The sequence below is a fragment of the Nonomuraea sp. NPDC050383 genome, from assembly GCF_044459125.1.
GTDB lineage: Bacteria > Actinomycetota > Actinomycetes > Streptosporangiales > Streptosporangiaceae > Nonomuraea.
Map to the genome: position 1 here is coordinate 55,229 of NZ_JBITIP010000003.1, position 110,680 is coordinate 165,908.

108 protein-coding genes and 4 tRNA genes (2 of these 112 cut by a window edge) are annotated in these 110,680 nt (G+C 71.6%); 51 read left to right on the top strand and 61 right to left on the bottom strand.

The genetic code is table 11. From position 1 onward, the window contains the following. Positions 1 to 43: the final stretch of a class I SAM-dependent methyltransferase gene (locus tag ACIBG4_RS08510; RefSeq protein WP_397201278.1), read on the top strand. Its footprint begins 569 nt before the window's first position; the window shows 43 of its 612 coding nt (coding positions 570-612); its start codon lies beyond the left edge, outside the window; its stop codon occupies positions 41 to 43. Between the two features lie 13 nt (positions 44 to 56). On the opposite strand, the gene ACIBG4_RS08515 is transcribed toward ACIBG4_RS08510, so the two are convergent. Continuing rightward, positions 57 to 740 carry a hypothetical protein gene (locus ACIBG4_RS08515; protein ID WP_397201279.1) on the bottom strand — a complete coding sequence of 228 codons (684 nt, stop codon included), beginning with the start codon at positions 738 to 740 and terminating at the stop codon, positions 57 to 59. A 90-nt stretch (positions 741 to 830) separates the two neighbouring features. On the opposite strand from ACIBG4_RS08515, the gene lpdA reads away from it, so the two are divergent. Then, entirely contained in the window at positions 831 to 2,210 is a 1,380-nt protein-coding gene (gene lpdA, locus ACIBG4_RS08520) for a dihydrolipoyl dehydrogenase (RefSeq protein WP_310716067.1), read from the top strand. 68 nt (positions 2,211 to 2,278) lie between these two features. Here the strand turns inward: lpdA and ACIBG4_RS08525 are convergent, their stop codons facing one another. From ACIBG4_RS08525 to ACIBG4_RS08545, 5 genes are all read right to left on the bottom strand, one after another. Then, complete coding sequence (locus ACIBG4_RS08525; RefSeq protein ID WP_397201280.1) at positions 2,279 to 3,184, bottom strand: LLM class flavin-dependent oxidoreductase; 906 nt, start codon at positions 3,182 to 3,184, stop codon at positions 2,279 to 2,281. A gap of 93 nt (positions 3,185 to 3,277) precedes the next feature. Beyond that, positions 3,278 to 4,369 (bottom strand): NAD(P)/FAD-dependent oxidoreductase, encoded by a 1,092-nt coding sequence (locus ACIBG4_RS08530; protein ID WP_397201281.1) that lies wholly within the window; start codon positions 4,367 to 4,369, stop codon positions 3,278 to 3,280. A gap of 100 nt (positions 4,370 to 4,469) precedes the next feature. Further along, positions 4,470 to 4,946 (bottom strand): MarR family winged helix-turn-helix transcriptional regulator, encoded by a 477-nt coding sequence (locus ACIBG4_RS08535; RefSeq protein ID WP_397201282.1) that lies wholly within the window; start codon positions 4,944 to 4,946, stop codon positions 4,470 to 4,472. Positions 4,947 to 5,033: 87 nt separating this feature from the next. After that, entirely contained in the window at positions 5,034 to 5,486 is a 453-nt protein-coding gene (locus ACIBG4_RS08540; RefSeq protein WP_397201283.1) for a DUF1772 domain-containing protein, read from the bottom strand. A 49-nt stretch (positions 5,487 to 5,535) separates the two neighbouring features. After that, positions 5,536 to 7,338, bottom strand: a complete 1,803-nt coding sequence (locus ACIBG4_RS08545; RefSeq protein ID WP_397201284.1) for a protein kinase — start codon at positions 7,336 to 7,338, stop codon at positions 5,536 to 5,538. A gap of 70 nt (positions 7,339 to 7,408) precedes the next feature. Between ACIBG4_RS08545 and ACIBG4_RS08550 the strand changes: the two genes are divergently transcribed. Next, positions 7,409 to 7,957 carry a GNAT family N-acetyltransferase gene (locus tag ACIBG4_RS08550; protein WP_397201285.1) on the top strand — a complete coding sequence of 183 codons (549 nt, stop codon included), beginning with the start codon at positions 7,409 to 7,411 and terminating at the stop codon, positions 7,955 to 7,957. Between the two features lie 60 nt (positions 7,958 to 8,017). Here the strand turns inward: ACIBG4_RS08550 and ACIBG4_RS08555 are convergent, their stop codons facing one another. Together ACIBG4_RS08555 and ACIBG4_RS08560 are read right to left on the bottom strand one after the other, a co-directional pair. Beyond that, complete coding sequence (locus ACIBG4_RS08555; RefSeq protein ID WP_397201286.1) at positions 8,018 to 9,205, bottom strand: MarP family serine protease; 1,188 nt, start codon at positions 9,203 to 9,205, stop codon at positions 8,018 to 8,020. Positions 9,206 to 9,320: 115 nt separating this feature from the next. After that, positions 9,321 to 9,737, bottom strand: coding sequence for an NAD-binding protein (locus tag ACIBG4_RS08560; RefSeq protein WP_397201287.1), 417 nt, complete (start codon positions 9,735 to 9,737; stop codon positions 9,321 to 9,323). Between the two features lie 245 nt (positions 9,738 to 9,982). Between ACIBG4_RS08560 and ACIBG4_RS08565 the strand changes: the two genes are divergently transcribed. Both ACIBG4_RS08565 and ACIBG4_RS08570 read left to right on the top strand, forming a co-directional pair. Beyond that, entirely contained in the window at positions 9,983 to 10,738 is a 756-nt protein-coding gene (locus tag ACIBG4_RS08565; protein ID WP_397201288.1) for an SDR family NAD(P)-dependent oxidoreductase, read from the top strand. Between the two features lie 59 nt (positions 10,739 to 10,797). After that, positions 10,798 to 11,670: an ABC transporter substrate-binding protein gene (locus ACIBG4_RS08570; protein ID WP_397201289.1), complete on the top strand. Its 873-nt coding sequence runs from the start codon at positions 10,798 to 10,800 to the stop codon at positions 11,668 to 11,670. A 28-nt stretch (positions 11,671 to 11,698) separates the two neighbouring features. On the opposite strand, the gene sigJ is transcribed toward ACIBG4_RS08570, so the two are convergent. Beyond that, complete coding sequence (gene sigJ / locus ACIBG4_RS08575) at positions 11,699 to 12,598, bottom strand: RNA polymerase sigma factor SigJ (protein WP_397201290.1); 900 nt, start codon at positions 12,596 to 12,598, stop codon at positions 11,699 to 11,701. Between the two features lie 136 nt (positions 12,599 to 12,734). Between sigJ and ACIBG4_RS08580 the strand changes: the two genes are divergently transcribed. The 4 genes from ACIBG4_RS08580 to ACIBG4_RS08595 are packed head-to-tail and all read left to right on the top strand — an operon-like array spanning position 12,735 to position 16,047. Then, complete coding sequence (locus tag ACIBG4_RS08580) at positions 12,735 to 13,460, top strand: ABC transporter ATP-binding protein (RefSeq protein WP_397201291.1); 726 nt, start codon at positions 12,735 to 12,737, stop codon at positions 13,458 to 13,460. Continuing rightward, complete coding sequence (locus ACIBG4_RS08585) at positions 13,457 to 14,182, top strand: ABC transporter permease (protein WP_397201292.1); 726 nt, start codon at positions 13,457 to 13,459, stop codon at positions 14,180 to 14,182. Before ACIBG4_RS08580 ends, ACIBG4_RS08585 begins: the two co-directional genes overlap by 4 nt. Further along, a complete protein-coding gene (locus tag ACIBG4_RS08590; protein WP_397201293.1) occupies positions 14,176 to 15,405 on the top strand; it encodes a sensor histidine kinase in 1,230 nt (409 codons plus the stop codon). The genes ACIBG4_RS08585 and ACIBG4_RS08590 overlap by 7 nt, the downstream gene beginning before the upstream one ends. Before the next feature lie 3 nt (positions 15,406 to 15,408). Then, a complete protein-coding gene (locus tag ACIBG4_RS08595; protein ID WP_397201294.1) occupies positions 15,409 to 16,047 on the top strand; it encodes a response regulator in 639 nt (212 codons plus the stop codon). 28 nt (positions 16,048 to 16,075) lie between these two features. On the opposite strand, the gene ACIBG4_RS08600 is transcribed toward ACIBG4_RS08595, so the two are convergent. From ACIBG4_RS08600 to ACIBG4_RS08610, 3 genes are all read right to left on the bottom strand, one after another. Then, entirely contained in the window at positions 16,076 to 16,837 is a 762-nt protein-coding gene (locus tag ACIBG4_RS08600; protein ID WP_397201713.1) for a sulfite exporter TauE/SafE family protein, read from the bottom strand. A gap of 142 nt (positions 16,838 to 16,979) precedes the next feature. Further along, positions 16,980 to 19,247 carry a protein translocase subunit SecD gene (gene secD / locus ACIBG4_RS08605; RefSeq protein WP_397201295.1) on the bottom strand — a complete coding sequence of 756 codons (2,268 nt, stop codon included), beginning with the start codon at positions 19,245 to 19,247 and terminating at the stop codon, positions 16,980 to 16,982. A 33-nt stretch (positions 19,248 to 19,280) separates the two neighbouring features. Further along, positions 19,281 to 19,634: a hypothetical protein gene (locus tag ACIBG4_RS08610; protein ID WP_397201296.1), complete on the bottom strand. Its 354-nt coding sequence runs from the start codon at positions 19,632 to 19,634 to the stop codon at positions 19,281 to 19,283. Positions 19,635 to 19,795: 161 nt separating this feature from the next. On the opposite strand from ACIBG4_RS08610, the gene ACIBG4_RS08615 reads away from it, so the two are divergent. From ACIBG4_RS08615 to ACIBG4_RS08640, 6 genes are all read left to right on the top strand, one after another. Then, complete coding sequence (locus ACIBG4_RS08615; protein ID WP_397201297.1) at positions 19,796 to 20,170, top strand: hypothetical protein; 375 nt, start codon at positions 19,796 to 19,798, stop codon at positions 20,168 to 20,170. Positions 20,171 to 20,356: 186 nt separating this feature from the next. After that, entirely contained in the window at positions 20,357 to 20,704 is a 348-nt protein-coding gene (locus ACIBG4_RS08620) for a TraR/DksA C4-type zinc finger protein (protein ID WP_310716036.1), read from the top strand. Continuing rightward, positions 20,701 to 21,501, top strand: a complete 801-nt coding sequence (locus ACIBG4_RS08625) for a rod shape-determining protein (protein WP_397201298.1) — start codon at positions 20,701 to 20,703, stop codon at positions 21,499 to 21,501. The genes ACIBG4_RS08620 and ACIBG4_RS08625 overlap by 4 nt, the downstream gene beginning before the upstream one ends. A gap of 42 nt (positions 21,502 to 21,543) precedes the next feature. Beyond that, on the top strand, positions 21,544 to 21,945 hold the full coding sequence (locus ACIBG4_RS08630; RefSeq protein ID WP_397201299.1) for a TraR/DksA family transcriptional regulator: 402 nt from the start codon (positions 21,544 to 21,546) through the stop codon (positions 21,943 to 21,945). 70 nt (positions 21,946 to 22,015) lie between these two features. Further along, complete coding sequence (locus tag ACIBG4_RS08635) at positions 22,016 to 23,548, top strand: PucR family transcriptional regulator (protein ID WP_397201300.1); 1,533 nt, start codon at positions 22,016 to 22,018, stop codon at positions 23,546 to 23,548. A gap of 121 nt (positions 23,549 to 23,669) precedes the next feature. Next, positions 23,670 to 24,929, top strand: coding sequence for an NAD(P)/FAD-dependent oxidoreductase (locus tag ACIBG4_RS08640; RefSeq protein ID WP_397201301.1), 1,260 nt, complete (start codon positions 23,670 to 23,672; stop codon positions 24,927 to 24,929). Positions 24,930 to 24,942: 13 nt separating this feature from the next. On the opposite strand, the gene ACIBG4_RS08645 is transcribed toward ACIBG4_RS08640, so the two are convergent. The 6 genes from ACIBG4_RS08645 to ACIBG4_RS08670 all read right to left on the bottom strand — a co-directional run bounded on the left by ACIBG4_RS08645 (position 24,943) and on the right by ACIBG4_RS08670 (position 27,809). Next, on the bottom strand, positions 24,943 to 25,545 hold the full coding sequence (locus ACIBG4_RS08645; RefSeq protein WP_397201302.1) for a PepSY domain-containing protein: 603 nt from the start codon (positions 25,543 to 25,545) through the stop codon (positions 24,943 to 24,945). Positions 25,546 to 25,642: 97 nt separating this feature from the next. After that, on the bottom strand, positions 25,643 to 26,119 hold the full coding sequence (locus tag ACIBG4_RS08650) for a hypothetical protein (protein WP_397201303.1): 477 nt from the start codon (positions 26,117 to 26,119) through the stop codon (positions 25,643 to 25,645). Positions 26,120 to 26,342: 223 nt separating this feature from the next. Then, positions 26,343 to 26,636, bottom strand: coding sequence for a VapC toxin family PIN domain ribonuclease (locus ACIBG4_RS08655; RefSeq protein ID WP_397201304.1), 294 nt, complete (start codon positions 26,634 to 26,636; stop codon positions 26,343 to 26,345). Positions 26,637 to 26,714: 78 nt separating this feature from the next. Next, the gene (locus ACIBG4_RS08660; protein ID WP_397201305.1) at positions 26,715 to 26,975 is read right to left on the bottom strand and encodes a type II toxin-antitoxin system Phd/YefM family antitoxin; all 261 of its coding nucleotides are present in this window, start codon (positions 26,973 to 26,975) and stop codon (positions 26,715 to 26,717) included. Positions 26,976 to 27,258: 283 nt separating this feature from the next. Then, positions 27,259 to 27,519 carry a Txe/YoeB family addiction module toxin gene (locus ACIBG4_RS08665; protein WP_397201306.1) on the bottom strand — a complete coding sequence of 87 codons (261 nt, stop codon included), beginning with the start codon at positions 27,517 to 27,519 and terminating at the stop codon, positions 27,259 to 27,261. Then, positions 27,516 to 27,809 (bottom strand): type II toxin-antitoxin system Phd/YefM family antitoxin, encoded by a 294-nt coding sequence (locus ACIBG4_RS08670; protein ID WP_397201714.1) that lies wholly within the window; start codon positions 27,807 to 27,809, stop codon positions 27,516 to 27,518. Before ACIBG4_RS08670 ends, ACIBG4_RS08665 begins: the two co-directional genes overlap by 4 nt. A gap of 292 nt (positions 27,810 to 28,101) precedes the next feature. On the opposite strand from ACIBG4_RS08670, the gene ACIBG4_RS08675 reads away from it, so the two are divergent. Together ACIBG4_RS08675 and ACIBG4_RS08680 are read left to right on the top strand one after the other, a co-directional pair. After that, positions 28,102 to 29,154: a hypothetical protein gene (locus tag ACIBG4_RS08675; RefSeq protein ID WP_397201307.1), complete on the top strand. Its 1,053-nt coding sequence runs from the start codon at positions 28,102 to 28,104 to the stop codon at positions 29,152 to 29,154. 2 nt (positions 29,155 to 29,156) lie between these two features. Further along, positions 29,157 to 29,336: a tyrosine-type recombinase/integrase gene (locus ACIBG4_RS08680; RefSeq protein ID WP_397201308.1), complete on the top strand. Its 180-nt coding sequence runs from the start codon at positions 29,157 to 29,159 to the stop codon at positions 29,334 to 29,336. Positions 29,337 to 29,380: 44 nt separating this feature from the next. Here the strand turns inward: ACIBG4_RS08680 and ACIBG4_RS08685 are convergent, their stop codons facing one another. From ACIBG4_RS08685 to ACIBG4_RS08710, 6 genes are all read right to left on the bottom strand, one after another. Continuing rightward, positions 29,381 to 30,175 (bottom strand): hypothetical protein, encoded by a 795-nt coding sequence (locus ACIBG4_RS08685; protein ID WP_397201309.1) that lies wholly within the window; start codon positions 30,173 to 30,175, stop codon positions 29,381 to 29,383. Between the two features lie 147 nt (positions 30,176 to 30,322). Next, positions 30,323 to 31,117: a barstar family protein gene (locus tag ACIBG4_RS08690; RefSeq protein WP_397201310.1), complete on the bottom strand. Its 795-nt coding sequence runs from the start codon at positions 31,115 to 31,117 to the stop codon at positions 30,323 to 30,325. Between the two features lie 113 nt (positions 31,118 to 31,230). After that, positions 31,231 to 31,304, bottom strand: a tRNA-Phe gene (locus tag ACIBG4_RS08695). A gap of 5 nt (positions 31,305 to 31,309) precedes the next feature. Next, positions 31,310 to 31,384 (bottom strand) — tRNA-Asp (locus ACIBG4_RS08700). A gap of 108 nt (positions 31,385 to 31,492) precedes the next feature. Beyond that, a tRNA-Glu gene (locus ACIBG4_RS08705) sits at positions 31,493 to 31,565 on the bottom strand. Then, positions 31,566 to 33,071, bottom strand: coding sequence for a metallophosphoesterase (locus ACIBG4_RS08710; RefSeq protein WP_397201311.1), 1,506 nt, complete (start codon positions 33,069 to 33,071; stop codon positions 31,566 to 31,568). An 87-nt stretch (positions 33,072 to 33,158) separates the two neighbouring features. On the opposite strand from ACIBG4_RS08710, the gene ACIBG4_RS08715 reads away from it, so the two are divergent. Next, positions 33,159 to 33,509 (top strand): metallopeptidase family protein, encoded by a 351-nt coding sequence (locus ACIBG4_RS08715; protein ID WP_397201312.1) that lies wholly within the window; start codon positions 33,159 to 33,161, stop codon positions 33,507 to 33,509. Between the two features lie 110 nt (positions 33,510 to 33,619). Next, positions 33,620 to 34,903 carry an MFS transporter gene (locus ACIBG4_RS08720; protein WP_397201313.1) on the top strand — a complete coding sequence of 428 codons (1,284 nt, stop codon included), beginning with the start codon at positions 33,620 to 33,622 and terminating at the stop codon, positions 34,901 to 34,903. On the opposite strand, the gene ACIBG4_RS08725 is transcribed toward ACIBG4_RS08720, so the two are convergent. Beyond that, on the bottom strand, positions 34,904 to 35,212 hold the full coding sequence (locus tag ACIBG4_RS08725; RefSeq protein ID WP_310716010.1) for a PspC domain-containing protein: 309 nt from the start codon (positions 35,210 to 35,212) through the stop codon (positions 34,904 to 34,906). It abuts the gene before it with no gap. A gap of 104 nt (positions 35,213 to 35,316) precedes the next feature. On the opposite strand from ACIBG4_RS08725, the gene ACIBG4_RS08730 reads away from it, so the two are divergent. The 3 genes from ACIBG4_RS08730 (at position 35,317) to ACIBG4_RS08740 (ending at position 38,136) form a co-directional block, all read left to right on the top strand. Continuing rightward, on the top strand, positions 35,317 to 36,471 hold the full coding sequence (locus ACIBG4_RS08730; protein ID WP_355444297.1) for an acyl-CoA dehydrogenase family protein: 1,155 nt from the start codon (positions 35,317 to 35,319) through the stop codon (positions 36,469 to 36,471). 101 nt (positions 36,472 to 36,572) lie between these two features. Beyond that, a tRNA-Lys gene (locus tag ACIBG4_RS08735) sits at positions 36,573 to 36,648 on the top strand. Positions 36,649 to 37,335: 687 nt separating this feature from the next. Then, positions 37,336 to 38,136 (top strand): inositol monophosphatase family protein, encoded by an 801-nt coding sequence (locus ACIBG4_RS08740; protein ID WP_397201314.1) that lies wholly within the window; start codon positions 37,336 to 37,338, stop codon positions 38,134 to 38,136. A gap of 176 nt (positions 38,137 to 38,312) precedes the next feature. Here the strand turns inward: ACIBG4_RS08740 and ACIBG4_RS08745 are convergent, their stop codons facing one another. Both ACIBG4_RS08745 and ACIBG4_RS08750 read right to left on the bottom strand, forming a co-directional pair. Then, on the bottom strand, positions 38,313 to 38,936 hold the full coding sequence (locus ACIBG4_RS08745) for a hypothetical protein (RefSeq protein ID WP_397201315.1): 624 nt from the start codon (positions 38,934 to 38,936) through the stop codon (positions 38,313 to 38,315). 77 nt (positions 38,937 to 39,013) lie between these two features. After that, entirely contained in the window at positions 39,014 to 39,232 is a 219-nt protein-coding gene (locus ACIBG4_RS08750) for a hypothetical protein (protein WP_397201316.1), read from the bottom strand. A 271-nt stretch (positions 39,233 to 39,503) separates the two neighbouring features. On the opposite strand from ACIBG4_RS08750, the gene ACIBG4_RS08755 reads away from it, so the two are divergent. From ACIBG4_RS08755 to ACIBG4_RS08765, 3 genes are all read left to right on the top strand, one after another. Then, positions 39,504 to 40,067: a GNAT family N-acetyltransferase gene (locus ACIBG4_RS08755; protein WP_397201317.1), complete on the top strand. Its 564-nt coding sequence runs from the start codon at positions 39,504 to 39,506 to the stop codon at positions 40,065 to 40,067. A 166-nt stretch (positions 40,068 to 40,233) separates the two neighbouring features. Beyond that, positions 40,234 to 40,767, top strand: coding sequence for a flavoprotein (locus tag ACIBG4_RS08760; RefSeq protein WP_397201318.1), 534 nt, complete (start codon positions 40,234 to 40,236; stop codon positions 40,765 to 40,767). 3 nt (positions 40,768 to 40,770) lie between these two features. Next, positions 40,771 to 41,634, top strand: coding sequence for a hypothetical protein (locus ACIBG4_RS08765; protein ID WP_397201319.1), 864 nt, complete (start codon positions 40,771 to 40,773; stop codon positions 41,632 to 41,634). 84 nt (positions 41,635 to 41,718) lie between these two features. Here ACIBG4_RS08765 and ACIBG4_RS08770 read toward each other — a convergent pair whose 3' ends face one another. Continuing rightward, positions 41,719 to 42,378: a hypothetical protein gene (locus ACIBG4_RS08770; protein ID WP_397201320.1), complete on the bottom strand. Its 660-nt coding sequence runs from the start codon at positions 42,376 to 42,378 to the stop codon at positions 41,719 to 41,721. A 57-nt stretch (positions 42,379 to 42,435) separates the two neighbouring features. Beyond that, positions 42,436 to 43,221: an alpha/beta fold hydrolase gene (locus ACIBG4_RS08775; RefSeq protein WP_397201321.1), complete on the bottom strand. Its 786-nt coding sequence runs from the start codon at positions 43,219 to 43,221 to the stop codon at positions 42,436 to 42,438. A 134-nt stretch (positions 43,222 to 43,355) separates the two neighbouring features. Between ACIBG4_RS08775 and ACIBG4_RS08780 the strand changes: the two genes are divergently transcribed. After that, positions 43,356 to 46,112, top strand: coding sequence for an ATP-binding protein (locus tag ACIBG4_RS08780; RefSeq protein WP_397201322.1), 2,757 nt, complete (start codon positions 43,356 to 43,358; stop codon positions 46,110 to 46,112). A gap of 65 nt (positions 46,113 to 46,177) precedes the next feature. Here the strand turns inward: ACIBG4_RS08780 and ACIBG4_RS08785 are convergent, their stop codons facing one another. The 5 genes from ACIBG4_RS08785 to ACIBG4_RS08805 all read right to left on the bottom strand — a co-directional run bounded on the left by ACIBG4_RS08785 (position 46,178) and on the right by ACIBG4_RS08805 (position 50,602). Next, entirely contained in the window at positions 46,178 to 46,756 is a 579-nt protein-coding gene (locus tag ACIBG4_RS08785; protein ID WP_397201715.1) for a PASTA domain-containing protein, read from the bottom strand. 213 nt (positions 46,757 to 46,969) lie between these two features. Next, a complete protein-coding gene (locus ACIBG4_RS08790; protein WP_397201323.1) occupies positions 46,970 to 47,605 on the bottom strand; it encodes a hypothetical protein in 636 nt (211 codons plus the stop codon). A 66-nt stretch (positions 47,606 to 47,671) separates the two neighbouring features. Then, the gene (locus tag ACIBG4_RS08795; RefSeq protein ID WP_397201324.1) at positions 47,672 to 49,291 is read right to left on the bottom strand and encodes a hypothetical protein; all 1,620 of its coding nucleotides are present in this window, start codon (positions 49,289 to 49,291) and stop codon (positions 47,672 to 47,674) included. Continuing rightward, a complete protein-coding gene (locus ACIBG4_RS08800; RefSeq protein WP_397201325.1) occupies positions 49,288 to 49,788 on the bottom strand; it encodes a hypothetical protein in 501 nt (166 codons plus the stop codon). Before ACIBG4_RS08800 ends, ACIBG4_RS08795 begins: the two co-directional genes overlap by 4 nt. Continuing rightward, the gene (locus ACIBG4_RS08805; RefSeq protein WP_397201326.1) at positions 49,745 to 50,602 is read right to left on the bottom strand and encodes a hypothetical protein; all 858 of its coding nucleotides are present in this window, start codon (positions 50,600 to 50,602) and stop codon (positions 49,745 to 49,747) included. Before ACIBG4_RS08805 ends, ACIBG4_RS08800 begins: the two co-directional genes overlap by 44 nt. 399 nt (positions 50,603 to 51,001) lie before the next feature. Here ACIBG4_RS08805 and ACIBG4_RS08810 point away from each other — a divergent pair, with 399 nt between their 5' ends. The 3 genes from ACIBG4_RS08810 to ACIBG4_RS08820 all read left to right on the top strand — a co-directional run bounded on the left by ACIBG4_RS08810 (position 51,002) and on the right by ACIBG4_RS08820 (position 59,261). Continuing rightward, positions 51,002 to 51,346: a hypothetical protein gene (locus ACIBG4_RS08810; protein ID WP_397201327.1), complete on the top strand. Its 345-nt coding sequence runs from the start codon at positions 51,002 to 51,004 to the stop codon at positions 51,344 to 51,346. Between the two features lie 169 nt (positions 51,347 to 51,515). Further along, positions 51,516 to 55,070, top strand: a complete 3,555-nt coding sequence (gene dnaE / locus ACIBG4_RS08815; protein ID WP_397201328.1) for a DNA polymerase III subunit alpha — start codon at positions 51,516 to 51,518, stop codon at positions 55,068 to 55,070. A 447-nt stretch (positions 55,071 to 55,517) separates the two neighbouring features. Continuing rightward, positions 55,518 to 59,261 carry a type I polyketide synthase gene (locus tag ACIBG4_RS08820; RefSeq protein ID WP_397201716.1) on the top strand — a complete coding sequence of 1,248 codons (3,744 nt, stop codon included), beginning with the start codon at positions 55,518 to 55,520 and terminating at the stop codon, positions 59,259 to 59,261. 40 nt (positions 59,262 to 59,301) lie between these two features. Here the strand turns inward: ACIBG4_RS08820 and ACIBG4_RS08825 are convergent, their stop codons facing one another. Genes ACIBG4_RS08825 through ACIBG4_RS08835 form a run of 3 tightly spaced genes read right to left on the bottom strand, consistent with a single transcriptional unit; the run spans position 59,302 to position 60,406 of the window. Next, positions 59,302 to 59,634, bottom strand: coding sequence for a YnfA family protein (locus tag ACIBG4_RS08825; protein ID WP_397201329.1), 333 nt, complete (start codon positions 59,632 to 59,634; stop codon positions 59,302 to 59,304). Next, positions 59,631 to 60,074, bottom strand: coding sequence for a MerR family transcriptional regulator (locus ACIBG4_RS08830; protein ID WP_397201330.1), 444 nt, complete (start codon positions 60,072 to 60,074; stop codon positions 59,631 to 59,633). The genes ACIBG4_RS08825 and ACIBG4_RS08830 overlap by 4 nt, the downstream gene beginning before the upstream one ends. Continuing rightward, on the bottom strand, positions 60,059 to 60,406 hold the full coding sequence (locus tag ACIBG4_RS08835) for a hypothetical protein (protein ID WP_397201331.1): 348 nt from the start codon (positions 60,404 to 60,406) through the stop codon (positions 60,059 to 60,061). Before ACIBG4_RS08835 ends, ACIBG4_RS08830 begins: the two co-directional genes overlap by 16 nt. 534 nt (positions 60,407 to 60,940) lie before the next feature. On the opposite strand from ACIBG4_RS08835, the gene ACIBG4_RS08840 reads away from it, so the two are divergent. Further along, positions 60,941 to 61,315 carry a hypothetical protein gene (locus ACIBG4_RS08840; protein WP_397201332.1) on the top strand — a complete coding sequence of 125 codons (375 nt, stop codon included), beginning with the start codon at positions 60,941 to 60,943 and terminating at the stop codon, positions 61,313 to 61,315. A gap of 161 nt (positions 61,316 to 61,476) precedes the next feature. Here ACIBG4_RS08840 and ACIBG4_RS08845 read toward each other — a convergent pair whose 3' ends face one another. Beyond that, on the bottom strand, positions 61,477 to 62,169 hold the full coding sequence (locus ACIBG4_RS08845; protein ID WP_397201333.1) for a TetR/AcrR family transcriptional regulator: 693 nt from the start codon (positions 62,167 to 62,169) through the stop codon (positions 61,477 to 61,479). A 103-nt stretch (positions 62,170 to 62,272) separates the two neighbouring features. Between ACIBG4_RS08845 and ACIBG4_RS08850 the strand changes: the two genes are divergently transcribed. After that, positions 62,273 to 62,935, top strand: a complete 663-nt coding sequence (locus ACIBG4_RS08850; RefSeq protein WP_397201334.1) for a hypothetical protein — start codon at positions 62,273 to 62,275, stop codon at positions 62,933 to 62,935. Here the strand turns inward: ACIBG4_RS08850 and ACIBG4_RS08855 are convergent. The 4 genes from ACIBG4_RS08855 to ACIBG4_RS08870 all read right to left on the bottom strand — a co-directional run bounded on the left by ACIBG4_RS08855 (position 62,911) and on the right by ACIBG4_RS08870 (position 68,223). Then, the gene (locus ACIBG4_RS08855; protein WP_397201335.1) at positions 62,911 to 63,135 is read right to left on the bottom strand and encodes a hypothetical protein; all 225 of its coding nucleotides are present in this window, start codon (positions 63,133 to 63,135) and stop codon (positions 62,911 to 62,913) included. The two genes, ACIBG4_RS08850 and ACIBG4_RS08855, sit on opposite strands and share 25 nt — an antisense overlap. A 65-nt stretch (positions 63,136 to 63,200) precedes the next feature. Then, positions 63,201 to 65,348 carry a hypothetical protein gene (locus ACIBG4_RS08860; protein ID WP_397201336.1) on the bottom strand — a complete coding sequence of 716 codons (2,148 nt, stop codon included), beginning with the start codon at positions 65,346 to 65,348 and terminating at the stop codon, positions 63,201 to 63,203. Continuing rightward, positions 65,345 to 66,922 carry a peroxidase family protein gene (locus ACIBG4_RS08865; RefSeq protein ID WP_397201337.1) on the bottom strand — a complete coding sequence of 526 codons (1,578 nt, stop codon included), beginning with the start codon at positions 66,920 to 66,922 and terminating at the stop codon, positions 65,345 to 65,347. The genes ACIBG4_RS08860 and ACIBG4_RS08865 overlap by 4 nt, the downstream gene beginning before the upstream one ends. Continuing rightward, the gene (locus ACIBG4_RS08870; protein WP_397201338.1) at positions 66,919 to 68,223 is read right to left on the bottom strand and encodes a cytochrome P450; all 1,305 of its coding nucleotides are present in this window, start codon (positions 68,221 to 68,223) and stop codon (positions 66,919 to 66,921) included. The genes ACIBG4_RS08865 and ACIBG4_RS08870 overlap by 4 nt, the downstream gene beginning before the upstream one ends. A 215-nt stretch (positions 68,224 to 68,438) precedes the next feature. Between ACIBG4_RS08870 and ACIBG4_RS08875 the strand changes: the two genes are divergently transcribed. Beyond that, the gene (locus ACIBG4_RS08875; protein ID WP_397201339.1) at positions 68,439 to 69,422 is read left to right on the top strand and encodes an acyl-CoA desaturase; all 984 of its coding nucleotides are present in this window, start codon (positions 68,439 to 68,441) and stop codon (positions 69,420 to 69,422) included. 149 nt (positions 69,423 to 69,571) lie between these two features. Next, entirely contained in the window at positions 69,572 to 69,976 is a 405-nt protein-coding gene (locus ACIBG4_RS08880) for a hypothetical protein (RefSeq protein WP_310716948.1), read from the top strand. A 7-nt stretch (positions 69,977 to 69,983) separates the two neighbouring features. Here ACIBG4_RS08880 and ACIBG4_RS08885 read toward each other — a convergent pair whose 3' ends face one another. After that, complete coding sequence (locus ACIBG4_RS08885) at positions 69,984 to 70,451, bottom strand: hypothetical protein (RefSeq protein ID WP_397201340.1); 468 nt, start codon at positions 70,449 to 70,451, stop codon at positions 69,984 to 69,986. 92 nt (positions 70,452 to 70,543) lie between these two features. Then, positions 70,544 to 71,839 (bottom strand): PHB depolymerase family esterase, encoded by a 1,296-nt coding sequence (locus ACIBG4_RS08890; protein WP_397201341.1) that lies wholly within the window; start codon positions 71,837 to 71,839, stop codon positions 70,544 to 70,546. A 255-nt stretch (positions 71,840 to 72,094) separates the two neighbouring features. Here ACIBG4_RS08890 and ACIBG4_RS08895 point away from each other — a divergent pair, with 255 nt between their 5' ends. Further along, positions 72,095 to 74,188 (top strand): cellulose binding domain-containing protein, encoded by a 2,094-nt coding sequence (locus ACIBG4_RS08895; protein ID WP_397201342.1) that lies wholly within the window; start codon positions 72,095 to 72,097, stop codon positions 74,186 to 74,188. A 34-nt stretch (positions 74,189 to 74,222) separates the two neighbouring features. Here the strand turns inward: ACIBG4_RS08895 and ACIBG4_RS08900 are convergent, their stop codons facing one another. After that, positions 74,223 to 75,233, bottom strand: a complete 1,011-nt coding sequence (locus ACIBG4_RS08900; RefSeq protein WP_397201343.1) for an NADP-dependent oxidoreductase — start codon at positions 75,231 to 75,233, stop codon at positions 74,223 to 74,225. A gap of 150 nt (positions 75,234 to 75,383) precedes the next feature. On the opposite strand from ACIBG4_RS08900, the gene ACIBG4_RS08905 reads away from it, so the two are divergent. Beyond that, positions 75,384 to 76,241, top strand: coding sequence for a hypothetical protein (locus tag ACIBG4_RS08905; protein WP_397201344.1), 858 nt, complete (start codon positions 75,384 to 75,386; stop codon positions 76,239 to 76,241). Here the strand turns inward: ACIBG4_RS08905 and ACIBG4_RS08910 are convergent. Beyond that, positions 76,226 to 76,960: an ArsR/SmtB family transcription factor gene (locus ACIBG4_RS08910; protein WP_397201345.1), complete on the bottom strand. Its 735-nt coding sequence runs from the start codon at positions 76,958 to 76,960 to the stop codon at positions 76,226 to 76,228. The two genes, ACIBG4_RS08905 and ACIBG4_RS08910, sit on opposite strands and share 16 nt — an antisense overlap. Before the next feature lie 65 nt (positions 76,961 to 77,025). Between ACIBG4_RS08910 and ACIBG4_RS08915 the strand changes: the two genes are divergently transcribed. Beyond that, on the top strand, positions 77,026 to 78,399 hold the full coding sequence (locus ACIBG4_RS08915) for an MFS transporter (protein WP_397201346.1): 1,374 nt from the start codon (positions 77,026 to 77,028) through the stop codon (positions 78,397 to 78,399). Between the two features lie 58 nt (positions 78,400 to 78,457). Here ACIBG4_RS08915 and ACIBG4_RS08920 read toward each other — a convergent pair whose 3' ends face one another. Continuing rightward, positions 78,458 to 79,810 carry an aminotransferase class I/II-fold pyridoxal phosphate-dependent enzyme gene (locus ACIBG4_RS08920; protein ID WP_397201347.1) on the bottom strand — a complete coding sequence of 451 codons (1,353 nt, stop codon included), beginning with the start codon at positions 79,808 to 79,810 and terminating at the stop codon, positions 78,458 to 78,460. A gap of 106 nt (positions 79,811 to 79,916) precedes the next feature. On the opposite strand from ACIBG4_RS08920, the gene ACIBG4_RS08925 reads away from it, so the two are divergent. From ACIBG4_RS08925 to ACIBG4_RS08945, 5 genes are read left to right on the top strand one after another with little or no spacing between them, the layout of a single operon-like run. Further along, positions 79,917 to 80,858 carry a hypothetical protein gene (locus ACIBG4_RS08925; protein ID WP_397201348.1) on the top strand — a complete coding sequence of 314 codons (942 nt, stop codon included), beginning with the start codon at positions 79,917 to 79,919 and terminating at the stop codon, positions 80,856 to 80,858. Continuing rightward, entirely contained in the window at positions 80,855 to 81,667 is an 813-nt protein-coding gene (locus tag ACIBG4_RS08930; protein WP_397201349.1) for a nitrilase-related carbon-nitrogen hydrolase, read from the top strand. The genes ACIBG4_RS08925 and ACIBG4_RS08930 overlap by 4 nt, the downstream gene beginning before the upstream one ends. Beyond that, positions 81,660 to 82,583 carry an ABC transporter substrate-binding protein gene (locus ACIBG4_RS08935; RefSeq protein ID WP_397201350.1) on the top strand — a complete coding sequence of 308 codons (924 nt, stop codon included), beginning with the start codon at positions 81,660 to 81,662 and terminating at the stop codon, positions 82,581 to 82,583. Before ACIBG4_RS08930 ends, ACIBG4_RS08935 begins: the two co-directional genes overlap by 8 nt. Beyond that, on the top strand, positions 82,580 to 83,527 hold the full coding sequence (locus tag ACIBG4_RS08940) for an amino acid ABC transporter permease (RefSeq protein ID WP_310716970.1): 948 nt from the start codon (positions 82,580 to 82,582) through the stop codon (positions 83,525 to 83,527). Before ACIBG4_RS08935 ends, ACIBG4_RS08940 begins: the two co-directional genes overlap by 4 nt. Next, a complete protein-coding gene (locus ACIBG4_RS08945) occupies positions 83,524 to 84,288 on the top strand; it encodes an amino acid ABC transporter ATP-binding protein (protein WP_310716972.1) in 765 nt (254 codons plus the stop codon). Before ACIBG4_RS08940 ends, ACIBG4_RS08945 begins: the two co-directional genes overlap by 4 nt. Positions 84,289 to 84,295: 7 nt before the next feature. On the opposite strand, the gene ACIBG4_RS08950 is transcribed toward ACIBG4_RS08945, so the two are convergent. The 3 genes from ACIBG4_RS08950 to ACIBG4_RS08960 all read right to left on the bottom strand — a co-directional run bounded on the left by ACIBG4_RS08950 (position 84,296) and on the right by ACIBG4_RS08960 (position 85,284). After that, entirely contained in the window at positions 84,296 to 84,739 is a 444-nt protein-coding gene (locus tag ACIBG4_RS08950) for a GNAT family N-acetyltransferase (RefSeq protein ID WP_397201351.1), read from the bottom strand. Between the two features lie 71 nt (positions 84,740 to 84,810). Then, positions 84,811 to 85,014: a hypothetical protein gene (locus ACIBG4_RS08955; protein ID WP_310716976.1), complete on the bottom strand. Its 204-nt coding sequence runs from the start codon at positions 85,012 to 85,014 to the stop codon at positions 84,811 to 84,813. A 27-nt stretch (positions 85,015 to 85,041) separates the two neighbouring features. After that, positions 85,042 to 85,284, bottom strand: a complete 243-nt coding sequence (locus ACIBG4_RS08960; RefSeq protein ID WP_310716978.1) for a hypothetical protein — start codon at positions 85,282 to 85,284, stop codon at positions 85,042 to 85,044. Between the two features lie 384 nt (positions 85,285 to 85,668). Between ACIBG4_RS08960 and ACIBG4_RS08965 the strand changes: the two genes are divergently transcribed. The 6 genes from ACIBG4_RS08965 (at position 85,669) to ACIBG4_RS08990 (ending at position 96,384) form a co-directional block, all read left to right on the top strand. After that, positions 85,669 to 86,730 (top strand): tetratricopeptide repeat protein, encoded by a 1,062-nt coding sequence (locus ACIBG4_RS08965; RefSeq protein ID WP_397201352.1) that lies wholly within the window; start codon positions 85,669 to 85,671, stop codon positions 86,728 to 86,730. Positions 86,731 to 86,919: 189 nt separating this feature from the next. Further along, on the top strand, positions 86,920 to 88,179 hold the full coding sequence (locus ACIBG4_RS08970) for a C39 family peptidase (RefSeq protein ID WP_397201353.1): 1,260 nt from the start codon (positions 86,920 to 86,922) through the stop codon (positions 88,177 to 88,179). 216 nt (positions 88,180 to 88,395) lie between these two features. Further along, on the top strand, positions 88,396 to 92,694 hold the full coding sequence (locus ACIBG4_RS08975) for a HAMP domain-containing protein (protein WP_397201354.1): 4,299 nt from the start codon (positions 88,396 to 88,398) through the stop codon (positions 92,692 to 92,694). A gap of 66 nt (positions 92,695 to 92,760) precedes the next feature. Next, positions 92,761 to 95,142, top strand: coding sequence for a SpoIIE family protein phosphatase (locus ACIBG4_RS08980; protein WP_397201355.1), 2,382 nt, complete (start codon positions 92,761 to 92,763; stop codon positions 95,140 to 95,142). 146 nt (positions 95,143 to 95,288) lie between these two features. Continuing rightward, complete coding sequence (locus ACIBG4_RS08985) at positions 95,289 to 95,714, top strand: nuclear transport factor 2 family protein (protein ID WP_397201356.1); 426 nt, start codon at positions 95,289 to 95,291, stop codon at positions 95,712 to 95,714. A 514-nt stretch (positions 95,715 to 96,228) separates the two neighbouring features. Further along, positions 96,229 to 96,384 (top strand): hypothetical protein, encoded by a 156-nt coding sequence (locus ACIBG4_RS08990; protein WP_310716989.1) that lies wholly within the window; start codon positions 96,229 to 96,231, stop codon positions 96,382 to 96,384. Between the two features lie 250 nt (positions 96,385 to 96,634). Here the strand turns inward: ACIBG4_RS08990 and ACIBG4_RS08995 are convergent, their stop codons facing one another. Then, positions 96,635 to 97,048: a winged helix-turn-helix transcriptional regulator gene (locus ACIBG4_RS08995; RefSeq protein ID WP_397201357.1), complete on the bottom strand. Its 414-nt coding sequence runs from the start codon at positions 97,046 to 97,048 to the stop codon at positions 96,635 to 96,637. A 62-nt stretch (positions 97,049 to 97,110) separates the two neighbouring features. Here ACIBG4_RS08995 and ACIBG4_RS09000 point away from each other — a divergent pair, with 62 nt between their 5' ends. Both ACIBG4_RS09000 and ACIBG4_RS09005 read left to right on the top strand, forming a co-directional pair. Then, a complete protein-coding gene (locus ACIBG4_RS09000) occupies positions 97,111 to 98,004 on the top strand; it encodes an SDR family oxidoreductase (protein ID WP_397201358.1) in 894 nt (297 codons plus the stop codon). Positions 98,005 to 98,084: 80 nt separating this feature from the next. After that, positions 98,085 to 99,038, top strand: a complete 954-nt coding sequence (locus tag ACIBG4_RS09005; RefSeq protein ID WP_397201359.1) for an NAD-dependent epimerase/dehydratase family protein — start codon at positions 98,085 to 98,087, stop codon at positions 99,036 to 99,038. A gap of 34 nt (positions 99,039 to 99,072) precedes the next feature. Here the strand turns inward: ACIBG4_RS09005 and ACIBG4_RS09010 are convergent, their stop codons facing one another. From ACIBG4_RS09010 to ACIBG4_RS09025, 4 genes are all read right to left on the bottom strand, one after another. Beyond that, entirely contained in the window at positions 99,073 to 99,567 is a 495-nt protein-coding gene (locus ACIBG4_RS09010; protein ID WP_310716997.1) for a hypothetical protein, read from the bottom strand. Positions 99,568 to 99,652: 85 nt separating this feature from the next. Further along, the gene (locus tag ACIBG4_RS09015) at positions 99,653 to 100,666 is read right to left on the bottom strand and encodes an NAD(P)/FAD-dependent oxidoreductase (RefSeq protein ID WP_310716999.1); all 1,014 of its coding nucleotides are present in this window, start codon (positions 100,664 to 100,666) and stop codon (positions 99,653 to 99,655) included. Further along, complete coding sequence (locus tag ACIBG4_RS09020) at positions 100,663 to 101,193, bottom strand: isoprenylcysteine carboxyl methyltransferase family protein (protein ID WP_310717001.1); 531 nt, start codon at positions 101,191 to 101,193, stop codon at positions 100,663 to 100,665. The genes ACIBG4_RS09015 and ACIBG4_RS09020 overlap by 4 nt, the downstream gene beginning before the upstream one ends. 49 nt (positions 101,194 to 101,242) lie before the next feature. Continuing rightward, positions 101,243 to 102,295, bottom strand: coding sequence for a type III polyketide synthase (locus ACIBG4_RS09025; RefSeq protein WP_397201360.1), 1,053 nt, complete (start codon positions 102,293 to 102,295; stop codon positions 101,243 to 101,245). 173 nt (positions 102,296 to 102,468) lie between these two features. Between ACIBG4_RS09025 and ACIBG4_RS09030 the strand changes: the two genes are divergently transcribed. Beyond that, positions 102,469 to 103,329: a UbiA family prenyltransferase gene (locus ACIBG4_RS09030; RefSeq protein WP_397201361.1), complete on the top strand. Its 861-nt coding sequence runs from the start codon at positions 102,469 to 102,471 to the stop codon at positions 103,327 to 103,329. A 77-nt stretch (positions 103,330 to 103,406) separates the two neighbouring features. Here ACIBG4_RS09030 and ACIBG4_RS09035 read toward each other — a convergent pair whose 3' ends face one another. The 6 genes from ACIBG4_RS09035 to ACIBG4_RS09060 form a co-directional block, all read right to left on the bottom strand. Next, a complete protein-coding gene (locus ACIBG4_RS09035; protein WP_397201362.1) occupies positions 103,407 to 104,576 on the bottom strand; it encodes an NAD(P)/FAD-dependent oxidoreductase in 1,170 nt (389 codons plus the stop codon). Between the two features lie 145 nt (positions 104,577 to 104,721). Continuing rightward, on the bottom strand, positions 104,722 to 105,207 hold the full coding sequence (locus ACIBG4_RS09040; RefSeq protein ID WP_355451620.1) for an Rrf2 family transcriptional regulator: 486 nt from the start codon (positions 105,205 to 105,207) through the stop codon (positions 104,722 to 104,724). 5 nt (positions 105,208 to 105,212) lie between these two features. After that, complete coding sequence (locus ACIBG4_RS09045) at positions 105,213 to 106,073, bottom strand: ABC transporter permease (protein WP_397201363.1); 861 nt, start codon at positions 106,071 to 106,073, stop codon at positions 105,213 to 105,215. After that, entirely contained in the window at positions 106,063 to 106,893 is an 831-nt protein-coding gene (locus ACIBG4_RS09050; RefSeq protein ID WP_355451615.1) for an ABC transporter ATP-binding protein, read from the bottom strand. The genes ACIBG4_RS09045 and ACIBG4_RS09050 overlap by 11 nt, the downstream gene beginning before the upstream one ends. A gap of 55 nt (positions 106,894 to 106,948) precedes the next feature. After that, entirely contained in the window at positions 106,949 to 108,004 is a 1,056-nt protein-coding gene (locus tag ACIBG4_RS09055; protein ID WP_397201364.1) for an ABC transporter substrate-binding protein, read from the bottom strand. 98 nt (positions 108,005 to 108,102) lie between these two features. Continuing rightward, a complete protein-coding gene (locus ACIBG4_RS09060) occupies positions 108,103 to 110,226 on the bottom strand; it encodes a SpoIIE family protein phosphatase (RefSeq protein WP_397201365.1) in 2,124 nt (707 codons plus the stop codon). Positions 110,227 to 110,359: 133 nt separating this feature from the next. Between ACIBG4_RS09060 and ACIBG4_RS09065 the strand changes: the two genes are divergently transcribed. After that, positions 110,360 to 110,680, top strand: partial view of a CPBP family intramembrane glutamic endopeptidase gene (locus tag ACIBG4_RS09065; protein WP_397201366.1) — the 5' end (the start) only. The gene runs 462 nt beyond the window's last position; only the first 321 of its 783 coding nucleotides appear in the window; the start codon lies at positions 110,360 to 110,362; its stop codon lies off the right edge, out of view.

Genomic DNA, 110,680 nt, shown 5'->3' on the forward strand with positions numbered 1-110,680 from the left:
CTGCTGGGAGGAGCTGGGGCGCTGGTTCGCCGGCCTGCGCTGAAGCCCGGAGCCCGTCATCCCATGCTTCCCAGCACCACGGCCCCGGCCCCGAGCGCGAGCGCCAGCGGGACGGCCCACCACCGGGGCGCGGGCCCCGCACGCAGAACCCGCACCCCGTACGGGACCAGCGCCACGCACAGCCCGGCGACGGCCAGGACCGACATCGGGCCGGTCCCCTTGAGCACCCCGATCGGCAGCGCCGTCATCAGCCCGAGGGCGACGCTCGGCACGAGCCCCAGCGTCCCGGCCCTCCACAGGCCGGCAGCCAGCACGGCCCACCCGAAGAGCACCGCCATGTTGAACGGCTGGAAGACGTGGAACGCGCCGTAGGCGTCGGCCACGGCCCGCTGCGCGGAGGCCAGGCCCTGGACGTCCACGAGCTGGAGGGCCAGGTGGCTCACCCCGGCGTGGAAGGCGCGGGCGAACAGGCCGCACAGCACCATCACCCCGCCGCAGAGCACCAGGCGGGAGGCGGGCGAGCGCCGGACCAGCCCGAGCACACCGGGCCAGAGCAGGACGCTGCCGAGGGCGAAGCACCCGTACGAGGCGGACATCAGGGTGGGGGCGTCGGCGAAGGCGGCGAGCTGGGCGGGGAAGAAGCCGTCGTACTCGACGCGGAGCAGCACGCCGGCGAGCATGAGGACGGGCGCGAGAACCAGGCTCAGGCCTTCGGCCCAGCGGCCGGGGAAGTCGGTCATGGGTACGATCCAAGCCGCCGACAGGCTCCGTATCACTGGGGCAGGGGCGAGGGTCAGGGGTAGACCTGGGTGGACGGTATGGTCCGACTCATGAGCACTCACTATGACGTCGTCGTTCTCGGCGCGGGTCCCGGAGGGTACACGGCCGCGGTCCGCGCCGCCCAGCTCGGGCTGCGCGCAGCGGTCATCGAGGAGAAGTACTGGGGTGGCGTCTGCCTGAACGTGGGCTGCATCCCCTCCAAGGCGCTGCTGCGCAACGCGGAGCTGGCTCACATCTTCCACAACGAGGCCAAGACCTTCGGCATCAGCGGCGAGGTCTCCTTCGACTACGGCGCCGCCTTCACGCGCAGCCGCAAGGTGGCGGACGGCCGGGTCAAGGGCGTCCACTACCTGATGAAGAAGAACGCCATCACGGAGTACGACGGCCGCGGCACCTTCCTGGACCCCAACTCGATCCAGGTGAACGGCGAGACGATCACGTTCGACCATTGCATCATCGCCGCCGGCGCCACCACCCGGCTGATCCCCGGCACGTCGCTGTCGGAGCGCGTGGTGACGTACGAAGAGCAGATCATGACCGGCGAGCTGCCGGGCAGCATCATCATCGCGGGCGCGGGCGCGATCGGCGTGGAGTTCGCGTACGTGCTGCACAACTACGGCGTCAAGGTGACGATCGTGGAGTTCCTCGACCGGGTGGTCCCCCTGGAGGACGAGGAGGTGTCGGCGGAGCTGGCCAAGCGCTACAAGCGGCTCGGCATCGAGATCCTCACCTCCACGCGGGTGGACGCCATCGACGACAACGGCTCCTCGGTCAAGGTCACCGTGACGCGCGACGGCCGGCAGGAGGTGCTGGAGGCCGACAAGGTGATGCAGGCGATCGGCTTCCAGCCGCGGGTCGACGGCTACGGCCTGGAGAAGACCGGCGTGGCCCTCACCGACCGGGGCGCCATCGCGGTCGACGGCCGCTGCCGGACGAGCGTGCCGCACATCTTCGCCATCGGCGACGTCACGGCCAAGCTGATGCTGGCCCACGCCGCCGAGTCCATGGGCATCATCGCGGCCGAGACCATCGGCGGCGCGGAGACCATGGAGCTCGACTACGTGATGATCCCCCGGGCGACCTACTGCCAGCCGCAGGTGGCGAGCTTCGGCTACACCGAGACGCAGGCCCGTGACCTGGGCTACGACGTGAAGGTGGCCAAGTTCCCGTTCACCGCCAACGGCAAGGCCCACGGCCTCGGTGACAGCGGCGGCTTCGTCAAGGTCATCAGCGACGGCAAGTACGGCGAGCTGCTCGGCGCCCACCTCATCGGGCCCGAGGTGACCGAGCTGCTGCCGGAGCTCACCCTGGCCCAGCAGTGGGACCTGACGGTGCACGAGGTCGCGCGCAACGTCCACGCCCACCCGACGCTCGGCGAGGCGGTCAAGGAGGCGATCCACGGCCTGGCCGGCCACATGATCAACATGTAGGGACATTCCTGACGAGATCGGTACGGCCGCCGCCGTACCGATCGTGCCTCGGCCTCTCCGGAACGTGCTCAGGCTTTGGCGACCGCCTCCCGTACGGCGGGGACGACCTCTCTGGCCCAGCGGCCGAGCAGGAGAGGGTCCGGCCCGGCGTGGCCGGCCGAGAAGAGCATGAAGCCCGACGCGCCGTGCTCCAGCACGGCCCCGGTCAGTTCCTCCACCCACTGCTCGGCGGAGCCGCCGATCCAGCGGCCGTCGCGGTCGCGCGTGGCGGGCAGCGGCCGGTCGGTGATGCGCCCGGGGAAGTTGAAGACCGTGCGGATCTCGCCCGGGTCGCGGCCCACGGCCGCCGCCGCTTCGTCGATGACCGGCCGGGAGGCCCGGTATCGCTCGCTGAGCCAGTCCGCCGCGTGGCCGGGGATCCAGCCGTCGGCCACCCGCCCGGTGGCGGCCAGGGACTTGCGGCCCACCGATCCGGTCCACACGGGCGGCGCGGCCACGGGAGCCGGCTCGATCTGGTTCACCTGGTAGTGGCGGCCCTGGTAGGTGACCGGGGGGCCACCGCCCGACAGCAGCTTGACCAGGGTGATCGCCTCCTCGAAGGCGTCCACGGCATCGCCCGGTGACAGTTGCGGCACCCCCATGGCGGCGATGCGCTCCCACAGCCCGCCCGCGCCCATGCCGAGCACGACGCGGCCGCCCGACAGCGCCGACAGCGACGTCACGCTCCGCGCCAGCATGGCCGGAGGCCGGGTCGGCAGGTTGGTGACGTTGGCGAAGCCCGTGATGCGCTCCGTGCGTCCCAGGATGAAGCCGAGCCCGGCGTAGGCGTCGAGGCGCTCGCCGATGTAGGGGTGGTCCGACAGCGAGAAGAGGTCGAGCCCGTCGCGGTCGGCCTCCTGGGCCATGCGCAGCAGCTCGGTCAGCTCCCCGATGCCGCTGTGCGCGCCGAAGCCGAAGAGAACTTTCCTGTCCATGGGGTGTTCCGCCTTTCCGTCAAGCATGTTCAGTGGTCACCAGGCGCGGGCCTCGGGCGGCCCGGGCGGGTGTGTCGCACGTCTTCCCGTCCTTCAGGCCGCGCTGAACTGCTCGGTGAAGCGGCCGGTGAACAGGTCGGCGCCCTTGTACTCCGAGACGGTCGTGGCGGGGACGACGGCGGGGCCGTCGGGTGTGGGCAGCTGGCCGGCGCCGCCGCGCGGTCCGAGCGGGAGCAGGATCATGGGGTCGGCCGCGGCCCGGTAGGTGGCCGTGGGCCGCTCGCCGCGCAGCTGGGCGGTGATGTTCCGCGCCACGACCTCGGCGTGCTGCATCGCGTACCCGGCCATCTTCGCCTCGGGGACGTCGGTGATGTCGCCGATGGCGTAGACGTGCTCGTACCCGTGGATGTTGAGGGTCTCGGTGACGGGGACCTGTCCCCGCGACGTGCGGGTCGTCAGCCGGCCGTCGGCGAGGTAGTCGCTGTTGACGCGCACGCCGTGGGCGCGGAACCAGATGTCGGCGGTGATGTCGTCGCCGCCGGTGGTGGTGACGGTGAAGGTGCCGGCCTGGCCTGGCTCGGTCGCCGGCGGCGCGGTCAGGCCGGTGCCCAGCCGTAGCCGGATGTCCAGCTCGTCGAGCTGGCGGTGCAGGTCCTGGCGCAGCTCCGGCTGGAAGGCAGGCAACAGCCGCTCGGCCGGGTCGACGACGGTCACCTGCTTGTGCGGCCAGACCTCCTTGATCTCTCCGGCCAGCTCCAGGCCGACCGGCCCGGCGCCGAGGATCAGCACCCGCTCCGCGCCGGCCAGCTCCTTGTGGGTGAGGCGCAGGTCGTCCAAAACCTCCTCGACGGAGTCGGCTTCGGGCTTGGCCGGGTAGGCGTAGCTGGAGCCGGTGGCCAGGACCAGGTAGTCGGCCTCGACCCGCTGCCCCGAGGCCAGGGTGACGCCCCCGGGGTCCACCGAGGCCGCACGGTCGCGCAGCACCGTGCCGCGCGTCAGCCACTGCTTGTAGGGGAAGAACATGTTGCTCCCCCACTCGGGCCGGGTCAGCGCCCGCAACGACCCCGCCGTGTTGATGAACGCCTCCCGGGGATCGACAAGGATGACGTCCGCCTCGGACTCCAGCGCCTTGGCGACCGCCGAGCCCCCGTAACCGCCGCCGATGACCGCGACTGTACGACGCATGATTCACTCTCCCACATTCAAAAACGAGTTGCAGTTCGTGGCACGAACGATAATAGTTCGTCACACGAACTGCAACTCGCCTGGGGAGCTGCGGGCTTTCTCAGTGCTCGGCGAGGGACCCTTCGCCGGGCTCCCGGAAGACGACCGGGACCTTGTTGTCCAGCACGACCCGGGCGAGCAGGCCGGCGAGCGTGTCGTGTTCGGCGGCGTCGAGCCCTTCCGTCAGCCGCTCGACGCGCCGGCAGGTCTCGACGTAGAACTCCCTCGCGAGCCTGTCCCCGCGCCGGGTCAGCGCGACCCGCACCGCGCGCGAGTCCTGCGGGTCCGGCCTGCGCTCGACCAGGCCGTTGCGCTCGGTGCGGTCCACCAGGCCGGTCAGGCTCGACTTCGCCAGGCCCAGCATCGCGCCCAGCTCGCTCATGCCGTACGGCTGCGGCATCAGCACGCACAGCAACTGACCCTGCTGCGAGGTGAGGCCGTACTCCCGGGCCGACTCGGCGTACACGGCATTCACCAGGAACGTGGACCGCACCAGCCCGGCCACAACCCCTATCTGGCCATCGTCATCTTTAACCACTCGGCCAGGATATCATCGAAGCGCCACACAGTTCGTGAGACGAACTTTGGCTTTCCAGGCCTGGAGCTTTTCAGGCCAGGAGCTGATTCAGGCCAGGAGGAGCGCCACGCCGGTGAGCACGAGAGCGGCGGCGCAGGACAGGCTGCGCACGTGGTTCCAGCGCGTCCAGCGCGGCGAGTACGCCGCCCAGTCCATGTCGCCGGCCTCCAGGGCGTTGTTCATCGGCACGTTGAGCGCGGCCGTCGTCGCCAGCGTGCCGAGCCCGTAGACGGCCGCGGCCGCCAGGCACAGGACCCCCGCCGCCGCGCTCCCGCCCGTGAGCAGGAACACCCCGGCGGCCAGCGACGCCGCCGGCGCCAGCAGGAACACCGGCAGGAACCACGGGTTGAGAATCGTCCGGTTGACGCTCCGCATGGCCGCCGTGGCCTGGGCCGGCTCGACGGCGTCGAGGGCGGGCATGACCGTGGTGGAGAAGGCGTAGAAGAGCCCGGCCATGAGCCCGTGGAACAGCAGGGAGATGATCGCGAAGGCCGTGGACATGACCTGATCATCCCAGTCGTCCGCCGGGCCGGCGCCACCGGGTGAGCCGCTACCAGGTGACGGTGGGACTCTCCTTGCCGCCGCCCCAGTCGCGCGCGCCGGTCGGCTTCCATCGCTGTCGCACGTCGTGCAGCTCCCCGACCCTGGCCACGTGGACCTTGACCGGGCCGCACATGGCGACGCCGTTGGCCGCCGGTGGGACGTCCATGCAGATGAGCGGCTGGGACGCGACGTGCTCGGCTTCGGTGTTGTAGAGCTGCACGTGGATGTTCCCGTCGCCCACGGCCTTCTTGAGCTTGCCCTTCATGAGGATCGTGTCGCCCACCACGGCGATGCACGGCGACATCAACGCGCTCGTGCCGGGCCCCGCGGAGACCCAGGGGCGGCACCGCCATTCGGGCGTCGTGCCCCGGCTCGTGGTGTCGGTCTTGTCGGTGCCGTCGTCGGGCTTGACCTCGGTCGCGGTCTTGGAGTCGTCCGGCTCGGGCGACCGCACACGCTCGCTGGTCCTGGTCGGCCCGGTGTCCGGCTTGTCGGCCGTCTTCTTTTTCGGCTCGGTGGACGGCGGCTCCACGGGCACGGTCGTGCGGTCCCGCACCGGGTGCGTCTCGCCCTTCTTCGGCTCGCCGCTCTTCCCGGTGCCGGGGGTGGAGACGGGGCTGTGCGGCGTGGACCCCACGGGCAGCGACTGTACGGCCGGCGGTTGCCGGGACGCGGGGTCGTGGGACGTTCCGGACGCCGGGGCGCGCCAGGGGGCCACGACCGCGACGACGGCGGCGCTGGCGGCCAGGGCGACGGTGACGGCGCCGAGCACGGTCATCCGCCGCCGCGACCGGCCCGCGGGCGCTCCCGGACCGGGCGTGGGCCCGGTGGGCGCATGGGGCCGGCCGGGACCGGCCGGCCCGGTGGTCCCGGCGGGCCGGCCGTGACCCGTCGCGGGCGGGGCGCCAGGCGACAAGGGCGACGGGGCGAGGGGCTCCGAGGTGACCGAGGGGGCGTCGGAGCGCGAGACCGCCGGGAGCGCGGGCACGCCCGCCAGCGCCGGCCCGGCGTCCCGGAGCGCCGCCGCCACCGCTCCGGCCGGCGGCCGGGCGGCCGGGTCCTTGGCGGCGCACGCCGTGACGAGCGCCCACAGCGTGTCCGGCATCCCGGGCAGCCGCCGGGGCACGGCCATGGCGTGCTGCCGGATCAGCACCATCGGGTGGTCGCCCACGAACGGCGGTCGTCCGGCGAGCAGCTCGTACAGGATCAGCCCGAGGGCGTACACGTCCACGGCAGGCGTCGCGGCGCCGCCGTCGGCCACCTCGGGCGCCATGTAGACGGGCGTGCCGATGACGGCGCTGGTCTGGGTGAGGCCGGGGCCGTGGAGGATGCGGGCCACCCCGAAGTCCGTCAGCCGTACCTGTCCGGTGGACCGGTCGAGCAGGACGTTGCCCGGTTTGACGTCGCGGTGGACGATCCCGAGGTCGTGGGCGGCGGCCAGCGCTCCGGCCGTCTGCGCCAGCAGCCCGGCCGCCTCGGCCGGGGGCAGCGTGCCGCGCCGCTGGACCAGCGTGCGCAGGTCACCACCCTCGACGAGGTCCATCACCAGCGCGAGCCGCTCGCCCTCGACGACGAAGTCGCGGATCGTGACGATGTTGGGGTGACGCAGGCTGCGCATCACCTGACGTTCCTGGACGAACCGCAGCACCAGGTCCTGGTCGGCGCTGAGGCCGTCGCGCAGCAGCTTGACCGCCACCACCTCGCCGGACTCCCGGTGCCGCGCCCGCCACACGGTGCCCATCCCACCGGCGCCGATCTCGTTCATGAGCACGTACCCGCTGCCCAGTGAGATCTCGGGCCCGTCTGCCATCAACCGCTTTCCCCCTCCGAGAATGAAGATCACAATAGTCAGGGCGATCCGGTTCCAGGAAGATGGGCGCATGCCGCCCGTCACGATCACGCCCTTCGCCACCCACCGGCTCGACCTGCTGCCCCTGGCCGTCGAGCACGCCGCCGAGATGGCCGTGGTCCTCGCCGACCCCGCGCTGCACGCGTTCATCGGCGGTGAGCCGCTGGACGAGGACGCGCTGCGGGCCCGCTACGCGCGCCTGGCCGCCGGATCGCCCGACCCCGCCGTTTCCTGGCTCAACTGGGTGATCCGGGTACGGGACGAGGGCCGTCTCGCCGGGTACGTGCAGGCGACCGTCACCGCGGAGTCCGTCGCCGAGGTCGCCTGGGTGGTCGGCACCGGCCGGCAGGGCCGGGGCATCGCCACCGAGGCCGCGCGCGGGCTCGTCGGCTGGCTCCGGGACGCCGGAGCGCGCACGATCGTCGCGCACGTCCACCCGGACCACGCGGCGTCGGCCGCCGTGGCCGCCTCCGCCGGCCTCTCCCCCACCGACGAGTGGCAGGACGGCGAGGTCAGATGGGTTCACATGCCAGAACCATCGGCCACGCCGGAAACATCACACCCGCGCACAGCCCGGTGACCTCTGAGATCTGAACGGGCCCCGTCCGGAGTACGCGCCGCACCCGATGGTGCAGCCGGGCTAGTCGCAGGTACGGGTGCTGACGGGCGTGGTGACGGTGGCGGACTGGCGGGCGTCGGAGGACACCTCCGAGGCGGTCAGCACATACCCCGTGTCCTTCTGGCCGACGACGACGCCGAAGACCACGCCCAGCACCCGGCCGCCGGTGTCGAGCAGCGGCCCTCCGGAGTTGCCCTGCTCGACGGTGCCGCGGATCACGTAGACGTCCCGTGACACGTCGCCCTCGTGGTTGATGTCAGGGCTGAGAGCCTCCCGGCGGGCGGCGATCCTGGCCGGCTGCGGCGCGTACCCCCGCCCCTGGGGGTAGCCGGCCACGATGGCGTCGTCGCCCTTGACCGCCTCACCGTGGAAGGCGAGCAGCGGCAGCCCGGCGTTCGGGACGTACAGCACCGCGATGTCCCGCCGCGGGTTGAAGCGCACCACCGTGGCGGGGCGCGCCTGCCCGGTGTGGTCGATGACCTGGAGGGCCGTGTCCACGCCCGCGACGACGTGCGCGTTCGTCATGACGTGGTCGGGCGCGAACACGAACCCGGTGCCCTCGATCTGCTTGGCGCAGGAGCTCGCCGTGCCTCGCACCTGGACGATCGCGGCCCGCGCCTGCTGCAGCCCGGCGCCGCCGAGCACCGCCGGGTCGGGCGGCGCCACGTCCACGGCGTCGCCCCGGATGGCGTCGAGCACGGGCGGGAATTCGGACCGGTCAATGAATTTCTTGAACGGTTTCTGCCAGGCTCTCACGCCGTCCGGCATGGCGCCGTCCACGGTGGACAATAACAACGAGCCGCGAATCTGCTCCACGACCGGCGTGAATGTGCTGGCGACCAGCAGGCTGCCCACCATCCAGGCAATGACGAGCACCGACAGCACCCCGGCAATTGTGCCGCCCACCGCGTCCACCACCTTGGCCGGCGGCCGCCGTACATATGAACGCACCACGGCGCCCAGGGTGGACGAGAGTAGCTGGCCCAGCAGGGCCGCCACCAGCACGACCACCACCGCGACCAGCGCCTGCATGACGTCTCCGTCGACCAGGGCGCCGGCGATCGGCGGCGCCACGTACACGCCGAACACGCATCCGCCGACGAAACCGACGAAGCTCATCACCCCGAGGATGAATCCCTGCCGATAACCCGAGAAGCCGAATCCGACCGCCATGGCGAGCAGAACGAGATCCAGCAGATCACCACGCACGCGGCCAAGGAAACCACAGGCTCATCCCCTTTCCCAGCCTCGTTCTCCCGCGGGACGGGCGGCCCGGAAAAGGACGGAGAAACGGACGCCGTTTCCGGCGATTTCGGCTGCGGGCTCAGCCGCCGAACATCGCGACGGCCTCGCGCCCGTGCTTCTGGTTCTCCTCGACGTACGGCCTGAGCTCGTCCTCGTACGCGCGGAAGGCGGCGGTGAGGCGGTGCAGGATGCGGGTCAGCTCCCGCTTCGGCACCTCCAGGTCACCGGCGAACGCCTCGACGGGCAACTCGCCCACCTTCCGCCCCTCCTCGTCCACCAGGTCCGTGCCGCGCATCCCCGTCTCGCAGCCGCGCACCTCGTCGAGGATGCCCATCCCCTCCAGCACGTCGAACGCGGCGCCGCGGAAGTCGACCGCGTACCCGCTGTCGCGCAGGACGGGCGCGCGCTCCACCACCGTCACCTCGTGACCATGACGGTTCAGCCAGTACGCCAGAGCGGGCCCGGCGACACTGGCGCCGGAGACGAGGACCTTCACGTTCATACTCCTTCGAAGACGCCGACAGGGCCCCCAGCATGAGATACCGTGCGCGCCCGGAACAATGACAAGCCTCGCAATGCAGCATCAACTCCGACTTAACGATCCAGCGCGATCACGTGGTGAACGCGTCCGGTCCTGTCAGCTCGTGCGCGCCGGACCGAGGCGGTAGGAACCCGTGTGGCCGGGTAGACCAGCCAGGCGGTCATGCCGACGGCCCGCGATGATGAGCAGGAGGTGGGCTCATGACCGGGGTACCCAGCAGGGTGGCATTGGTGACAGGGGCCAGCAGCGGAATCGGTGCGGCCACCGCCCGCCTTCTGGCCGCGCGGGGGATGCGCGTGGTGGTCAACTACCTCCGCAGCGGTACGGCGGCCGAGGAGGTCGTGGCCGGCATCGAGGCCGCCGGCGGCCAGGCCATGGCCGTGCAGGCCGACGTCCGCCAGGCAGCGGCGGTCGAGAGCATGATCGAGCGGGTCCGGGCGACGTGGGGCGGCGTCGACGTGCTCGTGCACAACGCGCTCACCCCGTACGCGATCAAGTCGTTCCAGGACATGACGTGGGAAGAGCTGGGCGGCAAGCTCGACGACGAGCTCCGTGCCGCGTTCGCGGTCACCAAAGCCGTCCTGCCCTCCATGACCGGACAGGGCTGGGGACGCATCGTCTATCTCGGCACCGGCCTCAGCCGCCGGCCCCGGGAAGGCATGATCGCGCTGGGCACGGCCAAGGCCGCACTGGCGCAGTTCGCCCGGTACCTCGCCCAGGAGCTGGGCCCTCAGGGCATCACGGTCAATGTCGTCGAGCCCGGCCCGGTGGCCGACACCAAGATCTCGCATGTGCTCGACGACGAGCAGAAGCAGCGGCAGGTGGCCGCCACCCCGCTGGGGCGCCTGGCACGCCCGGGAGACGTCGCCCAAGCGGTCGCCTTCTACGCCAGCGAGGACAACGCCTTCATGACCGGCACCACGGCGGCGGTCAACGGCGGGATGTCCATGTACTGACCCCGCCCCCTGCGGAACGCGCGGGCGCACGGCGGTGACATGATCAAGGAAACGGGTTCATGGACACGATCGATCTCACCTACGTCGGGCGGGGTCTGCACGAGGAGCTGGTCGCCTACATCGCCGACCAGCAGGGCTACTACGCCGACGAGAGCGTCCACGTCGCGCTGCGCGACGGCTGCTCCTGGGACGAGGAGCGGCTGCGCCACGGCGCCACCATCGGGCTCGGCCGGGCGCTGCTGTCCCGGCTGGCCGACGGCATCCCGTGGGTCACGCTCAGTGTCAACACCCACCGCCCGCTGTTCTGGTTCCTCGCCCGCCCCGGCCCGACCTCCCTGGCCGACCTGGCCGGCCGACGGCTGGCGGTACACGCCCCCCACACCGCGCCCGGGTGCTTCGCGCGGATCGTGCTGCGCCAGGCCGGCCTCGACCCGGACCGCGACATCCACACCGTCGTCCGCCCCCCGGGCGACTACGGCATGGACCTGCGCTGGTTGCACGACGGCAGGATCGACGCCGCCCTGGTCGGCAGCACCATGGCACCGGAGGCGACAGCCGCCGAGCACGGCTGGCAGGTGCTGGCCTGGGTGGGCGACCACTTGCGGATCCCCACCGTGGGCTTGGCGGTCGACCCCACCTGCATCCACCCGGACGACCCCGCGGTCCGGGCCGTCGTACGAGCCCACCGGCGCGCCCTGGAAGTGATCCACAACGAACCCGGCACCACGGTGCGGTACATGCGGACGTTCCTCGGCCGGCACACCGCGGACGAAGTCCGAGCCCACTACGAGACGTTCATCGCACCGTATTTCACCACCGACGGCCAAGCCGACCTCGCCGTCGGCGCCACAGCGATCACCGCGGTCGCCGCCGAACTCGGCGCCACCGCCGACGTCACCGCAGCCGAGTTCTACCGCACCGCGACCGGGTGATCTCCCCCATCGCCCGGGTCACGGCCGTTCATGAGCCGTCCAGCACCGTCAGGTCGAGGGCGTTCAGCCGGTCCGGGTCCGACAGCACGTCGACGGCGGCGATCTGCCCGCCCGCGACGGTGAAGGCCATGACCGAGATCGGCCGCTCCTGAGCGACGACGACGATCCCGGCGGCGCCGTTGATCAGCGCCGGCCGCGCGAACGACGAGAGCCGGCCGAACGTGACCGCCTGCGCGGCCACCGCCCGCGCACCGGAGATCAGGACCGTCTGGCGGGCCCGCGCCGTGCCGCCGTCGGAGCGCAGCACGACGTCCGGGTGCAGCACCGAGACGAGCGCGTCGAAGTCGCCGTCACGGGCGGCGGCCAGGAAGGCGTTCACGACGTCCCGCTGGCGGCCGAGGTCGGGGTCCGGAGCGGGCGCCTGCCCTTGCACCCGGCGGCGGGCCCTGCTGGCGAGCTGCCGCGCCGCGGCCGGCGACCGCTCGATCATCGGGGCGATCTCCTCGAACGGCACGGCGAACATGTCGTGCAGCACGAACGCCAGCCGCTCCGCGGGCGTCAGCGTCTCCAGCACCACCAGCATCGCCAGCCCGACCGAGTCGGCCAGCACCGCCTGGCGCTCCGGGTCCGCACCGTCCTCGGAGCTGATGATCGGATCGGGGACGCGCACCTCAAGGGGGTCCTCGCGCCGATGCTCGCGCGAGCGCAGCGCGTTCAGGCACACCCGGGCCACCACCGTGGTCAACCACGCCCCGAGGTTCTCCACCTCGCTGGTGTCGGCCCGGTTGAGCCGTAGCCAGGCGTCCTGCACGGCGTCCTCCGCCTCGCTCACCGAGCCGAGCATCCGGTAGGCGACCGCTCGCAGCTGAGGCCGGTGCTCCTCGAAACGATCCGTCAGCCAGTCCTGGCCATCGGCCCTGGTGTCCACCGTGTCACGTTCCTTCCTCGCAGGGTTCGTAACGTAGACCCGCGAGAACCGGCCGATGTGACGGACCCTTTCCCGCCGCCTCCCATCCACCGATCGGTGGATGTCCACGGCGTCGTACGTCGGCGACTCTTCTGCCATGGCAGTCATCGAGATCAACGACCTGCGCAAGACGTTCAGGACCGGCACGGCGGTGGACGGCGTCTCCCTGACCGTGGAGCGAGGCGAGATCTTCGCGATCGCCGGCCCCAACGGGGCGGGGAAGACCACGATCGTGGAGTGCGCGTCCGGGCTGCGGCGGCCGGACGGCGGCACCCTCCGCGTCCTGGGCCTGGACCCGCACCGCGACCGGCGCGAGTTGCTCCAGCGCATCGGCGCCCAGTTGCAGGAGGCCGCCCTGCCCGACGCGATCAAGGTCGGCGAGGCCCTGCGGATGTACGCCTCCCTCTACCGCAAGCCGGCCGACTGGGCGGCCCTCATGGACGAGTGGGGCCTGGCGGACAGGAGGAACGCCCGCTTCGCCGACCTGTCCGGCGGCTGGAAGCAGCGGCTGTTCATCGCCCTGGCCCTGGTCGGCGCCCCGGACGTCGTCTTCCTCGACGAGCTCACGACCGGCCTGGACCCCGACAGCCGCCGCACCACTTGGGGCCTGATCCGGGACATGCGCGAGCGCGGGGTCACCGTCGTGCTCGTCACCCACTTCATGGACGAGGCCGAGGCGCTCTGCGACCGCATGGCGATCGTCGGCCGGGGCCGCGTCATCGCCGAGGGGACCCCGCGCGAGCTGATCGCCGAAGCGGGGGCCGACTCTCTGGAGAACGCCTACTTCGCACTGACGGGAAGGGCCGGAGGAGAAAGCGCATGAGAGGTTTCACGCACGTCATCGCGGTCGAGCTCAAGCTGATCATGCGTGATCCGATGTCGGGGTTCTTCGCCCTGGCCTTCCCGGTGATCATGCTGTGGGTCAAGCTCCGCGGCGGGAACAAGCCCCTGCCCGGCGGGGTGCCGGTCGTGGACGCCACGGTGCCGATGCTCATCGTCTTCGTCATCGGCCTGGCCGCCCTGGTCGTCCTTCCCGCCACGCTGGCCCAGTACCGGGAGCGGCGCGTGCTGAAACGGCTCCGCGTCACGCCGGCCTCGCCCACGATGCTGTTCGGCGCCCAGTGGGCCGCCCACATGCTGCTGGCGGTGCTCGGCACGGCCCTGCTGACGCTCATCGGGCTGACCGCCTACGGGCTGGCCGCGCCCGCGGACCCCGGGAGCGTGCTGCTGGCATGGCTGCTGGGCGCGCTGAGCCTCGGCGCCATCGGTCTCCTCGTCGGCTCGCTCGTCCCGAGCGGCCGCACCGCGACCGTGATCGGGCTGAGCGTGTTCTTCCCGATGGTCTTCCTGTCCGGCGCCGTCATCCCGCGCGAGACCATGTCCGGCCCGATGCGCGCCATCGGCGACCTGACCCCCATGGCGCCCGCCGTCCAGGCGATCCGCGACGGATGGGCGGGCGCCCCGGCGTCCCCGGCTACCCTGGGCGTCATGGTCGCGGTATTCGCCGTCTTCGGCGGCGTCGCCCTCAGGACCTTCCGATGGTGATCGCCGGCGACGCGGTCGTCTCCCGCTGGGACCGCGTCCAGGCCGCCCTGCCGTACCTGCTCGTCCTGATACCGGCGGTTTTCGCCCTGCTGCGGGAGTGGCGGCCGGAGGTGCTGGCGCTGGCGCTGTTCGCCGCGGCCTGGCACTGGCTGATGGTGACCTCGCACCCCGCCCGGACCTCACGGCCGGCGCTCGTGACGGTCTACTTCGTCGTACTGCTCGCCACCGTCGGGACGCTGGTCCGGCTCGACACCGTGTTCACGGTGACCGGCATAGGAGTCTTCGTCCAGTGCTTCGCCCTGCTGCCCGGCTGGTGGGCGTACGGAGGGGTGGCCGTGACGGTCGGGGTGCTGATCGCCTCCCGCCCGCAGACCGGGCGGACGCCGAGCGAGCTGTTCCTCTCCTTCGTCGTCGGGGTCGTGGTCGCCTCCACCGTCGGCCTGATCATCCACACCATCGCCGACCAGAGCGAGAAGCGCCGGGCGATGATCGCGCAGTTGAGGGAGACGGGCGCCAAGCTGGCCGCGCTCGCCGAGGAGAACGCGAGCCTGCAGGCCCAGCTCCTGATCCGGGCCCGTGAGGCCGGCGTGCTCGGGGAGCGGCAGCGGATGGCCAGGGAGATCCACGACACCCTCGCGCAGGGCCTGACCGGGATCCTCACCCAGTTGGAGGCCGCCGACGAGGCGCTCGGCGACGTGCCGGCCACCCGCTCGCGCCTGGACACGGTACGCGCCCTGGCCAGGGAGAGCCTGACCGAGGCCCGGCGGTCGGTCCAGGCGCTGCGCCCGGCGCCGCTGGACGAGGCCCAGCTCCCGGCCGCCCTGCACGACGTCGCCGCGCGATGGTCGCGGAGCAGCGGCGTGCCCGCCTCGGTGACCGTCACCGGCGAGGCCCGGCCGCTGCACACGGAGGTGGAGACCACCCTGCTCCGGTTGGCCCAGGAAGCGCTGGCCAACGCCGCGAAGCACGCCTCGGCGGGCCGGGTCGGGCTCACCCTGTCGTACATGGAGGATGTCGTGGCCCTGGACGTGCGCGACGACGGGTCCGGCTTCGTCCCCGAGGAGACGAACCCCCTCAACGGGGGCGGCTTCGGCCTCGTCGCGATGCAGCAGCGCGTCACCCGCCTCGCCGGGACCTTCGCGATCGAGACGGCCCCCGGCCAGGGAACCGGCGTCTCCGCCACCGTTCCCGCCATCCCCGCCGGCTCCGGCCCGGGCTGGTGAGCCGTGCCGGTCCGTATCGTCGTCGTGGACGACCATCCCGTCGTACGCGACGGGTTGCGGGAGATCTTCGCCGCCTCCGACGACTTCGAGGTCGTCGGCGAGGCCGCCGACGGGGCCGAGGCGCTCGTGGTGGCCCTGCGGACCAGGCCCGACGTCGTGCTGCTGGACCTGCGCATGCCGAAGATGGGCGGGGCGGAGGTCATCCGCCGTCTGCGCGAGCAGGCGCCCGGCATCCGGGTGCTGGTCCTGACCACCTTCGACGACGACGCCGACGTCCTGCCGGCGATCGAGGGGGGCGCCACCGGGTACCTGCTCAAGGACACCCCGCGGGCCGACCTGCGCCGCGCCGTGCTGGCGGCGTCCCGTGGGGAGACGGTGCTGTCCCCGGTCGTGGCCGGAGCGCTGACGCGGAGGGCCCGCGCGCCGGAGCCGCGGACGCTGAGCCGCCGGGAGCTGGAGGTGCTCGCGCTCATCGCCCGCGGCGCGACCAACCGTGAGGTGGCCGGGCACCTGTTCATCACGGAGGCGACGGTCAAGACGCACCTGCTGCACGTCTTCGCCAAGCTGGAGGTCAGCGACCGGGCGGCGGCGGTCGCGGCCGCCTACGAGACGGGCCTGCTCAGGCCGTCCCCCGGCGGCTGACGGAAGCCCGCGGGTAGCGAGCCCTCGATCACGCCAGGCGCGGGAGCAGCAGCTGCCCGATGGACACGACGCCGACTCCGAGGACGAGGACGCGCAGCACCGGCGGCTTCAGACGGCGGCCCGCCGTGGCCCCGATCTGGCCGCCCAAGGCGGAGCCGCCGGCGAGGAGCGCGGCGGCCGTCCAGTTGAAGTCCGCGACGACGAGGAAGAGGAGGGCGGCGACGGTGTTCACGACGGCGACCAGGACGTTCTTGACGGCGTTGAGGCGCTGCGCGCTGTCGTCGAGGAGCATGCCCATGAGTGCCATGTAGATGATGCCCTGGGCGGCGGCGAAGTAGCCGCCGTAGACGCTCGCCAGCGTCAGCCCCGACGACAGCAGCAGGCCACCGCCGCGGTGGCCGGGCTCGCCCGTCACCTCGCGGCGACGCCGCACGTGCCTGCTGATGCGGGGCTGGAGGACGACCAGGATGAGCGCGAGAGCCACCAGGGCGGGCACGACGCTCTCGAACGCCGTGCTGGGCAGGGTCAGCAGGAGGATGGCACCCGCGAGCCCGCCGATCCCGGCGCCGACGCCGAGCCGCGCGACCCGCCGCCCCTGCCCGGCCAGCTCCCGCCGGTAGCCGATGGCCCCGCTGACCGAGCCGGGGATCAGTCCGAGCGCGTTCGAGACGGTGGCGGTCACGGGCGGCAGGCCGACGGCGAGGAGAACGGGAAAGGTCACCAGCGTGCCCGAGCCGACGACGGTGTTGACGGCCCCGGCGATGACGCCGGCTCCCAGGACGGCGAGCATCTCCGGCGGCGTCACGCCGCACACCCGTTGACGACTCCGTCGGCGGGGAGCGGACCGTCAGCACGAGGACTCATGCCCTGGAGCGTAGGAACAGGACGCTTCGGCCCGCGCCGAAGCGTTCCTGCCCCCTCCAGTCGCGCTTTTACACCACCGCCCCCGGTCCCTCGCGGGTCCGGCGCACCCGCGGCTTCGGCGGTTCGGGTGGCGGCTGCTTGCTGCGCCGTTCCAGCTCGATCGCCAGCGGCCCGGCCACGAACGAGGAGGACGCCGTTCCGGCCACGATCCCGATGAGCAGCGCGATGGCGAAGTCGCGCAGCGAATCGCCGCCGAAGACCGCCAGCGCGGCGAGGATGAACAGCGCGCCGAGTCCCGTGTTGAGCGTGCGGGGCACGGTCTGCAGGATCGCGTCGTTGACGACGTCGGCGAACGGCGCCCGCCGCCGCGCGCTCCACAGCTCGCGCACCCGGTCGAAGACCACCACCTTGTCGTTGATCGAGTACCCGATGACGGTGAGCATGGCGGCCAGGAAGACGCCGTCGATGGGCTTGCCCAGCCAGGCGAAGACGCCCACGACGGCGGCCGTGTCGACCACCAGGGCGAGCACCGCCGCCGTGCCGAACGTCCACCTGAACCTGACCGCCAGGTAGACCATCTGGGCCGCGAGCGCCACGCCGAGCGCGATGACCGCGTTGCGGCGCAGCTCCTCGCCCAGGCTGGGGCCGATCAGCTCGTCGCGCTGCTTGGTCACCTCGCCGAGCTCGCCGTCGAGCGCCCGCTCGATGCCGGCCACGTCGTCGGCGCTGATCTGACCGGCGCGCACGGTGACGAGATCGCCGGCGGACTGCCCGGCATTCTGCCCGGTGATCTGCACGGTCGCCGTCGGGTGCCCGGCCTCGGCCACCGCCCGGCGGGCCGTCTCGGCGGTCACCGGCTCGGTGGCGGCGAACTCGACGATCCGGCCGCCGGTGAACTCCACACCGAAGTTCAGGCCGTGCACGGCCGGACCGGCGGCGGCGATGGCCACCAGCGCGGCGGCGACGGCCAGCCAGAGCCTGCCGCGGGCCATGAGCCGCACGTCACGCCGGTTCACCCAGGCCCGTACCCGGCCCTCGCTGCCCAGCCCCGACGCCCGGGCGCCCATCCTGCCGATCAGGAAGTGGGTGAGGACGCGGGTGATGAGCATCGCCGAGATCAGCGAGGCCAGCACGCCGATGGCCAGGGTCACGCCGAATCCGCGCACCGGCCCGGAGGCGAGCCAGAACAGCAGTCCGGCGGCCAGCAGCGTGGTGATGTTGGAGTCGGCGATGGCGCTCCAGGCGTTCCTGAAGCCCCGGTCGAGTGCGGCGCCCAGGCCGCGGCGGGGCGAGCGGCCGTACTCCTCCCTGGCCCGCTCGAACACCAGCACGTTGGCGTCCACCGCCATGCCGATGGCCAGCACGAACCCGGCCAGTCCGGGCAGGGTGAGCGTCGCGCCGAGCGCGAGCAGGGCCGCGTACGAGATGAGTCCGTAGACGGCGAGCGCGACGGCGGCGAGCAGCCCCACCAGCCGGTAGACGGCGACGATGAACGCCGCCGTGAGGAGCACGCCCGCGACGCCCGCCTTGGCGCTGGCCTCGATGGCCTGCGCGCCGAGCGTGGGGCCGACGGTCCGCTGCTCGATCAACTCCATGGGGACGGGCAGCGACCCGCCCTTGATGAGCACGGCGAGGTTCTGCGCCTCCTCGGGCGTGAACGAGCCGGTGATCTGCGTGGATCCGCCCTGCATGCCTGCCTGGCAGGGTACGGACGCGTCCACCTGGGGCGAGGAGATGATCTCCTTGTCGAGGACGATGGCCAGCCGGCGCTTGGGATCGCCGACCTGCTCGCAGGCGAGGGCGCCGGTGAGCCGCTGCCAGGCGGCGGGGTCGCGGAAGTCGACCGTGACGAACCAGCCGGGGCCCTGCTGCGGATCAGTGCGGGCGACGGCGTCCGTCACGCCGTCACCGGTGATCGCGGCTGCGCCGAGCGAGAGCCGCTGGCCCGACTCGTCGGCCACGGCTTGGGCGTCGCCCGCGTCGGCCTGGCCGGTGACCGGGTGGAAGGCGAGCTGCGCGGTCTTGCCGATGACCTCGGCCGCCTGGCGCGGGTCGAGCACGCCGGGCAGCTCGACGATGATCCGCCGCTCGCCCGACCTGACCAGGGTGGGATCGACGACGCCGAGCGCGTCGGCGCGGCGCCGGAGCACGTCCAGGGCCCGGTCGGTGGCGTCGGAGTCGGCCTTGGCGGTGGGCGAGTCGCGGGTCTCGAAGACGAGCTGGGTGCCGCCGCGCAGGTCGAGCCCGAGGCGCGGCGACATGGTGAAAGCGAGGATGAAAGCGGTGATCACGAGGGCACACGCGATCACCGCGCGCCACACGGGCGCACGGGACATGGAAGCCTCCACAGGCTGTCGGGAAGAAGGACGTCAGCGCGTCGTGGAGGGTGGCGCGCGAGCGCCGGCCACGCGGTGGCCCGGCCGCGGTGGAGCGGGGGGCCGGGTGGCGGTGAAGGAGGCGCGGCGCGTGGCCTGGCCCGGTTGCCAGAGGGGCGGCGCGACGGCGAGCCACACCGGCAGGACCGGCGTGGCTCGTGCCGGGTGGAGGTCGGGCGGGGCAGGGTCACCCAGCCCCGCGTGGCCGGCGATGCCCGGAGCGCTCCACCAGGCGGACTGGAGTACGTTCTGGTGGGCGTTCCGATCGGCGTCGCCGTGAGCTCCGGGACCGGCGAACACGAACACCGACATCAGCAGGAGCAGGACGGCGGGCAGTCTTCCGCGCACGTCTCCTCCTCACCGGACGGGGTGGTGCCGGATGCGGCTCCGGGCGTCTGGCGGCCACCGTACCCCGCCCGGGACAGCAACGGGGACAACCCGGCGATCAGCGAAAAAGCGGTCGTCTAACTCTTTTCGTCTTTCGGGTCCTCTCGGCTATGGTCGGCCGTATGACGGGACCGTGGGCGACACCACGCGGGCCCATCGCGCGTGGCAGCGTGATGGCCCTGGTCCTGCTGTCCCTGCTGCTGTCGGTGTGCAGTTACGCCCGCTACGGCGGCGACACGGGCCACGGGGCGCCGCCCGTTCCCGGTCAGGCGTGGAGCCTGGGCGCATGGGACGCCCAGCTGACGAGCCTGCCGCCGCAGAACGCCAACGCCCGCGAGCACCATGTGCTGTCGCTGTGGCCGCCGCGCCGTGAGCGGCACGACGCGGCCGCCCATCTCGCGCTGCTGCTCCCGCCGCGCCCGGACATGCACCAGATCCGCGATCCCCAGCAGCTGGCGCACCGCGCCGCGGGGTCGCGCAGCCCTCCGCTGATCTAGCCGACCCCTCCTTCGCCTGCTGTCTTACGGCTGCTCGCGCGCCGTGGGGCCGGCCATGCGTGCCCGGACTCCCGCCGTCGCGCCGGCTCGGCCACCGGCACCCCCACGTGGGGCGTGCCGTCCTCTCTTCGTGTGAGCACCTTCTTTCGTGTGAGCGCCTGCCTCCGTGTGAGCGCTTTCTTCCGTGTGAGCAAGGAGCCGATCATCGTCATGGCCGACGTCAGATCAGTCCACACCCATCTGCAGCACTACGAGCAGCACATGGCGCGGCTGGAGGAGCTGCGCGGGCTGCTGTACGACCAGCTCGCCCACGCCGTCGCGCAGCCCTGCCCGTCAGCCGGCCGCGTACGCCGGCGCACGGCCCGGCGCAGGGTCGCCGCCATCGAGGCCGCGCTGGAGCGCATGGACCGGGGCCTCTACGGCACCTGCCAGTGCTGCGGGGCGTTCATCGCGTTCGAGCAGCTGCGGCGGCGCCCCCACCGGCGCACGTGCGAGGGATGCGCCCTCGCGCGCCGCCACGAGGTGACGGCATGAACGCCGCCGCCCCCGCTTCCACCCGCCCGGGCTATGTGGCGCTCGACCTGGGCACCTCGCGTACCCGGTGGCTGTCGGCGAGCGCATGCGTCGTCGCCGACCGCCCGTCGGCCGTCCCGTCCGGGGTCGGTGCTCCCGGATGGGGTTCGGCCGGTCCGGTGCGGCCGATCCGGCACGGCATGGTCGCGGACCCCGGTGCCTGCCTGCGGCTGGTCGACCTGGTGCTCCGGGACGCCCGCCCGCCGGACGGCCGGCCGCTGGAGCGGGCGATGGTGGGTGTGCCCGTGGCCGCGACGCCGAGTGACCGCCGGGCGGTGCGCGCCGCGGTCGCCGAGGCGGCCGCGTGCGAGGTGACGCTGGTGGAGGAGCCGCTGGCCGCGGCCGTCGGCGCCGGTCTGGACGTCACCGATCCCCGGCCGTGCCTGCTGCTGGACGTGGGGGCGGGCATCGTCGAGATCGTCGCCATCCGCGACGGCGCCATCACCGACGCCGCCGCCCTCCAGCTCAGTGCCACGACCGGCGCCGGCCTGCTCCCGTACGCGCTGGAGGGCGTCGTCGAGATGACGGCCGGCCTGCTGCGCCGCCTGCCCGCCTGCCTCCGGGCGACCGCGCGCGGCAACGGTCTGCTCGTCACCGGCGGCGGCGCCCAGCAGGGGCAGTTGCTGCACCGTCTGCACACCGCGCTGCGCATGCCGGTCACCGCGGCGCCGCACCCCGCGCACGCCACCATCCGCGGCCTGACCCGCCTGTGCCTGCAACCGGCTCTCGCGGCCGGCATCGCCGCACGCGGCCGCTGAGCCGCCCCGAACTCGCCCGTCTTCCTCACCAGGAGTCTCCACATGACCGACTTCCACGAAACACCCATCCGCGAAACGCCCATGCGCGAAACCCCCATCCGTGAAACCCCCATCGGTGAGACGCCGCATCTCAGCACCGTGCAGCTGCAGACGCTCCGTCAGGACCTGCAGGAGCAGCTCGACCGGCGTACCCGCCAGCTCCTCGGCCTGCAGGCCCAGGCGGAGGACAGCAACGGCGCCGACGACACCTACCAGGAGCTGCTGGTCTCCCTGACCACCGCCGACCGTGCCATCGCCGAGCTCGGCAAGGCCCTCAGCCGGATGGAGGCCGGCAGCTACGGCCGCTGCGCCCACTGCGAGGCGGGCATCCCGTTCGAACGGCTCAAGATCCGGCCGTTGGCCCGCTACTGCATCAAGTGCCAGCGCCGCTACGAGGCCGCCTAGCATCCACGCGCCCGGGTGCCCTCCTGCGAGGGGGGCACCCGGAGGGCGACGATCCGACAGGGAACAGTTCATGATCAGACTGGACCGCTTGGTCAACGTGCTGGGCGGATACGGGGTGCGGCTGTGCGGCCGGCCCGACTCGCGCTCGGCGCCGTTGCGCAGCGTGGCGATGCCCGACGCCACCGACAGCCGGGTGTCGGGCGATGTGCTGCTGGCCGTGGGCGCCGCGTCGGTCACGGAGGCGGTGCGGTGGGCGGTGGCGGCCCAGGCCGCGGTGGTGCTGGTGCGCGCCGGGGCCGACGCCGAGCGGGAGGCGTCCCTGGCCGGCGCGAGCGAGGGCGTGGCGGTGATGCTGGTCGACCCGGCCGTCTCGTGGAGCCAGCTGGCCGGCGTGGTCTACGGACTGGTGCTGGAGGGGCGGGAGACCGAGTCGGGGCGCGGCCCCACGGACCTGTTCGCCCTGGCCGACAGCCTGGCCGACGCGGTCGGCGGCGCGGTGACCATCGAGGACCGGCTCTCGCGGGTGCTGGCCTACTCACGTTCGCAGCAGGCGGGCGATCCCGCCCGGGTGGAGACCATCCTGGCCCGGCAGGTTCCGGACCGGCTGCGCAACCTGCTCCACGCCCGGGGGGTGTCGGCCCACCTGGCGGCCGTGGACGAGCCGGTGTTCGTCGAGCCGGACCCGGAGCACGGCCTGGCCGGGCGGATGGTGGTGGCGGTCCGAGCGGGACGCGAGCTGCTGGGCTCGGTGTGGGTGATGTGCGCGACTCCCCTGGCCGGGGCCCGGCGCGCCGCCCTGGCGGACGGCGCCCGCACGGTGGCGCTGCACCTCCTGCGCTCCCGGGCGAGCGCCGACCTGGAGCGGCAGGTGGAGTCGGACCTGGTCATCCGCCTGCTGGAGGGCAGCGCCGACGCCGCGACGGTGGTGAGCCAGCTCGGCCTGCCGCACGGAGTCATGCGCGTCATCGCGGTCCGCGCGTACATCGCCACCGAGCGGCACGCCGCGCTGCTGCTCGCCTTCGAGCGGGCCACCACCGGCTTCGGCTGGTCCCGGCCGGGACGCAGCACCCTGCTGGGCAACACGATCTACACGATCCTGCCCGGCGAGCAACCGGACGCGGCGCGGGAGTGGGTGTCCGCGCTCCAGGCGGCGCTGCCGGCCCGGGTACGCGTCGCCGCCGGGATCGGCGCGGCGGCCGAGGCGGCGGAGCTGCCGGCCGGCAGGCAGGAGGCCGACGAGTGCCTGGCCCTGCACGAGACGCGCGATCCCCGCACCCCACCGCCGGCCTACGACGAGTCCTGGGACGACATCCTGCTCCAGCGCCTGCGCGTCGCGGCACGTACCGGACGGACCCCCGCGCGCGGGCCGGTCAGCGCCCTGCGCCGGCACGACACCCTGCACGCGACCCAGTACGTCGCGACGCTGCGGGCGTGGCTGGAGGCGCAGGGCGATCCCGCCGTCGCCGCCGAGCGCCTCGGCGTCCACCGCAACACCGTCCGCAACCGGCTGCGCAAGATGAGCGAGGTCACCCCGCTGGACCTCGGCGACGCCCGCCAGCGCCTGGCCATGATCATCGGTCTGGCCGCCGCCGAGGAGTCCTGAGCGTTGTCCCCGTCGCACAACGCCGCCGCTCCGATTGTCCGCCACGCACAACGTCAGACCGCGGCCTCCGGGCCATGCTGACGTCGAGAGCAGCATTCGTTCCGGGGTACGGAGGTAGGGCATGGTCGGCACCGAGCGCATCGGCGACTGGCCGCGATCGGTGATCGTGGTGGGCGCGGGCATCGTGGGCCTGTCGACCGCGTGGTTCCTGCAGGAACGCGGCGTCGAGGTCCACGTGGTGGACCGCGGCGGGGTGGCGGCCGGCGCGTCCTGGGGCAACGCCGGATGGATCGCCCCCGGCCTGGCCATCCCGCTGAACGAGCCTTCCGTCCTGCGTTACGGCCTGCGCTCGCTGCTGAACCCCGCCGCCCCGCTGCACATCCCCGCGACCCTCGACCCGGGACTGTGGGCGTTCCTGGCCCGCTTCGCCGCCAACTGCCGCTGGTCGTCGTGGAGCCGGGCGGTGCGCGCCAACCTGCCGCTCAACCAGGAGTCCATCGAGGCGTACGAGATCCTCGGCGCCGACGGGCCGGCCGTCTCGACCGTGGCGGCACCGATCACCGCGGCCTTCCGCACCCCGCGCCAGGCCCAGGGCCTGCTGCGCGAGCTGCGCAGGCTGGCGGACGCCGGGCAGCAGGTGGACCACACCGTCCTGGACGCCGGCCAGGTGGCCGAGCACGTCCCGCTCGCCTCGGACGCCCTGCGGGCCGGGGTACGGATCGACGGTCAGCGGTACGTCGACCCGGGCCGCTTCGTCCACGCCCTCGGCAGGGCCGTCATGGCCCGCGGCGCGACCGTGTACGCCTTCGAGGTCGCCGACGTGCGCAGCGACGACAGGAAGGCCATCGTGGTCTCCCGCCACGGCACGATGCTGTCCGCCGACGCGGTGGTGCTGGCCACCGGCGCCTGGCTGCCGCGCCTGGCCTCCCGCTGGGGAGTGCGCTCCCCGGTGCGCGCCGGGCGCGGCTACTCCTTCACCGTGCCCGTGGACCGCCCCGTCCCGGGACCGGTCTACCTGCCGGACGTACGGGTGGCATGCACGCCGTACCAGGGAGGGCTGCGTGTGGCGGGCACCATGGAGTTCCGCGACCCCGACGCCCCGGCCGTCCCGGCCCGGCTGGAGGCGATCATCGCCTCCGCCCGCCCCCTGCTGGACGGGGTGCGCTGGGACGAACGCACCGACGTCTGGGTCGGCCCGCGACCGGTCACTCCCGACGGCCGTCCGCTGATCGGCGCCACCCGGACCCCGTGCGTGTACGTGGCCGGCGGGCACGGCATGTGGGGCCTGGCCCACGGCCCCGCCACGGGACGCCTCCTGGCGGAGCAGATCACCACCGGCAAGCAGCCCGCCGCCCTGCGCGAGTTCGACCCGCTCCGCTGACGACCGGACCTCGCTAGCCGGTCTTGTCGACGGTGCCGGTCCTGGCGTCGATCTTGAGGCCGCGCCAGGCACCGTCCGGGGTGAGGACATCGACATCCCAGACGAGAACCTTGTCGGTGTACCTGTCCAGGCTGATGTGGGTGATCTTGCCGTGCGGCACCGCGGAGGACACCTTCTTCACCACGTCGTCGAAGGAGAGCTCGGCGTCCTTGATGATGCCCATGACCCGGGCCTTCTCGCCTTTGCCGGTGTCCTTGGTCCGGGGCTTCGAGACGACGTCCCCTGACGCGTCCACCTCCATCAACTGCTCGGCGCCGTCGGGGCGGGCCAGCTGGACCTCCCAGATCTGGCCGCCGTTCTCCGACTGGACCGAGAGGACATGGGTGCCCTCGACGGCGTTCGTGGCCGCGGCGGCCGCCTTTTCGAGGCTTCCGATGCCGCCGGACTCCTGGGCGGGATCATCGCTGGGGTCCCCGGGTGACCTGAGAGCGGCTGCGGCTCCTCCCGCGGGCGCGGTCTCGACGGCACTGATCTGGATGGGGGCGTTCCCGCAGGATCCGGCCGCGAACAGAAAGAGGAGGCCGATGATGGGCTTGAACCGTTTTCCACCATTCATACTGACGACGCTGCCCGGAACTCCATAAAGGCACGCCCAGAGCCCGGACAATACGGTCCAGACCCGTTCGTACCGGGCAGTCAGTGCGCCAGTTCGGTCAGTCCGGGAGGTCCGCAGGGACGGGCAGGTCCAGGGCCTCAAGGAACCGGGCGGTCTTGACCTCGACGAAGACCTCCCCGTCGTCGAGTACGTCGACGTCCTCCTCCTCGTCGTCCAGGTCGAGCTCCCAGGGATCACGGTCTTCGGCGAGGTAGCCGAGCAACTCGCTCGCCTTCACCGCATGCTCCACCTCGCCACCCCCCTGGCTTCGCAGCATCCACCAGTCGGCGAGGCCCGTGGCCTCCCGGACGACGTCGGTCGGCGACGAGGCGTCCTCGTCCTCGAAGTACGTGCGAGGAGTGAACCCCAGGTAGGCGACGCCGCTCCCACGCCCCGCCGGCCGGTAGACCACGGTCGCGATGTCACTGTCATGGATGTCGACCCGCAGCCACGGCTCGACCTCGGGCGGCACCGGCTCCTCCTGGTGCTCCGTCCACTGTCGCCCGTCGAACAGGTAGATGGCGGAGAATCCCATCAGGCGCTCATGGCTGGTCGGGACGGGCGACGACGGAGCCCTTGAAGACGGAGCCCGCCAAGACGGAGCCCTCGAAGACGAGCGCGGGGGGCGGGCAGGCCCCGTCCGCGCTGCGACCGGCTACGGCGTTCGCCATCTGTTCCCACTTGTAGAACCTTCGACTCCAGGGATCACGCTACGTCCGAGCATAGGACTTTCGCCGGCGGCTCGGCGCCGTCGACATTCAGCGAGGAACTACCTGAGCGCGCACGCCAGGGAGATCGTCGAATGCGGCAGACGCATCCATCGTCAGCACCGTTCTCACGGCGGCCGCGGCCGTAACCGCGATCAGCAGATCGTAGGCGCCTCTCGACTTGCCCTCTCGTCGGACATGCGCCATAAGACGGGCATGGACTCTGGCGACGTCCGTCGTGTACTCCTCGACAGGGATCAACGCGAGAACTTGATCCACGAAGGCCTGCCGATCGGGCTGTCGTGCCGCATCGGCCAGTTCTACGCCGACGAGCAACTCGGCCACAGTGATCGGCGTCTCCTATCACCGCGTCCACGGATGCCTTGCCTCGCTCGGCCGCGATGAGCACACCGGTCTCAAGGATCAGGCGTCGGGCCACGTGGCCCTCATCTCGTTGTCGATCGCCTCGCGGGCCGCTGCTACGTCGCCTTCGAAATCGGCGTCCAACGTCCCCGCTCTGCCGGCCAGAAACGCCTTGACCATACGTCCCGGCGCTGTCGGCGCGGGGCCGATCACAGCGATCTGCTTCCCGCCGCGAGTTACCACGATCGTTTCTCCATGCTCGGCCGCATCGTGAACCGCCGCAAAGCTTCGAGACGCTTCAGTGGCAGTCATCACCTTCATAAGATCAGATTGTCTGATCCACGAGGATCGGTCCTGCGGAACCGACGACCCATGTCAGGTGCATCGTGGGCCTGATGCTTCCTGGTTCATGCCTGTCGCCTCCCTGCAGGCGACCATCCGTCTGGCGTTCTGCTGTCACCTCCGCCAACGTCACCGGGTGCGGGGCCCTAGCCGATGAGCTGGCAGGCATCTCTCGCAGGAAGGGCGCTCCGCAGGAAGCGCAAAGCCTCCACTCCGCTCTCTGGAACGAGGCCAAGTGCTGGGGTTGCCGACCGGACGGACGCTACTTCTCATAGTGATAGCGACAGGCAGCGATCATGATGGTGTCGTCATTGACGCGGTAGACGAGCCGGTGTTCTGAGGTAATGCGCCGGGACCAGTAGCCGGACCATTCGTACTTCAGCGGCTCCGGTTTGCCGATGCCTTCGTTCTCGTTGCGCGCTATGTCGGCGATCAGCTGATTAATCCTTTTGAGAATGCGTCGATCTTCTCGCTGCCAGTAGCAGTAGTCCGCCCAGGCGAGTTCGTCGACAAGGATCTTCACGAAGTGGTGTCCCCATCGGCCAGTTCGCGGACGGCGCCGCCTCCGGCCTCCAGACGGGCGACCGCCTCTGACAACCGTCTGCGGTTGACGGGAGAGGCCATCAGGTAGAGCGTCTCGCGCATCGATTCGTATTCGCGCTGCGACACCATGACGACCCCTTCTCCGCCGGGGCGGGTGATGAGGACCTCTTCCTGGTCGTCGATGACGGCGTCGAGGGTGGCGGCGTAGTTGGCCCGCGATTCGGACATGGTCATCACCTTCATGTCATCACTGTACATGATGATGTACATCAAGGTGCGACGATGTCTCCGCACACGGGCACGCGCAGAGATCAAGCTGTTGGCACAAGGTGGGAATGGCATCCGCCTGCCATGAAGGGACCCAGTGGGAAGGGGCAGGGTCGAACTGCGATGTTGCCGTCAGCGTTGCCGTCACGGAACCCGCCGTGCCGTGCCGCAGGCCCCGACCACAGAGAGCCACGGCAAGTCCGGCCTGTTGAAGGCCAAGGGGGATGGCAGTACTGCCTACATCAGGTAACCAAGATCCCGCCACGCCCCTTCGTGCGAGATAGCGTGATCGTTCGTGAAATTCGCGAGTGTCCTCGTCCTCCTGCTCGCGGTCTGCGGCGCGGACGTACAGGCGACGTGGGCGGCCACGTGGCGGCTCACGTACGCGGTGCGGGGATGGACCGGCACGATAGGCGCCACAGAACAGGGACAGGCCTGGGCCCTCCTCCAGCACGACCGGCAGCAGCTCAGCTCGACGATGCTCCGCTGGGACGGCGCCTCCTGGCGGACCACCGTGCTGCCGAAGGGCGTCAGCGCCTACAACGCGCGGTTCGCCGCCTCCCCCTCAGGGGACGACCTGTGGATGTTCTCCGGGGACCGCCCGTTCCAGCTGACCGGCGGCCAGTGGGTGTCCCGCCCGTGGACCAGCGAGTACGAGCGTGGATCCGTCGCCGTCGGAGCCAAGGACGACGTCTGGATCTCCGAACACGGCGGCCCGGACGACTACTCCGGATCCGGACTCAGCCATTGGGACGGCCACTCGTGGAAACCGGTCCCCAAGCCGAGCCCGTACGGCGACCTTGACCAGATCTCGCTCGTCGCCGCCCCCAACGGGGGCGAGGCATGGGCACTGATCCATCCCCCGGGAGGGACAACGGTGATACGGCGGAACGGCTCCGGATGGGTCACCGCTCCCCTGCCTCCCGCGCCTGGCTGCCCCCCTTCCCCCGCCGGCCTCTTCTACGGCATGGCGGCCCGCGCCCACGACGACGTGTGGCTGGTGACACAGGGCGCCTTCGAGCGGTCCGGGTCCTGCGAGGTGCCCGACCGCGGCATGATCGTGCGCTGGGACGGCACCGCGTGGAGGTGGCTGAACCTGCCGTTGGCCAAGACCTGGCTGCCTGCCATCCGCGCGGACCGGGTCGGCGGCGTGTGGGTCGCCGCCAACCCCGCCCACACGCAGTCGTACGTGCTCAACTTCCGCGGCGGCCGCATGACCAGATCGACACTGCCCGCGGAAGGGGGGTGGGCGGGAATCGTGGACATCGTCCCGGTCCCGGGCACCACCCGGCTATGGGCTCTAGCCCGGCGCGTGGACGGCACCCTCCTGATCTACGAGCTGACCTGACCGTGCGCTTCCAGGACCTCCGCCGCACCTGCGTCACGCTCCTGCTCAACCTCGGCGTCCCACCCCAGGTCGTCCGCGACATCGTGGGCCACAGCGACATCGAGGTGACCATGACGGTCTACGCTCACGCCTCCCTCGACGACAAGCGCACTGCCCTGCGCAAGCTGGGAGATGCCCTCTGATAGCCAAACGCTTTCACGGCTGGTCAGCACGCTCGGTGACGCCGTTACCGGGCGTGCTTCCATCTGGTCCGATCTCGGAGGACCCGAACATAGTCGAATCCCTGACTCTCCAGCTGCCCCACGACCCACTGAGCAGCACGATCGTCGGGATCAAGCTCCCGCAGCTGGAATCGGAGGCTCTCGATGGCGTGCCGCTCACGAGCCTTGCGCCTCTTGGGGAAGAAATCCTTCGGAAGGTTGTGGCACACGTCCGCGATCATGCGCATGTGCTCCAGATGCGTCAGTGCCGCGTCCGTTTCCCCCGCAGCCAACGCGCGCTTCACGAGGTGGCTGCCGGCTCGCAGCTCAATGAACCCCATGGCCATCAATACCCTGATGGCCTCCTGCGCCGACCCGTGTTCCAGCCCGGCCGGCCGGTCACGAGCTGTCCGCAGGTCTTCCGAGAACGTGTAGCAGGCGCAGTGACCTTCACGTTCTTCGACACAGCGCGGGTGCTTGCAGCTGTGGTCGTGCCGGTGATCGCGGGACCACACATGGAAGTCCCTCCTCAGGCCCCTCGCGCGCCACGCTGTCCGATACTCCTCCCACCGTGACAGCGTCTTGGGAAGCTGCTGGAAACGCAGCATCGGTAGAGGCCTGTGAAGTCCGCTCATGATGAGCGCGCCGTCGTTCATTCTGAGCACCATGGCCGCGGAGACACAGCCTTCGACAGGTACATCCCACGACTTACGTGGCTGAGGAATCACATAGTGGGTTCCTCCCGGAGCGAGGTGAGCAGCCGTGAGCTCGGTGGACTGTGGCTTGGCGGAACCTGAGGTCTCCCGCAACAACTCGATCATCGTGGCGGTGTCGACGGCGCGTACGGTCCGAAGCGCCCTGGGCAAAACCGTGCCGTGACCCGGATCTTTCGCCACGGGCCATGGAAGTAACCACACGAGTATCAGCCTGCCATGGACGGCCGAGCAGCGGAGGCGGCGCCGTTGCTGTCACCTCAACACGACCTCCACCCCGCGCTCCGCAAAGATCGTCTGGATGATCTCGAAAAGAGTCGGAGCGTCGTCCATCTCCTCCAAGATCACTGTCAGGGACTGTCGCGCAGCTTGGGAGTCGCTCCAGATCAAGGTGAACGGTGTCGTTGCTCCGAACCCACCGCACAGACAGTCATTCAGCGCATCGAGATTCCACCCGAAATAACCCCCTGGCCCGTTGATGGCTTCCCCGGCGGCGAGGTAGAAGGAGGTCTCATCGGTGACGTGAGCTCCATCGAGGTGGTAGGTACGCCCTGCCGGACGATCAGCCGGCCCCGTCTGCCGGAAGCTGCTGCGGCCGACAACGGTCAGCCATTCCCGTCTGCCCTCCGAGCCGTACACCGCCCACTGGTTGATCTGGTCAGGCCGGGCCGTACGCCAGCGCTCCCAGATATGCCGCGCACCGGACCGCGGGCTGTCGTATCCCCACTCAGCGATGATGTCCACTCGTTCGGGATCGAGTTGTGAGGGGCGCCACTCGATGATTTCGCCCACCCAGAAGTCCGCGAGCGGCTCTCCTGCCGCGTCGAGCATCCGGAGCCCTTCCAACCAGAGAGGGTTCCTCAGGCGGTATCGCTTGGACCCCTCAAGGTAGTCACGTAATCGCTGAACAGGAAGGCATCCCAGGATCTCGACTGTCGCGGACTCGGCGCTTTTCGTCGGCTCAACGAAGACGCCCTCGGCATCGAGGCACGCCCCCAGCACCTGCCCATCCCCGTCGATCAAGAGGAACTTCGGCTGACTGGAATCCACGGACTCCGCCCTCACCCCGTGCATCTATGACGTTGCTGTCACTGTTGGTGTCAGCGAACATCAAAAAGCCCCGAACGGCGATCCGTTCGGGGCGTTCTTGCTGTTCAAAAAGGTGGTCAGGGGCAGGGTCGAACTGCCGACCTTCCGCTTTTCAGGCGGACGCTCGTACCAACTGAGCTACCTGACCCAGAGCGGTCCTGACGGGACTTGAACCCGCGACCTCCACCTTGACAGGGTGGCGAGCACTCCAAACTGCTCTACAGGACCTTGCTTGTCTTGCGTATCTTGCTGTTCTTGCCTTGCGACTCGCTTAGCTTACCAGTTCTTCGGTGGCCTTCGACCATCCGTTTCCCGGTAGCGCCAGGCGCTTCGCGGTGCCCCCAACGGGATTCGAACCCGTGCCGCCGCCTTGAAAGGGCGGTGTCCTAGGCCGCTAGACGATGGGGGCTCAGGATTCCCTGTCGCCTTCCGTCGGAGACCTCTGAAGCATAGGGGACGATTGCCCCTGATGCCAAAGTGGCGGGCCGGCGGCCGGCGACTGCGTGCCCGTCACGGTCCCCGATGGCGTCGGGGTGTTCGTTGGCGCTGGAGAAATCATACGTCCAGGGTTCTCCTCCACGTGACGCTGGATGTAGACCGACTGCTCCCCCAGTCCGCCGAGCGTGATGTCGTCCCACGCCTGCAGACGCTTGGTCTCGCGGTCGAAGTACAGGACCGACGCCTGTACGGGGGTGGGCTCGGCGTGTTCGAGGGCGCGCAGGCCGGCGCCGCCGGTGGAGCCCTGGACGAGGACGCGCGTGCCGGTGGGCAGCATGGTGGTGGAGCGGGCGTGGGCGTGGCCGGCCAGGACCATGGGGGTGGCGCCGGAGAAGCCGCGGCCGATGATGCCGTCGTGGACCGCCACGAGGTCCGGCTTGCCGACCTCGGGGAGGTGGTCACGTCCCCATTGCTCCAGCTTCGCCGGGTCAGAGTCGATGGCCACCGACTTGTCCGGGGTGAAGCGGGGGTCGCCGAGCCCGAAGATGGTCAGGCCCCCGACCTGCTGCGACCTGTCGTCCAGGACGACGGCGTTCTTCTGCTTGGCGACGGCCTTCTGGGTGGTCATGGAGTCGTGGTTGCCGCGGACGAAGACGTAGGGGACGCCGAGGCGGCCGATCTCCTCCACGAACTTGTTCTCGGGCTTGGTGCCGTGGTCCGAGATGTCGCCCGTGTCGATGATCATGTCCACGGCGAACTGGTCCTTCAGGGACCGGATGACGTTCCAGGCGATCGGATTGAGATGAATGTCCGAGATGTGAAGGACACGGATGGAACGCGGGTCCCCGTCGTACACCGGCAGGGTCGAGACCGTGTTGTACAGCTTGGAGACGTTCGTAACCAGCTTGGTGAGCTGCGACCGGTACGACTCGAACTTCGTCACGATCGACTCCGCGCTGCCGACCAGCGACGGCGCGGCGGCGATCAGGCCCGAGTACCGCGGCTCGACCAGCGAGTCCGGCCGGAACGTGTACGCGGCGAGCGCGCCCGTCCCCGCGAGCCCCACGGCGGCGGCGAGCAGGCTGAGCAGCGCGACCTTGGGCCGTCTGAACACCAGCAGCACCGCCACCAGCGCCCCCGCCCCCGCGCACAGGAGCGACCGGATGACCAGCGCGCGCACGCCGTCGAGCAGGTCCCGCTCGATGATGCCGGGCAGCCGGTCGGTCAGTCGCGGGTCCTCGATGAGGGCCTTGGCGCGCTCCTGGTCGATGTTGTCCAACGTGATGCGCAGCCGTAGCGGGGCGTCGTGGGTGTGGAACGTGAGCGTGCCCAGCGGGCTCGCGTCCACGACCGTCTCACCGCCCCACGCGGGGCGCAGCGACATGCCCGTCTCCACGGGCCCGATCTGGGCCCGTACGGTGCCGCTGAGGAAGATGCCGAGCCAGGCGCCGACGGCCGCGACCATGAGGGCGGCCACGACCCTCGACGCCTTCGACGCGATGACTGTCCGAAGGATGCGAGCGACGTTCATACGTTTACTTGCCTACCCCCGGCGCGAGGCAGAATGGCACATGTGATCGATATTTCGCGGGAAACGTTCGAGGAGCTGGTCGCCGAGGCGCTGGACACCATCCCCGCCGAGCTGACCCGCGTCATGAACAACGTCGTCGTCACGGTGGTGGACGATCCGCCCCAACCCAACCTTCTGGGCCTGTACACCGGAATTCCCCTTACCGAACGTGGCGACTGGTACTCCGCGGTTCTTCCCGACCGCATCGAGATCTACCGCAATGCGATCTGCCGGATCTGCGACACCGAGGAGCAGGTCGTACGAGAGGTACGGATCACGGTGGTGCACGAGGTGGGCCACCACTTCGGCATCGACGACGCCCGCCTGCACGAGCTCGGCTGGTGAGCCCCCGGGCGCCGGTTGCCCTCTTCTGCTTGCGGTACGGGGCCTGATCAGGCACCTTAGGTGACGTACTGAATACTCAGAGTCAGGCACAGCGGAGTCCAATGGGGGCCATGCGGACGCGACGGCTGCCGGGGCGGCATCGCCGTGCTGAAGAGCACCAAGCCACCTACGGCGAGGTCATCGCCATCGGCGAGTTCCGAGCACTGTGGTACGGCCAGGGCCTGTCACTCCTCGGCGACCAGCTCGCCCAGGTGGCGCTCGCCGTCCTCGTCTACGACCGCACCGGCTCGCCCCTCGCGACCGCCGCCGTCTACGCCCTCACCTACCTGCCGTCCATCGCCGGCGGCCCGCTGCTGGCCGGCCTCGCCGACCGGTTCGCCCGGCGGGGGGTCATGGTGGCGTGCGACCTGCTGCGCGCGGCCCTGGTGGCCGTGATGGCGCTGCCCGGCATGCCGTTCTCCGTGCTGTGCGCGCTGGTGTTCCTGGTGGTGCTGCTCAGCGCGCCGTTCTCGGCCGCGCGGGCGGCGCTGCTGCCCGAGGTGCTGGAGGGCGACCGGTACGTCGTGGGCACGGCGCTGCAGAACATGACCAACCAGGGCGTGCAGATGCTCGGCTTCGCCGCGGGCGGCGCGGTGATCGCCACGCTCGGCCCGTACCGCGCGCTGGCGCTGGACGCCGCCACCTTCCTCGGCTCGGCGCTGATCCTGGTCTCCGGCGTGCGACGGCGGCCGGCGGCGGCCGCCGAGGAGGACCGGCCGTCCATGTGGGCGATGACCAGGGCCGGGGCGCGCCTGGTCTTCGGCGACAGGCGGCTGCGTACGCTGGTGATGTTCGCCTGGCTGTGCGGGTTCTACGTGCTGCCGGAGGGGCTGGCCGCGCCGTACGCGGCGGCCCTCGCCCCGGAGGGGCTGCCCGTCCCGGTGGTCACCGGGCTGCTGATGGCCGCGATGCCGACGGGCACGGTGCTGGGGGCGTTCCTCTTCAGCAGGTTCGTGTCGCCGTCGCGACGGCTGCGGTTGATGGGCTGGATGGCGGTGCTGAGCTGTCTGCCGCTGGTCGTCAGCGCGTTGCGGCCGCCGCTGGCCGTGGTGCTGGCGGCCTGGGTCCTGTCGGGGGTGGGCGGGGCCTACCAGCTCGCGGCCAACGCCGCGTTCGTGCAACGGGTGCCGGCCGAGCGGCGTGGGCAGGCGTTCGGCCTGGCGCAGTCGGGGCTGATGGCCGCGCAGGGCGCCGGGATCCTGGTGGGCGGTCTGGCCGCCGAGAGACTCGGTCCCGAACTCGTGGTCGCACTGTCCGGCGTCATGGGAGTGACGTGCGCGGCCGTGCTGGCCATGGTCTGGACCGAGTCCCGCGGCGACGAGTCCCACCGGGTGCGAGCCTCGGCGCCCACCTGATCACTGCTGGGGCTTCTGCTCGTCGTCCCAGGTGCCGGGGGTGGTCGTCGTGCCGCTCTGCCAGGTGGACTTGGCCTGCTGCTTGTTCAGCAGGTCCTGGACGATCGAGGTGTCCCTGCCCGCCTCGGGCATGAGCAGCCAGCCGATCGCGTACAGGCCGACCCCCACCCCGCCGAAGAGCGTCGCCACCGCGAGCGCGATGCGGACCAGGTTGGCGTCGATGCCGAGGTACTCCCCGACACCGGAGCAGACGCCCGCGATGATCCTGCCGTCGTGAGTCCTGCGCAACTGCTTGATGTTCTCGTTCATGTCTCAAGCGTGCCCCCGCTGCCCTCTTTGGCACATCGGGAATTCCCCTGTAGAAACCCTGGTAGCCCCTTACATAAAGGCGCTTGTGCGAGGAGAGGATCGCCATGGACGACCTGCTGCGCGTCGACGACCGGCTCAACGGTGACCAGAGGCTCATCCGCGACACGGTCGCATCGTTCGTGTCCGACCGCGTCCTGCCGCACGTGGCGGGCTGGTTCGAGGAGGGCGTGTTCCCGGCGCGCGAGCTCGCGCCCGAGCTCGGCTCGCTGGGGCTGCTCGGCATGCACCTGGAGGGCTACGGCTGCGCCGGCACCGACGCGGTCTCGTACGGCGTGGCCTGCCGCGAGCTGGAGGCCGGCGACTCGGGGTTGCGGTCGTTCGTGTCGGTGCAGGGCTCGCTGGCCATGTTCCCCATCTGGCGGTACGGCTCCGACGAGCAGAAGGAGGAGTGGCTGCCCCGGATGGCGGCGGGCGAGGCCATCGGCTGCTTCGGCCTGACCGAGCCCGACCACGGCTCCGACCCGGCCGGCATGCGGACGTACGCCAAGCGCGACGGGTCCGACTGGATCCTCAACGGCTCCAAGATGTGGATCACCAACGGCTCGGTCGCGGACGTCGCCGTGGTGTGGGCGCAGACCGACGAGGGCATCCGGGGCTTCGTCGTCCCGACCTCCACGCCGGGCTTCTCCGCCCCTGAGATCCACCGCAAGCTGTCCCTGAGGGCGTCGGTCACCTCGTCCCTGTACTTCGACGACGTACGCCTGCCCGGCTCCGCCGTACTCCCCGGGGTGACGGGCCTGAAGGGCCCGCTCTCGTGCCTGTCGGAGGCCCGCTTCGGCATCCTGTGGGGAGTCGTGGGAGCGGCCCGCGCGTGCCTGGAGTCGGCGGTCGAGTACGCGAAGACGCGTGTGCAGTTCGACAAGCCGATCGGGTCGTTCCAGCTCACCCAGGAGAAGCTCGCGTGGATGTACGTGGGCATGACGCAGGCGTCGCTGACGGCGTTCCACCTGGGAGAGCTCAAGGACGCGGGACGCCTGGAGCCCGTCCAGATCAGCTTCGGCAAGCTGGCGAACGTCCGCGCGGCCCTCGACATCGCACGCCAGGCACGGTCGGTGCTGGGCGGCAACGGGATCACCCTGGAATATCCGGTCATCCGGCACATGAACAACCTGGAGAGCGTGCTCACCTACGAGGGCACCCAGGAGGTGCACCTGCTGACCTTGGGCAAGGCGCTCACCGGGCTCGACGCCTTCCGCTGAGAAGCCTCTTCCCGATCTGGGCAAGCGCACGATCCGCTACTGTGATGGGGCGAGAACGGCGTCGCGTACCGGCCGGTAGTCTCTGTACCCTTGCTGTGCATGGGGCGTTAGCTCAATTGGCAGAGCTGCGGACTTTTAATCCGTAGGTTCCGGGTTCGAGCCCCGGGCGCCCTACCAGCTCGAACGCCTCTCCTCGATCTTGTCTGGCGAGGTCGTACAGCCAACTTTCACAGCAAAGAGGGCCGGAACCCATTCTCTGGGAGTCCGGCCCTTCGTGGTTTTGATGCTTGTCCGAAGAGCTGCTTCGCGACCGCGTCGACGGCCGGCCGTTCAATGTCCGGAAGCATGTGGAGCGGTGAGAGCGTCCCGGTATCAGCCGCCGCCGTGCCGCCTATCGCGCTTCGCCCCGCAAAAGCGCAGTCCAGACCGTCTCCGCTTCCTTGAACAACCACCGCTAGGCATCTCGGACCTCCGACGCGCCGTGAAGTCGATGCGTGCGCCGGACGAAAGCCTTTCCGGCCGCGTGGCACAGTCGTACACCGTGGCGGCAATCACACGTCCACGCCACCACGCGCACGCGGTCCTCGGACCTGAACGGTGCCCGCCAGACGAGCCGCATGTGACTTGCCTTGGCCATGGCGACATGAGGGCTCATACAGTCGACGTTCACCACCATGCGGACTCACCCGCCGAGCCGGTGCCCTTGCAACGCCAGCAGCCGGCTCGCTCCCGCTCACCGATGGAGGAGGCGCCCGGATGCAGCGACTCACCTACGCTGGTGATCGCGGACAACACCGCCGCAGGCGGCCTCTTCCCCGTCTTCGACCAGGTCTTCACCGACATGTGGGAGCGGAGCACACCCCTATGAGCATCGACGCCCGCTCTCTGCTGCCCATCGCGGAACAGGCCACCACCATCGCCGCCGACATCATCCGCACCAAGGCCCCCGGCGTGGTGACCGCCAAGGGCGACCGCGACATGGCCACAGAGGTGGACTACGCCGTCGAAGACGCCGTCCGAGACTTCCTGACCCGGGAGACCCCCGAGATCGGGTTCCTCGGCGAGGAGGAAGGACTCAGCCACGCCGGCAAGGGCCTGCTCTGGGCGCTGGACCCCGTCGACGGCACCGCCAACTTCCTGCACGGCCTCCCTCTGTGCGCCGTCTCCCTGGGTTTGATCGAGGACACCGCTTCCATCCTGGGCGTCATCGACCTCCCCTTCCTGGACACCAGCTACACAGCAGCCGAGGGGGCAGGCGCCCACGCCAACGGCACACCGATCCACGCCAGCGACACCCGCGACCTGGACGCCGCCATCGTCGCCATCGGCGACTACGCCGTTGGGACCAATGCCGAAGAACGCAACCGCCCGCGTCTCGCCCTCACCCACGAACTCGCCGCCCGGGTACAACGCATCCGCATGTTCGGCTCCGCCGCCATCGACCTCGCATGGCTCGCCCACGGCAAGACCGACGCCCTCATCATGCTCAGCAACAACCCCTGGGACACCGCCGCAGGCATCATCATCGCCCGCCAAGCCGGAGCCGTAGTGGTCGACCTCGACGGCAGCCCCCACACCACAACGTCGCGAGCCACCATCGCCGCCGGCCGCACCCTTATCGCCGACCTCCTCGCGCTCATCGGGCAGGCATCGGAGACGGCCTAGCATTGCCGAATCGCTCTCCTAGAGATCAGCGGCGGCGCCACGCCGCCGCACAAGTACAGCCCTACGATCGCCACATGGGGGGCTGGCCTTCGTTGTTGGTCGGGGGCGATCGACGATCCGGGTAATGGTCGTCCGCCCGTACTTCCACGCCCATCCCCATGCATGCGCTGGCGCGATCAAGGCAGTTCACCAACGGGCGCGACGGTATGCGTCCCATCGCCGGTGCACCGCCAAACGGCCATTCCATGTTCGTATCCGGCGTGCAGGCCACGATCGTGCGTGGCGCAGACAGGCCACACTTTCAGAATCATTCCCATGAACGTTTCTTGGACAGCATCGGCGACTTCCCCGAGCGCACCTTGAGCGCTACTGCCCGCGATGGGGTCGATGCCGTTGCCGTGATAACCACCCAGGAACTCCACCCAGGCGCGACCCCTGCTGTCCCAGTCGTGAGTGACCAAGCGAAACGTACTGGTGATCCCTCCGGCGCGAACGTCGCGCTTCACGACCTCCAGCGCATGCTCCAGCGTCGCCCACAGACGGGGTTCGAGGGCGAATCTCGGCTCGAAGTTGGCGTCACGGAGAAGGCTCTCGCCCAGGCGGGTCAGGTCGGCCGCGGTCAGATGGGCAGCGGGGCGTTCGAGGATCTCCTGCGTCGCCGGAGTACTCATACCCCATTCCTCCAGCGTGCAGGCAAGTTCGAGGACGGGTTCGGCGTCGAGGCCGCCGTCACGCAATGCCGTGTATATACGGCCCAACAACTCGTCTACCAGCTGTTCGGCTCGCTCTTCGGAGTGCACGCTGCAGTGTTGCCTACCGCATGAACCCAGGCAAGCGAGATCTCCCGCGGTGTATCGACGCCGGCATGCCGGATCGCCTACTCCTCGAACCAGGCCACCAAGCGGACAGCATCGTCTCCGTGGACGTGCGCGAGCGTGCGCATGACTGTCCGTACCCCGTGCCACAGGCTGTCAGGCGGTACGGCATGGCGGCGCGTGGCACGCTCAACACGGAAGACGGTGTCTCCGTCCTTCCACTCGGTGCCTTCGTCCCACAGCACGGCGACCTGATCAGGATCAACAGCCAAGGTGTTCACGCCACTTACCCGAGCGAATCTGCGGCTCCATACCGAACGGTATACGAGTTCGAGGCTCTGATCAGGAAGCCGTCGATACTGGGCCACGTTGGTCGGATGGAGGGCTGGTTCATCCCAGCCGTCGCGCAATAGCCGCCCCTCTGCCGACCGCTACGTGACCTGCTGAACTCCGGATCGACGCAAGCCGCTCCGCTCCGATCGGCCGCTCTGCCTCAAGACGGCGCACACGGCGATTAACGGCTCTATCAGCGGCTATGCCAACCTCTACGCCATGCACATCAGATCCGGTACCCAGGACGACGCCGAGCCCATCGCAGAGCTCCACACTCGTAGCTGGCTGACCGCCTATGCCGAGATCATGCCCGCCGGCTACCTGAACGGGCCCCTGCTCGACGAGCGCAAGGCCATGTGGAGCACCCGGCTCGCCACTGTCACCGCGGAGCAGGATCACACCCGCTGCCTGCTCGTCGCCGTCGACGGCGACGCCCTCGTGGGGTTCGCCTATCTCGCCGTCGAAGCCGACGGGCGCATCCTGCTCGACAACCTGCACGTCGAGCCGGTGCGCAAGCAGTCCGGCATCGGCCGCCAACTCGTCCACCACGCCTTTGGGTGGGCCGCCGAGCGACACCCTGACAAGACGGTCTACCTGGAGGTGTTGCGCGACAACGTCGCCGCGATCTCCTTCTACCGGCGCCTCGACGGCCGGCCGACCAGAGAGTTCATGGAACGGTTCCCCGCAGGGTTCGAACTACCCGTCGTCGAGTACACATGGGGTCCTGACAACGTCCGAATCCTTGCCGACAACCGTTCCACCACCGATCGGCTTGTCCCCTAGGAGCTCCCCCGCCGCCGGTTGTTCAGCGGCTGGGGTGCGCCTGTGCTTGCGGAGTGGGGCCGGCGTCCGTCCGGGACGGGGGACGGTCAGATCAGTAGGTGGCTGAGGTGGGAGCCTGATCATCCCGCCCGGCCCGCGAGTACGCGGCAAACCAGGGAGTCATCGCGTGCCCCAACCCGGCAAGGTCCTCTACATCATCGTCTGCGCCGCCGGCCCCGCCCCCGATGTCGGCCGCCTCGTCACCCTCGCCCGAGATGCCGGCTGGACCGTCCAGATCATCGCCACCCCGTCGGCACTCGACTTCATCGACGTCGCCGAACTGGAGAAGCAGACCGGCCGTCCCGTCCGCAGTCAGTACCGCAAACCCCACGAACCCAAGTCCCCCAGAGCCGACGCCATCATCGTCGCCCCAGCCACCTACAACACCATCAACAAGTTCGCCCAAGGCACCGCCGACACCTACGCACTCGGCCTGCTCTCCGAAGCACCCGGGCTTGGCATCCCGGTGGTGATCCTCCCCTTCGTCAACACCGCACTGGCATCACGCAGCCCGTTCCGGCGCAGCGTCGACCAACTCCGCGCCGAAGGCGTCCGCGTCCTGCTCGGCCCCGGCCAGTTCGAGCCGCACCCGCCAAGCTCAGGAGCCGAACGCATCGACGACTACCCCTGGTCACTGACTCTGGAGAACCTGCCGCATTGATCCTTGGTCATCAGCGTCGATCACGGGGCGGAAGGAACCGACGCCCAGGTCTGCGACGAGCAGTGTCCGCAGGAGTTCCTGATGAGAAGATGGCGGCAGGCGATCAGCCGTCGGCAGCCGACAGGGAGGCCTGTGTCCGCAGGTGAGGCTCGAGTATGGGATCCGTTCGGCACGCTCGGCCGGGTTCTGTGGATCGGCGGGGGGCAGTGGGCCGGCAAGTCCACCGTGGCCCGGCTGCTGGCCCAGCGATACGGACTGACCGCGTATCACTACGACTACCACGACGCCCGTGGCCACAACGATCGCCGGATCACTCGCCGTGTCCGGCTCGGTCAGTCTCCAGATGACCCTGACCCCGATGTCACCTGGGTGAACACCACCCCGCAGGAAATGGCCGCCGAAACGCTGGCCGGCTTCCCCGTCCGGTTCGCATGGGTACTGGACGACCTGCGCGCTCTGGTCGCCGGACGCCCCATTGTCGCCGAAGGCTGGGGGCTGCGCCCCGAGCTGGTCGTACCCGTCGCCGGCTCGCCCCGGCAGATGGTCGTCATGGTGCCCACCGCAGAATTCCGCGACCGGCAACTACGCACCCTCACCCGGGCCGCCACCCTCGGACACAACGTCAGCGACCCCGCCCGGGCCCAACGCAACCGGCTCGAACGAGACCGCCTCATCGCCGACGATGCCGTCCGCACCGCCCGGCGCCTGGGCATCCGCGTGATCGAGGTCGATGGGACCCTCGACGCCACCGCTGTCGCCGACCTCGTCGCCGACCACTTCCGTCCCTACCTGCCACCACCGGAAGATCATGAGGCAGTCCGCGACGGGACCCGATCACCCTCGGAGGTGACGCCCGAAGCGCCCTGATGCCCCGTGGCCGCCCACCGGGGCCACGAGGACCGTCATTCCCGCGAAGCCGGCACGGCGAAGGGGTCCCCGCCCTCCCGCGACTCAAGACTGACCAAGGTCGAGGGCGAGCGTGTGCTCGGGCCTGGCCAGGATGGCCAGGGCAGCCTGTTGACGTCGGTGCAGAGCCTTGGCCTGTGCGCGGAGGGCACGGAGACGGGCACGCATGCGCAGCCGGCTCCGCCACGGATGCCAGAGCGCCTGAAGGAGGAGCTGGGTGGTCGCCTCCCGGTAGTCATCGCCGGCAGCGGTGAGCGCGTCGAGGTCCGCCTCATCCAGGACGCCGCCGAGGCGGAAGTCGATGAGGCGTAAGACCTCGCACTGGAGCGCCTGTTCCTCACCGCCGCCCGCGAAATCCAGGACTCTGCGCGGCACACCGGCGGACAACGCGCTCACGACGAGGCCATCGAGCGCTTCGCGCAGCGCGCGTTCGGCGTCCATGCCGTCCTCGAGCAGCACCGACAGCCTGAAGTGCTCCGAGGCCGGCAGGCGTTCGCCCGCCACGTACCGGATCCGTCGCCCGTTCCTGGCCCCCCTCGGTGCGACGTCGCGGACACCGGCCCGTACCGCGGCGACGCGTTGGAGCCGCTGCTGCACGTCGGCGCGCAGGTGGCGCCGCTCATGGTTACGCGACAGGTACGTGGTCACCGAGGCGCCCACGATGCCGCCGGCGGTGGTGTACACGAGATCGATCAGTTCAGCCATCGCTGCCGGCCCGAGGAGCGCCGAACGCCGACGCGAACGGCTGCTCCTCGATCGTGCTCATGCCGTGGTCTCGGTGAAGAACGCGGCGAGGACGGGGGCGATGGCCTCCGGGTCCACGTTGTGGGGCTGACCGGTGAGGGTGGCTCGCCGTACGTCCGGCAGCAGATCGGCCACGGCCTGCGCCGTGCTGCTGATCCACGGGATCGTCTCACCGTCGATCACCAGAGTGGGCGCCGTGACGCCGGTCAGCCGGTCGGCGGGCAGGGAGAAGTCGCCGGTGATAGTGGCGTCGTAGATGAGCGTGTGGGCCACGGCCTCCATCGCCGGCCAGCCCGGGAAGTCGCGCATCGGGGCCACGTACTCGGCCGGAATGCCGACCGCGGCGGTGAGGAACAGCTCGCACATGTCACCCCTGCGGCCCTCGGCCAGCAGGGCCACGAGCTGCTCCCGGTAGTCGGCCGGCACCGGCGTACGGGTGCCGGGCAGGATGTAGGGGACCTCCCACACCGCCAGCCTGTCGACGGCGAGCCCGCGGGCAGCGGCCTCCAGGGCGATGATTCCGCCGCCGGAGGTGCCGTACAGGTGTGCCGAACCGCCCGCCGCGGTGATGATCGCCTCGATGTCCTCGAACTCGCGGTCCACCGCGTAGGGGGCGGTGTCGCCGCTGTCGCCACGGCCACGCCGGTCGTAGTTGTAGACGGTCAGGTCCTTGGCCAGCAGCTCGGCCAGGGGTGCGGTCGCCGACCGGTCATTGGGACCGGCGCCGATGAGGATCACCGCCGGGCCCTGCCCGATCCGGTCGTAGGCGATCGCCGTGCCGTCCTGCGAGATGACCTTGTTCATGTCGGCTCCCTCGTGTTCGTGCTTGTCGGTTACATGATCAGAGTGCTCCCCGCAGCCCTGGTCCCACATCCGTGCTCTCCACCGATTCACCACTGAGAGATCCATCGCGCCCGCACGTACGTGATGATGTCCGCATGATCGCAAAGGTGTCCCAGCGCGAGGCCGAGGTGCTGGCGGCGGTCGCGGAGCGGCTGTCGAACGCGCAGATCGCGAACAGGCTGCACATCTCCGTCCGCACGGTCGAGAGCCACGTCGCCTCGCTGCTGCGCAAGTACGGCGTGGCCGACCGGCAGGAGCTGGCTCGGCAGGTGCCGCAGGCCGGTGTGGACCGCGACATCCCGGACGCGCCGCAGGCAGGGATTCCCACCCCGATGACCTCGTTCGTCGGGCGCGAACGGGAGCATGAGGCGATCCTGGCGGCGTTCGGCGCCTCCCGGCTGGTCACCCTGCTGGGTCCGGGCGGCGCGGGCAAGAGCCGCCTCGCGGCGGAGATCTGCTCCTCGTACCCGGCGGGCGGGGCGTTCGTGGATCTGGTTCCCGTACGAGATGGGTTCGTGACGCAGGCGGCGGCCAAGGTGCTCGGGGTCAGCGAGCGCGCCAGGCAGCCGTTGGAGGATGCCGTCATGGAACGGCTTCGCCGCGATCGGGCGCTGCTCGTCCTCGACAACTGCGAGCACGTGCTGGACACCGCAGCCGGTTTCGCGGAGCGAATGCTGGCAGCCTGTCCGGGCACCCGGATCATGGTGACGAGCCGCGAGCGCCTCGGCGTGCCGGGCGAACGTACCGTGCCGATCGGCCCGCTGCCTCTGGCCTCCGACGCGGAGGCGCTGTTCCTCGACCGTGCCACCGCGGCCGATCCGGAGTTCGACGCCGACCCGGCCCTGCTGACGGAGATCTGCGCCCGGCTCGACGGCATTCCCCTCGCCATCGAGCTCGCCGCGGCCCGCAGCGCCTCCCTGGGGCTTGCCGGACTGCTGGTCGCGCTCGACGACACTCTGAGGCTGCTCACCGGGGGACGGGCAGCCGACCAGCGGCATCGGTCGCTGCGCGCGGTGCTCGAATGGAGCCACGACCTGCTCGACGAGGAAGAGCAGGCGCTGTTCCGGCGACTGTCGGTGTTCTGCGGCGGCTTCGACCTGGCCGCCGCGACGGCGCTCACCGCCGGCCGCCGGCCCGGCGCCGTGAGCGATGTGCTGGGGCGACTCGTCGACAAGAGTCTCGTCGTACGCGCCCCGGGGACGGCGAGCCGATGGCGGCTCCTGCAGACCGTCAGGGCCTTCGCCGAGGATCTGTTACGTGGCGCCGGTGAGTACGACGAGGCTCGGGAACTCCATCTGCTGTGGGCCGCCGGCACCGCGACAGCGATAGAGGAGCGGCTGATCGCCGCCAGACAGCGCGGGGCCAGGGCAGCGACGCCGATCGAGGTCTGGCGGCGGGAGTTCGACGGGGTCGCGGACGATCTCCGTGCGGCGCTGGCCGCCGCACCGCCTGGACCGGGCGGGGCGGGGCACCACCTGGCCCGCTCGCTGGGTCACCTCACCTTCGCCCGCCGGTTCCTGGCGGAGGCCCAAGGCCACTACCTGCAGGCAGCGCAACGGGCGCCCGGTCCCGCCGAAGCGGCCAAGGACCTGCGCAGCGCGGCCGACTGCTCCCTGGACAACATCTCCGGGCAGTACGTGTTCGACCTGCTGCTCGCCTCAGCGGCACAGGCCCAGGCCGCAGGCGACAAGAACGGCCGCGCGGTGGCCCTGGCCCGTGCGGTGGAGACGGCAGCGAGGTTTCTCGCCTCCTTCTCCGAAGGCATTCCCGGCGAGCGGCTCCGCCGTCATCTCACGGAGGCCGCCGAGGCCGGAGACCCCGGCGACCCGATCGTGGCGGCGTCCCTCGCCGCGGCGGCGGCCTGGACCGAGCGGCCGGCCGCCTTCGACCCGGACCCGGCCCTGGCCGCCAGGGCACTCGCCGTCGCACGGGCGACGGGCGACGCCGTGCTCATCAGCGCGGGGCTCGACGCGGTGACGACCGCCGCCGTACGGGCCGGTCGGCATCGCGAAGCCCGGGGGTACACCGAGGAGCGGCTGGCCCTGCTGTCGGAGATGGACCGCGACGACCCGCGTTCGGCCATCGAGATCGTGGACACCCTTCATGTGGCCTGCACTGACGCGATCGTCGCGGGAGATCTGCCCGCGGCGATCACCGCCGGTCGGCTCATGGTGGCCGACGACCTGGTCGGCGACCACCCGTACATCTCGGCCAGCAGGCTGATCCCCGCGCTCGTCCTCACCGGAGACCTCGGGCCGGCCCTGCGCTACGGCGAACGGATGTGGGAGGGATGGGAACGAGCCGGCCGCCCTCCGGCCGGATGGCTGCTGCCTTCGGTGTCGGCTGTCGCGCTCGCCTACGGACTTCTCGACGACCGGGTCCGTTTTCGGCTCTGGCGTCACAGAGCCGGCGTGGTGGTGGACCATGCGCGGGTCGGGCATGCCCGGCTGACCTCCTTCGGGGCGTTCGTCGATGCGCGGGCCGCGTTGCACTCCGGCGACCTGAGCGACGCCGCCGTCCTGGTGGAGCGGGCTTTCGGTACGTTCTCCATGGGACGTTATGAGGCGTACGCGCAGGCGGCGGGAGCCGAGCTGGCCGTCGTCGCCGGGCTGCCCGACGCCCCGGAACGGCTTGCGGCCGCGCTCCTGACAGCCGGTGAGAACTACTGGGCCTCCGCGTGCCTCGCTCGCGCCGGCGGCAGGCTCCACGCGGACCAGGACGCGCTGGCGGCCTCGGTCGCCCAGTGGGAGGGCATCGGCGCCCGGCTGGAGCGAGCCCACACCCTCCTGCTGATCCCGCACCGCGCCGAAGAGGGCCGATCCGCCCTGGACGCTCTGAGACCACCTCAGTAGGCGACCTCCGGCACCCCGTCGAGCGAACACGGGCTGGACGCGGATGCGCGGCGGGACGCCCGCGACTACGGGGTGCAGGACCCCCTGCTGTCGGCGACCCGCAGGCTCAGCGACGTGCCGTAGTGCTCGCGCATGCTCTGGCCGGCGGGCGGGTCCTGGGTGCAGACGGTGCGTTCGAGGTGCGCATTGTCGTCGTACCCCTCGATCACGAGGGGCTCGCTGTTGACGTACGGGAAGCCGAGCTGCAAGGCGGCCTGTTTCGCCTCGTGGCCGGTCTTGCCGACGTAGTTCGGCACGACGGCCCAGCGGGTGACGCGGCCGTCGGGCGGGCACGGCACCTGCGGGGGCAGGAGGCCGAACTCCACCTTCTTCGCCGAAGAGTCCTCGACCTGCGTGCAGACGATCCAGGTACCGGAGTAGGACTCACCGTCGAACAGATGGCCGTCCGGCAGGGCCCTGTACGCGGCGGTATAGGCAGGCCAGGAAGGTCGGAACTCGTCACTGATGGCGTCGAGCGTCTTTCCTTTGAAAGAGGGCAGCGCAGATGACGGCCGTTGCGATTCTGTCCCGCTCCCCCCGGTCGCGCCGGTGGAGGCGTTGTCCTCGCCCCCGCCCGAGCAGGCCGCCAGCCCGAGCACGGACACCGTCAACAGACCGAGGACACGGAGCCTGATCCGCACCATTGCGCTTTCGCTCCCCGAGCGTTATCGGACATGACACGACGATCATGGTCATCTTCGCGTCGCAGGGCAATGCATTGGCGATTGTTCGGCGCCGGCTACCTCTGCAGGTCGCGATCGGCCAGGCGATTCGGCTGGTCCACGGCGCGCGCGTGCCAGCCCGGCTGGGACGTCAGGTCAGGTGGATCCGCACAGCCTGTTGAGCTCCGCGACGTCTGTATTGATATCCGCGATCACCTGGTTGGGATCGCCGCCGGTCATGCCGGTCAAGCGGAAGTTCAGCTCCCCGAACTCGGCCGCCAACCGGCTGATCTTCGCCCCCACCACTCCCTGCGCGTCGAGGACCGCGCCCATCAGGTCGCTGGACGTCTGCTGAGCCGCGGCCGCCTGGCTGCTGCGGACGGTCCCGGCGTTGCGCACGTATGCGGTCAGCGCCGCCGCCGCCTCATCGCAGCCGCCGGGACGGACCGCTGCCAGCGGTGTGGGGGAGACCGGATCCGCTCGCTCGGGGCTCGGCTTTGGTCGCCGAGGCTTGCGGGACTCAGGTGACGGGCTCGGGGTCGGCGGTGCGGGCCGGGTGGTGACCGGATCCGGCGACGATGACTGCTCGGCCGGGGTGGGGACCACCGGGTCGGACCGGGCCGGCGGAGGCGGGGGCGGCGGAGGCGGGGTCGGGGTCGGCGGCATCAGGTAGGCGACGAGCGCTACCACGGCGGCGACCGCAGCAGCCAGAGCGCTCACTGCCGTCCAGTCCAGGCGCGAGCCCGCTCCTCCGCCCGCCCTCGAAGGCTGCGCCGATCCGCTCTTCGTCATGCCCTCATCGTGGCCGAGCCGCCGAGCTCGGTCCATGTCTCCTGCTGATCTTCTCGAACCGACAAGTCATAGATCATCGTTCAGCCAGCCGGCCAGTTCGGCGACGGAGGAGACCGCGCGGAGGCCAGGCCTGACCTCCGCGGTGGCCGGGCCGAGGTGGCAGTAGGGGACGAAGGGCAGGCACACCAGACCGAGGATTCCGTCATACCCGGAGAAGTCATAGTTGTCTCCGCTTCGGTGGTCGATCAGGGTGCCCAGGCGCGACTCCCACTCGGCCACGAAGGAGTCGCAGCGGGCCGCCAGGTTCCGGATGACGGCATGCTCGCCGGAGTCGTACTCCGGGCTGTAGGGGACGCTCTTGGCCGACACCGCCAGCAGCACGCCGTCGCGTTCGCCGACCGCGTCCAGGTCGGTCACCGTACGCCCGCCGACGCGTAACGCCCGCCCGCGGAGCGCGCGCAGACGGTCACCCGGCCGCCAGGCCGAGGCGTCGATGACCTCCTGGACGTCGCGTTCGAAGTGACTGGCGCGCAGATTGACCAGGCGGCCGCCGCCGCGGCGGGCCACGGTGGTCAGGTGACGCAGGTGGGCGGTGGCTGCTAGCAGGTCCACGTAGAGGCCGTCCGGAACCAGGCGGATCACCGGGCCCGGGATGAGCGGCCAGAACGACCCGCGCAGGTCGAGGAGCGCCTGCCAGGAGGCGTCAGGGTCCGCATCGTGGAAGGCGGCGGTGAAGCTCGCGTGGTCGTACAGGGCGTAGCCGCGCTGCAGCACGGAGACCAGGCTGTCGAGCGAAACCATCGCGGCCCGCATGCAGGCCAGCACCGCGGACAGCTCGGCACCCCACCAGGGTTCACCGGCGGGGGTGAGCTCCCGGAACGCGCGCAGGGTGCCCTGCTGGAAGCAGGCGACGCCGTACGCGGTGTCGATGGCGACCGTGTCGACGATCGGCGGCAGATCGAGGACCGGGCGCAGCAGGCCCGCGTCGACCTCCACCGTCGCGGACGAGCGCATTCTGACCGCGCCCATGACGGTGCCCGCTTCCGCCACGTCTTCGGCCCGCACGACCAGGCGTGCTCCCGTCGGTGTGAACAGGTCGTCCGCGGGATCGCTGATCCGCCGGTCGTAGAGCTCGACCGCGCGGGCGGTGGCGTCGTCGTACCTGAGGACGTGCCGGCCGTCGACCGACAATCTGAGAGCGGCGCCCTTCGCGCACGCCCGGTACATGGCCTGGTAGGTGACCGCGGTGGAGGCCGTGACGACCAGGCTGATCAGGGCGTGGACCGTAGCGGGGGTGATCTCGAAGCGCAGACCGTCCTCCCCCCGCACAGGAACCGCCGCGGCGGTGGATCGAGCGCTCAACACCTCGGCCGCCGCCTGCCGTACCGGTCCGGTGGTGGGGTGCCTTCCGGACAGATGTTCATGCGGCAGGCGACGCAGCAGGAACAGCCACTGCGCCGGCGAGAGCGACTGGCTGATCTCGGTGCCGGCCCGTTCGAGGGCTCCGATCAGCCCGGCCAGGTGGGCGCAGGCGTCCGCACTGTCCAGGACCCGCCCGGGCTCGCCGCTGACGTTCACGCGGCGCAGCAGCTCGGTTTCGTGCGCCGCCGTACGGGGCCAGAGCTCCGCGACCAGCTCACCGACCTGGCGCGCAGTCTGGTCCTCGAGGCGGACGGTGAAGCTCAAAGCCGGCTCGCGGCGAGCTCCTGGACCTGGTCGACCCGGCCGTCCGCGTGGTGGCGCAGGCCGACGACGAGGCCGTCCACGATGATCTCGGCCTGGACGTACCCGGCGGGCACGCGCTTGGACTTGAAGAGCACATGGCCGGCAGGGCTGACGTATCTCTTCCAGTTGACGCCCCGCTCGTCGAACACCAGATAGCCGACCTGGAAGTCGAGCGGTTCCAGACCCTCGACGATCTGGGTGATCAACCCCGCCGCCGCCTGGTCAGGGCCGGACGCCACGAAGTTGTAGGTGCCGAGCGGGCGGCGGGTGCCGGCGTCGATGTGCAGCGCGATCGGGCCGTCGGGGTGCTCAACGAGTTCGTAGAGGCCATGTCTGCCCTGGATCAGGATGGTCTGAACACCTCCGGGGCGTTCCATCACCATCGGCGCGCCCAGCGGGGTGTCGCCGATGCGGTCACTGATCCACCGGACCAGCTCTGTCAGATCGTGAGATGCCACTCCGGGCCGCCTTGGGTAGGAGTTCGGGAAAGTCCGTGCGGAGCTGGTCGGCGACCTCGGCATGCGGAACCAGCTCCAGGTTGGAGATCCGGCGCCGGGGCACGAGGGCGCCGCCGGGGTCGAGGAACGTGATGAGCGCGCGCAGGTTGGCGCCGGCGGCGATGAGCCGGTCGACGACGTAGGGGTCCCCCTGGGCGGCGTGCTGCAGGAACGCGTCCAGATCGGCGAACCAGCGGCGGAGCTGGGCGTCGCGTTCGTGCGCCACGGCGAACGAGGAGAAGCTGAGAGGCGCCTTCCCTTCCTGGTCCAGCGCGACCTCGCCCATGGCCGACAGCATCAGCCGGGGAAGCTGCGAGGCATCCACCGCATCCGGGTCTTTCGACCAGCCGAAGTAGGAGAAGCTGGACAACGCCTTGAAGGGGCCGTAGAGCCGCCGGTTGAACCGTTTCCCGAAGCGCGAGGATTCGTACGGCAGGAAGCCGAACTCCTCCTCGATGCTCCGCACCCACGCCAAAAAGTTCGCGAAAGTATATATGCTGCTCAACCGGTAATACGGCGATGATTCATACCAATCCTCGCCTATATTCCGAACGAAGTTGTTGATGCGGCGCTCCAGCGACTCGGCGGAGCGGACCAGTGGCGTCGTATATTTCCGGACCGTGACGTTTGTCGCACGTCTCGCCCCGAAGAAGGGACGCAGCAAATCCTCGAAGAAGAACTTCACTCCTGCGCCGATGATCCCACCCACGAGGGACGAGAGCAGGATCCAGAGAACGGAGTACTGCTGGAACGAGCGCGTCAACCAGTCCGTCATCGTGTCTCCGTCAGGAACGCCCCGCCGTGATTCTCCCCGCACCTGGTGACGCCTGCAAGGGGCAGGAGAGTACGGCGCATGGCGAAGCTCCACGGGTCATGAGCCGGCGTTCGGACCGCCGCGCAGCAGGGTTTCGGCGCGCAGGGCGCGGTCGGCGGCGGCCTCGGCCTGGATGTGCGGCCACAGCGACTCCACGGATGAGGTGAAGTACCGGTGCAGGTCACCGGCGAGGGCCTGGCGTGCCGAGTCACCCTTTTAGCCAGGGCTGAAAGGCGTTGCGGCCGGAATTCGGCTGAGGCAGCCTTACAGCCGCGGCCCCGATCAGGAGCCATTGATTCATGTTCACGGCACCTTGCGCCCGGAACTGCACAAGGGGCCGAAGAGACGAAGGAGTTTGTCATGAAGGTCACGGCGAAGGTACTCAGCACGATCGGTGCGATCGGAATCGCGGCCGGCATCGTGGCCGCCCCCACGGCGGCGTCGGCCACGCAGCGGGCGGCCGGCGACCTCAAGTACTACTACGAATGTGGCACCAGCATTTGTGTGAAGACCATCACCACATGGGGATTCTTCGGCGTGAACTCCTACGGCGATCACCTGTACGCGGGGGGATGGTCGGGCTACGTGAAAGTCAGCACGGGCAAGAAGATCTACTTCTGCGACTGGCAGACCATCCAGTTGCAGCTGGAGCCCAAGGTCACCGAGATCTTCGTGTCCAGGCTCAAGGCGTCCTGGTGCCAGTAGGGGACGGCGCCCGCAGCACGTCTGGAGCCGTGCGGAGCTCCCCGGGTGGAGTGCGGTCGGCTCGCTGAACTCCCGTGCCCACCCATCCGGCTCGCCTCGCCCCATCCGCCCCTGAGGACGGAATAGGCTCATGCGTGCAGTCGGCCTGGGCGCAAGGTAAGGGGAACAGGTGAGCGATTCGTTCGTGCATCTTCACGTACACACCGAGTACAGCATGCTCGACGGAGCGGCCAAGATCCGGCCGCTGTTCGCCGAGGCCGAGCGGCTCGGGATGCCGGCGATCGCGATGTCCGACCACGGCAACATGTTCGGCGCCTACGAGTTCCAGAAGGTCGCCCAGGGCAGCGGCGTCAAGCCCATCATCGGGATCGAAGCCTACGTGGCTCCGGACAACCGCTTCCACAAGAAGCAGGTGTTCTGGGGCGCCCGCGCCGAGACCGGGGTGGCGGACGGCGAGGGAGGCAAGGACGTCTCCGGCGGTGGCCGCTTCACGCACATGACCATGTGGGCCAAGAACGCCGATGGCCTGCGCAACCTGTTCCGGTTGTCCTCGCTCGCCTCCTTCGAGGGCTACTACGGCAAGCCGCGCATGGACATGGACCTGATCTCCCAGCACTCCTCAGGGATCATCGCCACCACCGGCTGCCCGTCCGGGGCGGTGCAGACCAGGCTGCGGCTCGGCCAGTACGACGAGGCCGTCAAGGTCGCCTCCGCCTACCAGGACATGTTCGGCAAGGACAGCTACTTCCTGGAGCTGATGGACCACGGGATCAGCATCGAGCGCGAGGTGCGGGCCGACCTGCTGCGCCTGGCCAAGGATCTCGACATCCCGCTGCTGGTCACCAACGACTCCCACTACGTGACCGAGGACCAGGCCGACGCGCACGACAGCCTGCTGTGCGTGGGCGTCGGCAAGAACAAGGACGACCCCAACCGGTTCCGGTTCAACGGCTCGGGCTACTACCTCAAGAGCGCGGCGGAGATGCGGGAGCTGTTCTCCGAGCTGCCTCAGGCGTGTGACAACACGCTGCTGGTCGCCGAGATGGTCGGCGACTACAGCGACGTGTTCGCCGAAGTGAACCGGATGCCGGACTACCCGGACGTGCCGGAGGGCGAGACCCAGGAGTCGTGGCTGCGCAAGGAATGCGAGCGCGGCCTGGAGATGCGGTACGGCACACCGGTGCCGGCCGAGGTCCTGGAGCGCTACGAGACCGAGATGAAGGTCATCGGCCCCATGGGCTTCTCGTCCTACTTCCTCGTCGTGGCCGACATCTGCCGATACGCCCGGGAGAACGGCATCGCGGTCGGCCCCGGCCGAGGGTCCGCCACCGGCTCGATCGTCGCCTACGCCACCCGCATCACCGAGCTCGACCCGCTGGAGCACGGCCTGCTGTTCGAGCGGTTCCTGAACCCCGAGCGGATCAACCCGCCGGACGTCGACCTCGACTTCGACGACCGCCAGCGCGACCGCATGGTGGCCTACGTCACCGAGAAGTACGGCAGCGAGTACACCGCGCAGGTCAACACCTTCGGCACGATCAAGGCCAAGGCCGCCGTCAAGGACGCCTCGCGCATCCTCGGGTACCCCTTCGTGGTGGGTGACAAGATCACCAAGGCGATGCCGCCGGACGTCATGGGCAAGGGCGTCCCGCTGGCGAAGCTGTTCGACAAGGATCACCCCCGCTACGTGGAGGGCATGGAGATCCGCGCCCTGTACGAGAACGACCCGGACGTCAAGAAGGTGATCGACACCGGCCTCGGCATCGAGGGCCTGATCCGGGGGACCGGCGTCCACGCCGCCGCGGTGATCCTCTCCTCCCATCCCCTGCTGGACCTGATCCCCATGCACAAGCGGGACAAGGACGGCGTGGTCATCACCGGGTTCGACTATCCCTCATGTGAGGAAATGGGCCTGGTCAAGATGGACTTCCTGGGTCTGCGGAACCTGGGCATCATCGACCACGCCATCAAGATCATCGAGCAGAACCGGGGCGTCAAGCTCGACACCCTCACCCTCCCCCTGGACGACGAGACCACGTACAAGCTGCTGGCCCGCGGCGACACCCTGGGCGTGTTCCAGCTCGACGGCGGCCCCATGCGGCAGCTCCTCAAGCTGATGGAGCCGAGCCGGTTCGAGGACATCGCCGCCGTGCTCGCGCTGTACCGGCCGGGCCCGATGGCGGCCAACGCGCACACCAACTACGCGCACCGCAAGAACGGCCGCCAGGACATCGAGCCCATCCACCCCGAGCTGAAGGACGCGCTCGACCCCATCCTCGGCCCGACCTTCCACCTGCTGGTCTACCAAGAGCAGATCATGGCCGTCGCCCGGGAGCTGGCCGGCTACACCCTCGGCGGCGCCGACCTGCTGCGCCGCGCCATGGGTAAGAAGAAGCCCGAGATCCTGGCCAAGGAGTTCGTCAACTTCCAGGCCGGCATGCGCGGCAACGGCTACTCCGACGAGGCGATCCAGGCCCTGTGGGACGTCATGCTGCCGTTCTCCGGCTACGCCTTCAACAAGTCCCACACCGCCGGATACGGACTGGTCGCCTACTGGACCGCCTACCTGAAGGCCAACTACCCGGCCGAGTACATGGCCGCCCTGCTGACCAGCGTCGGCGACGACAAGGACAAGGCCGCCGTCTACCTGGCCGAGTGCCGCAAGATGGGCATCCAGGTGCTGCCGCCCGACGTCAACGACTCCCAGCTCGACTTCGTCGCGGTCGGCGACGACAAGGTCCGCTTCGGGCTCGGCGCCGTCCGCAACGTCGGCGAGAACGTCGTCGAGGGCATCGTCAAGGGCCGCAAGGAGAAGGGCGCCTACGCCGACTTCAACGACTTCCTCGACAAGGTGCCGCTGGTGGTGTGCAACAAGCGGGTCATCGAGTCCCTCATCAAGGCGGGCGCGTTCGACTCGCTCGGCCACCCGCGCAAGGGCCTGCTCATGATCCACGAGCAGGCCGTCGACTCGGTGATCGACATCAAGAAGAACGAGGCGCACGGCCAGGACTCGCTGTTCGGCGGCCTGACCGACACCGGCGACGGCGAGAGCTTCACCATCGCCATCCCGGACCTGGCGTGGGACAAGAAGACGCAGCTCGACTTCGAACGGGAGATGCTCGGCCTGTACGTGTCCGACCATCCGCTGGCCGGCACCGAGCGGCTGCTCGCGCGCAACCGCGACACCACCATCGCCGACCTGCTGGAGAGCGGCCGGGACGACCGCGGCGACGTCCGGGTGTGCGGCCTGATCACCAAGGTCGACAAGCGGGTCAACAAGGCCGGCAACATGTGGGCGATCATCACGGTCGAGGACATGGACGCCGCGGTGGAGTGCCTGTTCTTCCCGAAGACGTACGAGCTCTACGTGCCGTACCTGCGCGAGGACCTCGTCGCGTCGGTCGGCGGGCAGATCAACAACCGCGACGGCGCGATCAGCATCTTCGCCCAGGACCTGACCACGATCGACATCTCCAGCGTGACCAGCGACTCCGGGCACCCGGTGACCATCCAGATCCGCGAAGACCGTCTCAACGACAGGCTGGTCGAGGAGCTGCGCAACGTGCTGAAGATGCACGAGGGCAGCGTGCCGTTGCGGATCAATCTGCGTCGGCCGAGCGGCAAGACCACCGTGCTCGCCGTCCCGGAGTTCCCGGTCAACGCCGAGACGTCGTTCGCGGCCGACATCAAGGCGCTGTTCGGGCCGGAGGCGATCAGTCTGTGACCGCGCGGCGGCGCGTCGACCTGGTCATCAGCGACGCGCCGCCGACCCGCGCCCGCCGCGCGAGCGTTGATCATCGGCGCTCGAAGATTATGCATGGTCCGTCCGAAGAATGACACCTCTAGCCGTGAATGGATCATGCGGTTAGCATCGGCGCTGACCGCACGGACACATCTGTCAGCACTCGGGTCGCGAGACCGCCGTAAGTATCTCGCCGATCTCTGATCGGCGCTGCGACAGCTCTCCCAGCAGGCTCGTTCCTTCCCCAGCAGAGGTGTTGATGGCGTATTCGCATGCACAGGCCTCGGTTGTCGGCGGAAATCCGTGGAACTCCCTGCTCGCGTGCGTGGGAGACGCCCTCGACGGCGGCACGTGCGTGACCGTCTCGGGCGCCGTCGTGGCGCTTCTCGAGTCGCCCAGGTGGGCTCGGATTCAGGGAGGCGATGTGTGATGGATCGACCGGCCGAAATGATCGCGCTGATCGGGATCGGCTGCCGCCTGCCTGGCGGCGTCCGTTCGGCGGACGAGTACTGGAGCCTGCTGTGCGAGGGCAGGGACGCCAGCGGACCGGCGCCCGCCGACCGCTGGCGCGACTACGCCGAGCGCGGCCCCTCGTACGCGGCGGCGGTACGGCGGACCCTCGCGCACGGCAGCTTCCTGGACGGGGCCGCCGACTTCGACGCGGAGTTCTTCGGGCTCTCGCCGCGCGAGGCGGAGCTGATGGACCCGCAGCAGCGCCTCGTGATGGAGACCGCGTGGGAGGCGCTGGAGCACGCCGGGGTGTCGCCGGACAGACTCGCCGGCACGGACGCGGGCGTGTACGTGGGCGTCTGCACCGGCGACTACGGGCATCGGCTGCTGGAGGACCTGCCCGACATCGAGGCGTGGACCGGGATCGGCGCCGCCACCTGCGCGGTGGCCAACCGTGTGTCGTACGCGCTCGACCTGCGCGGCCCGAGCCTGGCGGTGGACACGGCCTGCTCGGCGTCGCTGGTCGCCGTCCATCTGGCCGTGCAGGCCCTGCGAGCCGGCGAGACCGACGTGGCGCTGGCCGGCGGGGTCAACCTGATCCTGTCCCCTGGCGAGACGCTGACCCTGGACGCCGCCGGCACGCTGGCACCGGACGGGCGGAGCAAGTCGTTCGACGCCGCCGCCGACGGGTACGGGCGGGGCGAGGGCGCGGCGGTCGTGGTGCTCAAGCGGCTCGCCGACGCCGTACGGGACGGGGACCGGGTCCTCGCCACCATCCGTGGCAGCGCGGTCAGCCAGGACGGTCGCACCGCGGGCATCATGGCGCCGTGCGGCCAGGCGCAGGAGCACGTCATGCGCCGCGCGCTGCGGCAGGCGGGCGTCGAGCCGGAGACGGTCGGTTACGTCGAGGCGCACGGCACCGGCACCGCGATAGGCGATCCCCTGGAAGCCGGCGCGCTGGGCGCCGTGTACGGGAAGGGCAGGCCGGCGGAGCAGCCGTGCCTGATCGGTTCGGCCAAGTCCAACATCGGTCACCTTGAGGGTGCCGCCGGCATCGCCGGCCTGGTCAAGGCCGTCCTGGCGCTCGAACGCGGCGAGCTTCCGCCGAGCCGGCTCGACACGCCCACTCCGGCCGTCGACTGGGCGGGCGCCGGGCTGCGCGTGGTCGACAAGCCGACGCCGTGGCCGGGCTCCGCGCATCCGCGCCGGGCCGCGGTCTCCGCCTTCGGCTACGGCGGCACCATCGCCCACGTCGTCCTCGAACAGGCCCCGCCGGCCGGGCCGCCGGCCGAGGGCCCCGCGGGCCGGCTGTATCCGGTGTCGGCCGCGTCGCGGGCGGCGTTGCTGCAGGCCGCCGGCAACCTCGCCGGCGTCGTCGGCGACCTGCCGGCGGCCGACGTCGGGCACACGCTCGCGCTGCGCCGAGCCCACCTGTCCCACCGGGCGGTGGTGGCGGCGGAGAGCCCGGCCGCGCTGGCCGACCGGCTGCGCGCCCTGTCGACCGGCGCCGCGCACAAGGCGGTGACCACCGGGCAGGTGCTCGTCGATCCCGGTCCCGGCCCGGTGTTCGTGTTCTCCGGACACGGCTCGCAGTGGGCCGGCATGGGCCGCGAGCTGCTGGCCACCGAGCCGGCGTTCGCCGCGGTGATCGACGAGCTGGAGCCGGTGTTCGCCGCCGAGATCGGCTTCTCGCCACGGGAGGCCCTCACCGAGGACGAGCTGACCGAGGTGGACCGCGTCCAGACCATGATTTTCGCGATGCAGCTCGGCCTCGTCGAGCTGTGGCGTCAGTACGGGGTGCGTCCGCACGCGGTCATCGGTCATTCGGTCGGTGAGATCGGCGCCGCCGTGACGGCCGGGGCGCTGAGCCGCCTGGACGGCGCCCGGTTGATCTGCCGCAGGTCCCGGCTGCTGCGACAGGTCGCCGGTCGTGGTGCGATGGCCATGGTGCAGCTGCCGTTCGCCGAGGCGACGCGGCTGCTGGGCGACCGTACCGACGTGGTCGCCGCGATCGCGTCGTCGCCCGGCTCGACGGTCGTCTCCGGCGATCCGGACGCCGTGGCCGAGGTGCTGGCCGGCTGGATCGAGGAGGGGATCCCGGCCCGCCGGGTCACCTCGGACGTGGCGTTCCACGGGCCGCAGATGGATCCGCTCCTGGCCGACCTGACCGCCGCCGCGGCCGACCTCGCCGTCGGCGCCCCCGACATCCGCGTCTACTCGACGGCGCTGGACGATCCACGGGCGGCCCCTGGCTTCGACGGCGCGTACTGGGCGGCGAACCTGCGCCGGCCGGTGCGCCTGACGGACGCGGTCGCGGCGGCCGCCGCCGACGGATACCGCTCGTTCGTCGAGCTCTCCCCTCACCCGGTGGTCACCCACTCGGTGCTGGACACGCTGAGCACGGCCGGGCACGACGTCTTCGTCGGCGCGTCGTTGCGGCGGAACCGTCCCACCCGGGCCACCCTGCTGGCCGGCGTGGCCGAAGCACACTGCGCCGGCCTGGATGTGGACTGGCATCGGCTGCAGCCGTCCGGCGGGCCGGTCGTGCTCCCGTCATACCCCTGGCAGCACCGCAGGCACTGGCGGACGCCGTCGGCCCCCGACATGGCCGGTCGCGGCCACGATCCGGACACGCACACGCTGCTCGGCGACGGCGTCGATCTCGCGGGCACCGACATACGGCTGTGGCGGACCGGCGTGGACGACCAGACCCGGCCCTATCCCGGCAGCCATGCCATCGAGGGCGTGGAGATCGTGCCGGCCGCGGTGCTCGCGGCGACCTTCTTCGCCGCCGCCGGTGGTCAGGTGCTCGGTGAGGTGACGATGTCGGCGCCGCTGCTGACCGCCGAGCGCCGCGAGGTCCAGGTCGTACGGCAGGGAACCGGGCTGCGGCTGGCCGCCCGTGCCGCGGGCGAACCGGACGCCGCCTGGCAGATGATCGCCACCGCCACGGTGCCCGCCTCGCCGGGAGAGGCGCCGGCTCATCCGGCGCAGCTGATCCCGCCGGCGGATCCGGACCTGGTCATGCAGCGGCTCGCCGCCGTGGGCGTACCCGGAACCGGGTTCGACTGGACGGTCGAGGAGCTGCTGCGCGGCCACGGCGCACTGCGCGCCCGGGTACGGTGCGGGCCGGCCGCCACGTGGGCGCCCGTCCTGGACGCGGCGATGTCGGTGGCGCCGAGCGCGTTCCCCGGCGACCCGCTGCTTCGCATGGTGACGCACGTGGATCGGCTGGTCACGGTCGGAGAGCCACCGGACATGGTGGACATCGAGGTGTGGCTCGACCCCGAGCGCACCGACACGGTGCAGGTACGGGTGACCGACCGCGCCGGCGCCGTCGTCGGCTGGCTGTCGGGACTGCGGTACCCGTTGATCGACGCGCCGGCCCCCGCCGAGAACGGCGCCGACGGCGTGCGGCCCGCCGAATCCATCGCCGCCCTGGGGCCTGCGGAGCTGCGCGCGTTCCTGCTGGAGGAGGTCGGCGCGCAGATCGCCGAGGAGATGCGGCTGGCCCCCACGGACCTGTCGCCGCACCGTCCGCTGATCGAGCAGGGGCTGGACTCGGTGCTGACGGTGGTCGTCCGGCGGCGGCTGGAGAAACGGTTCCGATGCTCGCTGCCGACGACCCTGCTGTGGCGGCAGCCGACCGTCGCCGCTGTCTCCGACTACATCGCCGAGCTGGTGTCCGCCTCGGGCGGTGACGGCAGCGCCGATGCGGGGTGAGGGAGTGGTCGCCCGCTCTTCGAGGGCCTGTTGGACAGGCTCAGCCGCGGGGGGCGTACATGATCACCAGGACGCCGATGAGACAGATGGCCGAGCCGATGACGTCCCAGCGGTCCGGGTGGAACTTGTCCACCACCACGCCCCACAGCAGGGAGCCCGCCACGAACACGCCTCCGTAGGCGGCGAGGATGCGGCCGAAGTGGGCGTCCGGCTGCAACGTGGCGACGAACCCGTACAGGCCGAGGGTGATCACCCCGGCGCCGATCCACAGCAGCCCGCGCTGCTCTCTGACTCCCTGCCAGATCAGCCAGGCCCCGCCGATCTCGGCGAGCGCCGCGAGCACGAACAGCAGGAGAGAGCGCGCGACCGTCACGAATCCGACTGTAGGGGATCGCCGCCGGGAAGCCGATCCCGCTCGGCGAACGGCAGCGGGCAGTGCGGGCTCGTGGCGCACGCCACCAGATCGTCGCATCCGGTGTTCACCGCCTGGATCAGCGTCTCCCGGACTGCTCGGAGGTCCTCGATCCGCCGCTCGACCTCCGCGAGCTTCGCCGGCGCCCGCACCAGCAGACCGTGCCCGGCAATGCCGAGGTCGGCGATCTCGTCCAGGGTGAAGCCGAGCTTCTGGGCCGCCTTGATCGCACGCAGCGCGACCACGGTCTCCGGCGGATACAGCCGATGGCCGCCGTAGGTCCGGCGCGGCTCTCGTAGCAGGCCACGCCGATGGTAGTAGCGCAACGTCTGCGCGTTGACCCCTACGGCCCTGGCGACCTCGCCGGTGCGCAGCCACCCGCCGTTCACTGCGAGACCCACGGCGCGCTGCGGAGCGCGCGAGCCTGGAGGCCGTCGAGCACGCCGGCATGGGCGGAGGGCACCTTCACGTCCAGGACCAGCCGCGCGCCGTCAGCGGTGCGAGAGCCGGTGGTGAGAGAGAAGGTGAAGAAGGAGCAGCAGCTCGTCTCCCTGGCGGTCAGGCCGCGCGTGGTCTCCTCCACCTGGGCCCCGCCGTCCAGTGCGAGCCGCAGGTGCGTCGGTCCGATCCGCTCCAGCCCCCGCAGGGCCGCCGCGAACAGCTCGTCGAACTCCGCCACGCGCAGCGGGCGTTCCTCGGTCGGCAGAGTGCATTCCGCCGGCGCCCATTCCATGGATACCTCCAGTGGCCGTGAACGTGTCTGTGCTCGACGGTAACCCTGTACCTGGGTACGGGATGCAACTCCGGGCGGCGTTGCAGGGGCTGGTGTCCCGGCTGCGCAGGGCCCTGGTTGGGGTGGGGACGGTGGAGCTGGTGGCGGGAGGCTACCGGCTGCCCGTACGGGCCGACGACGTGGACGCGCACCGGTTCGAGGAGCTGGCCGGGCAGGGCCGGAGGGAGCCGGCCGCGGGCCGGTTCCAGGAGGCCGCCGCCCTGTCCGGCGCCGGCCGCAGGCGCAACCGCGGCGGCCCACCGTGCCGGGGACTCCCCATCTGGACACCGCGCTTTCCGGAAATCCGACATCACGCAGCGCGTCACTGTGAAACTCTCGTTTCCGGAAACCTCCCCTTTCTGTACTGCCCTTTCCGGAAACAGCGGTTTCTCGAAATCGAACTTTCCTCATATTTCTCACAAACCCTTGAACCCAGCTCACGCTCGCCCCCGTACATCCCCACACAGGCAATTCCTTTCCGAGACAAGGAGCGCCATGTTAACCACCCGTACCACCATCGCCGCGCCGGTCCTCGCCGCCGCATTCGTTCTCATAACCGTTCCCGCCGGCGCCCAGGCGCAGAGCCAGGCACCCGCCGCCTCTGCCTGCCGCCAGATCGTCATCACGGGATCCAACGTCGGTGTCCGAGAGTTCGCCCACAACAACGCGGAGGTGTTGCAGACGCGCAAGACTAGAAGCGTTCTCACTTCCTGCCAGTTCGTCCGCGGCAACGGCAGCAATTCGTACACGCCCAAGTGCGGAGCAAGCGGTCGCAACTGGTTCCAGGTCAATATCAAGCCCACGCGCGACGAATTCGGCTTCGAGGTCAACAAGGGGTACGTCCCCGCCACTTGCGCCCGCGTCCGCTGACGCGCCTCTGCTCTGACCGCCCCCAGAGCGCACAAGTAACCCAGCATCGGGACGACTCCTCCCGGTGCCGGGTTTCTCATGATCATGTAGGGGGCCGTGCAGTCGCCGGCAAACGTCGCTCCGCTCCGCCCTTCGGGTGCCTACGGCATCAACCGGCCACTTCACTCCGTCTCGTGACGCAGCTCAACCTCCGGCATGCTTCGAGGTACGGCGGCACACTCGCATCCCCACCCTTCGCAGCGAGCCCGGACCGTGGCGCAGATCAACCGCACGCTGCGGAGGAACCTCTCGTCCTGGTCGTGGATCGGCGCGGTGGCGACGGTCAGCGGATAGCGGGCGCGGAGGTCGGCGAGCTCCTGTTCGCCGATGGCGGGGGTCTGCGACTCGCTCTGCTCCTGCAGCACGAACCCGGTGACATGGCTGAGCAGCGTGTCCGCGACGACGATGAGGTCCTCGGCCGGCACGCCGGCGTCGGCCAGGGTCCGCAGCAGCCGCTCCATCAGGGACAGCGCCCCCGCGCTGAGCACCTTGGGGCTGCCGGCGAGCAGGATCGCCCCGCCGGCGTGCCGCTTGATGCTCTCGCGCAGCGTGACGACCTGGACCTCGACGCGCCGGCGCCAGTCCGCCTCCTCCGGCAGGGCGGCCAGCGCCTCCGTGCCGGCGTCGTACGCCTGCCGGGCCACCCGGTCCGCCATGAGCCGCAGCAGGGCGCTCTTGTTGCGCACGTGGTAGTAGAGGCTCCCCGCGTGCACGTCGAGCCGCTCGGCCACCTGCCGCATGGACAGGCCCTGGTAGCCCACCTCGGCGAAGGCGGCCATGCCCGCGTCGACGATCCGATCCGTGGTCAGCTTCACGCCGCTCACCCTAGCGCGCTTTTCAAACAGCGTTTGAATCGCGGCGCCGGCAGCGCTAGAGTCGGCGCAGAGAATTCAAACACTGTTTGAAAGAGGCGGCCGGATGGACGTACTGCTGTTCAACGTGACCACGGCCGCGCTGCTGGTGCTCATGTTCACCTGCGCGCGAACCCTGGTGGGGCCGGAGACGGCAGGACGGCGCCCCATCCCCTGGTCCGCCGTGGGGCTGACCGCCGTGGCCGTGGCCGGGGTGGCGATCCAGGCGTCCTGGCACGGGGCGATGGCGGCCCTGGACGCCGACCCGAGCAAGACGGGCTGGTGGCGGGGCGTCACCTCGGTCTTCATGCAGAACGGCGGCGTCAGCGGAGCGGCCTGGAACATCGTCACCCTGGCCGTCATCGCCGTCCTGGCCGCATGGTTCTGGAGCGGCCCGCTGATGCTCGCGCTGTTCCTGGCCGGCGCGCTCCTGCCGGAGCACATCGACGCCCTGCTCGGGCTCGCGAGCGACAGCACCGATCCCCGCAACTTCGCCGGCAGCTCCGGGGCGACGTACTTCCTCGCCGCGACCCTGGCCGGCGCCCTGCTGCTGCGCGCCCGCGCCCCCAAGGAGAGGCTGCTCGCGCTCGCGGCGCCGGCGCTCGGGCTGGCGCTGTGGTTCGCGCAGGACAACGGGCACGGGCTGGTGGCGGTCTACGGGTTCGCGGTGGGCGCCCTCGTCTGGGCTGTGGTACGCCCCCTGCGTCAGGGGCGCGCCGTCCCGGCGTAGCGGCGCAGGCGGGCCGCCGCCGTGGCGAGGTCGGCGGCGGCCGTCGCGCAGGCGGTCACGTGGGCCTCGACGGCCTGGCACAGCCAGGGCGGCGCGACGCCGGCGGCCTTCAGCCCGGCCTCGATCGCGCGCAGACGCTCGGCGCATTCGGCGAGCGCGCGGGCGTCGGACTCCAGGACCACGGCATGGGCGGCGATCACAGGAGATCTCCGGGGCACCGGACTCTCCGCGGGCGTCGTGGGATCGGCGGGCATCGGTCCTCCGGTCAGGGAGCCGGCACCGGGACGGCGGCGTCCCGGAGCGTCTGGCGGGTGGTGGCCGACAGGCACAGCAGCGGGCGCGCGCCGTCGAGGCCCAGCTCGCGCAACCGGCGGGCCAGCGGATCGGCCGAGCGCGGCTCGACGGCCAGCCGCAGCCGTGGAACGGGATGCAGACGGGCCGCGCCGCGGGTGCGCACGCACGAGCGCAGCGTCGTGTCCGCCGCGCGCGCGTAGCCGACCAGGTCGCGATCGCCCACGGGCAGTCCGGGGCCGAGGCGCCCGCGCAGGGTGAGCAGCCGGCCCCCGGGAGCGCCGACGGCGACACGCACCGACCTCGCGGTCAGCTCGAACTCCAGCGGCGCCAGGTACGGCTCCCCACCCCACAACCGCGGCCCCAGCGCGGAGACGGCGGCGGCGTCCACCACGGAGCCGGCCAGGAATCCACCCGAGCGCCGCCGGTCGGCGCCCCGCGGCAGATCCGGCCAGACGAGCACCGGCCGGGACCGCCACGGGCCGGGCACGACGACGCCGAGGTGCAGCTCGCGGTAGGCGCCCACGCTCGTACGACGGTTCCAGGCGGCGTGCACGGCGACGACGGCGCGGCCGGCCACCCGCACGGCCGGGCCCAGCCCGGTGCCCTTCAGCAGCGCCGCCGCCGCGCCCGCGTCCGCGGCGAAGTACGCCGTGAGGGCGCTGCCGTCCTCGCACCTGATCGGCAGCTCCACGGGCCCCTCCGGGCCCGGCACCGTGTGGGTGGGCACGGCGAGGAACGGGAACCCCTCGGGCCGGGGAGCCCGGTCGAACAGCTGGTACGCCTGCGTGCGCACCACCGCTCCCCGGTAGGGCGCGAGGCGCCCGTCGATCCGGTCACGGGCCTCGGGGAGGTCGTCGGCGAGGTTGGCGATGTAGCGCTCGACGCTGTGGCAGAGCGGGAACAGGTGCGTGGGGTCGGCGTAGTCCACCACGTACCAGTCGGGGTGCAGGTCGAAGCAGCCGCCCGCGCCCTGCCCGTCGAGGGTGGGGACGATGTCGTGCTGGTTGGTGACGCTGGCGACCCAGGTGCGCGGGTCGGCGGGCCGCTTGAAGTCGACGGGAGAGCCGACCGCGACGGCGTGGGTGACGGTGTAGCGGGCGCAGAATCCCGCGTCCTGCGCAAGGTTCATGACGGCGGCGCCGCCCGCGCTGTGCCCGATGAGGGCCAGCTCGGCGCCCTGGGGCAGGCCGTAGTCGGCGACGGCCAGCGCCACGGCACGGCTGTAGGGGCTGCGGGCCAGCACGGCGCTGCTGAAGGCGCCCAGCAGGTCCTGGGGCGAGTCGTGGTCGGGCCGGCCCGCCCGCATGCCGGGCGCCTGGACGACGTGGCGCACCACCCCGTCGGGGCCCTCGACGCTCTGGATGAGCATCCGGCCCGTCGTGCCGACCGCGCTGATGTTGCGCAGGAAGCCGAGGAGGGAACCCTTCGCGGCCAGTCGCGCGGACTCGGTCTCGGCCAGCTCGATCCGGCGCGCGGCCCCCTCCCCCGTGTCGAGGGCGGCGACGGCCCGGTTGCTCATGCCGGTGATCGGGTCGGCCGTGGCGAAGCCCGTTCCGGTGGCGATCAGCCAGGCGGTCGCGTCGTTGAGCGGGTTCTCGTCCAGCAGCGCCCGCAGGGCGAGGACCTCGCCGAAGACCGGGGCGAGCTGGCTCAGCACGCGCACCGCGCCGCGGTCCCTGAGCAGCGCGCGCAGCGCGCGAACGGCCTCCAGGTCCCGGTCGGCGGCGGCGGCCTCGATCAGCCGGTCGAGCATGGGGTCGCCGGTCAGCTCGGGGTGGTCGGCGGCGACGGCGGCGATCCGCAGCCGCAGCGAGGTGGCCAGCACGCGCACGGCCAGGCTCTCGGCGCCCGCCAGGGTGCCGAGCGAGGCGGCCAGGGCGCCCAGCCTGCCGCCGGCGGGCGCGTAGCCGAGGCCGCGGCCGTTGGTGATCGCGCGCAGCAGCGCGCCGTGGGCCCGGCAGCCGGCCGAGGGCGCGCTCGGCAGGGCGCGGAGGGCGGCGCCGTCGGTGAGCGCGGCCGTGGCGTGGACCGCCGCATCCCGGATCACGACGCCGATGTCGGCCAGCTCGCGGGCCGCGGCGCGCAGCGGCTCCGGCGCCGGGCCGGTCTCGCCGCTCACCGATCCGCGCCCCACGACATGCTGACGAAGCGGGGCCGGGGATCCTCCGGGACGTTGCGGTGCAGCACGTCCGACAGCGATCTCGTGGTGGCGATGACCCGCAGGCCGGTCGGCGAGAAGGTCGCGGCGTTGAACACCCGCGGGGCCAGCAGGGGGTTCGTCAGCGCCTGGGAGAAGGCGTCGATGGCGATGATCTTGGTGAGGAGCGGCGGCAGGATGGCGCCGGGAGCGCCGGGCTCCTCGGCGAACAGGCCGACGTACAGGTCGAGGTCGTCCACGCTCCGGTAGAGCTCCCGCAGCGCGCCGCTGACCCGCTCGTCGCCGGAGACCTGCTCGAAACGGCGCACCGGGGGGAAGCGGCAGTGCTCGCGGTAGCGGTTGTAGGAGGCCAGCGCGAGGGTCCGCGAGTCGGCGATGCTGGCCGCGTCGACCTCCCTCAGCAAGGGATCGGTGTTGAACAGTCCGATGCGGCCGGCGCGCTGGCGGGAGGCATCCTCGAAGAGCCGGCCAAGGCCGTGCTCGGGGATCAGCGCGCCGCCGAGCAGGGTCTGCTCCATCGGCAGCTCGTGGCCGCCCACGGAGAGCCGGGACGGGATCAGGCTGTGCCAGCGGTAGACGAGGTTGAACTCGACCGAGGCCCAGTTCTCGCGGTGCCAGGGCGCGCGGGCCAGCACGGACGACAGCCGCGGGTCGAGGGTGAAGCGGAAGTGGTAGGGCGTGATGTGGTTGATGTACTCCTCGACCACCAGCTTGATCAGCAGCACGATGAGGACGTTGCGGGCCGTCTGGAACAGCCGCTCGTCGTCCCAGCGCGGGTGGCTCTCGGCGAGCAGGCGCGCCACCCTGTTGTGCTCGCGCAGGAACAGCACCGTGAGCATGGTGAAGCCGAGCTGGATGTTGCCGCGGTCGCTGCCCGTCGCGAACAGGGTGTCGCGCTGGGCGTCGGTCAGCTCGTCGAAGCGGATGACGCTCAGCGGGGCGAACTCCGGCTTGATCTTGCCGTTCTCGCACAGCTGGGGCGGGAACTCCCCGCCGCCGACGATCCGGCTCTTGAGCAGCCCGCCGTCGAACGCGCGCAGCGCCGCCGTCGCGTCCTCGTGGAGGCCGTACACCTGGTTCAGGTCGATGTGGTGGTTGGAGCTGTTCTTGCGGGGGTCGCGCGGGATGTTGACGTCACCGCGCAGGAAGCCGTCGGTGAACCACTGGGCGAAGTAGGCGAACAGCACCGTGGAGCGCGGGCAGGGGATCATGGTCTCGCCGCGGGTGAACAGCTCGGCGGCCCGCTCGGGGCTGGGCCGGCCGTCCTCGGACGCGACGGCCGGGGGCAGGTGCCTGCCGCTGTAGGTGCGGTCGGTCAGCGAGGCCCAGGACGTGTAGCCGGCCATGGTGCTCAGCGGCTCGGGCCGTGGGGGCATCTCGCGGATCGCGTGGTCGATCAGCGAGGCGTTGAGGCGCCGCCGCAGGGGCTGGACGGCCTGGACGAGGTCCCAGAACGGCCGGCCGTTGGTCAGCGCCAGGAACCTGAGCCGGTTGACGGCCCCGTCGGTGGCGATGGTCCGTGCCGTCGTCATCATTCCTGCCCTTCGGGGCCGAGCCCCAGGACGAAGCGGTCGGGGAAGATCCCGTGGGAGCGGGCGACCCGGCCCTCCGGCGGTGGCAGCAGGCGCACACCGGGGCGCAGCAGCAGGCGGCGCAGGACCTCGCAGACGACGACCCTGGCGGGATGCACGCCGAGGCAGGCGTGGTGGCCGTGGCCGAAGAACAGCTGCTGGTGGCCGGGCCGGTCGAGCCGGAACTCGTCGGGCTCCGCCACCACGTCCGCGTCGAACATGGCCGAGGCCGGCGCGGCCAGCACGAACGTGCCAGCGGGGATCGGCGTCGCGCGCGGAGTGCCCGCGGCCAGGACGTGGTCGTGCTCGCACAGCCGGGGAAGCAGCTTGAAGAACGGGTTGAACCGCAGCGCCTCCCAGACGTACCCGTCGAAGCGGGCGGGGTCGGGGTCGCGGGCCGCCTCGACGGCCCGCGCCAGCACCGGCGGGCGCAGCAGGAGCTGCTCGACCGCCTCGGCCATGGCCCCGGGCGCGCTCTCCACGAACCCCAGCGGCAGGCCGGCCATGTTGACGATGACGCGCTCGTCGTCCACGCCGATCCCGGCGGGCAGGGTGGTGCCGGCGAGCCGGCCGAAGACGGTGTCGGGCAGGTCGTGTCCCGCCAGCCGCGCGGCCCTGAGCTCGGCGAGCCGGCCGCGCAGGTACGCCGTCATCTCCGCGCCCGCTTGGACCGACGCGGACTGGACGTCCGGATCGCCGAGGAAGTTGGCGAAGCCGTCGGTGACGATGGCCCGGGTCCACCGGGACAGGGTCTGCGCGTCGGGGCCGGGGAAGCCGAAGTACTCCGCGCAGACGCCCAGCGCGACGTGGCGGAACAGCGAGTGGACCGCCTCGACGCGGCCGTCCGGCCAGGCGGCGTCCAGCGCCTCGTCGGCCAGGCGCCCGGCCAGCTCGCGCACGCCGTCCACGTCGCGCGGGTCGAGCATGACCCGCATCAGGCCCTTGTCGCGCCAGTTCATCGCCGTGGCGTCCCGGCCCAGCATGAACGGGCCGCCCAGCGCGGCGTCGAGGCGCGGGGCGAAGGCGCGCACCGAGAAGACCGACTCGCGGGAGAGCACCTCGGTGACGTCGGCGAAGCGGGTCACGACCGTGAAGGCGGGCGTGACGAAGATCGGCCGCCGCTCGCGGAGCTCGGCGAACAGGGTGCGCCAGTCCGTGCGCATCCACTCGCGGACCAGGCCGAACGCGGACGTCGGGTCGCGGGCCAGCGCCTCGTCGTACCTCTCCAGATAGCCGCCCGTGGTCGTCTGACCGACAGCACCCATGCGTGGACCCTTCCGTCTGAAGCCGGAGCGAACAGAGATCATCACGTTGTGTAGCCACAATCTAGACAGGGACGGCCCACCGGCTCATGGCTACGGTGTGCAGTGCTATGACTCCACTAAGTGACGGGAACGTCACTCCGGAGCCATTGCCGGGATCCGGGGAGGCGGCCGTTCAATGAGGAGCCGCATCCGTCTTCGCGATCATGGGAGGTAGCGTGACCTCGTCGGCCACCCCGCAGCCGGGCTCGGGCACGGGCTCGGGCTCGGGCACGGCGGAGACGGTGACGGTCACCACCGGCCGCCGGACCGTCTACCTGGTCGTCCTCGTGGTGCTCCCCGTGCTGCTGCTGGGCCTCGCCGTGCCCGCCGCCTGGGGATGGGGCATCGGGCCGCGGGACGTGGTCATCGCGGTCGTGATGTACCTGGTCAGCATCTTCGGGATCGCCATCGGCTACCACCGGCTGTTCACCCACCGGGCGTTCAGGTGCCGCAGGCCGCTGCGCGTCGCGCTCATGCTGGCCGGCGGCATGGCGGTCGAGGGCCCGGTCACCCTGTGGACGGCCGAGCACCGGCGTCACCACAAGTACGCCGACCGCGAGGGCGACCCGCACTCGCCGTGGCGGTACGGCGACGACGGCCTGGCCCTGCTGCGTGGCATGGCGCACGCCCACGTGGGCTGGTTCTGGACCGCGCGCCGGCGCTCCAGCCCCCGGCACTGGGTGCCCGACCTGCTGGCCGATCCGGACGTGCGGCGCTTCGACGCCGCCTATCCGGCGGTCGTGGCGTTGTCGTTCGCGCTGCCGGCCGTGGCGGGCGGGCTGTGGTCGATGTCGTGGGCGGGCGCGTGGACCGCGTTCTTCTGGGGCGGGCTGGTCCGCTACGCCGTGGTCCACCACGTCACGTGGTCGGTGAACTCGGTCGCGCACACCTTCGGCGACCGGCCGTTCCGTACCCGGGACCGCTCCTCGAACGTGTGGTGGGTGGCGATGCTGACCCTCGGCGAGGGCTGGCACAACTGGCACCACGTGGAGCCCACCTGCGCGCGTCACGGGGTGCTCAAGGGGCAGCTCGACCCGAGCGCGCGGCTGATCCGCTGGCTCGAGGCCGCGGGCTGGGCGTACGGCGTGCACTGGCCGGATCCCGGCCGCCTGACGGCCCGACGCGCCGGCGGGGACGGAGAACGGCCCCACGGCGGGTGACGACTCCGGCCGGACACCTGTCATCATCCTGCCGAGATCCGCTCGAATCTCCCGTCCGGGCGTATGGTGGCCGTACGGCCAACGACGCGCGAGGATGCATCATCAGCGAATACTTCACCTCATCCCCAACACCCCGGCCACGGCGCCGCGTGACCGAGACGGCCATCCTCGGCACCCGCCCCCAGCTTCCGGCGGACGTCGAGCACTGGACCTGCCTCCACGGCCGGCACGCGGGGCAGGGCTGTGTCGCGTGTTATCAGGAGGCCGTGGAGGCCGAGGCGGATCCGGCGCTGCCGGTGTGGGAGGTGGCGGTGTGGTTCACCTCCCCCCGGCCGATCCCGATCAGGGCCCTGCACGATGTGCACCGCCACAACCGCCACTTCGCGATCGACCAGCCGTCCACTCCGCTGATCTTCCTGCTGACGGGCCAGGCCCGCGCGGAGCGGGGCGTGGAGGCGGTGGCGGGCCTGGTCGGGTTCCTGGTGCAGAACCGGCACATCGTGGACGAGTTCACCGTGACGGAGGTCCGCGCCGTCCACTCCCTGACGGCCTGACCCGGTCCTACTTCGACAGGTACAGGACCTTCCAGGTGCCCGCGTACAGGCAGGTGTCCGAGGGGCGGGTGGCGCCGCTGGGCTGCGCGCAGACCTTCAACTCGACCTGGTAGACGTCGTGGTGGCTGAAGGAGAACCGCTTCGGGGTGCCGTACGAGCAGTCGCGGACGCTGTGGTGCTTGAACGGCAGGTTGTTCGAAGAGTCCCGGTACGTGATGCGGAAGACGGCCCAGCCGCAGGTGGAGGTGGCGCGGGTGGAGTCGGTGAGCTTCCCGGTGATCGTGACGGTGTCGGCCGCCGGGATGTCGGCGTGGTCCTCTCCGGAGGCGGTCAGAGTGCCGAGGGCCTTGGCCGCGTGGCCCGGCGCGTAGGAGGGGCCCCAGGGGGTGGCCGCGGCGGCCTGGGCGGCGGGGGTGAACGCGATGAGTGCTGCGGCGAGACCGGACAGGGCCACCAGGGGGCGTGCGATCTTCATGGAGAGTTCCTCTCTCTCGTAGCTGACCGCAATGTCCGTCATACCGCTTTCAGGTGGCTTGCGAGCTGACGGACGCCGGACCTGCGCGCCCGTCAGGCGACCGTGCAAGGAGAGGCGTTGAGGGTGAACGCCGTGGGCTTGGCACTGTCGCCCGTGTGGGTGGCCTGGAAGCCGATGCTGGTCGAGGCGCCGGGCGCCAGGGTCGCGTTGTAGGACAGGTTGGCGGCGGTCACCCTGCCGGTGGCGGGGGTGTAGGTGGCGTTCCAGCCGCTGGTGATGGCCTGACCGGCCGGGAGGGTGAAGGTCAGGGACCAGCCGTTGACGGGCGCGGTGCCGGTGTTGGTGACGGTGAGCGTCGCGGTCAGGCCGGTGTTCCAGGCGTTGGTGGTGACGGCCACGCGGCACGCGCCCGGGGCGGGGGTGACGGTCGGGGTGGGCGTGGGGGTCGGCGTGGGGGTCGGCCCGCCCGTGGTGAGGCCCATGAAGTCGAGGGCCATCGCGGCCATCCCGGAGACCAGGATGTTGTGGGTGCCGCCCTCGACACTGATCCCCTCGACCGGGGCCGTGACGCCGGTGCTCCCGTAGCGGGTGCGGGTCCACGCGGGCTGCGGGTGGTCGGTGAGCGCCGGGGTCTGGCTGACGCCGAGCACGTTCGTCCACTGCTTGAGCTGCTCGCCGAAGTTGGCGTAGTTCAGCGTGGTGTCGTTCGTGCCGTACCAGACCTGCATGCGCGGGCGCGGCCCGGTGTAGCCGGGGTAGGCGGCGCGGACCAGGTCGCCCCACTGCTGCGGGGTCTTGATGAGGTTGCCGCTCGAACAGGTGCTGTTCCACATCGAGCCGTCGGTGGTGGCGAAGCAGCCGAACGGTACGCCGGCGAACGCCGCCCCGGCCTTGAACACGTCCGGGTAGTCGCCGAGCAGGACGTTCGTCATCATCGCGCCCGACGACAGGCCCGTGGCGTACACGCGGCTCGCGTCGGCGTTCCGGTGCTGGATCTCCCACTGGACCATGGACACGATGCCCGCCGGGTCGCTGTTGCCGTTGTGGGTCAGGGCGCCCGGTGTCGAGACGTCGAAGCACAGGCTGCTGCGCGTCACCGACGGGTACACGACGATGAAGCCGTACCGGTCGGCCAGCGACGCGAACTCGGTGCCGGAGTGCATCGCCGGGCCCGAGCCGCCGCAGTAGTGGGCGGCCACGAGGACGGCCGGGCGCGCGGTGACGCTCGCCGGGACGTACTCGTACATGCGGAGGTTCGTCGGGTTCGCCCCGAAGCCGGTCACCTCGGTCAGCGCCGCCGCCGACGTGGGGAGCGCGGAGGCGAGCCAGCCGCAGACCGCCACCGCGAGGGTGATGAGCACCGCCATGACCTTCGTCGTCGTCCTCATCGCCGCGCGGCCTCCTCAGGCTCCGGGTGGCCCGCACGCTAGGGAGCTGCGGCGGGGGCGTCAACGCGGCGGCCGGGGGCGTGTCCGCCACCTCGGCGCGCCGCTGAAACTTTCACGGCCGGGGTGCGGGCTCCCGCGCCTCTACCGGCGTCATGCGGTACGGGACCCCCGCACCACGGGGAGCGGTCCTTTACAGGCGGACCGGGCGAACCCAGCATGAGGCGACTTCGAGCAACGTGCGTCGATTGGACCCCCATGAGGACTCGCCGTCTCTGCGCCGCCACCGCCTCGACGGTGCTCCTGGGCGCCCTCGCTCTCGCCGGGCCGGACACGGCCGGAGCGAGCACGGCCGGGGCGAGCACGGCCGCGAGCGCGGCCGCCGCGCCGGTGAGCGTCACCGTGAACGCCCGCGCGGGGCTCGCGGCCATGCCCGACACCGGGCTCGGGGTGAACGACGCCATCTGGGACAAGGAGCTGGGCACCACGGCGGTGTCGGACCTGCTGAAGGGCGCGGGGGTGCGGATGGTCCGCTATCCCGGCGGCTCCTACGGCGACATCTACCACTGGAAGGACCACACCGCGCCCGGCGGCTACGTCGCCCCGGGGACCGACTTCGACACCTTCATGGCCTCCGTACGGCGGACGGGCGCACAGCCGATGATCATCGCCAACTACGGCACCGGGACCCCCGAGGAGGCGGCCGACTGGGTCCGGTACGCCAACGTGACCAAGAAGTACGGGGCCACGTACTGGACCGTCGGCAACGAGAACTACGGCAACGGCCACTACGGCGCCGACTGGGAGGCGGACGAGCACGCGGACAAGAGCCCCACGGCGTACGCCAACGGCGTCGTCGCCTTCGCCGACGCGATGAAGGCCATGGACCCCGGCATCAAGGTCGGCGCGGTGCTCACCGCGCCGGGGAACTGGCCGGACGGCATCGTCGCCGGCGGCGACCCGGCCACGTGGAACCAGACCGTGCTGTCCGTCGCCGGATCGAAGATCGACTTCGTGGACGTGCACTGGTACCCGGGCGGCAGCACGGCCGCCGAGGCGCTGGCCAAGCCGGAGCAGATCACCGACATGGTGCACGCGACGCGCGAGCAGATCACCCGGTACGCCCCGGCCGGCGCCGGGCGCATCGGCATCAGCCTGACCGAGATGAACGTGGGGGTGGGCCAGAACACCCAGCCGGGCGCGCTGTTCCTCGCCGACGCCTACAGCGGGCTGCTGGAGAGCGGCGTCTTCACGGTCCAGTGGTGGAACGTCCACAACGGCATCGGCACGGTCTCGACGGTGGCGGGCCAGACCGACTACGGCGACTTCGGCCTGCTGTCCAGCGGCACCTGCCTGGCCGACGGCACGACCTGCGAGCCGCCGCTGAACACGCCGTTCGCGCCGTACCACGGCCTGGCCATGATGAACGCCTTCGTCGGGCCCGGCGACCAGTTCGTCCGGGCGGGCACGGACGAGCCGCTGGTCACCGCGCACGCCGCGCGCCGGGGCAACGGTGACCTCGCGGTGCTGCTGGTCAACAAGGACCCCGACAACGCCCGCACGGTCACCATCGACTACACCGGCTACACCCCGGCCGCCGCCGCCCCGACCGTGTACTCGTACGTCAACGGCGGCACCACCGTCACCACGGGCCAGACGGGCAGCGCGAGGAGCCGGACACTGCCGCCGTACTCGCTGACCACGCTCGTGCTGCACCCGGCGAGCCAGGCCACCGGGGCGCCCGGAACTCCCGGCCGCCCCGCCGCCTCCGGCGTCACCGACCGCGCCGCCACCCTCTCGTGGACGGCGTCGGCCGCCGGCGCGCACCCCGTCGCCAAGTACGAGGTCCACCGGCAGAACGGCGCGACCGACGAGCAGCTCGGCGAGAGCGCCGGCACGTCGTTCACCGTCACGAACCTCACCCCCGGCACCCGGTACACCGTCAACGTGCTGGCCCGCGACACGGCCGGCAACGTGAGCTGGGCCTCGCCGCCGCTCACGTTCACCACCGGCAGCCCGGCCACGAGCACGTGCACGGTGAGGTTCGGCGCCAACGGCGACTGGGGCAGCGGCTACGTCGCGGCCGTGGACATCACCAACACCGGGCCGGCCGCGATCGACGGCTGGACGCTCACGTTCGACTGGCCGACCGCATGGCAGCGGATGAACGGCGGCTGGAACGCGAACTGGGAGCAGAACGGCCGCACGGTCAAGGCCACCAGCCTGGACTCCAACGGCAAGCTGGCGGCGGGCGGGGGCAGCGTGAGCGTGGGCTTCGTCGCCGGGTACACCGGCCCCAACCTCCTGCCGCCGGTCTTCACCCTGAACGGCACGACCTGTCACACGGCCTGACCGGCCCTTGCCGGAGCTGACGGCCTGCAGCGGCTCAGGAGCTCAGGCGGATGAGCATCTTGCCGGTGTTGGCTCCGTGGAGGAGGCCGAGGAAGGCGTCGACGGCGTTGTCGAGGCCGTCGACGACCGTCTCCTCGCTGCGCAGGGTTCCGTCGCGGAGCCAGGCGGCGGCGAGCGGGACGTACTCGGCGGCCAGGTGCTGGTGGTCGCGGACGAGGAAGCCGCGCAGGGTCAGCCGCTTGCCCACGGCCAGGAAGAGGTTGTTGGGGCCGGGGACGGGCTCGGTGGCGTTGTACTGGGAGATGGCGCCGCAGAGCGCGACCCTGCCGAAGGTGTTGAGCGCGCCGAGGGCGGCCTGGAGGTGGTCGCCGCCGACGTTGTCGAAGTAGACGTCGATGCCGTCGGTCGCGGCGTCCGCGAGCTGGCCGGGCAGGTCCCCGGCGCGGTAGTCGATCGCGGCGTCGTAGCCGAACTCCTCCACCAGGCGCCTGGTCTTGGCCGGGCCGCCGGCGGAGCCGATCACCTTGGACGCGCCCAGGTGCCGGGCCACCCGACCGGCGATGAGCCCGACGGCTCCGGCCGCGCCCGAGATGAACACGACGTCGCCCTCCTTGACCGGCGCGACCTCCTTGAGCCCGGCGTAGGCGGTCAGGCCGACCATGCCGAGCACGCCGAGGTAGGTCTGCGGCGGCGCGATCGCGGTGTCCACGACCCGCGCCTGTGAGGCGTCGAGGACCGCGTGCTCCCGCCAGCCGCCGGAGTGCAGCACGGTCGCGCCGACCGGCACGCTCTCGGCGTTGGAGGCGATGACGGTGCCGACCGCGCCGCCGTCCATGGCCTCGCCGAGCCGGAACGGCGGGACGTACGACTTGACGTCGTTCATCCGGCCGCGCATGTAGGGGTCGACGGACATCCAGTCGTTGCGCACGAGGATCTGCCCCTGCCCCGGATCGGGGAGCGTCGCCTCGACGAGGGCGAAGTCGGCCGGCTTGGGCTCGCCGGAGGGGCGGGCGACCAGGTGAACCTCACGGCTGGGTACCGACATGACACAACTCCGGATTTGTGAGTTATGACCGTTTTGAGGCGTTGTGCCCAGATTCCGGAAGAGCCACCCGGTCATTGACCCGGGCCGACCGTAGAACTAAGTTCGGTGCACCGACTGGTCGGTTTGCGCATTTTCAGAAGGAAGGTACGCATGAAGGCTGCACGGCAGGCGTGGCGGCGGCTGGAGCCGGTCCACGGCATGATCTATTTCGTCCCCGAAGCGGCCCGCCGCTACGCCGAGCTCGGGCTCAAGGGCAGGGCCGGGTACTTCGCCTCCCGGGGCGCGGCATTGGGGCGCGCCACGGCCGAGCAGGTCATCGCGACCTTCTACAACTTCCGGCCCGCCCTCGTCCGGCAGGCGCTGCCGGCCGCCTGGAACGTGGTCACCCCCGAGGACATGCTGACCGCCCGGGCCGACGCCGCCGCCGAGGCCCTGCGCCGGGCGGGCATCCACGAGCTGCCCGGCCTGGACGAGGCGGCCGGCCTCGCGCGGCGGGCGGCCGTCGCCGCCTGCGACCACCTGGAGGGCCGCCCGCTGTTCGCCGCGCACGCCGCCCTGCCCTGGCCGGACGAGCCGATCCGCCTGCTGTGGCACGCTCAGACGCTGCTGCGCGAGTTCCGTGGCGACGGCCACGTCGCGCTGCTGCTCAGCGAGGGCGTGAGCGGGCTGGAGGCACTGGTGCTGCACGGCGCCGGCGGCGAGGTGCCCTCCGCCGTCCTCCGGGTCACCCGCGCCTGGCCGGAGGACGAGTGGGCCGCCGCGGAGGGACGCCTCCGCGAGCGCGGCCTCCTCGCCGACGACGGGCTCAGCGCCGAGGGCAGGGCTCTGCGTCAGCACATCGAGGACCGCACCGACGCCCTCGCCCTGCCCGCCTACGGCGTCCTCGGCGAGGACGGCTGCGAGCGGCTGGCCGAGCTGGCCCGCCCCTTCGGCCGCGCCGTCGTCGACGCCGGCCTGCTCGACATGGGCGCGGCGCTGAGGACCTCCACCGGTCAGCCGCCCGGTTGAGCCGCCTGCGCCGGCGGGCTGTCCCAGTCGAGGGGCACGCCGAAGGTCTCGTGCAGGCCGGCGCGGCCCGTGTCGGTGACGTGGACGACCCGCCGGGCCCGTCCCCGGCGTAGCCACTCCAGCGCGAACAGCCGGTCGGCCATGGCCGCGCCCAGCGCACCGGCGAGGTGGTGGCGGTTCTCGCCCCAGTCGACGCAGTACCGGATGGCCGGCCGCCGCCGGGAGAACTCCTCGACGTCGACGCCGAAGGCTTCCAGCTTGCCGAGGCCCGCCTGGGTGATCCGGTAACCGCCGCCGGCATGGGCCACGACGCCGTCGTCCACCAGCGCCGCCAGCAGGGCGACGCCGAGCCGTCCGGCGAGGTGGTCGTAGCACAGCCGGGCACGCAGCAGGGCCTGCGCCCGCACGCCCTCGCGCAGCGACCGGACCGGCAGCGGCCTCGCGATCCGGGCCAGCTCCTCCAGCGCCCGGGCCACGTCCGTGCTGGCGAGCCGGTAGAAGCGGTGCCGCCCGTCGTGCTCGACCGTGAGCAGCTTCGCCTCGCGCAGCCTGGTCAGGTGGCCGCTGATCGTGGACATGCTCACCCCGGCCTCGGCCGCCAGGGCGCTGGCCGGCAGCACTCCCCCGTCGGCGAGCGCGAGCAGCACTCTGGTCCTCGACGGATCACCGATGGCCGCCGCCACGTGGGCGATGTCGGTCTCCGTTGCGGCGTTCCACACGCGTCCCAGTCTAGAACGACGACATTTCGGCGATCACCGTAGTACTTCGGGCCGAGACTGGAGTCATGACGGTCCCCACACGGAACGAGACCACATTCGCCGCGAAAGCCGGCCGGCTGCCGCTGGTCGCGGTCTGCGTCGGATATTTCCTGGTCATCCTGGACGTCACCGTGGTCACCGTCGCGCTTCCGGCCATCGGCACCGGCCTGCGCGGCGGGCTGACCGCCCTGCAGTGGGTGGTCGACGGCTACACGCTCGCGTTCGCCGGGCTGCTGCTGTTCTGCGGCGGGCTAGGCGACCGGTTCGGCGGCAAGCCGGTGTTCCTGACCGGGCTGGTGGTGTTCACCGCCGCCTCGATCGGCTGCGGGCTGGCGCCCTCCGCCGGCGCGCTGGTCGGGGCCAGGCTGGTGCAGGGAGCCGGCGCCGCCCTGATGGTGCCCGCGTCGCTCGCGCTGCTGCGCGACGCCTACCCGGGCCGCGGGTCGCGGGCGCGCGCGTTCGGCGTGTGGGGCATGGTCGCCGGGATCGCCGCCGCCGCCGGTCCGGTGCTCGGCGGCGTGCTGGTCTTCACCGTCGGCTGGCGGTGGGTGTTCTACGCCAACGTGCCCTTCGGCCTGCTGGGCTTCCTGCTGACCCTGAGGTACGTCCCGGCGCCCGCGGCGTCCGGCGGCCGGTCCGGGCTGGACATACCCGCCCAGGTGACGGGCGCGCTGGGGCTCGGCGGGCTGACCTGGGCACTGATCGAGGCCGGGGCGCGCGGCTGGGGCTCACCGGCGGTGCTGGGCGGCTTCGCCCTGTTCGCGCTGGCGCTGCCGGCCTTCCTCCTGCTCGAACGCCGGGCCCGCGCGCCGATGCTCCCGCTGCGCCTGTTCGGCGACCGGCGGTTCTCCGGCCCGGCGGTCATCGGCGTGCTGCTCAACCTCGGCTTCTACGGGCTGCTGTTCCTCGTGCCGCTGTTCTTCCAGCGGGTACGGCATCTCGACCCCCTGATGACCGGCCTGGCCATGCTCCCGATGGCGATGGCGCCGATGATCTCCTCGCCGCTGAGCGGCCGGATCGCCGCCCGCACCGGTCCGTACCCGCCGATGGCGTGCGGGCTGGTCATCGGCGGGATCGGCCTGCTCGGCTGGCTGTCCGCGGGTCAGGGGACGGATTACCTGTCGCTGGTGGCGCCGATGGTGCTGACCGGCTTCGGGACCGGGTTCACGATGCCGGCGGCGACCACGGCGATCCTGGAGGCGGCGCCGGCCGAGCTCGGAGGGGCGGCGTCCGGGGTGCTCAACGTCGCCCGCCAGACCGGGAGCGCGATCGGGGTGGCCCTGGCCGGCACGCTGGTGGCGCGCGGCGATCTCGTGACCGGTCTGCACACCCATGTCGTCGTCGGCGGCGCCGCCTTCTTCGCCGCCGCCGCGCTCGCCGTGCTCACCGCCCGGCGGTGAGCGGTGCCGGCGGGCGGGTGGCGCGGCTGGGGACGCCGCCGGTGCCGGTCGGTGCCGGTCAGTGCCGGTCCGGGCCGGGGCGTTTGGCGGCCAGGGCGATCACGTCCGCCAGGTCGTCCAGCTCCCCCGGGTCCTCCGTGAGCCGGGCGATCGCCAGGCGGATGTGCGGGCGGCCTGGCCGTACCAGGTAGCGGCTGCCCGGGGCGGCCGAGATGCCGTGGGCCGCCAGCGTGACCAGGGCCTCCGGCTCGTCGTGGACCGGCACCCACAGCACGAGGCTGTCCCGCCCGCCCACCGTGACCCCGCGGGCGGTGAGGCGCCCGGCGAGGGCGGCGCGGCGGCGGGCGTACGTCTCGCGGGCCCGCTCCACCAGCTCCCGCGCGTCCGGGTCCGCGAGCAGCCCGGCCAGGGTGTCCTGGAGGATCCGGCTGCTCCAGCCGGTGCCGTAGCTGCGCAGGACCCGGACCCGCTCCACCGCGTCGGCCGCCCCGCCGATGACGGCGAGCCGCAGGTCGGGGCCGTGTGACTTCGAGTACGAGCGCACCAGCACCGTACGGCCGGGCAGCCGCGCGCCGATGCTGTGCAGCGGCGCCACCGACAGGTCGCCGATCCCGTCGTCCTCGACGACCAGGGTGGTGGTGGGGGCGAGCAGTTCGGCCAGCTCGGCCGAGCGCTCCGCGGACACGGCGTGGCCGCACGGCGAGTGGCCGCGCGGCTGGTGGACGAACGCCACCGGGCTGGCCCGCAGGGCTTCGGCGAGCGCGGCGGGGACGGGACCGTCCTCGTCGCAGGCCACCGGGAGCACCTCGACGCCGATCAGCTCCAGGATGTCGAGCAGCCGGGCGGCCGTCGGCTCCTCGATGGCGACGCGGTCTCCGGGCAGTGCGGTGGTCTGGAGGAGGAGCTGGAGCCCCTCGTAGCCGCCGCCGAGCGCGAGCCAGGACTGTGCGGGGAACGGCCAGGTGGGCTCGACCGCGGCCCGCAGCCGGGGCGTGATCGTCTCGCGGGTGTAGTCGTTGAGGCCGTCGGTGGCGGCCGCGGCGGCGAGCGCGGCGCCGAGGGACGGCAGCAGCGTCCGGTCGGGGGCGGCGATGGCCAGGTCGATGGCGAGCCTGCCACCGAAGTTCCCGATCCGCTCGTACCGGGCGGGGTGCTGCACGCCGGGCGGCCCGAGCACCACGGTCCCGCGCCGCCTGTCGGTGCTGATCATGCGGTGTTTGCGCAGCTCGCTCCAGGCTTCGGCGACGGTTCCCGGGCTGACGCCGAGCAGGCGGGCCAGCTGCCGCACCGTCGGCAGGCGCGCGCCGGGACGCAACGCGCCCTCCCGGATCAGGTCGATCAGGGACGTGGCGACTCCGCGAGCGCTGGGCTCGCGGACCTGAGTCGCGAGCCAGCCGGGATCGATCTCCACAGAGCCTCCGTTTCGGACAAAACGTTGTTCAGGAACAAAGTGCATCTTGTACCACCAAAGTTCCCGAACATAAAGTACAGCGCAATGCAGCACGAAAGGGAGCATTGTGACTAAACCCCTCATCCGGCTCGCCCTGCGTGACTGGGACCACCTCGTGCCCGTGGTGACGGGCGCGGTCCGCCCCCGGGCGTTCGAGCTGGCCCTGGAGTCCAGGGACAGCACGCCCGACGTGCTGGCCGAGCCGGAGCTGGACGGCGGGGAGACGTCCTTCAGCAGGTACGTGCTCGGCCGGGCCCGGGGCGACGACCGGCTGGTCGGCCTGCCCGTGTTCGTGATGCGCGGCTTCCGGCAGCGGTGCGTGCTGGTGCGCCGCGACAGCGACGCCGGTGACCTCGCCGACCTCAAGGGCGCCCGCGTCGGCCTCACCGGCTGGCCCGACTCCGGCAACACCTGGACCCGGGCGCTGCTGCGGGAGGTCGGCGTCGACCTGGGCGGCATCACGTGGACGGTCGGCGCCGTGGACGCCCCCGAGCCGGGCAAGGACCGGGTCGGGCAGGGCGCGCTGCCGGACAACGTCGGCGTGACCGACGGCTCGCTCGCCGAGGACCTGGCCGCCGGCCGGATCGACGCCCTCATGACGCCGTTCATGCCCCGCGGCTTCTTCACGCCGCAGAGCCGGTTCCGTCACCTGCTGGCCGACCACCCGGCGGCCGAGCTGGACTACTACCGCCGCCACGGGTTCGTCCCCGGCATCCACCTGGTGACGATCAGGAGCGAGGTCGTCCGGCGGCACCCCTGGCTGCCGGAGGCCGTACAGGAGCTGTTCGAGGAGTCCAAGCGGCACTGGGTGGCGCGGCGGCGGCTGCTCGCCGACACCACCCCGTGGCTGCTCGCCGGCCTCAGCCGCACCAGCGAGGTGTTCGGCGAGGACTGGATGCCGTACGGCGCCGGCGCCAACGCCGCGATGACCGCGGCCTTCTGCGAGGAGCTGCACGCCCAGGGCATCGCCGCCTCCCCCATCGACCCGAAGGAGGTCTTCACCGCATGAAGGATCTGCGCGTGGCCGTCGGCCAGTTCGCCTCGGGCGAGGACTGGGAGGCCAATCTGAAGGCGTGCGCCGGCCTGCTCGACGAGGCCGTCGCCGGGAACGCCGACCTGCTCGTCCTGCCCGAGGGCGCGATGGCCCTGTTCGTGGACGACCCGGTACGGATCAGGCAGGCGGCGCAGCCGCTCGACGGCCCGTTCGTCACCGGCCTGGCCGAGCGGACCCGCGGCACCGCCACCACGGTCATCGTGGGCATGCACCAGCCCGCCGAGGACGGCCGGGTGATCAACACGCTGGTCGCGCTGCGCGACGGCGAGATCGTCGCCACCTACCGCAAGCTGCACCTGTACGACGCGTTCGGCCGGCGCGAGTCCGACAACGTGCTCGCGAGCGACGACTCCCCCGTCGTCCTCGACTGCGCCGGCTGGAAGGTCGGCCTGATGACCTGCTACGACGTGCGCTTCCCCGAGATGGCCCGGCTCCTCGCCGACCAGGGCGCCCAGGTCGTGGCGCTGCCCGCCGCCTGGGTGCGCGGCCCCGCCAAGGAGTGGCACTGGGAGGTCATGGTCACCGCCCGCGCCCTGGAGAACACCTACTACGTGGCCGCCTCCGGCGAGTGCGGCCGCCGCAACATCGGCGCGAGCATGTTCGTCGACCCGCTCGGCGTCTGCCGGGCCCGGCTCGGCGACACGCCCGGCCTGCTGTGGGGCACGGCCTCGGCCGAGGACCTGGCGCAGGCCCGCCTCACCCTCCCCGTCCTCGCCAACCGGCGCTTCACCGTGAACCCCAGCCCGAGGAGCCTCGATGCGTAAGACGACCCCCGCCGTCGTGGCGGCCGCCCTGCTGCTGGCCGGCTGCGGCGCCAATCCGCCGGAGAGCGAGGGCGCGGTCGGCGCCGCCTCCTCCGCCCCGGCCGCCGCCACCCACGCCAAGGACCAGGCCCTGTACGACCGCCTGCCCGACAAGGTGAAGACGGCGGGCAGGCTGGTATCGGTCAACAACGGCTCCTTCCCCCCGTACGAGATCGCGGGCACCGACGGCAAGTCGCTGACCGGCGTGACCGCCGACCTGTCGGCGGAGCTGAGCGGGCTGCTCGGCGTCAAGATCGAGCACGTGACCGTGGACGGGCTGCCCAGCCTGCTCACCGGCATCAAGGCGGGCCGCTACGACCTGGCCCTCGGCCCGGTCGGCGACTTCCCCGAGCGCCAGGTCGCCAACGACTTCGTCGACTGGGTGCAGGAGTTCGTGGTCTTCGCCGTGCCGAAGGGCAACCCGCGCGGCATCCAGTCGATCGCCGACACGTGCGGGCTGCGGATCTCCGTCATGTCCGGCGGCTCCGCCGAGAAGGTGATCAAGGGGCAGTCCGCCACCTGCGTCAAGGACGGCAAGCAGAAGATCGAGGTGCAGTCGTACAAGGACCAGCCCACCTCGATCCTGGCGGTCCGCTCCAACCGCGCCGACGCGTTCTTCTCCTCCCAGGCCCCGCTGACGTACTTCACGCAGCAGTCGGGCGGCGAGCTGGAGCTGGCCGGGACCGGCAAGGCCAACGGCTTCGACGACCTCTATCAGGGAGCCGTCGTCGCCAAGGACTCCCCGCTGCGTGAGGTGGTCAAGGACGGCTTCCAGAAGCTGATCGACGACGGCACGTACGAGAAGGTCATGAAGAAGTGGGGCACCGGCGGCAACATGATCAAGCAGGCCGGCGTCAACCTGGCGGCGCAGTCGTGACGGCCGTCACCGAGCGGAGCTCGCCCCCGGAGGTCGACGTCGCGGGAGCCTCCCGCACGCGCCACCCGCTGCGCTGGGTGGCCTCGGCCGTGCTGCTGGTCCTGGCCGCCCAGCTCGTCAGCCTCCTCGTCACCAACCCCAACTTCCAGTGGGACGTGGTCGGCCGATACCTGAACGCCCAGGTGATCGGCGCCGGCATCATGACGACCCTCTTCCTGACGGTCATCGCCATGGCCGTCGGCGTGGTCGGCGGGGTGCTCGTCGCGATGGGCCGGCTGTCGCACAACCCGGTCGCGCGGCTGGTCTCCGGGCTGTACGTATGGTTCTTCCGGGGCACACCGGTGCTGGTGCAGCTGGTGCTCTGGTACAACCTGTCGGCCCTGATGCCGCGGATCTCGTTCGGAGTGCCGTTCGGGCCGGAGTTCCTGTCTGCCGACACCAACCAGCTGATCACGCCGCTGCTGGCCGCCGTCCTGGGCCTCGGGCTGAACGAGGCCGCGTACATGGCGGAGATCATCCGCGGCGGGCTGCTGTCGGTGGACCCCGGCCAGTCGGAGGCCGCGTCGGCGCTCGGCATGAGCCGGGGGCGCACGTTCCGGCGGATCGTCATGCCGCAGGCGATGCGGTTCATCGTGCCGCCGACCGGCAGCCAGGTCATCAGCATGCTGAAGGCCACCTCGCTGGTCAGCGTCATCGCCCTGGCCGACCTGCTCTACACCGTGCAGGCCATCTACAACCGCACCTTCCAGACCATCCCGCTGCTGATCGTCGCGTGCGTCTGGTACCTCGTGATCACGTCCGTCCTGTACGTCGGGCAGTCGTTCATCGAGCGGCACTACGCGCGCGGCGCCACCCGCAACGCCCCGCAGAGCTTCTGGAGCTTCCTGCTGCTGCGCCGACGGCGCCCGGCCGCCGCCCCGACCCGCGAGGAGACGCCGTCATGAGCATGCCCATGGTCCACGCGCGGGCCGTCCGCAAGAGCTTCGGCCACCTGGAGGTGCTCAAGGGCATCGACCTGACCGTCGGGCGGGGCGAGGTCGTCGTCATCCTGGGGCCGTCGGGGTCCGGCAAGTCGACGTTCCTGCGCTGCGTGAACCACCTGGAGACCATCGACGGCGGCGCCATCCACGTCGACGGCGAGCTGATCGGATTCTCCGCCTCCGGCGGCCGGGTCCACCACCTGCGCGACCGCGACATCACCCGCCAGCGCAGGGAGATCGGCATGGTCTTCCAGCAGTTCAACCTGTTCCCGCACTTCACGGTGGTACAGAACGTCATGGAGGCGCCCGTCGGGGTGCGCCGCGAGTCCCGCGCCAAGGCCCGTGCCCGCGCCGCGGCCCTGCTGGAGCGGGTCGGGCTGAGCGACAAGGCGGGCAGCTACCCCCGGCAGCTCTCCGGCGGCCAGCAGCAGCGCGTCGCGATCGCCCGCGCGCTGGCCATGGAGCCCAAGCTCATGCTGTTCGACGAGCCGACCAGCGCGCTCGACCCCGAGCTGGTGGGCGAGGTGCTCGCCACCATGAAGGGCCTGGCCCACGACGGGCTCACCATGCTCGTCGTCACGCACGAGGTCGGGTTCGCGCGGGAGGTGGCGGACCGGGTCGTCTTCATGGACGGCGGCGTCGTCGTGGAGTCGGGGCCGCCCGCCGAGGTGCTGGACAACCCGAGCAACCCCCGCACCCGCGCCTTCCTCAGCAAGGTCCTCTGACCGGCGCTCACACGGGATGTGTGAGCAGGCGGCGGCCTTCGTCGCGGAAGCCGCGCTTGCCGTAGTAGGCGAACAGGTGGCTCACGTCCATGCCGTTGGGGGCGACGACGATCTCGACCGCCGCGCATCCCTGTCCGGCAGCCCAGCGCAGACTGTCGTCGATGAGCCGCTCCGCCTCGCCCCGCCGGCGCGCCTCCGGGACGACGTACAGGTCCTCCAGCTCGGCGATCAGCCCCGACTCCAGCCCGAAGGAGGTCGTGGTGATCGCGAACGCGACGACGCGGCCCTCCGCCTCGCTCACCGCGACGCGGGCGGCGGGCGAGGCGACCAGGTGGGCCAGGTTGGCGCGCAGGTCGTCGCGCGAGGTGGTGAAGCCGTCCTCCGCGTAGAAGGCGACAGCCAGGGAAAGCAGGTCGGGCAGGTCGCCGGGGCCGGCGGTGCGGATGGCCATGGGCTCCATGATGGCCGCCCGCCGGGCGCGCGTACCATCCCTTTCTCCTGGTACGGATGGTCCACGTACGGCTAACCGGTGCGGGGGTGCAGGTGGCGGGCGACGCCGGCGACGCACGCCGTGATCGCCGCCAGGAGGGCCGTCGCGCCTTCGACGCCGACTCCCGCGCGCAACAGCACCACCACCGCCCCCGACACGATGACGACGACGACGATCACGGCGGCCCGCGAGCCGGGCGCGGGCAGCGCCGGGTGGTGACAGCAGGGAATGCCCATGGGTGTCCTTTCCTGAAGTGAGGTGGGTCAGGGCGTCGGAGGGTGGCCGGCGGCGGTCTGCTCGTCGGCCCAGAACTCGATCAGCTCCTCGGCCGTCAGCCGGTCGGCGGGGCGGCCGGGAGGCGTGCGGCCCGTGGCCAGCGCCCAGGTCGTCACCAGGAGGATGAGGAGCTGGTCGTCGTCGTGGGCCCACGGCCCCGGCGGACGGCCCGGCCGCCGGTCACCGGTGACGCGCAGGAAGGTGTGCGGAGCGGCGGCGGCACACGGCATGAGCTCTCGTCTCCATGGTCGGCGATCGGGATGCGGCCAACGATGCCGAGGAGAACGGCTCGGGTGCCACCGGTCCAAACGCCTCCGGACGACTCCGGAACAAATGCCGCTGTATCCGGACAAAAGGCTATATAAAAGCGGAGAATGAGCGGCGCTCATCATCCGGGATCGTCCGGGATTGTCCGGAAGCATTCGCCGCCATGCGGGCGCGTCCGGCTGCGTGCGGAAGTGTGCGGCAACATACGAGCTCTCACACGGCAAAGTCACCGGTTGATCCCGGACAATCGGAAATCTCGGATCTGGCCGTGCTTGTGCGTCCGGTGGTGCCAGGATGACTCCTGTTATCCGCCGTTTATCAAAGATCACTCATTTTCGGCTGGGGCGATGACCGAACTACCTCGCGACGGGGTGCCGTGCCCCTTCGTCATGCGGCTCAGGGAATTGCACGCGCTGGCCGGATACCCGGCGCTGTCGGAGCTGTGCCGGTTGTCACGCTCCAACGGACCGCACCTGGAGCTGCGCAAGAGCACGGTGTCCGACGTCCTCACCGGCAAGCGGAAGCGGGTGCCGAAGTGGCCGTTCGTGTACGCGTTCGTCACGGCCTGCGCCACGGCGGCCCGGCAGGCGGGTCTGGACGTGGGCGGCATGGGCGACGTCCAGGCGTGGAACGAGCACTGGCGCGCCGCGCAGGACGCCGGCGGGGCCGCCGCCGCGCTCACCCCTCTCCCCGCGCTGAGCGGAGCCACCGCGCTCGCCGTCGCCGCACCCGCCACCACCATGTTCGCCTCCGCCCCGCGGACCGTCGCGGAGCACGAAACCCCAGCGATGACCGCGTACGCGGCCCGGGCGGTCGCCGCGTACGCGGACCGGCCGATGGCGCCGGTGCCTGAGCAGGGGCTGGACCCGGTGGAGCCCGTGTCCGAGGAGGACCGGGAGCTGCTGCGGATCTACGGCAGGACCGGCCTGCGCCTGCTGCGCCGGAGCGACCCCGGCGACGGGCTGGACTGCATGCGGCTGGCCGTGGTCACGCTGCTGAGGAACCAGCCGGACGTGGCGCGCGACTGGCTGCGCCGGGCGGGCGACGCCGGCAGGCACGAGGCCACCGAGCTGTTCAACCATCCCCGCCCCCAGGAGCGCGCCGCCGGGCACGCCTACCTCCACGGCGTCGGCTACCAGGAGGCCGACCCTCCCCGGCCGAGCTGCGCGATGTTCTTCTTCCGGCTGGCGGCCGACCGGGGCCACGCCGGAGCCGCGTACCGGCTGGCCAGGGCGCACCGCGCCAAGCGGGAGGACACGGAGGCCGAGAAGTGGCTGCGGCGCGCCGCCGACGCCGGGCATCCCCTCGCGGCCTCCGTGCTGACGGGCGCCCGCACGCCCTCGGGCGCGATCGACGCGGCCCTCCTCGCCGAGCTCCTCGACGGGATGCCGGCGGAGCCCCCGGTCTAGTCCCCAGGGGTGGGACGGCGGCCGATGACGAGGAATCCCTCGAAGGCGGTCACGGACCGATGACAGCCTGTTCACGAATCAGGAGAAACATGGTCCTCTTGCTGGCCATACGTAGATCTCCCGATGCGGTCGCATGCCCGATCTGTTTACTGTCTGCCGCGTCGAGCGGCGTCCGAGCAAGGTGGCTACATGCGCGCTTTATCCATGTTCGTCTCCACCGTCTTAGTGGTCACGACCTTTACCGGTCCCGCCGCTGGAGCGGTCCGGACCAAACCGGCGGCCGGCACCTCGGATGTCGCCTACCGGCGGTCCGACTTCTCCACCGGCGCCCCCGAGGGGACCGCCGGCGACGGCGACGGCCTGTCCTTCGCCTCCGCGGCCGGCACCACCTCCTACACCGACGCGCTCGGCACCAGGACGTGGGAGTACGCCCGCTGGACCGGCCCCGAGGAGCAGGTCGGCTTCCCCGCCACCGAGCTGATCGCCTCCTGGACCGCCGACATCCCGGCCGGGAGCTGGATGCAGGTCGAGGCGCGTGCCCGCAACGCCGCGGGGCTGACCAAGTGGTACGTGCTCGGCCGCTGGGCGTACGGAGAGGACGCCATCCGCCGCACCTCGGTGCCCGGCCAGGGCGACGCCGACGCCACCGTCTCCGTCGACACGCTGGTCGCCGCGGCCGGCCGCCAGATCAACGCCTACCAGCTCCGCCTCACCCTCTACCGGACGCCCGGCTCCGGCCTCACGCCCCGGGTGCGCACGCTCGGCGCGATGGCCTCCAACGTGCCCGAGCGCAAGACCGTGCCCGCCAGCCCGGCCGGCGGCGCGTGGGGCGTCGAGCTGCCCGTGCCGCGCCGCTCGCAGAACGTCCACCAGGGCCACTACCCCGAATGGGACGGCGGCGGCCAGGCGTGGTGCAGCCCCACCTCGACCACGATGGTCCTCGGCTACTGGGGCCAGGGGCCGAGCGCTGCGGACACCGCCTGGGTGGACCCCTCGGACCCCGACCCCGAGGTGGACTACGCCGCGCGCTACAGCTACGACCACGCCTACCAGGGGGCGGGCAACTGGCCGTTCAACACCGCCTACGCGGGGCGGTACGGCATGGACGGGTTCGTGACGCGGCTGCGGTCGCTCACGGAGCTGGAACGGTTCATCTCCGCGGGCATCCCGGTGATCACGTCGCAGTCGTTCAAGAAGGGCGAGCTGCCGGGCGCGGGCTACGGGACCAACGGGCACATCATGGTGGTCGTCGGCTTCACCTCTACCGGTGACGTGATCGCCAACGACCCGGCGTCGTCCGACAACGACGCGGTGCGCCGGGTGTACCCGCGGGCGGACTTCGAGAACGTCTGGCAGCGCAGCTCCAGCAGCGGCGGCATCGTGTACGTCATCCACCCGCCGGGCCACGCCCTGCCCGCCACGGTCCCGGGCCTGCCCGCGAACTGGTGACGTCCTCCGATCTTCAGGCGCCCGCCCGGCGCCCGCGCGGCTCGGCCTGACGGCTGAGCCGCGCACCCGCACGCTCGTCTCCCGCGTGTACCGGCAGGGCTTACTTGCCGGTACATTCTCTGCGCGGCCCTCGGATCGGCCGCCCGTTATGCCCCATATGGCGATAATGATGATCGGACGTGCACTCGCATGCCGGACAGCGGAACGAGGGTGAACATGGGCGAGACGACGGCCAGCGGCTCCCGCCAGCAGGCACGCCCCGGCCGAGGTGTGAGCAAGGCGCAGGAGCTGGAGCTGCGGCAGCTCCTGGCCGGGCTGACCGCCGTCCGTGACGGCGACTTCGGCACCAGGCTGCCGGACGACGCCGGCGGGCTGCTGGGCGAGATCGCCCTGGTCTTCAACGGCATGGTCGACCAGCTCTCGCTGTTCACCTCCGAGGTGACCCGGGTGGCCCGCGAGGTGGGCACCGAGGGACGGCTCGGCGGCCAGGCCGAGGTGCCCGGTGTGTCGGGCACCTGGAAGGACCTGACGGAGTCGGTCAACGCCATGGCCGGCAACCTCACCAGCCAGGTCCGCTCCATCGCCGAGGTCACCACCGCGGTCGCCAAGGGCGACCTGTCCCAGAAGATCACCGTGGACGCCCGGGGCGAGATCCTGGAGCTGAAGAACACCGTCAACACGATGGTCGACCAGCTCTCCTCGTTCGCCGACGAGGTCACCCGCGTCGCCCGCGAGGTCGGCACCGAGGGACAGCTCGGCGGCCAGGCCGACGTGAAGGGTGTCGCGGGCACGTGGCGCGACCTCACCGACTCGGTGAACTACATGGCCGGCAACCTCACCGCCCAGGTCCGCAACATCTCGCAGGTGGCCACCGCCGTCGCCCGCGGCGACCTGTCCCAGAAGATCACCGTGTCGGCCCGGGGCGAGATCCTGGAGCTGAAGAACACGCTGAACACCATGGTGGACCAGCTGTCCTCGTTCGCCGACGAGGTCACCCGCGTCGCCCGCGAGGTGGGCACCGACGGGCGGCTGGGCGGCCAGGCCGACGTCAAGGGCGTGTCCGGCACGTGGAAGGCGCTGACGGAGTCGGTCAACGTCATGGCCGACAACCTGACCGCCCAGGTGCGCTCCATCGCCGAGGTCACCACCGCGGTCGCCAAGGGCGACCTGTCGCAGAAGATCCGGGTGGACGCCCGGGGCGAGATCCTGGAGCTGAAGGAGACCATCAACACGATGGTCGACCAGCTCTCCGCCTTCGCCGACGAGGTCACCCGCGTCGCCCGCGAGGTCGGCACCGAGGGCCAGCTCGGTGGCCAGGCCACCGTGCGGGGCGTGTCGGGCACCTGGAAGGACCTCACCGACAACGTCAACTTCATGGCCTCCAACCTGACCGGCCAGGTGCGGTCCATCGCGCAGGTGGCCACCGCGGTCGCCAAGGGCGACCTGTCGCAGAAGATCACGGTCGACGCCCGCGGCGAGGTCGCCGCGCTCGCCCAGACGATCAACACGATGGTCGACACGCTGTCCGCGTTCGCCGACGAGGTCACCCGCGTCGCCCGCGAGGTCGGCACCGAGGGCCAGCTCGGCGGCCAGGCCCGGGTCCCCAACGTGGCCGGCACGTGGAAGGACCTCACCGACAACGTCAACTCGATGGCCGACAACCTGACCAACCAGGTGCGCTCCATCGCCCAGGTCACCACGGCCGTCGCCAGGGGCGACCTGACCAGGAAGATCGACGTCGACGCCCGCGGCGAGATCCTGGAGCTCAAGACCACCATCAACACGATGGTCGACCAGCTCTCCTCGTTCGCCGCCGAGGTCACCCGCGTCGCCCGCGAGGTGGGCAGCGAGGGCCGGTTGGGCGGCCAGGCCGAGGTCGAGGGCGTCTCCGGCACGTGGAAGCGGCTCACCGAGAACGTCAACGAGCTGGCCGGCAACCTCACCCGCCAGGTGCGCGCCATCGCCGAGGTCACCAGCGCCGTCACCTCCGGCGACCTGACCCGCTCCATCACGGTGGACGCCGAGGGTGAGCTGGCCGACCTGAAGGACAACATCAACTCGATGGTGGGCTCGCTGCGCGAGACCACCCGCGCCAACCAGGAGCAGGACTGGCTCAAGTCCAACCTGGCCCGCATCTCCAGCCTCATGCAGGGCCACCGCGACCTCAGCGCCGTGGCCGAGCTGGTCATGAGCGAGCTGGCCCCGCTCGTGTCCGCCCAGTACGGCGCCTTCTTCCTCGCCGAGGAGTCGCCGGCCGGCGCCGAGCTGAAGCTCATCAACGCCTACGGCTACCCGGCCGGGACCGACCGGCCCACCCGCTTCAGGCTGGGCGAGTCGCTGATCGGGCAGGCCGCCCGCACCCGGCGCACGATCGCGATGGACGGCGTGCCGGCCGACTACGTCAAGGTCTCCTCCGCGCTCGGCGAGACCACGCCGACCTCGGTCATCGTGCTGCCGATCGTGGTCGAGGAGCAGGTGCTCGGCGTCATCGAGCTGGGCTCGGTCTACGCGTTCACCGCGGTCCACCGGGCGTTCCTGGACCAGCTGATGGAGGCCATCGGCGTCAACGTCAACACCATCATCGCCAACGCCCGCACCGACGAGCTGCTCGTCGAGTCGCAGCGGCTCACCGCGGAGCTCCAGGCCCGCTCGGAGGAGCTGCAGAACCAGCAGGAGGAGCTCCAGCGCTCCAACGCCGAGCTGGAGGAGAAGGCCGCCCTGCTGGCCACCCAGAACCGGGACATCGAGACCAAGAACCTGGAGATCGAGCAGGCCCGGCAGGAGCTGGAGACCCGCGCCCAGCAGCTCGCGCTCGCCTCGAAGTACAAGAGCGAGTTCCTGGCCAACATGAGCCACGAGCTGCGCACCCCGCTCAACAGCCTGCTCATCCTGGCCCAGCTCCTGGCCCAGAACCACACGCGCAACCTCACCCCGAAGCAGGTCGAGTACGCGAGCATCATCCACTCGGCCGGCTCCGACCTGCTGCAGCTCATCAACGACATCCTCGACCTGTCCAAGGTCGAGGCAGGCAAGATGGACATCGCGCCCGAGCGGGTGCCGCTGCGGCAGCTCCTCGACGACATCGAGGCCACGTTCCGCCCGATGACCATGCAGAAGAGCCTCGACTTCGTCGTCACCACGGCCGCCGGCGTCCCGGTCGACGTGCTGACCGACGACTCCAGGCTCCGCCAGGTCCTGCGCAACCTGCTGTCCAACGCGGTGAAGTTCACCGAGGCGGGCAGCGTCGAGCTGCACATCGAGCCGGCCTCGACCACCGAGGTCCCGTCCTCGGTGCGCATGCACGGCTCGGCCATCGCCTTCCGGATCAAGGACACCGGCATCGGCATCGCCGAGCAGCACCTGGAGGCCATCTTCGGGGCGTTCCAGCAGGCCGACGGCACCACCAGCCGCAAGTACGGCGGCACCGGGCTCGGCCTGTCGATCAGCCGCGAGATCGCCTACCTGCTCGGCGGCGCGATCACCGCCCAGAGCTCCCCGGGCAAGGGCAGCGTGTTCACCCTCTACCTGCCGGTGGCGCGCCCCGACTTCGACGAGCCGCCGGCGGGCTCCTCCGCCCGGGAGCGCGACGCCCGCGAGGTGCTGGAGTCCGGCTCGGTGACCGTCACGCCGGCGGTGTCGCCGCCCCAGCCGCAGCAGCAGCGCCGGCTGCTGGTGATCGAGGGCCGCGATCGCGGGCTGCTGTCGCTGGTGGCCGAGAGCGCCGTGGCCGACCTGGCCAACAACCGCGACCGGGGCGACCAGCGCGGGCCCGTCGAGGTCATCAACGCCGTCGGGGTGCAGGAGGCGGCCACCGCCCTCGCGGCCCAGGCGTACCACTGCATCGTGCTGGAGCTGGACATGGCCGACGGCGCCGCGCTGCGCTTCCTGGAGGACATGGACGGCGACTCGGCGCTGCGGGGCGTGCCCGTCCTGGCCTACAACAACTGGCGGCTGGACCCCGGGCAGGAGTCCAACCTGCAGGCCCGCACCGGCACCCAGCCGCTCGAACTGCTCTCCAGCCTGGACGAGCTGCGTGAGCGCATCGCGCTGCACCTGTCGGCCGAGGGGCCGCACGACGTGCTGCCGCTGGTCAGGCCCGAGGAGGTGCAGCGACCGGTGACGCAGGCGGGCGACGGGACGCTCGCCGGCCGTACCGTGCTGGTCGTCGACGACGACGCCCGCAACCTGTACGCGCTGACCGGCATCCTGGAGATCCACGGCCTCCAGGTGCTGCACGCCGAGAACGGCCGCAAGGGCATCGAGACCCTCACCGCCCACCCGGAGATCGACATCGTGCTGATGGACGTGATGATGCCGGAGATGGACGGCTACGCGGCCACGGCGGCCATCCGGGCGATGCCGCAGTACGCCGACCTGCCCATCATCGCGGTGACGGCCAAGGCGATGCCGGGCGATCAGGAGAAGAGCCTGGCCTCGGGGGCGAGCGACTACGTCACCAAGCCGGTCGACGCCGACGACCTGCTGGCCCGGATCCAGCGCCGGCTGGGCAGGTAGCCGCTCGCGGCGCCATCCCGCCCGCCCGGGCCCACAGCAGCTACGACCAGCGTCGAGGAGCAGGACGTGCACGACTCCCAGCAGCCCGCCGATGAGGGCACCCGCCTCGGGCGGCTGGCCGCCACCGTGGAGCGGCTGCGCCGTGAGGTGCGCGAGGCGCACGCGGCGGCCGACGGCCGGGCCCTGATCGAGCTGGCCAAGGGCATCCTGGTGGAGCGGCTGGGCTGCAACCCGGCCGAGGCCGCCAGGCAGCTCGCCGCCCTCGCCGAGCAGACCCGGCTGACGCAGCTCGAGCTGGCCGCCGACATCGTCAACCAGGCCGCGCAGGACCGGCTGACCGAGGCGGCCAGCCAGTTCGTCAGCGCGGCCACCGGCCGCGAGGGCGCCGCGCCCGGCCCCGGTGGCGGCGACCCCGGCGACTCCGGCGACCACGCGTCGATCGCCGTACGACTGCGCACCGCGGAGAGCGGGGTCCTCGCCGCGGACGACACCCAGACGGTCAGCGAGTCGCTGCTCCAGCACGCGCTGTCGCCGCTCGGCGCCACGGCCGTCGCCGTGTGGGCGGCCGGCACGGACGGCTCGCTCACCCTGGCCGGCGCGGCGGGGTTCGCGGCCGGTGAGGCGGAGCGGTGGCGGTACGTGCCGCCCGGCGTCGCGACGCCCGCCCGGCAGGCGCTGGTGGAGCGGGGTACCGTGTGGTTCGCCGACCTGTCGGAGTTCGGGCTGCCCTCGATCGGCCATCAGCCCTCGCAGAGCGGCGGCCGGGTCACCGTCCCCGCGGGCACCGGAGGCCGCATCCTCGGCGTGCTGGAGATCGCCTGGACGCATCGTCTGCCGCCGCAGCCGCAGTCGGTCCAGCGGCAGGTGGAGGCGCTGGCCGAGCTGATCGCCCACACCCTGGAGGGGCACCCGGCCTTGCAGGCGGTCCTGCGCCCGCCCCAGTCGGACCTGATCGACCTGGCCGACGGCCTGCACGACCCCGCCCTCGTCCTGCGACCCCATCTCGACGCCGACGGGCGGCTCGTCGACTTCCTCATCCAGCACACCAACACGAACTTCGTCGACTTCGCGGGCCGCCCCCGGGCCGCGGTCAACGGCGCGCTGCTGCTGGAGGCGTACCCGATGGCGGCGGGCGAGGGCGGGCTGTTCGAGAAGGTCGAGCGCGTCCACGCCACCGGCGAGGCGTTCCGGACCGAGCGGATGCAGCTGACGGCCATCATCGACCAGGTGCCGCTGACCGCCGTCGCCAACGTCAGCGTCAGCCGCCACGGCGACTGCGTGCTGCTGGTGTGGCGCGTGCTGGACGAGGCGGCGCGGGTGGCGGGGCTGCTCCAGCACGCGCAGCGGCTCGGCCGCATGGGCGGCTTCGAGGAGAACGTCGTCACCGGCGAGATCACCTGGAACGGCCAGCTCTTCGCCCTGCTCGGCCTGCCGGCCAACGCGGCGCCCATCCCGCTCCAGCAGCTCCCGCGGCACGCCCACCCGGACGACGGGGTCGCCCTCGGCCGCTTCCTGCGCGGGCTGCTGCACCACCAGCGGCCCGCGTCCACCGCCTTCCGGCTCCGGCGCTCCGACGGGGTGTCACGGCACATCCGGGTGGTCGCCGAGCCGGTGCTGGACGCCAACGGGCGGCTGCTCTGCGTGCGTGGCGCGTACCAGGACATCTCCGCACAGCACTGGACGGAGGTGGCGCTCGCCGCGACGCGTGACCAGCTCGCGCACAGCGAGCAGCAGGCGGCCGAGCGCAACCGCCTGGCCCTCCAGCTCCAGCAGGCGATCATGCCGCCCACGCACGGCCCGATCGAGGCGTTCGACCTCCGGATCGGCGTCCGTTACCGGCCCGCCGAGGAGGAGGCGCTGGTCGGCGGCGACTGGTACGACTGCGTGGTGCTGCCGTCCAAGCAGGTGCTGCTGTCGCTCGGCGACGTGGCCGGCCACGGCATCGAGGCGGCCACCGGCATGGTGGTCCTGCGCAACGCGCTGCGCGGCCTGGCCACCACCGGCGCCGGGCCCGCGCAGCTCCTCACCTGGCTCAACCTCGTCGCCCACCACCTGACCGAGCAGGTGACGGCGACGGCCGTCTGCGCGCTGTTCGACCCGGAGACGCGGGTGCTGCGCTGGGCCAGGGCCGGGCACTTCCCGCCGATCATGGTGCGCGACGGCGAGTCGTCGGAGCTGCCGATGATCGACGGCGTCCTGCTGGGGGCGCTGTCCGAGGCGAGGTACGACGAGGGCAGCGTCCAGCTCCTCAAGGACGACGTGCTGCTCATGTACACCGACGGGCTCATCGAGCGGAAGGACCGCAGCCTGGAGCACTCCCAGCGGCAGCTCCTCACGGTCGCCACGGCCGAGGTGTCGTCGCTGGAGCAGCGGCTCGACCACCTGCTCACGTACAGCAGGTCCGACACGGACGACGACACCTGCGTCATCGGCATCCAGCTCCGCTGACCCGGCGCCTCCCCGGGCGTCGACCCTGATCCCGGTGGAGGGCAGCGCGCGGCGCCGGGCACGGCGGAACGCTTACGTGAGAGGTAATCGACTTGCCTATCGGCTTCCACAAGACTGGCCGCACAGTCTAAGGAAAGGGACCCGTCATGACCCGGAAGATCGTCGAAGAGCTGCTCGGCCGGATGGCCAAGGGCGACCACGACGGGGCCGCCGAGCTGTTCGCCGAGGAGATCGACTGGCAGCTCGACTGGCCGGAGGAGGGGCACCCCGCCGTGCCGTGGATCCGGCGGCGCACCGGCCGGAGTGACGTGGCCGGACATTTCCGCATGTTGGAGGCGTACCACATGCCCGAACTGAACGGCACGTCGGTCACGCGGATCCTGGTGGACGGGGCCGACGCGGTCGTCCTGGGGCACATCAGGCAGACCGTGCGGGCGAACGGGCAGGCTTACACCTCGGCCTTCGCGCTCCACCTCACGGTCGAGGACGGGTTGATCACGCGGTACCACATCTACGAGGACAGCCTCACGGTGGCGCGCGCCCTCACCGCCGGCGCCGATATTTCCGAATAACTCCGCTTTTATCCGAATATAAATCCCGGCGCATTCGTCCGTACGGCGAGAAATGCCGTGCCGACCGCCAGGAATACCGCGGAGCAATCCGTCCGGGGCATGTGGCGAGGCTGCCACGCTGCGAGCCGTACCGCCGCTCGACGGAGCCGTTCCCGGCCTCCGCGCCGCCGGCGGCGGCCTTCCGCCCCGGCGGGGGTCTTCCGCCCGGCGGGGGCCGAGCACGCGGATCTCAGGGAGCGACTCCCGGGCCCGTCTCGTCCGCGACCGCGAGATCGGGCTCACGGTGCTCGCCATTTCAATCCACCGCGCGGCATCAACCTGATGATTTTTGCGTAGTCGCGCCTTTACCGAGAACGGCGAAGCACCCGCCACTAATCCTTATTGACGTGTTGAAGCTGGAAATCGTTGGCGTCGTGCATTAGTGGGGATACGCTCGTTATCACAGCCCGGCGGGGTCCATCGGACCACAACCAGCGGACCCCGCCGGACCATTACCCACCCGAAGGAGGGCGTCATGCCGAAGTCCTCTCGCCACCTGAGGATCAGGATCGACGGAGAGTTCCGCGTACGACCGCCACGCCGAACCTTTCTCGTCGTCAGCCTGATCGCCGTCGTCGTGGCCATCGTCCTGGTGGCCGGTGACAACACGACGGTCCAGCTCTTGCTGTGACCGGCGGCGCAAGGCCGCCCGCCCTCGCGGTGAGCGGCCTGACGCGCCGGCGCGCACGCCGACGACGCGCCCGCACGGGACGACTCCGATGCAGCCATGATACCTCGGAGTTCGGAAAACAAAGGGCCGCGCCGCTCCTCGACAACGGCCTTGTTCAGGCCGCGTACATTCCGAAGATTTTCCACCGCTCACAGTTGGACATTTATCCCCCCGCCTTTTTCCGGCAGGCCGGCGACGTGCCCGTTGTCCGTCACCCGGAACGCCGGCTGTCATAAGCGGCCTGGGCCTCCAGCACCTCGGGCATGTCCGCCTCCAGTTGCTCGATGAGGGCGAGCAGCCGCACGGCGGCGCGCTCGCCGAGCGGCGTGAGGCTGTAGTCCACCCGCGACGGGAAACCCTCACGGGCGCGCCGGTCGACGAATCCGTCACGTTCGAGCAGTTGCAGCGTCTGCGTGAGCATCTTGTCGCTCACCCCGTCGACGCGGCGGCGCAGCTCGTTGAAGCGCATGGCGTGCTCGTGCAGGCCGAGCAGGACCAGGGGACCCCAGCGGCCGGTGATGTGCTCGAAGGTCGCGCGGGAGGGGCAGGCGCGGGCGAAGACGTCGAACTCCAGCGCCGGCAGAGTCCGCTCCGCCTCGGTGGCGGGCTGTGCGAGTGCGTCCATGCCCTGATGCTACCTCTTGGTTAGCACTTACTTTAAGTTTGCGCTTTCTGGGAGAAAGTGCCATGGTGGGTCACGAACGCCCCGCCACGAAAGGGATCACCATGTACGTCGTCACCGGAGCCACCGGATCTCTCGGCCGCCTCGCCGTCCGGCAACTGCTCGACCGGGTCCCCGCGGACCAGGTCGCGGCCGTCGTGCGGGACAAGGGCAAGGCCGCCGACCTGGCCGCCCGCGGGGTCGAGCTCCGCGTCGCCGACTACGACGACCCCGCGAGCCTGCGCGGCGCCTTCGCGGCCGGCGACCGGGTGCTGTTCATCTCCGGCAGCGAGGTCGGGCGGCGCGCCGCCCAGCACCAGGCGGTCGTGGACGCCGCCAAGGACGCCGGGGTCGCCCTCCTCGCCTACACGAGCGTCCTCGGCGGTCCGAAGGCCGACTTCGACCTGGCCCGCGACCACCAGTACACCGAGCAGGCCATCATCGACGCCGGCGTTCCCCACACCTTCCTGCGCAACGGCTGGTACACCGAGGTCTACACCGAGAGCCTCGGCCAGGTCCTGGAGCGGGGCGCCCTCGTCGGCAGCGCCGGCCGGGGCCGGGTCGCCTCGGCCGCGCGCGCCGACTACGCCGCCGCGGCCGTCGCCGTGCTCACCGGCGAGGGCCACGAGAACAAGGCGTACGAGCTGAGCGGCGACGTCGCCTGGGACCTGGACGAGTACGCGGCGGAGGTGTCCCGGCAGTCCGGCAAGGAGATCACGTACCGGAGCGTGACCCCCGAGGAGCACCGGGAGATCCTCACCGCCGCCGGCCTGCCCGAGCCCGTCGTCGCCCTCCTGCTCGACATCGACGGCGCCATCGCGCGCGGGCTGCTGGCCGGGACGAGCGGCGAGCTGTCGCGGCTCATCGGCCGCCCGACGACCCCGCTGTCCGACAGCGTCGCCGCCGCCCTCCGCTCCTGACCTCGCCGGACCCCCGGCGGGCGCCTCCCGACAGGGCGGCCCCTCGAACGGGGGCGGGCCGCCGGTCTAGGCTGGGGCGCATGCGCGTAGTGGTGATCGGTGCCAGTGGTCACATCGGCACCTACCTGGTCCCCCGGCTGGTCGACGCGGGTCATGAGGTGGTTGCCGTCAGCCGCGGCAAGCGTGAGCCGTACACCCCCCACGGCGCCTGGTCCCGGGTCACCACCGTGACCGCCGACCGCGAGGCGGAGGAGGCGGACGGCTCGTTCGGCCGGCGGATCGCCGACCTCGACGCCGACGCGGTCATCGACCTCATCTGCTTCACCGAGGAGAGCGCCCGCCGGCTCGCCACGGCCCTGACCGGGCGCGTGCGCCACTTCCTGCACTGCGGCACGATCTGGATCTACGGCCCCAGCACCCGGGTGCCCACCACCGAGGACCGGCCGCGCCGCCCCATCGGCGAGTACGGCCGGCAGAAGGCGGCCATCGAGTCGTACCTGCTCGACCGGGCGCACCGCGACGGGTTCCCCGCCACGCTGATCCACCCGGGCCACATCACCGGGCCGGGCTGGGTCCCGGTCAACCCGGCGGGCAACCTCGACATCGGCGTGTTCCAGGCGCTGGCCGACGGCGACGAGGTCACGCTGCCCAACCTCGGCATGGAGACGGTCCAGCACGTCCACGCCGACGACGTGGCGCGGCTGTTCATGGACGCGCTGGCCGCCCCGTCGGCCTCCGTCGGCGAGAGCTTCCACTCGGTCGCCACGACCGCGCTCACGCTGCGCGGCTACGCCGAGGCGGTGGCGGGCTGGTTCGGGCGCGAGGCGCGGCTGGCGTACCTGCCGTGGGAGCGCTGGCGCGAGACGGTGCCGGAGAGCGACGCCCGCGTCACCTACGACCACATCGCGCACAGCCCCCACTGCTCGATGGAGAAGGCCGCGCGCCTCCTGGGCCACCGCCCGCGCCACACCTCGCTGGAGGCCGTCGCCGAGGCCGTCGACCGGCTGGTGCGGACGGGCCGCATCACCACCTGACCGGCGACCGGCGACGAGGCCGGGCGGTGAACCGTCAGTGGCCGGCGACCTGGGTCTTCAGCGCGATGATCACCAGCCCGAGCAGCAGGTTCATGATCCCCGACACCACGACCACGCCCTTGCCCGAGCCCGCCGACACCGCCGCCGCGACGGCCCAGGCGACCTGGGTCGCCACCGCGACGCCCAGCGCCACCCAGGTGGCCGCCTCGTTCGACATCCCCAGCTGGGAGGCCAGCGCGACCGCCACGGCCGGCGGCACCGCGGCCTGGGCCAGCGGCCACTCCTGCCGCCCGGCCGCGCGTATCCGCCGCCACGTCAGCGGGTACAGGCCGCGCTCGACCAGCCTGACGTACAGGTGCGCCAGCCAGAACACCACGCCCGTGCTGATCAGCAGCAGCACCAGATCTCCCGGCGGGCTGGGCGTGCCGGCGGCGCTGCCGGCGACCACGGAGGCCGCGAGCAGCGAGCCGTACACCGCTCCCCCGAACTCGGCCGGCTCCGGAGCCGCGTCCGTGTCGCGCGCATTCATGACAGCAGTGTCCGGCGGGTCCCGCGTGACGGCCGGGCGGCGTGCCCGGCCATGCACAGATTTGGGACGATCCAGGATGGTGGGACTACGACAGGGCGCGGACCGTGGCGGTGAAGACGCCCGGGAGGCGCTGGGCGGCCGGCACGACGAGGCGGGCCATGCCCGGGCGGCCGGCCGCGTACACCAGGGCCCCCGTGAGCAGCCGGTGCGCCCGCGACAGCCGCAGCCACGCCTGCTCGTACTCCTGCGGCCGGCCCTGCCGCAGGCAGCCGACCAGTGACCGGGCGCACCGCACCGCCAGCGACACCCCTTCACCGGTGAGCGCGTCGGTGTAGCCGGCGGCGTCGCCCACCAGCAGCACCCGCCCGGCGACGCGGGCCCGCACGCGCTGGCGCAGCGGCCCGGCGCCGCGCACCGCCGTCGCGGGCGCTCCCCGCAGGCGGGCGAGCAGGGCCGGGAACGCGTCGAGGTGCTCGGCGTAGCCGTGCCGGCGGGTGCTCAGGATCGCCACCCCGACGAGGTCGCCGGCCACCGGCGTCACGTACGCCTCACCGCCGCCGGACCAGTGGACCTCCACGTGGTCCGTCCACGGGGCCACGCGGTAGTGCCTGCGCAGCCCGTACCGGCGCGGGCCCCCGTCGGGCAGCCCGAGGCCGAGCGAGCGGCGGATCGGCGAGTGCAGGCCGTCCGCCGCGACGAGCCACCGGGCGCGCAGCCCACCCGCCTCCACGCCCTCGCGGTCCTGGGACACGGACCCGATCCGGCCCGTGACGGTCTTGACGCCCAGCTCGGCGGCCCGTCGGGCGAGGGCGGCGTGGAGCACGGTCCGCCGCACCCCCAGCCCCTCGGCGGCGCGGAACGGGGCGCGGGCGGAGTGCCGGCCGTCGAGGTAGTGGATGCCGCGCAGCGGCCGGCCCGAGAGCTCCACGCCCATCGCGGTCAGCGCCGCCACCCCGCCGGGCATCAGCCCCTCGCCGCACGCCTTGTCCACCGGCGTCGCGCGCGGCTCCACGACCACCGCCTCCATCCCGGCCAGGGCCGCGTGGATGGCGGTCGCCAGGCCGGCGGGCCCGCCGCCGGCCACGAGGACGTCGATCACGCGACCGCCCGCCCGCCGGCGGTGGCCAGCGCCGTGTTCTCGCAGCGGATGCGGACGACCATCAGCACCGCGTTGAGCAGCGTGAACGCGAGCGCGGTGACCCACGCCGTGTGGACGAGCGGCAGCGCGGCGCCCTCCACGACGACGGCGACGTAGTTGGGGTGCCGCAGCCACCCGAACCGGTACGGCCCGCGCGTCACGAGCGGCAGCCCCGGCACCACGATCACCTGGGTGTTCCAGCGCGGGCCGAGGGACGTGATGCACCACCAGCGCAGCGCCTGGGCGGCGACGACGAGGACCAGCATCGGCCAGCCCAGGGCGGGCAGGAACGGCCGGTCGGCCAGGGCGACCTCCAGCGGCGCGCCGGCCAGCAGGCCGGTGTGCAGGGCCACCATCCACGGGTAGTGGCCCTGGCCGGTGACCACGCCGCCGCGTTCGAGGCTCCATCGGGCGTTGCGGCGGGCGATGCGCAGCTCGGCCAGGCGTTCCAGGCCGACGAGCAGGATGAGCGTCAGATACCAGAGCATGGCCACTCCCGGCGCGGTGGAGCGAGATCGGCGGACTTCGGAGACACGACTACCAGCGGAGCAGGACCAGCTCGGAGCAGAAACCGGGCCCCATGGCGAGCAGCAGCCCGTACTCCCCCGGCTCCGGCCGGCGCTCGTCGAGCGTGTCACCCAGGACGTGCAGAACGGAAGAGGACGACAGGTTTCCGTTGGCGGCCAGGGAGCGCCAGGTCAGCTCCAGGGCCCCGTCCGGCAGGTCGAGCACGTCGGCCACGGCCTCCAGCACCTTCGGGCCGCCGGGATGGCACACCCAGACGGCCATGTCGCGGGCGGTGAGCCCGTGCCCGGCGAGGAAGCCCCGCACGTCGTCGGCCAGGTAGCGCCGGACCATGTCCGGCACACTGGCGTCCAGCAGCACGCCGAACCCCGTGTCGCGCACCTCCCAGCCCATGACGTGCCCGGAGTCGGGGTACAGGTGGCCGAGCGTGGCCACCACCGTCGGCCCGCGCGCCTCCCGCTCGCCGCCGCAGGCCACCACGGCCGCCGAGCCGTCGCCGAACAGCGCGCTCGCCACCAGGTTGGCGGGCGAGGAGTCGCCGCGTTGCACGGTCAGCGAGCACAGCTCGACCGACAGCAGGACCGCCGCATGGCCGGGCCAGCCGCGCAGGTAGTCGTGCAGCCGGGCGATCCCCGCCGCCCCCGCGACGCAGCCGAGCCCGAACACCGGCACGCGCTTGACGTCCCGCCGCAGGCCCAGCCGCTCGACCAGGCGGGCGTCCACCGAGGGCGCGGCCACGCCGGTCACCGACGCGAACATGATCATGTCCACGTCCTCCGGCTCCAGCCCGGCCGCCTTGATCGCCCCGCCCACGCTCTCCGCGCCCAGCTCGACGGCCGCGGCGATGTACGCGTCGTTGGCCGCGCCGAAGCCGTCGATCTTGTCGTAGTCCTCTATCGGGAGCGCGAGGTTGCGGAAGTCGACGCGGGCGCTGCGGTGCAGCCGGTCGAGCAGCCGCCGGTCGGCGCCGTCGGGCAGGCACATCCGCGCCGCCATGTCCGTCAGCTCAGCCTGGGGGTAGCGGTTGGGCGGGAAGGAGGTGCGGACGGCAGCGATACGGGTCATCTGGGCTCTCCGGCTCGTGGCGCTGTACGACTCCGACCCTCGGGACGCTTCCCTCCCGGGCGCCCGCTAAGCCATCGCGATGACCACATTCCCTTGTCCCTTCGATCATCCGGCAGCGGTGGGACGGGGCGTGGGGACCTCGGCGGCGGGCAGGCGCGGCCTACGATCGGGGGGTGACGGGTGGTGAGGCGGCGCGCGTGAGCGGACTCCTGCGGGTGGCCGGCGGGCTGGCCCGGGCGTGCCATCCCGGGCCGACGGTCGCGGTGACGTCCCTGGTGACCGCGCTCGCCGTGGCGAGCGGGCGCGACGCGGCCGGGTGCGCGCTCGTGGCGGCGGCCGTCCTCACCGGGCAGCTCTCGGTCGGCTGGTGCAACGACGCGGTCGACGCCCGTCTCGACGTGGCGGCCGGGCGCTCCGGCAAGCCGATCGTGGACGGCGTGGTCGGCGCGCGGACCGTCCGCAACGCCGCGTTCGCCGCGCTGCTGCTGTGCGTGCCGCTCTCGCTGGCGTCCGGCCTGCTCGCCGGGGCCGCGCATCTGATCGGCGTGGGCGCCGCGTGGGCCTACGACCTGGGCGTGAAGGCCACGATCTGGTCGTGGCTCCCGTACGCGGTGGGGTTCGGCTCGCTGCCCGCCTTCGTGACGCTCGGCCTGCCGGGGCACCCGTGGCCGGCCTGGTGGGCGGTGGCGGCCGGGGCCCTGCTGGGGTGCGGCGCCCATCTGGCGAACGTCCTGCCGGACATCCCGCACGACCTGGCGGCGGGGGTGCGCGGGTGGCCGCAGCGGCTCGGCGCGGAGCGCACGCGGCTGCTGGCCCCGCTGCCGCTGCTGGCGGCCACGTGGCTGCTGGTCTTCGCCCCGCCGGGCGACGCGGGCGCCGCCGGGTGGCTGGCGGTGGCGGTGACGGGCGTGATGGTGGTCGCGGGCACGCTGCTGCACGGGCGGGCCGCGCGGGCGCCGTTCGCGGCCGCGATCGGGGTGGCGGCGGTGGGCGTCCTCGTGCTGCTCGCCAACGGCCCCGCCCTCACCGCGTGACGCCGCACCGGCCGGGACGCTTCACCGGCCGGGGCGCTTCACCGGCCGCGGGACGTACGAAGGAGGCCGGACGCGGTTCACCGGCCGTGGGGCGTACGGAGGAGGCCGGACACGGAGTCGCGCAGCCAGCGGCGGGCCACCGCGAGCGCCATCGGCAGCGGCACCATCCCCGCCCCCAGCCCCACCTCCACCAGCAGGTCGAACACCTCCTTGCGGCGCGCCGCCGTTCCGATGGCCGCGTCGATGAACCCCGGCGACTGGGCGAGGCGGGCCAGCACGTCGGTGGTGCGCAGGTGCGGGCCGAGGGCCGCGCGGAGCTTGCGCCGGTAGACGGGCAGCGGGTCGCCGGGCGCCTCGACGGCCGCCTCCCCCGCCAGCCGGCCCGACAGCAGGGCGTAGTAGATGCCCTCGCCGGTGAGCGGGTTGATCAGGCTGGCGGCGTCGCCGGCGAGCATGACGCGGCCCGCGCCGGGCACCGGCCGTCCGGAGGACAGCGGCAGGTGGTGGGCGCGCAGGTCCCGGGCCGGACGGTCGGGCAGCAGCTCGGCGAGGCGGCCGTGCAGCACCTGCCGCCCGGGCGGCCCGACGGCGTGCAGGCGGGGCAGCAGCATCCCGAACCCGACGTTGGCGGTGCCGTCGCCGATGGGGAACGACCAGGCGTAGGCCGGCCAGCCCTCCTTCTGCATGGCGATGAGCTGGGCGTCCTCGGAGCCGGGCACGTCGGCGTACCCGCGGACGGCGATGGCGGTGTGCTGGGCGGTGTTGGCCGCGAGGCCGGCGAGGCGGCGGAGCGTGGAGTGGGCGCCGTCGGCGGCCACGACGGCGCGGGCGGCGATGTCCGCGTCGATGACGGTGTACGGCCCGCTCTGGTCGATCGCGCGGACGCGATGGCGGCGGACCTCGACGCCACGCGCCCGGGCGGCCTCGACCAGGCGGGCGTCGAACACCCGGCGCGGCACCACGTGGTTGGGCCTGGCCGCCTCCGCGCTGACCCGCGCGCCGCTCGGGGACACCACCGAGAGGCGGGAGGTGGGCCGGTAGTCGTCGATGAGGCCCGGCAGGCCGAGCAGGGCCAGCTCGTCCCGGCCGTGGGCCGCGATGCCGTCGCCGCACGCCTTGTCGCGCGGGAAGCCGGACTTGTCGAGCAGCAGGACGCGCGCTCCGGGGCGCAGTTGCGCCGCCCGCAGCGCCGCCGCCGCTCCCGCCGGGCCGCCGCCGACGACCACCAGATCCCAGACGTCGTTCACATCGGGTCTGTGCCACGCCGGCCACCGCCGAAACCGTCCGGCCGGTGACGGAGTGCCCTCCTCCGGTACGGCCGGACGCCCGCCGCCCCGGCCGGGCGCCCGTCTCCGCCCCGGGGCGGGGCTCAGTCGCCGCCCCGGGCGGAGGTCAGTCGTCGCCGTCGCGGGTCCCGGAGCCGGCCGGTGTCACGTCCTCCGTGGGCGGGCGGGGGCCGGGGACCTGATGGTCCTGGTGGTGTGCGCCGGGGAGGGCGCCCTGGGCGACGTGGGCGAGGGTGATCTCCGACAGGAGCGTCTCCTCGTGGTCCCGCAACGCGCTCCACACGTCCGCCAGGGGCCGCGCCACCCCCGGATACCCGCCGTGGTCACCCCCCTCCGGGACGCCCTCCACCACCGTGATGATGTCGGCCAGGCTGATCTGGTCCTTGGGGTGGGCGAGCCAGTAGCCGCCGTCGGGGCCGCGCTGGCTGTGCAGGAGGCCGGCGCGGCGCAGCTGGAGCAGGATGTTGTCGAGGAACTTGCGGGGGATGCCCTGGGCCGCCGCGATGCGCTCGGCGGGCACCGGCCCGGGTGGGGCGGCGGCCAGCTCTGCGGCGGCTCTCAGGGCGTACTGGGTCCGGGCGGAGATCCGCATATCGCTCAGTTGGTCACCTGGTGAAGGCCCCAGCGGCGGCGCAGGGCGTCGTCGGCGACGCCGAACAGCCGGTCCACGAAGATGCCGATGACCAGAATCACGATCATGGTGGCGAGCAGGCCGGGCGAGTCGGCCAGCTCGCGGGCGAAGTGCAGCTGCTCGCCCAGCGACGGCCGGTTGGCGATGATGACCAGCAGCTCACCGGCCATCAGCGAGCGCCAGGCGAACGCCCAGCCCTGCTTGAGCCCGGCCAGGAACGACGGCAGCGAGGCCGGCAGGATGACGTGCCGGTACAGGGCGAGCCGCCGGAAGCCGAGCATGTGCCCGGCCCGCAGCAGGATCGGCGGCGTGTAGTCCACGCCGGCGATCAGGCCGTTGGCGACGGACGGCGCGGCGCCGAGCACCACCACGAACAGGATGGCGCTCTCGCTCAGCCCGAACAGCAGGATCGCCAGCGGGAACCAGGCGATGGACGGCATCGTCTGGAGCCCGGTGATGAGGGAGCCGACGGCGCGGCGCAGTGGCCGGATCCGCGACACCAGCGCCCCGACGACCAGCCCGACGGCGATCGCGAGCGCGAACCCGACGACGGCGCGGCGCATGGTGACCGACAAGGCCTGGTAGAACTCGGCCTCGCCGAGCCGCTTGCCGAGCTCGCCGAACGTGGTGAGCGGCCCGGCGAAGACGTACTCGGGCCACCAGCCGGCCAGCACGACGAGCTCCCAGGCGGCGAGCACGAGGGCCACCGCCAGGGCGACCGGCCACGCACCGGCCCAGGCGCGGGTGAGCAGGCCGGCGCGCCTCGCCGGGGTGAGCTCCAGGGCGTCGAGCCCGGCGATCTGCCGGGCGTGCGTGTCAGCGGCCATCGGGGGCGACCTCCTGGGCGCCGGGCTGCGTGAAGCCATGGCGCATGACCTCCTCGCGCAGGCGCTGCGTGATCTCGCCGGCCTGCCCGGCGACCTCGGCCGAGTCGGTACGGCGGGGCCGCGGCAGCGTGACCGGGAAGTCCTCCACCACCCGGCCGGGACGGCTGGACAGCAGCACGACCCGGTCGCCGAGCCGGACGGCCTCGCGGACGTTGTGGGTGACGAACAGGACGGCGAGGTCACGCTCGCGCCAGATGCGCTCCAGCTCGTCGTGGAGCAGGTCGCGGGTCATCGCGTCGAGCGCCCCGAACGGCTCGTCCATGAGCAGGACGTCGGCGTCCTGGGCGAGGGCCCGGGCCAGGGCCACGCGCTGCCGCATGCCGCCCGACAGCTCGTGGGGCCGCTTCTTGCCGAACCCGCCGAGGTGCACGATGTCCAGGAACTCCGCCGCGCTGTCCCGCCGCTCCTGCCGGCTGAGGCCCTTGGCCCGCAGCGCCATCTCGACGTTGGCCGAGACGGTCAGCCAGGGGAACAGCGCGGGCTCCTGGAACATGAGCGCGATCCGGTCGCGGTCGACGTCGATGCGGCCGGCGGTGGGCGCGTCGAGGCCGGCGACCAGGGAGAGCAGCGTGCTCTTGCCGCACCCGGAGGCGCCGAGCAGGCACACGAACTCGCCGGGCGCGACGTCGAGGGCCACGTTGTCCAGGGCCTGCAGTCCCGCCTTGCCCTGCCCGTAGATCTTGGAGACGGCCTGGATGCGGACGGCGGGCTCCTGCCCGCCGACCCGCCCGCCGGCCTGCTCCGTGAGCGGAGCGGTCATGGCACCTCCGTCGGTTGTCCGAGAGTCGCTGGTCCGAGAGTCGCTGGTCCGAGAGTCACTTGTCCGAGATGGCCGGCTGGCCCTTGGCGGCCAGGACCTCGTTGAGGATCTTGAGGTCGTAGATGCCGTTCAGGTCGACGGGGTCCAGCAGGCCGACCTTGGTGGCGTGCTCGGCGCTGCCGACCAGCGACGAGGCGATCGGGTCGTCGGTGAAGGTGATGTTCTTGAACGCGCTGTCGAGGACCTCGGGCTTGAGCGGCTTGCCGGTGAGCTTCTCCAGCGCGGCGTTGGCGGTCCGGGCGGCGCCCGCCGGGTCGGACTTGATCAGCGCGTTGGCCTCGACGTGCGCCTCGATGAGCTTGCGGACCGTGTCGGGGTGCTCCTTGAGGAACTCCTGCCGGACGATCAGGTGGGTGATGACGAACTGCTTGTTCGGCCACAGGTCACGCTCGTCGACGAGGACCTTGCCGCCGCTCTCCTTGATGAGGCGGCTGGCGAACGGCTCGGGCACCCAGGCGCCGTCGATGTCGCCGGTGGCGAACGTCTGGATGGTCTGGGAGTTCTCCTGCGGGACGATGTGGACGTCGCCGCCGCCCTTGGTGTCGGTCTTCAGGCCCTTCTCGGTCAGCCAGTAGCGCAGGGCGACGTCCTGGGTGTTGCCGAGCTGCGGGGTGGCGATCTTCTTGCCCTTGAGCTGCTCGGGGGTGGTGATGCCGGGCTTGACGACGAGGAACACGCCGCCGGAGGCCGCCCCGGCGACGATCTTGATGGCCTTGCCCTTGGACTTGGACCAGGCGTTGATGGCCGGGTTGGGGCCGACGTAGGTGGCGTCGATGGCGCCGGAGAAGACGGCCTCGATCGCGGCGGGGCCGGCGTTGAACGTGCTGGTCTTGAGCGTGGTGCCGCTGCCGAGGTGCTTGGCGAACAGGCCCTTCTCGACGCCCACGAGGGCGGTGGCGTGGGTGATGTTCGGGAAGAACCCGAGCCGCACCTCAGCCGGCGCGGTGCCGGCCTTGCTGTCGCCGCCGGACCCCCCGCAGGCCGCGGTCAAGGTCGTGAGTGCCAGAGCCGCCACGGCGGCCACCACCCCGCGAAGCCCGCGAGCGTTCATCGGTTCTCCCTATTTCCCACTTATTTAGTAGATATAATGTGTTTATAGGGCCGCGCAGGCGTGGAGTCAAGCCGGGGGTTCCAGCTACCTTCGGATTTTCAGACGTGCTTCAGCAGCAGCAGGGCGATGTCGTCGGTGCGCTGCTGGACGTCCAGCGCGTGGTCGATGAGCGTCTGCGCGACCATGGCCAGGGGGCGGCCGGCGCTGCGGGTGAGGCGGCGGCCCAGGGCCTCCATGCCCTCGCCGATGTCGACGCCCGGCACCTCGATCAGGCCGTCGGTGTAGAGGGCGAGCAGCGAGCCGGGCGGCAGCGGCAGCTCCAGCGTCGGATATTCGGACTCCGGGTCCAGCCCGAGCAGCAGCCCCGAGGGCATGTCGATGATCTCCGCGGGCTCGCCGGGCCGGCACAGCAGGGGCGGGAGGTGTCCGGCGCTGGCCACGCAGGCGGTGTGCCGGGCCAGGTCGAGGTTGACGTACAGGCAGCTCGTGAACAGGTCGGGCGCGAGATCGATGAGCAGCCGGTTGGTGTGGTACAGGACCTCGCCGGGGCTCGCGCCGGCGGTCGCGTGGGCGTGGATGGCGGTGCGCACCTGCCCCATGAGGGCCGCCGCGGTCATGTCGTGGCCCTGGACGTCGCCGATGACGGCGGCGGCCGTGGTGTCGTCCAGGCTGATGAGGTCGTAGAAGTCGCCGCCGATGTCCATGCCGAGGGTGGCGGGCAGGTAGCGGGCGGCCACGTCCAGCCGTGGGACGGCGGGCAGCGCGCTGGGGAGCAGGCTCGCCTGGAGCGCCTCGGCCAGCTGGTGCTTGACGTCGTAGAGCCGGGCGCGTTCCAGGGCCTGGGCGACCAGCCCGGCCAGGGAGGTGAGCGTGGCCCGCTCGTCGGCGGTGAAGGCGCGCGGGCGCGCGTACGAGAGCACGCACGTGCCGATCGGGCGGTCGGAGGCGATGAGCGGCAGCACCGCCCACGCGGACATGCCGGGCTGGCGTATCGCGTCGGAGTGCCGCGCGACGAGGTCGTCCCAGCTCTCGAAGAACGCCGCCTCGCCGGTCAGCATGACGTGCTGGCTCGCGGTGTGCGCGGTGAGCGGCAGGCCGTCGAAGTGGTCGATGATCTCCGTCTCATAGTTGTGGGAGCCGACCACCAGCAACCGGCCGTTCTCGGCGAGCAGGATGGCCATGCCCTGGGCGTCGCAGAGCACCATGACCTGCTCGCTGACGAGGTCGACGACGTCCTGGACGGTGACGGCCCGGGTGAGGGTGGCCGCGAGGTGGACCAGGTTGTAGAGCGTGTCCGCCCGGATCGGCCTGATCAGCGGCTCGGCCGCCCCGGGCGGCCCCTGGAGGGCCGGCCCCGGGACGGGGACGACGCGGATGCTGATGCCGAGCGGATCGGAGTGCAGCTCGAAGGCGAGTCGCTCGCCGCGCGGGTTGCGGGCGGTGAACGCGGTGACCCGGTTGCTGAGGGCGGCGGCCCGGTACTGGTCCTCGAAGACCGGGTCCCGCAGCCACGGCAGCACGTCCCACGGCCGGGCCCCCAGCAGCTCGGACACCTTGCCGCCCAGCATGTCGGCCGCGCGCTGGGTGATGAACGTGACGCGGCCGTCCATGTCGAGCGAGCAGCAGCCCTCGGGCAGCCGGTTGACGTAGTCGAGCGCGGCCAGCGCCTCCTCCATGTCCGGGGTGTTCCCGCGGGCGGCGACGAGAAGGCGGGGGCGCTCGCCGGGCACGACGCGGCGCCCGGCCTCGGCGGCCCGCCGCAGCAGCACCCCCATCCTGCGGCAGGTGATCTCGATGACGTCCCGCTCGTGCCGGTTGAGGTCGGAGGCGTGCGGCGAGGGCCACAGGAGGAGAAGCGTTCCCCAGTCGTCCGGCTCGGTGTAGATGGGCGCGGCGGCGGTCGAGAAGCTGTACGGCAGGACGAGCGCGGCGTCCGGGAAGTAGCGGGCCATCTCCTCCTGGCCGGGCACCCAGATCAGGCGCCGTTCGCGCAGCGCGTTGGAGGCGGGGGCCAGGCTCTCCAGACGGAGCCGGGACCACTGACTGGCGATGGGTGAGGGAAGCCCCATCGCCACCTCCAGGCGCAACGCGTCCTTGCCGGGGGTGAGGAGGTAGACGCCGCCCATGTGCGATCCGGTGTTCCCCACGGCGTGGGCCAGCAGCTCGTCGAGTCCTGGCAGATCGTCTGCGGGGCCGAAGAGGTAGCTGGCCTGGTCACCCATGGGCGGTGCCTCACTCTCGAAGTGAGCTCAATACCCGAAAAATGCCTATATAGGACAATATGCCCGAGTCGCCCTGGCGGGCACCCCCCAACCCCTTACTCGGGACCGACGGCCCGGCGGCTACCCTGCGGCCATGCACACGCCGACCGCCCCCGCAGGCGTCTCCGAGCTCACGCCGCGGCTCATCCGAGCCGAGATATTCGTGGTCTTCGCCGTGTCGCTCGGCGCGAGCGGCCTGGTGGCGCTCGTCCGCCTGGTGGGCGCCCTCACGGCCCCGAAGGAGCTCAGGGGCCAGCGCGCCGTGCTCACCCCCTCGCTCGCGCCCGGACGACCCTGGCTCGACCTGGCGCTCCAGCTCGTGGACATCGCCATCACGGTGGCGCCCGTCGCGCTCGTCGCCTACCTGCTCGTCCGCTCCGGCGAGTCGATGCGCGCCATCGGCGTGGACGCCCGC

Bases quoted from the DNA above. Each gene is read 5' to 3' on its own strand.
- ACIBG4_RS08515 (WP_397201279.1), bottom strand. From the start codon at position 740: ATGACCGACTTCCCCGGCCGCTGGGCCGAAGGCCTGAGCCTGGTTCTC.
- lpdA (WP_310716067.1), top strand. From the start codon at position 831: ATGAGCACTCACTATGACGTCGTCGTTCTCGGCGCGGGTCCCGGAGGG.
- ACIBG4_RS08525 (WP_397201280.1), bottom strand. From the start codon at position 3,184: ATGGACAGGAAAGTTCTCTTCGGCTTCGGCGCGCACAGCGGCATCGGG.
- ACIBG4_RS08530 (WP_397201281.1), bottom strand. From the start codon at position 4,369: ATGCGTCGTACAGTCGCGGTCATCGGCGGCGGTTACGGGGGCTCGGCG.
- ACIBG4_RS08540 (WP_397201283.1), bottom strand. From the start codon at position 5,486: ATGTCCACGGCCTTCGCGATCATCTCCCTGCTGTTCCACGGGCTCATG.
- ACIBG4_RS08545 (WP_397201284.1), bottom strand. From the start codon at position 7,338: ATGGCAGACGGGCCCGAGATCTCACTGGGCAGCGGGTACGTGCTCATG.
- ACIBG4_RS08550 (WP_397201285.1), top strand. From the start codon at position 7,409: ATGCCGCCCGTCACGATCACGCCCTTCGCCACCCACCGGCTCGACCTG.
- ACIBG4_RS08565 (WP_397201288.1), top strand. From the start codon at position 9,983: ATGACCGGGGTACCCAGCAGGGTGGCATTGGTGACAGGGGCCAGCAGC.
- ACIBG4_RS08570 (WP_397201289.1), top strand. From the start codon at position 10,798: ATGGACACGATCGATCTCACCTACGTCGGGCGGGGTCTGCACGAGGAG.
- ACIBG4_RS08580 (WP_397201291.1), top strand. From the start codon at position 12,735: ATGGCAGTCATCGAGATCAACGACCTGCGCAAGACGTTCAGGACCGGC.
- ACIBG4_RS08585 (WP_397201292.1), top strand. From the start codon at position 13,457: ATGAGAGGTTTCACGCACGTCATCGCGGTCGAGCTCAAGCTGATCATG.
- ACIBG4_RS08590 (WP_397201293.1), top strand. From the start codon at position 14,176: ATGGTGATCGCCGGCGACGCGGTCGTCTCCCGCTGGGACCGCGTCCAG.
- ACIBG4_RS08600 (WP_397201713.1), bottom strand. From the start codon at position 16,837: ATGCTCGCCGTCCTGGGAGCCGGCGTCATCGCCGGGGCCGTCAACACC.
- secD (WP_397201295.1), bottom strand. From the start codon at position 19,247: ATGTCCCGTGCGCCCGTGTGGCGCGCGGTGATCGCGTGTGCCCTCGTG.
- ACIBG4_RS08615 (WP_397201297.1), top strand. From the start codon at position 19,796: ATGACGGGACCGTGGGCGACACCACGCGGGCCCATCGCGCGTGGCAGC.
- ACIBG4_RS08625 (WP_397201298.1), top strand. From the start codon at position 20,701: ATGAACGCCGCCGCCCCCGCTTCCACCCGCCCGGGCTATGTGGCGCTC.
- ACIBG4_RS08630 (WP_397201299.1), top strand. From the start codon at position 21,544: ATGACCGACTTCCACGAAACACCCATCCGCGAAACGCCCATGCGCGAA.
- ACIBG4_RS08635 (WP_397201300.1), top strand. From the start codon at position 22,016: ATGATCAGACTGGACCGCTTGGTCAACGTGCTGGGCGGATACGGGGTG.
- ACIBG4_RS08640 (WP_397201301.1), top strand. From the start codon at position 23,670: ATGGTCGGCACCGAGCGCATCGGCGACTGGCCGCGATCGGTGATCGTG.
- ACIBG4_RS08645 (WP_397201302.1), bottom strand. From the start codon at position 25,545: ATGAATGGTGGAAAACGGTTCAAGCCCATCATCGGCCTCCTCTTTCTG.
- ACIBG4_RS08650 (WP_397201303.1), bottom strand. From the start codon at position 26,119: ATGGGATTCTCCGCCATCTACCTGTTCGACGGGCGACAGTGGACGGAG.
- ACIBG4_RS08660 (WP_397201305.1), bottom strand. From the start codon at position 26,975: ATGAAGGTGATGACTGCCACTGAAGCGTCTCGAAGCTTTGCGGCGGTT.
- ACIBG4_RS08670 (WP_397201714.1), bottom strand. From the start codon at position 27,809: ATGTACATCATCATGTACAGTGATGACATGAAGGTGATGACCATGTCC.
- ACIBG4_RS08685 (WP_397201309.1), bottom strand. From the start codon at position 30,175: ATGATCGAGTTGTTGCGGGAGACCTCAGGTTCCGCCAAGCCACAGTCC.
- ACIBG4_RS08715 (WP_397201312.1), top strand. From the start codon at position 33,159: ATGGCACATGTGATCGATATTTCGCGGGAAACGTTCGAGGAGCTGGTC.
- ACIBG4_RS08720 (WP_397201313.1), top strand. From the start codon at position 33,620: ATGCGGACGCGACGGCTGCCGGGGCGGCATCGCCGTGCTGAAGAGCAC.
- ACIBG4_RS08725 (WP_310716010.1), bottom strand. From the start codon at position 35,212: ATGAACGAGAACATCAAGCAGTTGCGCAGGACTCACGACGGCAGGATC.
- ACIBG4_RS08730 (WP_355444297.1), top strand. From the start codon at position 35,317: ATGGACGACCTGCTGCGCGTCGACGACCGGCTCAACGGTGACCAGAGG.
- ACIBG4_RS08740 (WP_397201314.1), top strand. From the start codon at position 37,336: ATGAGCATCGACGCCCGCTCTCTGCTGCCCATCGCGGAACAGGCCACC.
- ACIBG4_RS08755 (WP_397201317.1), top strand. From the start codon at position 39,504: ATGCACATCAGATCCGGTACCCAGGACGACGCCGAGCCCATCGCAGAG.
- ACIBG4_RS08770 (WP_397201320.1), bottom strand. From the start codon at position 42,378: ATGGCTGAACTGATCGATCTCGTGTACACCACCGCCGGCGGCATCGTG.
- ACIBG4_RS08775 (WP_397201321.1), bottom strand. From the start codon at position 43,221: ATGAACAAGGTCATCTCGCAGGACGGCACGGCGATCGCCTACGACCGG.
- ACIBG4_RS08780 (WP_397201322.1), top strand. From the start codon at position 43,356: ATGATCGCAAAGGTGTCCCAGCGCGAGGCCGAGGTGCTGGCGGCGGTC.
- ACIBG4_RS08790 (WP_397201323.1), bottom strand. From the start codon at position 47,605: ATGACGAAGAGCGGATCGGCGCAGCCTTCGAGGGCGGGCGGAGGAGCG.
- ACIBG4_RS08805 (WP_397201326.1), bottom strand. From the start codon at position 50,602: ATGACGGACTGGTTGACGCGCTCGTTCCAGCAGTACTCCGTTCTCTGG.
- ACIBG4_RS08810 (WP_397201327.1), top strand. From the start codon at position 51,002: ATGAAGGTCACGGCGAAGGTACTCAGCACGATCGGTGCGATCGGAATC.
- ACIBG4_RS08820 (WP_397201716.1), top strand. From the start codon at position 55,518: ATGGATCGACCGGCCGAAATGATCGCGCTGATCGGGATCGGCTGCCGC.
- ACIBG4_RS08835 (WP_397201331.1), bottom strand. From the start codon at position 60,406: ATGGAATGGGCGCCGGCGGAATGCACTCTGCCGACCGAGGAACGCCCG.
- ACIBG4_RS08840 (WP_397201332.1), top strand. From the start codon at position 60,941: ATGTTAACCACCCGTACCACCATCGCCGCGCCGGTCCTCGCCGCCGCA.
- ACIBG4_RS08850 (WP_397201334.1), top strand. From the start codon at position 62,273: ATGGACGTACTGCTGTTCAACGTGACCACGGCCGCGCTGCTGGTGCTC.
- ACIBG4_RS08865 (WP_397201337.1), bottom strand. From the start codon at position 66,922: ATGATGACGACGGCACGGACCATCGCCACCGACGGGGCCGTCAACCGG.
- ACIBG4_RS08870 (WP_397201338.1), bottom strand. From the start codon at position 68,223: ATGGGTGCTGTCGGTCAGACGACCACGGGCGGCTATCTGGAGAGGTAC.
- ACIBG4_RS08885 (WP_397201340.1), bottom strand. From the start codon at position 70,451: ATGAAGATCGCACGCCCCCTGGTGGCCCTGTCCGGTCTCGCCGCAGCA.
- ACIBG4_RS08890 (WP_397201341.1), bottom strand. From the start codon at position 71,839: ATGAGGACGACGACGAAGGTCATGGCGGTGCTCATCACCCTCGCGGTG.
- ACIBG4_RS08895 (WP_397201342.1), top strand. From the start codon at position 72,095: ATGAGGACTCGCCGTCTCTGCGCCGCCACCGCCTCGACGGTGCTCCTG.
- ACIBG4_RS08900 (WP_397201343.1), bottom strand. From the start codon at position 75,233: ATGTCGGTACCCAGCCGTGAGGTTCACCTGGTCGCCCGCCCCTCCGGC.
- ACIBG4_RS08905 (WP_397201344.1), top strand. From the start codon at position 75,384: ATGAAGGCTGCACGGCAGGCGTGGCGGCGGCTGGAGCCGGTCCACGGC.
- ACIBG4_RS08915 (WP_397201346.1), top strand. From the start codon at position 77,026: ATGACGGTCCCCACACGGAACGAGACCACATTCGCCGCGAAAGCCGGC.
- ACIBG4_RS08930 (WP_397201349.1), top strand. From the start codon at position 80,855: ATGAAGGATCTGCGCGTGGCCGTCGGCCAGTTCGCCTCGGGCGAGGAC.
- ACIBG4_RS08935 (WP_397201350.1), top strand. From the start codon at position 81,660: ATGCGTAAGACGACCCCCGCCGTCGTGGCGGCCGCCCTGCTGCTGGCC.
- ACIBG4_RS08945 (WP_310716972.1), top strand. From the start codon at position 83,524: ATGAGCATGCCCATGGTCCACGCGCGGGCCGTCCGCAAGAGCTTCGGC.
- ACIBG4_RS08950 (WP_397201351.1), bottom strand. From the start codon at position 84,739: ATGGCCATCCGCACCGCCGGCCCCGGCGACCTGCCCGACCTGCTTTCC.
- ACIBG4_RS08955 (WP_310716976.1), bottom strand. From the start codon at position 85,014: ATGGGCATTCCCTGCTGTCACCACCCGGCGCTGCCCGCGCCCGGCTCG.
- ACIBG4_RS08960 (WP_310716978.1), bottom strand. From the start codon at position 85,284: ATGCCGTGTGCCGCCGCCGCTCCGCACACCTTCCTGCGCGTCACCGGT.
- ACIBG4_RS08965 (WP_397201352.1), top strand. From the start codon at position 85,669: ATGACCGAACTACCTCGCGACGGGGTGCCGTGCCCCTTCGTCATGCGG.
- ACIBG4_RS08970 (WP_397201353.1), top strand. From the start codon at position 86,920: ATGCGCGCTTTATCCATGTTCGTCTCCACCGTCTTAGTGGTCACGACC.
- ACIBG4_RS08975 (WP_397201354.1), top strand. From the start codon at position 88,396: ATGGGCGAGACGACGGCCAGCGGCTCCCGCCAGCAGGCACGCCCCGGC.
- ACIBG4_RS08985 (WP_397201356.1), top strand. From the start codon at position 95,289: ATGACCCGGAAGATCGTCGAAGAGCTGCTCGGCCGGATGGCCAAGGGC.
- ACIBG4_RS08990 (WP_310716989.1), top strand. From the start codon at position 96,229: ATGCCGAAGTCCTCTCGCCACCTGAGGATCAGGATCGACGGAGAGTTC.
- ACIBG4_RS08995 (WP_397201357.1), bottom strand. From the start codon at position 97,048: ATGGACGCACTCGCACAGCCCGCCACCGAGGCGGAGCGGACTCTGCCG.
- ACIBG4_RS09000 (WP_397201358.1), top strand. From the start codon at position 97,111: ATGGTGGGTCACGAACGCCCCGCCACGAAAGGGATCACCATGTACGTC.
- ACIBG4_RS09005 (WP_397201359.1), top strand. From the start codon at position 98,085: ATGCGCGTAGTGGTGATCGGTGCCAGTGGTCACATCGGCACCTACCTG.
- ACIBG4_RS09010 (WP_310716997.1), bottom strand. From the start codon at position 99,567: ATGAATGCGCGCGACACGGACGCGGCTCCGGAGCCGGCCGAGTTCGGG.
- ACIBG4_RS09020 (WP_310717001.1), bottom strand. From the start codon at position 101,193: ATGCTCTGGTATCTGACGCTCATCCTGCTCGTCGGCCTGGAACGCCTG.
- ACIBG4_RS09025 (WP_397201360.1), bottom strand. From the start codon at position 102,295: ATGACCCGTATCGCTGCCGTCCGCACCTCCTTCCCGCCCAACCGCTAC.
- ACIBG4_RS09040 (WP_355451620.1), bottom strand. From the start codon at position 105,207: ATGCGGATCTCCGCCCGGACCCAGTACGCCCTGAGAGCCGCCGCAGAG.
- ACIBG4_RS09045 (WP_397201363.1), bottom strand. From the start codon at position 106,073: ATGGCCGCTGACACGCACGCCCGGCAGATCGCCGGGCTCGACGCCCTG.
- ACIBG4_RS09050 (WP_355451615.1), bottom strand. From the start codon at position 106,893: ATGACCGCTCCGCTCACGGAGCAGGCCGGCGGGCGGGTCGGCGGGCAG.
- ACIBG4_RS09055 (WP_397201364.1), bottom strand. From the start codon at position 108,004: ATGAACGCTCGCGGGCTTCGCGGGGTGGTGGCCGCCGTGGCGGCTCTG.
- ACIBG4_RS09060 (WP_397201365.1), bottom strand. From the start codon at position 110,226: ATGGGTGACCAGGCCAGCTACCTCTTCGGCCCCGCAGACGATCTGCCA.